Origin of the sequence: Amphritea opalescens (assembly GCF_003957515.1) — a bacterium.
Classification (GTDB): domain Bacteria; phylum Pseudomonadota; class Gammaproteobacteria; order Pseudomonadales; family Balneatricaceae; genus Amphritea; species Amphritea opalescens.
On the sequence record NZ_RQXW01000013.1, the window covers coordinates 1 to 104,155 of the forward strand.

At 49.1% G+C, this 104,155-nt stretch carries 90 protein-coding genes; 51 read left to right on the forward strand and 39 right to left on the reverse strand.

The window, feature by feature from the left end; all coding sequences use genetic code 11:
* On the forward strand, positions 1–267 hold a 267-nt coding region (locus EH243_RS18815; RefSeq protein WP_164549124.1), incomplete at its 5' end, for a transposase.
* Positions 268–531: 264 nt separating this feature from the next.
* Here EH243_RS18815 and dauA read toward each other — a convergent pair.
* On the reverse strand, positions 532–2,289 hold the full coding sequence (gene dauA / locus EH243_RS13535; RefSeq protein ID WP_126159211.1) for a C4-dicarboxylic acid transporter DauA: 1,758 nt from the start codon (positions 2,287–2,289) through the stop codon (positions 532–534).
* A 170-nt stretch (positions 2,290–2,459) separates the two neighbouring features.
* Here dauA and EH243_RS13540 point away from each other — a divergent pair, with 170 nt between their 5' ends.
* Positions 2,460–2,654, forward strand: a complete 195-nt coding sequence (locus tag EH243_RS13540; protein WP_126159212.1) for a CopG family transcriptional regulator — start codon at positions 2,460–2,462, stop codon at positions 2,652–2,654.
* 198 nt (positions 2,655–2,852) lie between these two features.
* Here EH243_RS13540 and EH243_RS13545 read toward each other — a convergent pair whose 3' ends face one another.
* Positions 2,853–3,287, reverse strand: a complete 435-nt coding sequence (locus EH243_RS13545) for an acyl-CoA thioesterase (protein WP_126159213.1) — start codon at positions 3,285–3,287, stop codon at positions 2,853–2,855.
* A 71-nt stretch (positions 3,288–3,358) separates the two neighbouring features.
* Here EH243_RS13545 and EH243_RS13550 point away from each other — a divergent pair, with 71 nt between their 5' ends.
* Positions 3,359–4,003 carry a class I SAM-dependent methyltransferase gene (locus tag EH243_RS13550; RefSeq protein WP_126159214.1) on the forward strand — a complete coding sequence of 215 codons (645 nt, stop codon included), beginning with the start codon at positions 3,359–3,361 and terminating at the stop codon, positions 4,001–4,003.
* On the opposite strand, the gene bioA is transcribed toward EH243_RS13550, so the two are convergent.
* The 5 genes from bioA to EH243_RS13575 all read right to left on the reverse strand — a co-directional run bounded on the left by bioA (position 4,000) and on the right by EH243_RS13575 (position 10,264).
* Entirely contained in the window at positions 4,000–5,301 is a 1,302-nt protein-coding gene (gene bioA / locus EH243_RS13555) for an adenosylmethionine--8-amino-7-oxononanoate transaminase (protein ID WP_126159215.1), read from the reverse strand. The two genes, EH243_RS13550 and bioA, sit on opposite strands and share 4 nt — an antisense overlap.
* A 122-nt stretch (positions 5,302–5,423) precedes the next feature.
* Positions 5,424–6,398 (reverse strand): SLAC1 anion channel family protein, encoded by a 975-nt coding sequence (locus EH243_RS13560; protein ID WP_126159216.1) that lies wholly within the window; start codon positions 6,396–6,398, stop codon positions 5,424–5,426.
* A 475-nt stretch (positions 6,399–6,873) separates the two neighbouring features.
* Entirely contained in the window at positions 6,874–7,608 is a 735-nt protein-coding gene (gene tsaA / locus EH243_RS13565) for a tRNA (N6-threonylcarbamoyladenosine(37)-N6)-methyltransferase TrmO (RefSeq protein WP_126159217.1), read from the reverse strand.
* 85 nt (positions 7,609–7,693) lie between these two features.
* Positions 7,694–9,436: a Na/Pi cotransporter family protein gene (locus tag EH243_RS13570; RefSeq protein ID WP_126159218.1), complete on the reverse strand. Its 1,743-nt coding sequence runs from the start codon at positions 9,434–9,436 to the stop codon at positions 7,694–7,696.
* 117 nt (positions 9,437–9,553) lie between these two features.
* The gene (locus EH243_RS13575; protein ID WP_126159219.1) at positions 9,554–10,264 is read right to left on the reverse strand and encodes a ComF family protein; all 711 of its coding nucleotides are present in this window, start codon (positions 10,262–10,264) and stop codon (positions 9,554–9,556) included.
* 83 nt (positions 10,265–10,347) lie between these two features.
* Here EH243_RS13575 and bioB point away from each other — a divergent pair, with 83 nt between their 5' ends.
* The 7 genes from bioB to EH243_RS13610 all read left to right on the forward strand — a co-directional run bounded on the left by bioB (position 10,348) and on the right by EH243_RS13610 (position 16,251).
* Complete coding sequence (gene bioB, locus EH243_RS13580; RefSeq protein ID WP_126159220.1) at positions 10,348–11,394, forward strand: biotin synthase BioB; 1,047 nt, start codon at positions 10,348–10,350, stop codon at positions 11,392–11,394.
* 49 nt (positions 11,395–11,443) lie between these two features.
* Positions 11,444–12,622 carry an 8-amino-7-oxononanoate synthase gene (gene bioF / locus EH243_RS13585; protein ID WP_126159221.1) on the forward strand — a complete coding sequence of 393 codons (1,179 nt, stop codon included), beginning with the start codon at positions 11,444–11,446 and terminating at the stop codon, positions 12,620–12,622.
* 26 nt (positions 12,623–12,648) lie between these two features.
* Positions 12,649–13,395 carry an alpha/beta fold hydrolase gene (locus EH243_RS13590; RefSeq protein WP_126159222.1) on the forward strand — a complete coding sequence of 249 codons (747 nt, stop codon included), beginning with the start codon at positions 12,649–12,651 and terminating at the stop codon, positions 13,393–13,395.
* Positions 13,392–14,177 carry a malonyl-ACP O-methyltransferase BioC gene (bioC, locus tag EH243_RS13595; RefSeq protein WP_126159223.1) on the forward strand — a complete coding sequence of 262 codons (786 nt, stop codon included), beginning with the start codon at positions 13,392–13,394 and terminating at the stop codon, positions 14,175–14,177. The genes EH243_RS13590 and bioC overlap by 4 nt, the downstream gene beginning before the upstream one ends.
* The gene (gene bioD, locus EH243_RS13600) at positions 14,170–14,862 is read left to right on the forward strand and encodes a dethiobiotin synthase (protein WP_126159224.1); all 693 of its coding nucleotides are present in this window, start codon (positions 14,170–14,172) and stop codon (positions 14,860–14,862) included. The genes bioC and bioD overlap by 8 nt, the downstream gene beginning before the upstream one ends.
* A 126-nt stretch (positions 14,863–14,988) precedes the next feature.
* Positions 14,989–15,234 carry a hypothetical protein gene (locus EH243_RS13605; RefSeq protein WP_126159225.1) on the forward strand — a complete coding sequence of 82 codons (246 nt, stop codon included), beginning with the start codon at positions 14,989–14,991 and terminating at the stop codon, positions 15,232–15,234.
* Between the two features lie 159 nt (positions 15,235–15,393).
* On the forward strand, positions 15,394–16,251 hold the full coding sequence (locus tag EH243_RS13610; RefSeq protein ID WP_126159296.1) for a putative metalloprotease CJM1_0395 family protein: 858 nt from the start codon (positions 15,394–15,396) through the stop codon (positions 16,249–16,251).
* 137 nt (positions 16,252–16,388) lie between these two features.
* Here the strand turns inward: EH243_RS13610 and EH243_RS13615 are convergent, their stop codons facing one another.
* From EH243_RS13615 to xseA, 6 genes are all read right to left on the reverse strand, one after another.
* Complete coding sequence (locus EH243_RS13615; protein ID WP_126159226.1) at positions 16,389–18,542, reverse strand: glutamine synthetase III family protein; 2,154 nt, start codon at positions 18,540–18,542, stop codon at positions 16,389–16,391.
* Positions 18,543–18,796: 254 nt separating this feature from the next.
* Positions 18,797–20,521 (reverse strand): potassium/proton antiporter, encoded by a 1,725-nt coding sequence (locus EH243_RS13620; protein WP_126159227.1) that lies wholly within the window; start codon positions 20,519–20,521, stop codon positions 18,797–18,799.
* Between the two features lie 387 nt (positions 20,522–20,908).
* A complete protein-coding gene (locus EH243_RS13625) occupies positions 20,909–21,670 on the reverse strand; it encodes an alpha/beta fold hydrolase (RefSeq protein WP_126159228.1) in 762 nt (253 codons plus the stop codon).
* 69 nt (positions 21,671–21,739) lie between these two features.
* Positions 21,740–22,366, reverse strand: coding sequence for a BamJ family beta-barrel-assembly machinery protein (locus tag EH243_RS13630; protein WP_126159229.1), 627 nt, complete (start codon positions 22,364–22,366; stop codon positions 21,740–21,742).
* 96 nt (positions 22,367–22,462) lie between these two features.
* Entirely contained in the window at positions 22,463–23,293 is an 831-nt protein-coding gene (locus tag EH243_RS13635; protein WP_126159230.1) for a peptidoglycan DD-metalloendopeptidase family protein, read from the reverse strand.
* A gap of 9 nt (positions 23,294–23,302) precedes the next feature.
* Positions 23,303–24,673, reverse strand: a complete 1,371-nt coding sequence (gene xseA, locus EH243_RS13640) for an exodeoxyribonuclease VII large subunit (RefSeq protein ID WP_206441630.1) — start codon at positions 24,671–24,673, stop codon at positions 23,303–23,305.
* A gap of 166 nt (positions 24,674–24,839) precedes the next feature.
* On the opposite strand from xseA, the gene guaB reads away from it, so the two are divergent.
* Complete coding sequence (guaB, locus tag EH243_RS13645; RefSeq protein WP_126159232.1) at positions 24,840–26,309, forward strand: IMP dehydrogenase; 1,470 nt, start codon at positions 24,840–24,842, stop codon at positions 26,307–26,309.
* Positions 26,310–26,442: 133 nt separating this feature from the next.
* A complete protein-coding gene (guaA, locus tag EH243_RS13650) occupies positions 26,443–28,023 on the forward strand; it encodes a glutamine-hydrolyzing GMP synthase (RefSeq protein WP_126159233.1) in 1,581 nt (526 codons plus the stop codon).
* Positions 28,024–28,924: 901 nt separating this feature from the next.
* On the opposite strand, the gene EH243_RS13655 is transcribed toward guaA, so the two are convergent.
* The 4 genes from EH243_RS13655 to EH243_RS13670 form a co-directional block, all read right to left on the reverse strand.
* A complete protein-coding gene (locus EH243_RS13655; RefSeq protein WP_164549125.1) occupies positions 28,925–30,106 on the reverse strand; it encodes an MFS transporter in 1,182 nt (393 codons plus the stop codon).
* Positions 30,107–30,111: 5 nt separating this feature from the next.
* Positions 30,112–31,350 (reverse strand): FAD-dependent oxidoreductase, encoded by a 1,239-nt coding sequence (locus EH243_RS13660; RefSeq protein ID WP_126159235.1) that lies wholly within the window; start codon positions 31,348–31,350, stop codon positions 30,112–30,114.
* A 56-nt stretch (positions 31,351–31,406) separates the two neighbouring features.
* Complete coding sequence (locus EH243_RS13665) at positions 31,407–31,850, reverse strand: MarR family winged helix-turn-helix transcriptional regulator (RefSeq protein WP_126159236.1); 444 nt, start codon at positions 31,848–31,850, stop codon at positions 31,407–31,409.
* A 274-nt stretch (positions 31,851–32,124) separates the two neighbouring features.
* Positions 32,125–33,018 carry a LysR substrate-binding domain-containing protein gene (locus tag EH243_RS13670; RefSeq protein ID WP_126159237.1) on the reverse strand — a complete coding sequence of 298 codons (894 nt, stop codon included), beginning with the start codon at positions 33,016–33,018 and terminating at the stop codon, positions 32,125–32,127.
* A 121-nt stretch (positions 33,019–33,139) separates the two neighbouring features.
* On the opposite strand from EH243_RS13670, the gene EH243_RS13675 reads away from it, so the two are divergent.
* The 3 genes from EH243_RS13675 (at position 33,140) to betB (ending at position 37,766) form a co-directional block, all read left to right on the forward strand.
* Complete coding sequence (locus tag EH243_RS13675; protein ID WP_126159238.1) at positions 33,140–34,294, forward strand: TauD/TfdA family dioxygenase; 1,155 nt, start codon at positions 33,140–33,142, stop codon at positions 34,292–34,294.
* Positions 34,295–34,486: 192 nt separating this feature from the next.
* Positions 34,487–36,223, forward strand: a complete 1,737-nt coding sequence (locus EH243_RS13680) for a BCCT family transporter (protein ID WP_126159239.1) — start codon at positions 34,487–34,489, stop codon at positions 36,221–36,223.
* An 85-nt stretch (positions 36,224–36,308) separates the two neighbouring features.
* Entirely contained in the window at positions 36,309–37,766 is a 1,458-nt protein-coding gene (gene betB / locus EH243_RS13685; RefSeq protein ID WP_126159240.1) for a betaine-aldehyde dehydrogenase, read from the forward strand.
* Between the two features lie 144 nt (positions 37,767–37,910).
* Here the strand turns inward: betB and EH243_RS13690 are convergent, their stop codons facing one another.
* The 3 genes from EH243_RS13690 to EH243_RS13700 form a co-directional block, all read right to left on the reverse strand.
* A complete protein-coding gene (locus EH243_RS13690; RefSeq protein WP_126159241.1) occupies positions 37,911–38,354 on the reverse strand; it encodes a MauE/DoxX family redox-associated membrane protein in 444 nt (147 codons plus the stop codon).
* 476 nt (positions 38,355–38,830) lie between these two features.
* The gene (locus tag EH243_RS13695) at positions 38,831–39,793 is read right to left on the reverse strand and encodes a universal stress protein (protein WP_126159242.1); all 963 of its coding nucleotides are present in this window, start codon (positions 39,791–39,793) and stop codon (positions 38,831–38,833) included.
* Between the two features lie 9 nt (positions 39,794–39,802).
* Positions 39,803–41,497, reverse strand: coding sequence for a cation:proton antiporter (locus EH243_RS13700; protein WP_126159243.1), 1,695 nt, complete (start codon positions 41,495–41,497; stop codon positions 39,803–39,805).
* A gap of 523 nt (positions 41,498–42,020) precedes the next feature.
* Between EH243_RS13700 and EH243_RS13705 the strand changes: the two genes are divergently transcribed.
* The 5 genes from EH243_RS13705 (at position 42,021) to EH243_RS13725 (ending at position 50,117) form a co-directional block, all read left to right on the forward strand.
* Positions 42,021–43,475 (forward strand): ATP-binding protein, encoded by a 1,455-nt coding sequence (locus tag EH243_RS13705; protein WP_126159244.1) that lies wholly within the window; start codon positions 42,021–42,023, stop codon positions 43,473–43,475.
* Entirely contained in the window at positions 43,472–44,146 is a 675-nt protein-coding gene (locus EH243_RS13710) for a response regulator (RefSeq protein WP_126159245.1), read from the forward strand. The genes EH243_RS13705 and EH243_RS13710 overlap by 4 nt, the downstream gene beginning before the upstream one ends.
* A gap of 138 nt (positions 44,147–44,284) precedes the next feature.
* Complete coding sequence (locus EH243_RS13715) at positions 44,285–45,712, forward strand: efflux transporter outer membrane subunit (RefSeq protein WP_164549126.1); 1,428 nt, start codon at positions 44,285–44,287, stop codon at positions 45,710–45,712.
* A complete protein-coding gene (locus EH243_RS13720) occupies positions 45,709–46,992 on the forward strand; it encodes an efflux RND transporter periplasmic adaptor subunit (protein ID WP_126159247.1) in 1,284 nt (427 codons plus the stop codon). The genes EH243_RS13715 and EH243_RS13720 overlap by 4 nt, the downstream gene beginning before the upstream one ends.
* The gene (locus EH243_RS13725) at positions 46,989–50,117 is read left to right on the forward strand and encodes an efflux RND transporter permease subunit (RefSeq protein ID WP_126159248.1); all 3,129 of its coding nucleotides are present in this window, start codon (positions 46,989–46,991) and stop codon (positions 50,115–50,117) included. Before EH243_RS13720 ends, EH243_RS13725 begins: the two co-directional genes overlap by 4 nt.
* A gap of 160 nt (positions 50,118–50,277) precedes the next feature.
* On the opposite strand, the gene EH243_RS13730 is transcribed toward EH243_RS13725, so the two are convergent.
* On the reverse strand, positions 50,278–50,514 hold the full coding sequence (locus EH243_RS13730; protein WP_126159249.1) for a hypothetical protein: 237 nt from the start codon (positions 50,512–50,514) through the stop codon (positions 50,278–50,280).
* Positions 50,515–50,777: 263 nt separating this feature from the next.
* Here EH243_RS13730 and tadA point away from each other — a divergent pair, with 263 nt between their 5' ends.
* A complete protein-coding gene (tadA, locus tag EH243_RS13735; protein WP_420897538.1) occupies positions 50,778–51,266 on the forward strand; it encodes a tRNA adenosine(34) deaminase TadA in 489 nt (162 codons plus the stop codon).
* A 40-nt stretch (positions 51,267–51,306) separates the two neighbouring features.
* On the opposite strand, the gene EH243_RS13740 is transcribed toward tadA, so the two are convergent.
* Both EH243_RS13740 and mltF read right to left on the reverse strand, forming a co-directional pair.
* Positions 51,307–52,494 carry a M14 family zinc carboxypeptidase gene (locus EH243_RS13740; RefSeq protein ID WP_241235089.1) on the reverse strand — a complete coding sequence of 396 codons (1,188 nt, stop codon included), beginning with the start codon at positions 52,492–52,494 and terminating at the stop codon, positions 51,307–51,309.
* A 126-nt stretch (positions 52,495–52,620) separates the two neighbouring features.
* Positions 52,621–54,132 carry a membrane-bound lytic murein transglycosylase MltF gene (gene mltF, locus EH243_RS13745; protein WP_126159250.1) on the reverse strand — a complete coding sequence of 504 codons (1,512 nt, stop codon included), beginning with the start codon at positions 54,130–54,132 and terminating at the stop codon, positions 52,621–52,623.
* 112 nt (positions 54,133–54,244) lie between these two features.
* Between mltF and purL the strand changes: the two genes are divergently transcribed.
* Positions 54,245–58,147: a phosphoribosylformylglycinamidine synthase gene (purL, locus tag EH243_RS13750; protein ID WP_126159251.1), complete on the forward strand. Its 3,903-nt coding sequence runs from the start codon at positions 54,245–54,247 to the stop codon at positions 58,145–58,147.
* A 189-nt stretch (positions 58,148–58,336) separates the two neighbouring features.
* On the opposite strand, the gene EH243_RS13755 is transcribed toward purL, so the two are convergent.
* Complete coding sequence (locus tag EH243_RS13755; protein ID WP_126159252.1) at positions 58,337–58,708, reverse strand: rhodanese-like domain-containing protein; 372 nt, start codon at positions 58,706–58,708, stop codon at positions 58,337–58,339.
* A gap of 307 nt (positions 58,709–59,015) precedes the next feature.
* The gene (locus EH243_RS13760) at positions 59,016–59,369 is read right to left on the reverse strand and encodes a glycine cleavage T C-terminal barrel domain-containing protein (RefSeq protein WP_126159253.1); all 354 of its coding nucleotides are present in this window, start codon (positions 59,367–59,369) and stop codon (positions 59,016–59,018) included.
* Positions 59,370–59,535: 166 nt separating this feature from the next.
* On the opposite strand from EH243_RS13760, the gene EH243_RS13765 reads away from it, so the two are divergent.
* The 5 genes from EH243_RS13765 (at position 59,536) to EH243_RS13785 (ending at position 65,721) form a co-directional block, all read left to right on the forward strand.
* The gene (locus tag EH243_RS13765; protein ID WP_126159254.1) at positions 59,536–60,285 is read left to right on the forward strand and encodes an electron transfer flavoprotein subunit beta/FixA family protein; all 750 of its coding nucleotides are present in this window, start codon (positions 59,536–59,538) and stop codon (positions 60,283–60,285) included.
* A 1-nt stretch (position 60,286) separates the two neighbouring features.
* On the forward strand, positions 60,287–61,243 hold the full coding sequence (locus EH243_RS13770; protein ID WP_126159255.1) for an electron transfer flavoprotein subunit alpha/FixB family protein: 957 nt from the start codon (positions 60,287–60,289) through the stop codon (positions 61,241–61,243).
* A 73-nt stretch (positions 61,244–61,316) separates the two neighbouring features.
* The gene (purU, locus tag EH243_RS13775; RefSeq protein ID WP_126159256.1) at positions 61,317–62,171 is read left to right on the forward strand and encodes a formyltetrahydrofolate deformylase; all 855 of its coding nucleotides are present in this window, start codon (positions 61,317–61,319) and stop codon (positions 62,169–62,171) included.
* A gap of 51 nt (positions 62,172–62,222) precedes the next feature.
* The gene (locus EH243_RS13780; RefSeq protein WP_126159257.1) at positions 62,223–64,688 is read left to right on the forward strand and encodes a GcvT family protein; all 2,466 of its coding nucleotides are present in this window, start codon (positions 62,223–62,225) and stop codon (positions 64,686–64,688) included.
* A 163-nt stretch (positions 64,689–64,851) separates the two neighbouring features.
* Positions 64,852–65,721 carry a tetrahydrofolate dehydrogenase/cyclohydrolase catalytic domain-containing protein gene (locus tag EH243_RS13785; protein ID WP_126159258.1) on the forward strand — a complete coding sequence of 290 codons (870 nt, stop codon included), beginning with the start codon at positions 64,852–64,854 and terminating at the stop codon, positions 65,719–65,721.
* A gap of 134 nt (positions 65,722–65,855) precedes the next feature.
* On the opposite strand, the gene EH243_RS13790 is transcribed toward EH243_RS13785, so the two are convergent.
* From EH243_RS13790 to EH243_RS13805, 4 genes are all read right to left on the reverse strand, one after another.
* Positions 65,856–66,446 carry a helix-turn-helix domain-containing protein gene (locus tag EH243_RS13790; protein ID WP_126159259.1) on the reverse strand — a complete coding sequence of 197 codons (591 nt, stop codon included), beginning with the start codon at positions 66,444–66,446 and terminating at the stop codon, positions 65,856–65,858.
* A gap of 532 nt (positions 66,447–66,978) precedes the next feature.
* Positions 66,979–67,596 carry an OmpA family protein gene (locus tag EH243_RS13795; RefSeq protein ID WP_126159260.1) on the reverse strand — a complete coding sequence of 206 codons (618 nt, stop codon included), beginning with the start codon at positions 67,594–67,596 and terminating at the stop codon, positions 66,979–66,981.
* Between the two features lie 105 nt (positions 67,597–67,701).
* Positions 67,702–68,001 (reverse strand): YciI family protein, encoded by a 300-nt coding sequence (locus tag EH243_RS13800; protein ID WP_126159261.1) that lies wholly within the window; start codon positions 67,999–68,001, stop codon positions 67,702–67,704.
* Between the two features lie 10 nt (positions 68,002–68,011).
* A complete protein-coding gene (locus EH243_RS13805; protein WP_126159262.1) occupies positions 68,012–68,569 on the reverse strand; it encodes a septation protein A in 558 nt (185 codons plus the stop codon).
* Positions 68,570–68,608: 39 nt separating this feature from the next.
* Here EH243_RS13805 and EH243_RS13810 point away from each other — a divergent pair, with 39 nt between their 5' ends.
* The 4 genes from EH243_RS13810 (at position 68,609) to rluB (ending at position 71,612) form a co-directional block, all read left to right on the forward strand.
* Positions 68,609–69,484, forward strand: coding sequence for a PHP domain-containing protein (locus EH243_RS13810; protein WP_126159263.1), 876 nt, complete (start codon positions 68,609–68,611; stop codon positions 69,482–69,484).
* Positions 69,485–69,534: 50 nt separating this feature from the next.
* Positions 69,535–70,155, forward strand: coding sequence for an L-threonylcarbamoyladenylate synthase (locus EH243_RS13815; RefSeq protein ID WP_126159264.1), 621 nt, complete (start codon positions 69,535–69,537; stop codon positions 70,153–70,155).
* A gap of 89 nt (positions 70,156–70,244) precedes the next feature.
* Positions 70,245–70,631: an H-NS histone family protein gene (locus EH243_RS13820; RefSeq protein ID WP_126159265.1), complete on the forward strand. Its 387-nt coding sequence runs from the start codon at positions 70,245–70,247 to the stop codon at positions 70,629–70,631.
* 135 nt (positions 70,632–70,766) lie between these two features.
* The gene (rluB, locus tag EH243_RS13825) at positions 70,767–71,612 is read left to right on the forward strand and encodes a 23S rRNA pseudouridine(2605) synthase RluB (RefSeq protein ID WP_126159266.1); all 846 of its coding nucleotides are present in this window, start codon (positions 70,767–70,769) and stop codon (positions 71,610–71,612) included.
* A 71-nt stretch (positions 71,613–71,683) separates the two neighbouring features.
* Here rluB and EH243_RS13830 read toward each other — a convergent pair whose 3' ends face one another.
* Genes EH243_RS13830 through ubiG form a run of 3 tightly spaced genes read right to left on the reverse strand, consistent with a single transcriptional unit; the run spans position 71,684 to position 73,855 of the window.
* On the reverse strand, positions 71,684–72,424 hold the full coding sequence (locus EH243_RS13830; RefSeq protein ID WP_126159267.1) for a YciK family oxidoreductase: 741 nt from the start codon (positions 72,422–72,424) through the stop codon (positions 71,684–71,686).
* A 21-nt stretch (positions 72,425–72,445) separates the two neighbouring features.
* On the reverse strand, positions 72,446–73,126 hold the full coding sequence (locus EH243_RS13835; RefSeq protein ID WP_126159268.1) for an HAD-IA family hydrolase: 681 nt from the start codon (positions 73,124–73,126) through the stop codon (positions 72,446–72,448).
* Positions 73,127–73,129: 3 nt separating this feature from the next.
* Complete coding sequence (ubiG, locus tag EH243_RS13840; protein WP_126159269.1) at positions 73,130–73,855, reverse strand: bifunctional 2-polyprenyl-6-hydroxyphenol methylase/3-demethylubiquinol 3-O-methyltransferase UbiG; 726 nt, start codon at positions 73,853–73,855, stop codon at positions 73,130–73,132.
* A gap of 243 nt (positions 73,856–74,098) precedes the next feature.
* On the opposite strand from ubiG, the gene gyrA reads away from it, so the two are divergent.
* The 12 genes from gyrA to EH243_RS13900 all read left to right on the forward strand — a co-directional run bounded on the left by gyrA (position 74,099) and on the right by EH243_RS13900 (position 87,931).
* Complete coding sequence (gene gyrA / locus EH243_RS13845) at positions 74,099–76,744, forward strand: DNA gyrase subunit A (protein ID WP_126159270.1); 2,646 nt, start codon at positions 74,099–74,101, stop codon at positions 76,742–76,744.
* Between the two features lie 248 nt (positions 76,745–76,992).
* Positions 76,993–78,075, forward strand: a complete 1,083-nt coding sequence (gene serC / locus EH243_RS13850; protein ID WP_126159271.1) for a 3-phosphoserine/phosphohydroxythreonine transaminase — start codon at positions 76,993–76,995, stop codon at positions 78,073–78,075.
* Between the two features lie 36 nt (positions 78,076–78,111).
* Positions 78,112–79,212, forward strand: a complete 1,101-nt coding sequence (gene pheA, locus EH243_RS13855) for a prephenate dehydratase (protein ID WP_126159272.1) — start codon at positions 78,112–78,114, stop codon at positions 79,210–79,212.
* A gap of 15 nt (positions 79,213–79,227) precedes the next feature.
* Positions 79,228–80,346: a histidinol-phosphate transaminase gene (gene hisC, locus EH243_RS13860; protein WP_126159273.1), complete on the forward strand. Its 1,119-nt coding sequence runs from the start codon at positions 79,228–79,230 to the stop codon at positions 80,344–80,346.
* 3 nt (positions 80,347–80,349) lie between these two features.
* Positions 80,350–82,563, forward strand: coding sequence for a bifunctional prephenate dehydrogenase/3-phosphoshikimate 1-carboxyvinyltransferase (locus EH243_RS13865; protein WP_126159274.1), 2,214 nt, complete (start codon positions 80,350–80,352; stop codon positions 82,561–82,563).
* Between the two features lies 1 nt (position 82,564).
* A complete protein-coding gene (gene cmk / locus EH243_RS13870) occupies positions 82,565–83,248 on the forward strand; it encodes a (d)CMP kinase (protein WP_126159275.1) in 684 nt (227 codons plus the stop codon).
* Between the two features lie 26 nt (positions 83,249–83,274).
* On the forward strand, positions 83,275–84,960 hold the full coding sequence (gene rpsA / locus EH243_RS13875; RefSeq protein ID WP_126159276.1) for a 30S ribosomal protein S1: 1,686 nt from the start codon (positions 83,275–83,277) through the stop codon (positions 84,958–84,960).
* A gap of 59 nt (positions 84,961–85,019) precedes the next feature.
* On the forward strand, positions 85,020–85,319 hold the full coding sequence (gene ihfB / locus EH243_RS13880; protein ID WP_126159277.1) for an integration host factor subunit beta: 300 nt from the start codon (positions 85,020–85,022) through the stop codon (positions 85,317–85,319).
* A 27-nt stretch (positions 85,320–85,346) separates the two neighbouring features.
* Entirely contained in the window at positions 85,347–85,652 is a 306-nt protein-coding gene (locus EH243_RS13885; protein WP_126159278.1) for a LapA family protein, read from the forward strand.
* Between the two features lies 1 nt (position 85,653).
* Positions 85,654–86,826: a lipopolysaccharide assembly protein LapB gene (lapB, locus tag EH243_RS13890; protein ID WP_126159279.1), complete on the forward strand. Its 1,173-nt coding sequence runs from the start codon at positions 85,654–85,656 to the stop codon at positions 86,824–86,826.
* A 32-nt stretch (positions 86,827–86,858) separates the two neighbouring features.
* Positions 86,859–87,566, forward strand: coding sequence for an orotidine-5'-phosphate decarboxylase (gene pyrF, locus EH243_RS13895; RefSeq protein ID WP_126159280.1), 708 nt, complete (start codon positions 86,859–86,861; stop codon positions 87,564–87,566).
* An 83-nt stretch (positions 87,567–87,649) separates the two neighbouring features.
* On the forward strand, positions 87,650–87,931 hold the full coding sequence (locus EH243_RS13900) for a ComEA family DNA-binding protein (protein ID WP_126159281.1): 282 nt from the start codon (positions 87,650–87,652) through the stop codon (positions 87,929–87,931).
* Positions 87,932–88,024: 93 nt separating this feature from the next.
* Here EH243_RS13900 and EH243_RS13905 read toward each other — a convergent pair whose 3' ends face one another.
* The 4 genes from EH243_RS13905 to typA form a co-directional block, all read right to left on the reverse strand.
* A complete protein-coding gene (locus tag EH243_RS13905; protein WP_420897539.1) occupies positions 88,025–88,954 on the reverse strand; it encodes an AEC family transporter in 930 nt (309 codons plus the stop codon).
* The gene (gene dtd, locus EH243_RS13910; protein WP_126159283.1) at positions 88,920–89,357 is read right to left on the reverse strand and encodes a D-aminoacyl-tRNA deacylase; all 438 of its coding nucleotides are present in this window, start codon (positions 89,355–89,357) and stop codon (positions 88,920–88,922) included. The genes EH243_RS13905 and dtd overlap by 35 nt, the downstream gene beginning before the upstream one ends.
* 28 nt (positions 89,358–89,385) lie before the next feature.
* On the reverse strand, positions 89,386–90,336 hold the full coding sequence (gene pip / locus EH243_RS13915) for a prolyl aminopeptidase (protein WP_126159284.1): 951 nt from the start codon (positions 90,334–90,336) through the stop codon (positions 89,386–89,388).
* Positions 90,337–90,437: 101 nt separating this feature from the next.
* Complete coding sequence (typA, locus tag EH243_RS13920; RefSeq protein ID WP_126159285.1) at positions 90,438–92,255, reverse strand: translational GTPase TypA; 1,818 nt, start codon at positions 92,253–92,255, stop codon at positions 90,438–90,440.
* 440 nt (positions 92,256–92,695) lie between these two features.
* Here typA and glnA point away from each other — a divergent pair, with 440 nt between their 5' ends.
* The 4 genes from glnA to trmL all read left to right on the forward strand — a co-directional run bounded on the left by glnA (position 92,696) and on the right by trmL (position 97,372).
* Positions 92,696–94,099: a glutamate--ammonia ligase gene (glnA, locus tag EH243_RS13925; protein ID WP_126159286.1), complete on the forward strand. Its 1,404-nt coding sequence runs from the start codon at positions 92,696–92,698 to the stop codon at positions 94,097–94,099.
* Between the two features lie 265 nt (positions 94,100–94,364).
* The gene (glnL, locus tag EH243_RS13930; RefSeq protein ID WP_126159287.1) at positions 94,365–95,429 is read left to right on the forward strand and encodes a nitrogen regulation protein NR(II); all 1,065 of its coding nucleotides are present in this window, start codon (positions 94,365–94,367) and stop codon (positions 95,427–95,429) included.
* Positions 95,429–96,853, forward strand: coding sequence for a nitrogen regulation protein NR(I) (gene glnG, locus EH243_RS13935; protein ID WP_126159299.1), 1,425 nt, complete (start codon positions 95,429–95,431; stop codon positions 96,851–96,853). The genes glnL and glnG overlap by 1 nt, the downstream gene beginning before the upstream one ends.
* A 54-nt stretch (positions 96,854–96,907) precedes the next feature.
* Positions 96,908–97,372: a tRNA (uridine(34)/cytosine(34)/5-carboxymethylaminomethyluridine(34)-2'-O)-methyltransferase TrmL gene (trmL, locus tag EH243_RS13940; protein WP_126159288.1), complete on the forward strand. Its 465-nt coding sequence runs from the start codon at positions 96,908–96,910 to the stop codon at positions 97,370–97,372.
* Between the two features lie 86 nt (positions 97,373–97,458).
* On the opposite strand, the gene secB is transcribed toward trmL, so the two are convergent.
* The 3 genes from secB to EH243_RS13955 are packed head-to-tail and all read right to left on the reverse strand — an operon-like array spanning position 97,459 to position 98,635.
* Positions 97,459–97,941: a protein-export chaperone SecB gene (secB, locus tag EH243_RS13945; RefSeq protein WP_126159289.1), complete on the reverse strand. Its 483-nt coding sequence runs from the start codon at positions 97,939–97,941 to the stop codon at positions 97,459–97,461.
* 23 nt (positions 97,942–97,964) lie between these two features.
* Positions 97,965–98,219, reverse strand: coding sequence for a glutaredoxin 3 (gene grxC / locus EH243_RS13950; RefSeq protein WP_126159290.1), 255 nt, complete (start codon positions 98,217–98,219; stop codon positions 97,965–97,967).
* A 2-nt stretch (positions 98,220–98,221) separates the two neighbouring features.
* A complete protein-coding gene (locus EH243_RS13955) occupies positions 98,222–98,635 on the reverse strand; it encodes a rhodanese-like domain-containing protein (protein WP_126159291.1) in 414 nt (137 codons plus the stop codon).
* Positions 98,636–98,962: 327 nt separating this feature from the next.
* On the opposite strand from EH243_RS13955, the gene gpmI reads away from it, so the two are divergent.
* Genes gpmI through EH243_RS13975 form a run of 4 tightly spaced genes read left to right on the forward strand, consistent with a single transcriptional unit; the run spans position 98,963 to position 103,922 of the window.
* Complete coding sequence (gpmI, locus tag EH243_RS13960; RefSeq protein WP_126159292.1) at positions 98,963–100,513, forward strand: 2,3-bisphosphoglycerate-independent phosphoglycerate mutase; 1,551 nt, start codon at positions 98,963–98,965, stop codon at positions 100,511–100,513.
* Between the two features lie 35 nt (positions 100,514–100,548).
* Positions 100,549–101,691, forward strand: a complete 1,143-nt coding sequence (locus EH243_RS13965) for a murein hydrolase activator EnvC family protein (protein WP_126159293.1) — start codon at positions 100,549–100,551, stop codon at positions 101,689–101,691.
* A 54-nt stretch (positions 101,692–101,745) separates the two neighbouring features.
* Positions 101,746–103,095: a S41 family peptidase gene (locus EH243_RS13970; RefSeq protein WP_126159294.1), complete on the forward strand. Its 1,350-nt coding sequence runs from the start codon at positions 101,746–101,748 to the stop codon at positions 103,093–103,095.
* The gene (locus EH243_RS13975) at positions 103,092–103,922 is read left to right on the forward strand and encodes a divergent polysaccharide deacetylase family protein (protein WP_126159295.1); all 831 of its coding nucleotides are present in this window, start codon (positions 103,092–103,094) and stop codon (positions 103,920–103,922) included. Before EH243_RS13970 ends, EH243_RS13975 begins: the two co-directional genes overlap by 4 nt.
* The last annotated feature ends 233 nt before the right edge of the window (positions 103,923–104,155 follow it).

Genomic DNA, 104,155 nt, shown 5'->3' on the forward strand with positions numbered 1-104,155 from the left:
AGTGTAAAAGGAGGTTCTCGTATCAGTAAGGCGGGAAATGCATACTTAAGATCAGCACTTTATATGCCGGCATTGTCAGCAGCCCGTCACGATGAGAATGCTCGTGAATTTAGAGAGCGACTGGTTGCTAGAGGAAAAACGAAGCTGCAGGCTAACGTGGCTATCATGCGTAAGTATTTAACGGGGTTATGGACTGCTTACCGTCAATGCCAAGCTTTTGATTCTGACAAATTATTCAATTTCAGTGAAAAAAAGCTTGAGCATTAACAGAGTATCTACATTAACAGCCAACATGGCTTCAGATTTCCTTGTGGGAGCTGCCTCTGGCGGCGATAACTGTTTGGTTATATCGGTGCGGGTTGTTTCTGACAGTGCCTTATCGCCTCTAGAAGGGGCTCCTACATCACTGCGAACTATGGCTCAAAATCCTGCTGTGGGAGTCGCCTCTGGCGGCGATATTATGAGGTTTTGGCATATTATCTAACAGCTATGATGCGGTTCGCACAGCTCACCGCATCCTACGATAGGCGACTATACGGCCGCCTGTTGTGACGTATTATCACTAATCACCTTGGCGCTAGCGAATTCAACCGCTTCTGCCAGCGTTGGGGTGAAGACCAGCTTCTGATCGATCGGCTTGAGTCCTGCTTTGGCGATATTCTTCAATGGTTGAAACTGCAGGTCAGCGATAATCACAAAGGTGTTCGCTTGAAATTTCTCGTCCAGAAAATGGTTGAGCGACGATAATCCACCGGCATCCAAGATCGGCACCGCATCCATGTAGAGCACGATATGACGCTTATCCTTAGAGATCTCCAGTATCTCCGAGAAAATCCGGTCGGCAGCGGCAAAGAACAGCGGTCCGCTAATTTTATAGACTCCCCAATCGGCGGGTAACGTCTCGGGCACGTGTTTTCTGTTATCGCTTACGTCAGTCACCCGTGTCATCTGCGCAATATCACGCATAAAGAGTATCGATGCGAGGATAATACCGAAGGAGATCGCGACGACCATATCGATCATGACCGTCAGTGAAAAACAGGTGACGAGCACGAGAATGTCACTGGTTGGGGCTTTTTTCAGTAACGAGACCACTTTAGGTGCTTCACTCATGTTCCAAGCGACCATCAGTAGCATCGCAGCCATAGAAGCCATTGGGATATAAGCTAACCAAGGGGCCAGAATTAATAAGCTGGCAAGTACCACGAGTCCATGTATCACACCGGCAATGGGTGATTTTGCCCCCGCACGATAGTTGGCCGCTGAACGAGCGATGGCGGCGGTGGCGGTGATACCACCAAACCATGGGGTGATGATATTACCGATACCCTGACCGAGTAACTCGACGTTCGAGTGGTGGCGGGTGCCGCTCATGCCGTCGAGTACCACGGCACAAAGCAGGGATTCAATGGCGCCGAGCATGGCGATTGAGAAGGCGATCGGAATCAGCTCGGATAGCTTGTGGAAATCCCAGTCGATCAGTTCACCATCAGGGCCGGGTTGTAGCCATGGCCAGTTGAATTCGGGCAGTGCGGGTGGAATGCCTTGTCCGACGGTGCCATCGAGTAACTCATAGCTGAAACGGGAGCCAATAGTCTGTATATCAGCGCCGGTTGAGATTAATACCAGTGACAGAAGTACGCCGATGGCAACGGCCGGCAGGTGGCCTGGAATAGGTATACGTAGCCGAGGCCACAGTAATAAAACGATCAGGGTGGTGGCACCAATAGCGAACTCAGGCAGGATAAAGGTAGGCAACGCTTGGCCGAGTGCGACGACCTTATCGATATACTTTTCTGGCATCTCTTCTAACTGAAGTCCCAGAAAATCCTTCATCTGCAGGGTGGCGATCACCACCGCGATACCGGATGTGAAGCCGAGGGTAACCGGCTCTGGAATATATTCGATTAGTCTGCCTAAGCGGCTCAAGGCCATGATAATCATCATGATGCCCGCCATCAGAGAGGCGATGAGCAACCCGCTGAGCCCGTACTGTTGGGCTACAGGGTAGAGAATCACGACAAAGGCGGCGGTTGGGCCTGAGATGCTATAACGCGAGCCACCGGTGATAGGGATCAGTATTCCGGCAATAATGGCGGTATAGAGCCCGTATTGTGGTGGAATACCACTGGCTATCGCTAAGGCCATCGATAGGGGGATGGCGATGATGCCAACGGTGATACCGGCCATGATATCGCGATAAAGATCGGCGACACCGTAACCCTCCCTAAAGGTTTCACGTAAGGCGCTAAAAGGTTGAATGCTGTGCAGATGTAAACGATGCGACATGAACAATTGCTCTTGTAAGGCACGGCAGCTGACTGGCGGCTTTCCGGCCTGAAATGAGAAGTGGCCTCTGACTCTGCTGAGTGGGGTCGTTACAATATGTAACATTACATGTTAACTGCTATATAAATCAATGTTAATATGATTAACATAAACTCAGTTAAGGAATGGTAATGGAGCAGAGAACGGCGAGATTGACACTGTTGATTGATCCCAAAAAGAAAGCGACCTTTGAGAAGCTTTGCAGTGCAGATGACGTCACCCCTTCACAGATGGTGCGTAAATTGATTCGTGATTATATCGAAGAGAAGCTCGGGCCTGATTGGCGGGACGAGGTATTTAGTCAAGAGAAAGACAGCCAGTCTTGAGTCGGTAATGGCAGTCGATGGATCTACTATCAGGTTATAAACAGAAACAGTGTCACAAGACTGTGTGTAACTCGAGGATAACTCTCTGAAAGCCCCTTGTTACGGGGCTTCCCATCGGTGGGTTAAAATTCGTTCAGCGTCCTGTTTCTGTCTATTTTTCAATCGCTTATTATGATGTTTTGAATGTTTTTTGAGCAGTTATTCGACGACTTTCATAATGCTATCTTTAAATTTTTCAGGAACCGGTACGACTTTTCCGGCACTGTAATCAAAAAAGACAATACCGGTCTTCACATGGGCCATCTCGACAGCGGTTTTCTTGTTGCTGAGTAGGTAATAGATATCACAGCCATATTTATTAAAATCACCCACGGTGACATCGATCTGCACCAGATCGCCATGAAAGCCTTCAGCTTTATACACAATGGCGGAATCGGTCATAATAATGCCACGGCCTTCGATATCCAGTTCGGTGTAGTTACGAGATTTTAGGTAGCGTAGGCGGGCTTCGTGTACGATTGATAACACAGAATCGTTGCTGAGATGACCAGCGTAGTTAATATCACGAATCTGCACGGGAATTTCGGTGGTAAAGCTATAATTCTCGGGCATATCAATTTTGATACGTGCCATAGGTAAAACTCCTGTAAAACAAAATAAAGCAACGCAGTTGCAACAAACAACAGAATAGTGGAAGCCGAGCGATGAGTCTACGCAGTTATAACCCCTATTATCGTTGGCTATTTCCCTGGCTGTTGGATCGTGTATCTGCCGCGGTTGCCGATGAACGCAGTGATCTATTAGGTTTGGCGCAGGGGGTGGTGTTAGAAATAGGTGCGGGAACCGGCAGTAGCTTTCACTGTTATCCTGCGGCTGTGGATAAACTCGTTGCGTTGGAACCGGATACATCTGTGATGCAGTTGGCGCATAAGCAGCTGAGCAAAATGCCCGCAGCGATACAGGCTAAAACTCAATTACTGCTGGCGGATGCGGAAGCCATTCCATTAGCGGATAACAGTGTCGACACCTTAGTCTCTTTTTTGGTGCTCTGTTCGGTTCCGCACCCAGAGCATGCGTTAGCGGAGATGCGGCGGGTGCTGAAAGCGGATGGCCAGCTACTGTTTTTTGAGCATGTATTGGCTGATGACCCTGCCGTGCAGCGCTGGCAGCATCGCCTTAATCCTTTATGGCATCGTTGTGCGGGAGGCTGTCAATTAAACCGAGAAACGGCTCAATTGATCCAGCAGGCTGGCTTTAGTTTGCCCACCTACCAACGTTATCAACATCGATCCTTCCCCCGTTTAGTGGGTCAGCTGATCAGTGGGCGGGCGGTTAAAACCAACGACTAGGGGCTGTTGTGCGCCGTATGTTGCTGAATCACCGCGAATATTCCCGCGGTTAATGTTTCTAGGTCGTCATTGGACATGATGTAGGGCGGCATCACATAGATTAATTTGCCAAATGGCCGAATCCAGATCCCCTGCTCGACAAACAGAGGTTGTATCTCAGCCGTAATGACTGGTTGCTTCATCTCAACCACGCCGATGGCGCCGAGACATCGAACGTCGGCAACGGCGTCCAGATTCGCACAGGGGGCTAGGCCGGTTGTTAGCTGTTGTTCAATACGGGCAATATTCGTTTGCCAATCCGATTCTCGCAGTAACTTGAGGCTAGCATTGGCTACCGCGCAGGCGAGCGGGTTACCCATAAACGTCGGCCCATGCATAAAGCAGCCTGCACCCCCAGCGGAGATGGTTTCAGCGATCTCAGCGGTGGTTAATGTGGCTGCTAGGGTCATATAACCCCCGGTAATCGCCTTGCCGAGACAGAGAATGTCGGGAATTACCCCTGCATGATCACAGGCAAATAACTTTCCACTACGGCCGAAGCCGGTCGCGATTTCATCGGCAATCAGTAAAACATCATAGTGATCGCATAAGGCCCGTGCTTGTTTCAGGTATTCGGGGTGATAGAAGCGCATTCCCCCAGCTCCCTGAACAATGGGCTCGAGTATCAGCGCCGCGATCTCATCGTGGTGATCGGCCATCAGTTGGCCCAGTTCGTCGCAATCACTCGGGTCCCAAGGTTGGCCATACTTAACCTGTGGCGCCGGTGCGAAAAACTGCTGGGGTAGCACGCCGTTAAATATCTCATGCATGCCGTTGACGGGGTCACAAACGGACATCGCGCCAAAGGTATCACCGTGATAGCCGTTACGAATGGTGAGTAGCTTGTGCTTGGCGGGTTGACCTTTAGCATGCCAATACTGGATCGACATTTTCAGGGCTACTTCCACCGCGACAGAGCCAGAGTCGGCTAAGAATACCTTTTGCAGTGGTTCAGCCGTCATGTCGACGAGTTGGCGGCATAGTTCAATGGCGGGCTCATGGGTAAGACCGCCAAACATCACGTGGGATACTTGATCGATCTGGGCATGGGCAGCGGCATTTAGCTCTTGGTGGTTATAGCCATGGATAGCCGACCACCAAGAAGCCATACCATCAATCAGCTCAGTGCCATCGGCCAAGGTTAACCGAACCCCCTTTGCCGATGCGATGGGGTAGGCCGCTGGAGGGTTGATCATTGACGAGTAGGGGTGCCAAATATGTTGCTGGTCAAAACGGATTTGATAGCTAGCGATACTCATGCGGATGCTCCGGTCAATGGCCACTGCAGTGCAGCGGAAGGTGATTTTTAGAAGATTTTTACATAAAAAAAACGGGCTATTACAGCCCGTTTCACAGTAGAAAGCAAATTGATGCAGAGGCTTTATTCTGGCACGCAGAACTCATTGCGGATCACCGCCAGTAGAGTGCGGAAGAACAGCAGTACGATAATGACACTAGAAAGAGCGATCAGTACTAGCGATAAATAGTAGAAAAAGGGCTGTCCCACCTGGCTATACATAATCTGAGCGGCGATAGCGGCGGCCGCCAATGGAAACGAATAGGCCCACCAAGACATAAAGAACTGGATGCGGGTAAAGCGAGGCGCCTGAACCAGTAAGAGGATGACTAAAAACATGCCGGTGTAGAACAGCACTCGGGCAAAGTTATCCAGTTCACCATTGAGTTTCATATAAGCGATAAAACCAACGGCGGGCGGCGCAATGAGGATAAACATTGTTGGTAGCAGTTTCTGGGGGATAGGATCATGGAAGATCATCCTATTGAGTACCAGTGTTTTTAAGACGATCCAGTACACAATGCCAATGGAGAAGAAGAACCAACTGATCTCGGTGTAGCCGTGTTCGACGCCTGCAATGGGTACCAGAATATTACCGACGACGGGGATAAACCAAGCGGGTGTCATGTGGATAACTTTAAACTTAGGATGGTGAATCCATTGATTCAAAACGTAGACGGTGAGCAATAGGTGAATAACGCTACCGCAACTCCAGAGTATAAAGGATAGCTGCTTGGAGACATCCAGTGTGGCGACACTCAACAGGATCATGCTGATACTAAACGCAGGAAAAAAGCTGAGCTTGATGGGGTGGTTAAACTCTTCTAATACGGCCGAGGTTTTTAGCATGATTTTTAAAAGGTAAACCAAGGCTAAGATCAAAAATAGGCAAGCGGTCAGTATTAGTAAGATATGCCCAATAATGGGTGGCGTGGAAAAAACATGGCTGGATTTTTCCCAGACCAGCGTCAAACCGGTCATGCCCATAATCATGGCGAAAAAAGTGATAGGAAAGTGCTGTAATCTAGATGCACTTGTCTGTTCTGGTTGGTGACTCATGTAATCATATCCCAAAGATTCACTGATCAAGGTGCTAGCTGCGTGGCTGTTTGAGTACGGCAGTGCTCAGTAGGCCAAGGCTCAAGAACTTTACAATAGTGGAGCTTATCTTAAAACTAGAGAATTCTGTTTAAAATAATCGCTTCTAAAGCTCGGTTAGCACGGTCTGTTGGAAACGCTATCTAAATTTATGTATTAGATAGTTCTAATATAATAGGCGATTCAGGGATAAAAATCGAATTAAATAAAAAGCACTTTCAGTGTTGTTTCAGTTAACGCTTCTATAGTGTTTTCAACGGAACAGAATGCAGGCAGCGCCAGCAACTGTTTCCTCCCGTGACCCGAGCCGAACATAAGCCAAAATGTCTGCTCACATTGCTTATGTTTAGTTTGATCTCGGTGATTGTTTTGTGTGTTTTTAAGGTTAGTTTTCTCTCTTTTGCAGCGCTTGGCGCTGCTTTTTTTTATCTGTCATTTAGGCTTTGAGGTCGTCATCGGGGTTGATGTCGATCTGTGAGACAAGGATCGCCTGTGCGTTGACCTCCCAGCGGATGTTGAGATCATGCAGGCGAATACCATAGGTGCGTTGCTGTGCTTTTTGTTTATGGTAAGCCGGGCGAGGATCGCAGCGTAATACCTCTTCAATCTGCTGTTGTAGGGGTTGCTTTAACCTGTTGCTATGTCGTTCGAGGGCGGCCTGTGCAGTAGCAGAGAACTGTACGGGTAGCTTTAGCATATCGATCTGCGGGGCGATATCGTACTCGGCCTGCGGCAGACTATCGGAATAGGGTAAGTATGGTTTGATATCCACGATAGGGGTTTGATCCAGCAGATCCGCGCCACTAACATCTAGAAACACCTGTGAACCTTCGCAACGTATTCCCTCCAGCTTCACCGGGGATAAGCCAATGGGGTTTGGGCGAAACGGTGATCGGGATGCGAATACCCCCAGTTTTTCGTTGCCGCCGAGTCGCGGAGGCCTAACCAGCGGTGACCAGCCCTTATCGACGCAGGCGCTGAAGATAAACAGCAGCCAAATATGACTGCACTGCTCCAGCCCTCTAACCGCATCGGCACTATTGTAGGGTGGCAGGAGCTCAACCGTTGCTGTCATCGAGACCGCCAGCCCAGGCTGCCTCGGAATGCCGAACTTTTCTTTATAGCCGCTATGGATAATGGCAATGGGTTCAAATACTAACGGTGAGCTCATATTTTGATATCGGTGACGGTGAAAAAAATAACATCGGCGCGGTTATTTGGGCGGATGTTGGCTTGGGGCTATTTTGCCCTCTGTATTAATTAACTACCAGTTCTTCCGGCGGCTGAGGCGCTTTTTTGGCTTCTCTGTCCTCTGTATTTTCAGTCTCAGGCTCAGGCTCAGGTGCTGGTTGTGGTGCTTGAGCGCCTGACGGGTGGATGATCGGTGAGCGATGCTCAATCGGAGTTAGGCTGCTCCAGTAGCGCGCACTTTTTTCTGCCTGCTGTCCGAGTCGATGAACATGGCTGAGGGAGTCGAGTAAATCGGTACCTTCATCGGGGGTGAGTCGTCCATCGATCATGGCATCCAATACATGCAGTTTGACCTTATGGTAGGTTTTTTCTAATTCATGTAGCAGTATTCGTGTGTTATCAGAAGAAGTGTATGAATCATCGCTGATAGCCGCGGCATCGAGGATTTTGCGGGTGATATCTTTCAGTTCATAAATATCTTTTTGGGTATTGCTGTCACTGATCTGCTCAAAACGTTGACAGTATTCAGTGATGAGATTCGCAAGACGGGCGATCTCATTGAAATACCGAGCGACACGCATGGTGCTGGGCAAAATCTGTGCAATCTCTTCGCTGAGAGGTTGCTGCCCTAATTTCTGGCTAAATTTACCTACCTCAACAATCAGCTTATTGATAATCAGTGATTGAGCGCGAATGGGTGCGCTATCGGCTAGGTCCGCATCCAGAGATTGCTTGGCGACAGCCGTTGCCATCCGGCTCACCCGCCCGAGTTCTCGGCTCATAGCTTCAATGGCTAACAGGGGTGTTTCGAGAATATTGTTATCCAGAAAACGGGCTTTCGCCAGATCTTCATCGGCGCGACGAAAACGTTTTTCTAAAAAGGCGACTAACGGGGTGGTGAGCGGCCACATGATGAGCACGCCGGCGACATTAAATAGGGTGTGGAACAGGGCCAAGAGAATCACAAGATCAAAGTACTGGGTGAAATCTGAACCATTAATGATGCTGGATAAACTAACCAGCAACAGCAATCCCGCGGCGCCGGTGATCAGGTTAAAAAACACATGGGCAGAGGCGATTCGTTTTGCATTAGAGGTGGCGCCGATAGCCGATAGCACGGCGGTCGAAGTAGTGCCGAGGTTGGCACCAATCACCAACGCACCGGCGGTGGCTAATGGAATAGCGCCGGTGGATGCCATGGAGAGTGTTATTGCCATGGCGGCACCGGATGATTGAATGAGTACAGTGAGAATAAAGCCTGCGAGCACAAATAGGGCAAGGCCATAACTGGTTTGGCTAAGAGCTTCAAACGGAATGCTATTTTCCAAGCCGCTAAAGGTATCTTTAAGAAAGGATAGACCGACAAAGAACAGGCCAAAGCCGGTGAGGGTCGTCCCTATGTGGGCATAACGCTTTTCACCGCCGATGAGACGCATCATCATGCCGATGCCGATCATCGGTAGCGCAAATGCACTAATGTTGAAGTTAAAGCCGATCGTCGCCACTAACCAGCCGGTCATGGTGCTACCTATATTGCAGCCATAGATAACCGCGATCGACTGTCCTAAATTGAGTAAGCCTGCATTGACGAAACCAATTGTGGCCACCGTCACGGCGGTCGATGATTGCACCAGGGCGGTAATGGTCGCACCGGAAATAAGCCCTCTAAGCCGAGAGCGGGTCGCGGCTTCTAATGCTTTGCGCAAGGAGTGACCGGCAGCGCGCTTCAAGCCGCTGGTCATCAGCTGCATACCGAGTAGGAAAAGTCCTAAGCCTCCGATCAGATCACCAATATTGCTTAGATCCATGCTGGGCTCCTTGCTGGGATAACGGGCAGGTTTATTATTATCAAATGTTGACGATAAAGGCCCTAACTCAAAACAAGCGCCTTAACGTTTTGATGACAGGATAATAAAAGCGTTAATTTAGCGTAAATGCAACTCTTTTGCCGTACGCGCAATCACCCAGATGTAAACCTGCTGACAGCCCGATTGCTTCAATATGCGGCTGATCTCCGCGGCGGTGGTGCCTGTGGTCATCACATCATCGACGACCGCGATCGAAGCTGGGGGCGTGCCGCGACACTGAAAACTGCTTTTCAAATTCTTGCGCCGCATTTTGCGGTTTAAGTCGGCCTGGTGTCGGGTGTTTTTCGTTTTAACCAGTAAGCGGTTGCTGTAGGGAACGCCTAACTGACGGGCTAGGTGTTTAGCGACTAACGCGGCTTGATTGTATTGGCGTTCATGGAGGCGCTTAGGGTGGAGCGGAACGGGCACGATGAGATCAGGCTTAGGGGCTGTTTGAACTCGACGACCGAGTAATTCAGCCAGTGGATTGAGGTAATGGGTTTGACCATTGAATTTAGCTAGCTGGACGAGTTGGTTGATAGGGAAGCGATATTCAAAGGAGGTGATGACCTGATTAAACGAGGGTGACCTCTTTTGGCATTGAGGGCAGATCAAAGCAGCATCTGTGTGCATGGGCTCGGCGCAGCGTTGGCAAGCGCTACCGATCCAAGGTAAGTCATCAAGGCAGTCCTGACAGAGATGAGCCTCGGTTGACGGTCGTATACCGCAGAGAATACAGGGTCTATTTAGATTAAATAATAACCAGTTGTTTTTAAATTGTTTAATCATTGGTTGACAGATCCTTCTGTCATATTAAAATTAGCCTTCACTAAATCCTTATCATTCAGATCTATTACAGGATATATACGGCGATGCAGCAACACCAGACAGAGATCAGACACGATTGGAGCGAGCAGGAAGTACGGGAATTATTCGAGCTCCCCTTTAATGACCTGCTATTCAAGGCTCAGTTGGTTCATCGTCAACATTTTAATCCGAATGAGGTTCAGGTAAGTACTCTGTTATCGATTAAGACCGGTGCTTGTCCTGAAGACTGTAAGTATTGCCCACAGAGTGGACATTACAATACCGGCCTAGAGAAAGAGCGTCTCATGCAGGTTGATGCGGTATTGGAGAAGGCTAAGCAGGCAAAAGAATCAGGTTCAACCCGTTTCTGTATGGGGGCGGCTTGGAAGCACCCTGCGGATAAAGATATGCCCTATGTGATTGAGATGGTTAAAGGGGTGAAGGCTTTAGGCTTGGAAACCTGTATGACCCTGGGCATGTTGGATGAAGGTAAAGCGGAGCAGCTGGCCGATGCCGGCTTAGATTATTACAACCATAACCTAGATACCTCGCCAGAGTTCTACGGCAATATTATTACGACCCGCACCTATCAGGACCGTCTCGATACCCTGCACCATGTGCGTGAATCCGGTATGAAGATCTGTTCCGGCGGTATCTTAGGCATGGGCGAAACGGCCACCGATCGTATCGGCTTATTGCGTCAACTGGCAAACCTGCCGAAGCAGCCGGAAAGTGTGCCGATCAACATGCTGGTTAAAGTAAAAGGCACACCGCTGGAAGATGCGGAAACCTTGGATAATCTTGAGTTTATTCGCACTATCGCGGTGGCTCGGATCATGATGCCCGAATCCCATGTGCGTCTCTCGGCTGGCCGTGAAAATATGAGTGATGAGATGCAAGCGATGACCTTTATGGCTGGTGCAAACTCTATCTTCTACGGTGAGTGTTTACTTACTACGCCAAACCCTGAAACCCACAGTGATCTGCAGTTATTCAAACGTTTGGGGATCAACCCAGAGCAGCGAATTTCTGAAGCGGACGAGACTCAGGAACAGCTGATTATCAATAATCTGCAAAAGCAGCAAGATCAGTCGTTCTTCTACGAAGCCTAATCTACGTTATCTGCTGGGCTGTCACGGATAGCCCAGCAAGGATGTCACCATGTCGTTTGATCAGCTACACGCAGAATTGCAGGCGCGCAAGGCGCAGTCTCTGTATCGTCAGCGACGTATTCTCCAAAGCCCACAGTCCCCAGAAGTGATCGTTGAGGGCAGGGCGTGCTTAGCCTTTTGCTCCAACGATTATTTAGGGCTGGCCAATCATCCTGAGATTATCGCCGCGCTGAAACAGGGGGCCGATCGCTACGGCGTTGGCGGCGGTGCTTCCCATCTGGTGAATGGTCATAGTCAGGCCCATCATGCACTCGAAGAAGAGTTGGCGGATTTTAGCGGTCGTCCTCGCGCCCTGTTATTTTCCACCGGCTATATGGCGAATATGGGGACCATTACGGCGTTGCTGGATAAACGTGATGGGGTATTTCAAGATCGACTCAACCATGCATCGCTACTGGATGGCGGCTTATTGAGTGGGGCGCGTTTTCAACGTTTTTTACACAATGATGCCGATAATCTAAACACTCGATTACAGCGCAGCGATGCGCGACGCAAGCTGGTGGTCTGCGATGGCGTGTTTAGTATGGATGGCGATCTCTCTGAATTACCTGCGCTCAGTGCCACGGCGGCACAGCATCAAGCGTGGATGATGGTGGATGATGCCCATGGTTTGGGTTGTATTGGTTCGCAGGGGCGGGGCACGGTCGATCACTTTGGGTTGGGTCATGAACAGGTGCAGGTTTTAGTGGGGACGCTGGGTAAGGCGTTTGGCACGTCCGGCGCTTTCGTGGCGGGTTCTGAAGAGCTGATCGAAACTCTGATTCAGCATGCCCGCACCTATATCTACACCACCAGTATGTCGCCGGCGGTGGCATCGGCAACGCGCGCCAGCTTGAAATTAGTACAGCAGGACGAGTGGCGCCGAGAGAAGCTTAATGATTTGATTGAGCGTTTTCGTCGAGGCTGCGAACAACTAGGCTTGCCCCTGATGGCATCCGCGACACCGATCCAGCCGATTATGGTGGGCAGTGCGGGGCGGGCGATGGCGATCAGTGCCGCACTCGAAGCAAAAGGCATCTATATTGGCGCGATTAGACCGCCGACCGTACCAGAAGGGAGTGCCCGTTTACGGGTGACCTTGAGTGCCATGCATACCGATGCACAGCTCGATCGATTATTGGCTACCTTAGAGGATGTCATGGTTGGCGTAACAGGTACGACCGATTGAGGTTGTATAGTCGGTGGTTTGAGTCTGTGCCGCATAGAGAGGCAACCTCTTTGGTCTTGTTGCATGGCTGGGGTATGCACAGTGGTGTTTGGCAGACATTGATACCCGAGCTGCAACAGACTTATCAAGTAACCGTTATTGATCTACCGGGGTTGGGTCGTAGTGCTGAATGTTTACCTGAGGTTTATGATCTTGATGCCGTTGTGGCACGCCTAGCGGAAGTTGCGCCACCATCCGCTATTTGGCTGGGGTGGTCATTGGGCGGCATTATCGCGATGGCGTTCGCCCAACGCTGCGCCGATCGAGTTGAAGGGGTGATTACGCTGGGAAGCAGCCCCTGCTTCGTTGAGCGTGATGATTGGCCTTTTGGCATGGCTGAGGCGATTTATCAACAGTTTGAGCATGATCTGCTGGCGAACCCCGAGAAAACCCTGCAACGTTTTAATCGGCTACAGGTGCATGGCAGTGACACGGCCCGTGCCGATTTGAAACGACTGAAGCAGATTGTCTCTGAGGTTCAACCAACGAAGCGGGGCTTGAGCGATAGCTTGGCCCTACTGCGTCAAGACTACCGTGAATTGTATCGCGCTATCCATTTGCCAACCCTGCATCTGCTGTGTGAACTGGATACTCTCGCCCCCGTTAACATGGCGGAAACCCTCGCGATATTTCAGCCACAGGCGAAGGTCGATAGGTTGATCAACCAATCCCATGTTGGCTTTCTGTCGGCACCTGAGTCTGTCGCTGACAAAATTCGGCAGTTCACTTTATGAGCACGCAGTTTTTCAAACCACAGATCGCCGAATCATTTAGCCGTGCGGCGGTCAGCTACGATGGCGTGGCTCAGTTGCAGCGGGATATTGGTTATGAACTTCTTAGTCAGCTAAGCTGCTCATCCGCCGAGGTGGTGATGGACTTGGGCTGTGGTACGGGGTATTTTGCCCCGTTGTTAGCCGACAAACTTAAGCCGCAGCAGTTGATCTGTCTGGATTTGGCTCAGGGGATGTTGGCCTACGCGCGGGAACATCGAGCGACCGCCAATACGTTGTGGCTCTGTGGTGATGCGGAGCATCTACCGTTGGCGGATAACTCTGTCGAGCTGATCTTTTCTAGCTTAGCGATTCAGTGGTGTGAAGATCTCGATGCATTGTTTAGCGAAGTGGCTCGGGTGCTAAAACCCGGTGGACGCTTTCTGTTTAGTACCTTAGGGCCGGATACGCTGCATGAAATTCGTACTTCTTGGTCGACGGTGGATCGTTTTCAGCATGTGAATCGATTTATGCATTTGAGTTGTCTGCAGACGAGCGCTGAGAAATACCTACGAGAAGTGAGCTTGAAAGAGGGAAAAAAGGTGCTGCTTTACGACCAATTGCGGGAGTTAACCACTGAATTAAAGGGTATTGGCGCCCATAATATCAGCGCAGGACGGCCCAGTGGGTTAACCGGTAAGGCAAGGGTGCTCGCGTTTAAAGCCGCGTACGAACAGTTTAGACGGCCGGATGGGCAACTACCGGCGACCTATCAAGTATTTTATGGCGAGTATATTAATGGCTAAGCGGACTTTTTTTGTGGCTGGAACCGATACTGATGTGGGTAAAACATTGGTTTCTGCGGGTTTATTAGCCGCGGCTAATCAGCAGGGTTTGTCGACCGTGGGTGTTAAGCCGATTGCAGCGGGGTGTGAGATAACAGAGGAAGGGCTGCGTAACAGTGATGCATTACTCTTACAGCAGATGGCTTCCATTAAACTCAGTTATGCACAGGTTAACCCTATTGCTTTTGAGCCCGCGATTGCGCCGCATATCGCAGCGCAGCAGCAGGGGCGTCGCTTGGATGCCGATCGCATTGCGGCATTGTGCCGTGGTGTGATGATGCAGCCTGCTGATTTTATGGTCATTGAAGGGGCGGGCGGTTGGCGGGTGCCTTTGAATCATCGGCAGACCCTGGCAGATGTTGCTAAGTTACTGCGAACGCCCGTTATTCTGGTGGTGGGCATGAAGCTGGGATGTATTAACCATACGCTGTTAACCGTCGAGGCGATTGTGAAGGATGGGTTGCGCTTGGCAGGCTGGGTGGCCAACCGAGCCGAGCCGCAGATGAGTTGTTATGATGAAAACCTTGCAACGCTGAAATCGATGTTATCGGCGCCACTGTTGGCTGAAATACCCTATCTTGAGACCTGCACCGCTGAAGCAGTGGCCAGTTATATTGATTTGGCACCGTTGATTGCTGATCAATAAATGAACTATTTTTCAGGTTAGGCTATAATAGCTCATACAGATTAAGCTTCTGATCTAATATTGTGGTTAAACGGATTGGCTTGGCTAAATGATGAATGGCTGAGCAAAAGAGACAAGAGGTGTTTCATGAACGTTACATCAGCACTGAGTACTGGGGTTCTAGGGGTAAATCGTGGACTGGACGGGGTGCAAAAAGCCGCATCTGATATCGCCGGTGCAGGCAAATCGGATACCCCAGAAGAAGGCACCGGTAACGACCTGAATCAGTCATTGGCTGATCTCGCCGTTGAAAAGAATGCCGTAGCAGCATCCACAAAAGTGGTGCAATCTGCGGATGAAACGCTGGGCACATTGATCGATATTCGTGCTTAATCGCGAGCGCTGTTTTATGGCTAGTGGGCTGCGTCTATGTCTGCATTAGCCCTAGCCATTTTTAATGGCTGTGCTCTGGTTATCATTGCCATAACCGTGACAGCCAATGTTATATGTTCAGCAGAAGGTATTGATTCTCAGTCATAGGAGGTAGACGTGATGCAGGTATCTCTCGCTACCGGTTCACATGCTCTGAATACCAATGAACCACTCAACACGCTCGGGCGGAATTCATCTGCTGCGGATAGAGCTCTGTCTTCTTCATCTTCGATACCTGCCGATACACTGCCAACCTCTCCTTCTACTATTCCTACTACGCCGCCGGTGCAACCGTCTAGCGATACCGCCTCAGCCGATACGAACCCTAATAATAAAGATCCGTCATTGGGTAGCGATGCTAAGCACGCATCGACCAATAATGCCGAGATAGAGGCTGAGTCTCAGCAAGTGGCTGAATTAGCCACCCGTGATGCGGAGGTGCGCCAGCATGAGCTTACCCATGCCGCGGCAGGTGGCCAGTATGCCGGTGCGCCGACGTTTGAATATCAGCGGGGGCCTGATGGTCGACTCTATGCGGTGGGGGGTGAAGTCAGTATCGATACCTCGTCGGTGCCTGATGATCCTCAAGCAACTCTAGAGAAGGCTGAGGTGATTATGCGAGCTGCGCTGGCAGTGGCTGAACCCTCGTCTCAAGATCGCTCTGTTGCGGCTCAAGCGGCAGCGATGGCTTCTGAAGCGCGCGCAGAATTAGCACGGCAGAATCAAGAGCCTGATGATAACAGCGCTAATCAGATTGAAACGCAGCAGCTCAGCGATGAGCAGCGGGCAGAAGAGCTAGAAAAGCAGAAAGCGGAACTCGAGGAGCAGGCGCAGGATCAAGCCGAACAGCGTAACGAATACAATCAGCAACTGGCTGAGGTGAATCTGAAATTGGCTGAGGTTCATCAGAAGTTGATCGATGCAGGTGTATTCAAAAAGCTGTTTAATGAAGGTTTTGTTTTCGATGAAAGGGTTTGATAACACGAAGCTTTAGTCGCTTTAAACCGGCGGTTATCTAGAAAAGCAGGCATAAAAAAAGCACGGATTATCAGTCCGTGCTTTTTTATGGCTGCGCTCGGTTGAGCGCAGCCATAGACTGCAATACCGGGTGTTTATTATTTAATAAACAGCATTTCGCGGTATTTAGGCAGAGGCCATAGGCTATCATCAACCAGCATTTCCAGTTGGTCCGCAGCGCCACGTACTTTAAGCATTAGGCTACAAACCTCTGTTGCCAAGAACTGCATATGGGCTTCAGTCGAAGCAAACTCTTCTGTTGCCAGAGCTGCGCTGAGTTCTTCAACGGCAGCCATCATCGCATTAGCGGCATCAGCTACTTTTTCTGCAGGAGAGAAGGTTAGCGTCACACCGGTCGCTGCGATATTCGACAAGTAGTTAATGGCTGCTGGGTAGATGATGGTGGTTGCCATTTCAACAACCAGTTTCGCTTCTACCTCAATGGAGAGAACATATTGCTCGGCATATACTTCAAAGCGGCTGGCTAGTTCTGCTGGAGTGAAGACACCAGTATTAGCGAACAGATCGATCACTTCCTGAGTTTTAAAGGCAGGCAGTGCATCCGCAGTGGTTGGTATGTTTTTCAGACCACGCTCTTCAACCGCTGCTGTATGCCATTCAGAAGAATAACCGTCGCCACCAAAGACAACATTACCATGCTCTTCCATCAGCTCTTGCAGCACAGTGAAGACTGCTGCTGTTTTGTCGCCGTTAGCTGCTAGTGCTGTTTCGAGTTTCGCAGCAATCCACTCAAGTGAATCAGCCAGCATCGTATTCATCGCGACCAATGGGCCAGAGACCGATTGAGATGAACCGACTGCACGGAATTCAAAACGGTTACCGGTAAAGGCAAACGGAGAAGTACGGTTACGGTCGCCCGGATCACGATCGAACTTCAGAATCTGTGACAGACCAATATCCATCTGTCCACCGGTTGTTGGCACATGAAGCTCACCGGTTCTGATGTTATCAAATACTTTTTCCAGTTGATCACCCAGGTAAACAGAGAGGATAGCTGGAGGCGCTTCATTAGCACCTAAGCGATGGTCGTTGGCGGCAGAAGCGATAACGGCTCGCAATAGTGACCCATATTTGTGCACGCCGCGAATTACCGCACCACAAAAGAGCAGGAAGTTTAGGTTTTCGTTTGGCGTGTTGCCTGGATCGAGCAGATTACCCTGGGTAGCATTGCCTACAGACCAGTTAACATGCTTGCCTGAGCCATTAATGCCGGCAAATGGTTTCTCATGTAATAGGCAGACAAAGCCATGGCGTTTAGCGGTATTTTTCAGCAATGTCATCAATAATTGCTGGTGATCAGAGGCTACATTGGCTGCTTCGAAGTAAGGTGCGATCTCAAATTGGCCTGGAGCTACCTCATTATGGTGCGTTTTCGCCGGAATTCCCAGACAATAGAGTCTATCTTCCAGATCTTGCATGAAAACCTGCACGCGTTCAGGTATTGCACCAAAATAGTGATCGTCAAATTCTTGACCTTTAGCAGGAGAGGCACCAAACAGTGTTCTGCCAGCTAGCAGTAGGTCGGGACGAGCGTTGGCGAATTTTTCATCAATCAGGAAGTATTCCTGTTCTGCACCACAGCTTGAGTTGAGGGTAGCGATCTCAGTTTCGCCCATCAACGCCAACACTTTTTGTGCTGCGCTATCCATGGCCGCATTTGAGCGTAGCAGTGGGATTTTCTTATCCAAGGCTTCGCCGGTCCAAGACATAAAGACACTTGGGATCATCAATACAGCGCCGTTAGCGGTATGCATGATATAGGCTGGGCTGGTTGGATCCCATGCGGTATAACCGCGGGCAGCATTGGTCATTCGCAGGCTGCCGTTCGGGAAAGATGAACCATCAGGCTCGCCTTTGATCAGCAAACTGCCGGTAAATTCTGTGATTGCGGTGCCATCAGCGTTGGTAACGACAAAGCCGTCATGCTTCTCTGCGGTGGCATTGGTCATGGGATAGAAGATATGCGAGAAGAACTTAGCACCTTTAGCCATGGCCCAGTCTTTCATTGCTGCTGCGACAACATCGGCGACAGCTAGTTCTAATTCGGAACCGGTTTGTACTGTTTCTTTAATAGCTTTAAAAGCAGATTTTGAAAGCGATTCTTCCATCTGTTGCAGACCAAACACATCAGACGCCCAGATCTCTTTCAGTGGGGCTGTCATAGTGGTGGTGTATGGTGCAGCATTGGTGATCTCTTTAACTGCACTCAAACGCGATTCATTTCTGCTCATTTTTTTCCCCTGTATCCAAATTTTTCCAGTGGATTATCGTTGGTATGGGTTTCTGCAACCCGGATATTTAATCGTGAATAACTTATATGTATTTATCTAAGCAATAATCGAACCAATCTAGTGTTTTGCGTCGATCTGCATGATGAAAAAGGCGTTAAAGGTAAGATGAAGCGTTAGGTGTGTATGCAAATTTGGCGACTGATCGAAAGGGCAGGACAACGGTGTTAGCGATATCCTGCCTATTAGAGTGAATATTAAGCGGTGCTGGCATTGATGCGTGGATCGCGCTTGAAGCTGACTGTGGCAATCTCCTCCGCCTGAAAGCTTTGTATGGTTAAACTACCCGCGTCAATTTTTAGGTTGCCCGCCTCGAGTGGTTTAACTGTTTGTTGTAAATAGTCACTCAAGCTGGTGGTATCACAAGGGCCAATAATAATGCCGTAGGATCTGAAGATATCCTCAAGGGTGGAAGTGCCTTTAAGCAGTAGTTCTTCGTTCGGAAGATCGGTCGCTAGGCTCGGCGCAACGGTGGAGAAAATACAATCCACAAAGGGCCGCAAGCCGGGTTTCAGTACAATAAACAGATGATCGTCTGTTTGCAGCTTGCTGGAGCCTCGCGGTGGAAACACGTTGCTCCCTCTGGTGATCATGGCCACCACAGCGCCCTCGGGTAGGGCCAGTTGGGAGATGGTCAGGCCGAGCACCTTAGAGTTCTCCCCCAGTGTATACCTGACGATTTCGGTATCGATATTGGCCAGTGCGGCGATTTCCAGTGTCGCCGATGGGGTGGCGGGTGGCGGTTCAATCAGCTTTAGTTTGCGAGCCATCCAAGGGAGTGTTGAGCCCTGTAGTGTGGCTGAGATCAAGACCACGAAAAATACTACATTGAAAAGCAGATCTGCTTGAGGCAAACCAAAGATAAGTGGGAATATCGCCAGAATAATGGGTACAGAGCCTCGCAGTCCAACCCAGGAGACCAGTCCTATTTCGCGTTTATTAAATCCAAAGAAAGAGAGTAACGGCACAACGGCGAGCGGGCGGGCAACAAAGATCAAGACTAAGGCGATCAACAACCCTTCGCGCCATACGTGAATCAGCGATGTCGGGGTTACAAGTAGTCCTAGCATGACAAACATGCCAATTTGGCTCAGCCAGGCTAAACCATCATGAAATAGAAAGGTTGCCCGTTGATAAACAAAGCGGCCATTACCAATAATTACACCGGTGATAAATACCGAGAAGAAACCACTGCCGCCGAGTGTTGCTGAAAGGCCGAAGGAGAGTAATCCACAGGCGGAAACCATTACCGGATAGAGGCCGGGTGCCTGCAATGAAATACGGTTAAATAGTTTGACGGCGGGGTAGCCGATAGCTAAGCCAATAATGCTGCCCACGCCCATCTGTTGGACAAATAAGATCAGCAGTTCAGTGCCCGGCATCGCATTGGTGGTGACCATTTGTAGCAAGCCGATGGTGAGGAATATTGCCATCGGGTCGTTGGATGCACTTTCTATTTCGAGGGTTGATTTGAGCCGAGGGCTGAGGTGGATGCCGGCGTTACGTAAAATGGTGAATACCGCGGCGGCATCGGTTGAGCCAACGATCGCCCCCAATAGAAAACCGACCGGCAGTGATAGATCTAAAATGTAGGCGGCGGCCAATCCCGTAATGCCTGCGGTGATCGCCACGCCGAGGGTGGCCAGTGCGCTAGCGGGTTTCCAAACCAGTTTGATCGACGATAGCGAGGTTTGTAAGCCACCGTCAAATAGAATAATGGCCAGCGCTATGGTGCCCAGTGCATGCGCGGTATCCACATCATCGAATTGAATTCTGCCAATGCCATCTTCACCCGCCAGCATGCCGATGCCGAGAAATATAACCAGCACCGGTAAGCCGATCCGAGGGGACAACTTGCTGGTGATAACACCGGCAAACAGCAGTACCGCGGCAATAAGGATCTGATGGTCAATGGGAAACATGAAGCGTCCTTTCGTAAAAGTGGCAAAAAATATCGGCGAGCCGTTAAAAATCTGCTGACTGTATTGCTATCTGTTAGTCCGTTAAAACCGTTGGGTGTTCAACGTGCAAGCCTTAGCGTTCGGCTGTACGATTTTATATATGGGCGATTGACGGATTAACCAATCCATCTGATGAACTGTTTTCAATTTAACGTTATACCGCTTGAGAGGCGGTTGTGCTATCGGTGCTATGCGCAGTGTTTTTTCTAGTGCTATTTTCAGTGCTCTTTTGTTTGTCGGTGTTTTTGGGGCTGGCGTAGCGATAAACAACATAGCGATAAACAAAGAGTTCCGTTACTGCGTTGTGCTGGAGCTTTTTGTATTCCCTGAATCGCTTGGCTGTCAGTCTTACTTCATTAAATAGTGTAAAACCAATTTAGTAAAGATGGCTGCTTTCTCTGCATGGGGCCAATGGCCTGATCCTTGGATCATGCGATAGTCGGCTTGCGGAAAGAGTGACAGTATCTGGTCGCGGTATGCGGGGGTAATGTAGTCGGAGTTTTCGCCTTTGATAAATAACACCGGTTTATCGAATGCGGGGCCGGTCGGGGCTTTGCTGATCTCATCATAGCAAGCTTCCAACGTTGGGATATTCATGCGCCAAGCAAACTGTTTTGCATCGTTGCGGTAGAGATTGGTTAGCAGAAACTGCCGCACCGCTAGTTCAGGGATATGCTGGCTGAGTTGCTGATCGGCTTCGCGGCGGGAGCTTAGGTTCTCCAGATCGACGGCATTGAGCCCGGCGAAAACATCGCTGTGATGGTTCGGGTATTGCACGGGAGCTATATCGACAATAATCAGTTTATCGACCCGCTCCGGGTTATTCATCGCGAGCTGCATCGCCACCTTGCCGCCCATGGAATGACCGAGGATATGGGCGCTGTTTAATCCCTGTTGATCCATCAGCTCGATAATGTCATCGGCCATCTCTTGGTAGCTGTTGGTCTCTGTATGGGGGGAGCGGCCGTGGTTACGTAGGTCAACGGCATAGACGGTGAAATGTTCCGCCAGCGCTTTGGTCTGTGCGTTCCAATTCTGCAGGGTGCCAAACAGGCCGTGGATAATGATTAGCGGTGCTCCGCTACCGGTGATCTGCAGATTCAGTTGCATTATTTTCTCCATAAAAAAAGACCGGGGCGTATGCGGCCGGTCTTTATTAGATCAGATGTGAGTGCTCAATTACAGGATTTCTAACAGCTCAACATCAAAGACCAGAGTTGCGTACGGAGGGATGCCGCCGGGAGAACCCTGTGCGCCGTATGCCAATTGATAAGGAACCGTTAGACGCCATTTGGCACCTTTAGTCATCAGTTGTAGTGCTTCAGTCCAGCCAGCGATAACGCCGCCGACAGGGAATTCAGCTGGCTGACCGCGCTCGTAAGAGCTATCAAATACTTTACCGTCGATGAAAGTACCGTGGTAGTGAGTACGAACAGTTGATTCAGCGGTAGGGCTTGCGCCACCTTCTTCACCAGCTGTGATGATTTCGTACTGCAGGCCTGAATCGGTCACGAAGATCTCTTCACGCAGTGCATTTTTTTGCAGATACTGTTCGCCTTCAGCAGCGGCTTCTTTCGCCTGCTCTTCAGCTTTAGCCTGCATAGTGGCTTGAATCTCGTTAAAGGCAGCCTGAATTTTATCGCCTTCGATGCTCAGTGCTTCACCGGCAAATGCTTCTTTGATACCCGCAATCACGGCATTCAGTTCTACGCCGTCGAAGCTTTGGGTTGCGATGTGATCGCCCATCTGACGGCCGATACCGTAGCTAGCGATCTGTTCAGTTGTTTCAAATTTAATTTCAGACATGAGTACTCTGTCGGTTCGGTTTTAAAGAACGGCGAAGACTAGCATATTCGCCCGCTTATAGCTTGCTTAGCTGCCCCTCGATTACAGGGGGGAAGCTTATTGTTTTACGAACAGTAGTGGATCAACCCGGGTGTTGTTGAGGCTAACACTCCAGTGCAGGTGAGGGCCGGTCACGCGGCCGGTTTTACCAATCTTGCCGATGTTGTCGCCGGTGTTCAGTTGATCGCCGACCTTAACGTCGATTTTGCTCATATGGCAGTACATGGTGGTCAGACCGTAACCATGATCAACAATCACCGTATTGCCGTTGAAGAAATACTCACCGACGGCGACAACTTTGCCGGGCGATGGCGCACTGATAGGGCCACCCTGTCCTCCAGCAATATCGAGGCCGCTGTGGGGGTTGCGAGGTTGGTCATTAAAAAAACGCTTTAGGCCAAATGGGCTACTGAAACGACCGGTAGCGGGCAGGTTGAATTGGGCAGTAGATATGGCGGGTGTGCTCCAAGATTTAAACGCAGCAACCATCTCATCTTTTTCTCTTTTATAGCGCGCGAGGTCTTGGGTGTTGGGGTTTACATGACGCTTATTGGTGATGGTCAGGCGTTGTTCTTTATAGGCTTTATCTTGAATCTTGAAAGGGTAGCGTTTGCCATCGGCTTTCATTAACTGTTCTTGGCTGGGTTTGGCTGAGAGCGGGATACCAATCACAGCGAGCCAAGTAGCCTGTTCAGCATAGGGCGTGGTTTGGGCAGGAATAACCATCACACGGTTGCCGCGATACCATGCGGAGGGCGCGGCTTTGGTGTCTAGGCCGCTGAGCGGGATAAGGGCGACGCCTCCCGGCACTCGAGACTCGGTAGGCAGGTCGATCGCTGCGGCTGAAAAACTGATCAATAGGGCAAACATAAAACTGACGAAGCGCATAGGGCGTCCTTATTCCTTAATAACCTGAGTGACTTTGCTGATAAAACGACCGTTGGCGAGACGGGTTTCAACGGTGTTATCCATTGCTATATGGTCGATATCCTGTATGACTTTACCGGTTTCATCCTGAACAATGGCATAGCCCCGATCGAGGGTGGCTAAGGGGCTGACACTGTTCAACGTAGCGGCTAAACCGGATAGCTTGAGTTGGTTCTGTTTGAGTAAACCTTGCATCAACGTGGTGAGTCGATGTTGCAACTCATCCTTACGTTGTTGTCCAGCGGTGATGCGGGGCTGGGGAGAGCAGCGTTGGTAGCGTTGTTGCCATTGGTTGAACTGCTGCTTCTGCCGCTCCACGTTAAGTCTGACCGCGCGTTGCATTCGGAGTTCCAGATCATCGAGTTTCTGGGCCTGCTCTTTGAGTTTATCACCGGGGTGGCGCAAGCGGGCACGTGTCCACTGGAGCTTCTGTTGATGCTGGCGGTGATTGCGCTGCCAAGCCTGCATGAGTCGTTGCTGTATCTGCTGTAGCCTGAGCAATATCTGCTGCTGGTCTGGGCTAATGAGTTCAGCCGCTGCAGAGGGTGTGGCTGCCCGCAGGTCGGCGACAAAGTCGGCAATCGAAACGTCGACTTCATGGCCGACGGCGCTAATAATGGGAATCTGGCTATGAAAGATGCTGTGCGCCACGATCTCTTCATTAAAGGGCCATAGATCTTCTAGCGAGCCACCGCCTCGACCGACGATCAATACATCGCAGCGGCCATCCTCATTGGCGAGCTCAATCGCCTTGACGATCTGAGCGGCGGCGTCATTACCCTGTACGGCGGTTGGAAAGAGGGTAACCGGCAGCGAGGGAAAGCGTCGTTTTAACACCGTCAGGATATCGTGTACCGCCGCCCCAGTGGGAGAGGTGATCACCCCGAGATGCTGTGGGTGAGTGGGTATCGGTTTTTTAAAGGCGGTGTCGAACAAGCCCTGCTGTTGCAGCTTCTGTTTCAGTGCTTCGTAGGCTTGTTGCAGTGAGCCAACACCGCTTTCCTCCATATAGTCACAGATCAGTTGATAGTCGCCACGGCCGGGATACAGACTGACTTTGGCCCGGACGACCACCTTGTCGCCGTTTTTGGCTTTATATTTGAGATACTGATTGCGGTTGCGAAACATCGCGCAGCGTACTTGGGCATCTCGGTCTTTTAGGGTGAAGTACCAATGACCTGAGCTGGCTTTGACGACGTTCGACAGTTCGCCTTCGACATGAATGGTCAGGAACGAACTCTCGAGCAGAGATTTCACCTGACGGTTCAGTTCGGTAACGCTGAGCGCCTGTGGTGCGGCGATCTGGCGGGATAGATTGGGGGTGTGTGAGTACGATTGCATAGTGCGCATCTTAAACCAACCGAACATCAGTTTGTAATGACTGTTTGGCAGAATTGATAAAATGGATAAAAATGGTTGGGAATGGCTGTATTTTGATTGTCGGACGTGCGACAAAAGGCTATAATCCCGCGTCTTATTTTTTTAGACACTACAGGCAATCTCACTCATGTTGCGAATCGCTGAAGAAGCCCTCACTTTTGATGATGTTCTACTGGTTCCCGGTTACTCCGAGGTTCTGCCTAAAGACGTTTCGTTGACGACACGCCTGACTAAAGGCATCAAGCTGAACGTTCCCCTTGTCTCTGCTGCAATGGATACTGTTACCGAATCTGGCCTAGCGATTGCGATGGCACAGGAAGGTGGCATCGGTATCATTCATAAAAACTTAACGATCGAACAGCAAGCTGCCGAAGTGCGTCGGGTTAAGAAGTATGAAGCCGGTGTTGTTAGTGATCCAGTCACCTGTAGTCCTGATATGACCGTTGGCGAGCTAAATGCACTCTCTGCTCGGCTTGGTTTTTCCGGTTTCCCTGTGATTGATAAAGGTGAGCTAGTCGGTATTGTGACTGGCCGTGATGCCCGTTTCGAAAAGAAACTGGATGCGTCTGTTGCCTCTATCATGACTACTAAAGATCGTTTGGTAACGGTGCTGGAAGGCGCTGATCCAGATGATGTGCGTAACTTACTGCGCAAACATCGCATTGAAAAAATTCTGGTTGTCGACGAGGCCTTTGGCCTACGCGGTATGATGACCGTTAAAGATATGAACAAAGCACTGACCCACCCAAATGCGGCTAAAGATGGCGACGGTTGTTTGATCGTCGGTGCGGCAGTGGGTACGGGTCCAGAGACCGAAGATCGTGTTGATGCCTTGGTTAAAGCCGGTGTGGATGTGATTATCGTTGATACTGCCCACGGTCATTCAAGAGGCGTTATTGATCGTGTTGCTTGGGTGAAGAAAACCTATCCTGACGTTCAGGTGATTGGCGGTAACATCGCCACAGCTGATGCGGCCATTGCACTGGCTGAAGCCGGTGCCGATGGTGTCAAAGTCGGTATTGGCCCAGGTTCTATCTGTACTACTCGTATCGTTGCTGGTGTCGGTGTGCCACAGATTACCGCGGTAGCAAATGTTGCCGAAGCATTGAAAGCCTATGATATTCCTTGTATCGCCGATGGTGGTGTACGCTTCTCCGGCGACCTATCGAAAGCGATCGTGGCGGGCGCATCAGCAGTGATGATCGGTTCTATGTTGGCCGGTACAGATGAAGCGCCGGGTGCTGTTGAGCTGTATCAAGGACGGGCATATAAGTCTTATCGTGGTATGGGTTCGATTGGTGCGATGGCACAGAGCTCTGGCTCTTCTGACCGCTACTTCCAAGACGCTTCGCAAGGTGCTGAGAAATTAGTGCCCGAAGGTATTGAAGGTCGCGTTGCCTGTAAAGGGCCGATGGGTGGTGTTGTGCATCAGCTAATCGGTGGCCTGCGCTCTTCGATGGGTTACACTGGCAGCCCTGATATTTTGGCAATGCGTACTATTCCACAGTTTGTGCGTATCACCAGTGCTGGGATGGCGGAAAGCCACGTACACGATGTCAGCATTACGAAAGAAGCGCCGAACTATCGCGTTGGATAATCCTTTTTACATGACTAAAACAGGTGGGATGGCTTCGGCCCTCCCACTTTTTCTTTTTTAACACGCGGCTAAAACAGCCAATCGCCGAGGTTAACCTGAAGCAGGTACCGGCGATGATTTCGGAGTCATCGAAATGTCACAAGATATTCATGCTCAACGAATTCTGATTCTGGATTTCGGTTCACAATATACTCAATTGATTGCCCGTCGGGTGCGTGAGATTGGAATCTACTGTGAGATCCATCCATGGGATATGGATGACTCTGCGATCCGTGAATATAACGCTAAAGGTATCATTCTGGCCGGAGGCCCTGAATCGGTTACCGAGTTCGGCTCACCCCGTGCCCCTGAAGTGGTATTCGAACTGAATGTGCCACTGTTAGGCATCTGCTACGGTATGCAGACCATGGCTGAGCAGTTGGGCGGCAGTGTGGTTTCTTCTGATCTGCGTGAGTTTGGTTATGCCAAAGTTCGCTTAGAAGATAGCCCTAGCCGTTTGTTAGAAGGGATCGAAGACCAAGTAGCTAATAACGGTTCGCTGTTGTTGGATGTTTGGATGAGCCACGGCGATAAGGTGGGCGATCTGCCGGAAGGCTTTAATGTTATCGCTAGCACCGCCAGTGCACCGGTTGCCGCCATGTGTCATCCGGGTAAAAACTACTACGGTGTTCAGTTCCATCCAGAGGTGACTCACACCAAACAGGGTGGTCGTATTCTGGAACGTTTCGTCCGTGAAATCTGCGAATGTGATGCTCTGTGGAACCCTGCTAACATCATCGCGGATCTCGTTGAAAAAGTTCAGCAACAGGTCGGTGGCCAAAAAGTATTGCTCGGTCTGTCCGGTGGCGTTGACTCCTCCGTGGTGGCGGCACTGTTACATAAGGCGATCGGCGATCAACTGACCTGTGTCTTTGTGGATAACGGCCTACTGCGTAAGAACGAAGGCGATCAGGTGATGGAGATGTTCGCTAGAAACATGGGGGTCAAGGTGATCCGTGTTGATGCGGAAGAGCTGTTCCTCGGACGTTTGAAAGGCGAGAGCGATCCAGAAGCTAAGCGTAAAGTGATTGGCAACACCTTTATCGAAGTCTTTGATGAAGAAGCCACTAAGCTGAAAGAAGTTAACTTCTTAGCGCAGGGCACTATCTACCCGGATGTCATTGAATCGGCGGCTTCTAAAAATGGTAAAGCCCATGTGATTAAATCCCACCATAACGTTGGCGGTCTGCCAGACGATATGAAGATGGATCTGGTTGAACCACTGCGTGAACTGTTTAAAGATGAAGTACGCAAAATCGGCTTAGAACTCGGCCTGCCATACGATATGGTGTATCGTCATCCGTTCCCTGGCCCAGGCTTAGGGGTGCGTATTCTGGGTGAAGTGAAGAAAGAGTATGCGGATATCCTGCGTGAAGCGGATGCGATCTTCCTAGAAGAGCTGCATAAGGCCGACTGGTACCACAAAACTAGCCAATCATTTGCCGTCTTCCTGCCCGTTAAATCGGTAGGAGTTGTGGGTGATGCGCGTCGTTATGAATACGTTATCGCGCTGCGGGCCGTTGAAACCATCGATTTCATGACCGCTCGTTGGGCGCACCTGCCTTATGAACTGCTGGAAACGGTATCCGGCCGAATCATCAACGAGATCGCCCATGTATCACGGGTGACTTACGATGTGAGCTCTAAGCCACCGGCAACCATTGAGTGGGAATAGGCCAAGTTATAAAGCGCTAATTTGGTCTTGATAAAAAATGAGATGCCGGTCAGCCATACTGACCGGCATTTTTTTTGCTCGGCGATGGTGACTCATCCCATGCTGGCACTTGTCAGTCACCGGTTGGAAGTATTATTTGAACTCATCAATATGGATGTAAGTCGGTCTATCGCTCGCTCGTGAAGGGCTATGAGAGCTAAATGTAAGAGACCTAAAGTCGATCGTTTAGCCTGTTGAAAACTGTTCGCCTTTACGTTGATAATGGAGCGTTTCGCAGTATCAAGACTGGATGTTAGGTCGTTATTGAAGTTAATTACTTATCAAGAGTATAAAGAGCGAAAAACAGGTCGTTAACATAAAGACGAATATATAGGCTATGTTAGATGAGGCGTTTTCGCTTGAGCTTCAAAAACAGTCTAAAAAGACCTCTAAGAGACCTTAGCTAGTCGCTCAGGTTTTGATAGGCCATTGAAAATAGACCACGACATGTTGGAGATGAAAAGTGCATAGAACAGAATCTACTCCGCGCTTACTTACAACTGAAGAGAAGCACGAGCTTCGTCATGATATGCAAGCATCCTCAGCTTGGGCGAAAGCTGAACTAAAACGTCGACGAGCGGTAAAAGATCACATAAATTCTGAGAATTGTATAGATGATGCTATGGTTAAATAATGTTTAACTAGCTGCTGTATAAGTATATTTTTTTATTCGAGTGGATTTAAGCGTTTACCATAGTCGATCACTAAAGACCTAAGCCCGCATTGTTGCGGGCTTTTTGGTTTTTATCGCTAGCCATGGCGATAGCGTTTTTAATCGTTACCCACAGCAGATGAATGATAAATTCTCGGTTGAACGCCATTAATTTGAGTATCTAAAAGGCCGTAGGCAGTGAAAGTCTGGCTAATGAGTGCGCTTTACGTAAATCGCTGCACCAAACAGTAGAGGCACTAATATCGCCAAAATAAGTAGCAACTGTATAGCGCTATGGGGTGTGCCTGAATGGGTCCAGTATGCGGCAATAGCCCAAGGGGCAGCGGCGCGAGCGAGTGACATCGGCACCAGCATAATGCCATTGATGGTGCCGTAGTTTTGACGGCTGAGAAGCTCGGGTACAGCCATACCGCGAACGATGGTAAAGATGCCGTTGGCAGCGCCATAAAGAATACATAAACCTGCCAAGGTGAGGCTAGAGGGCGGCGCTTTTAGCAGCAGGATAGCCAGTGGGAATGCGATACCGGCCAGTAAACCTAGGCGCTTTATGGTGATCTCCTCGAATAATAGCAACAGTAGACGTGCACCCACCTGTGCCGGGCCGATAAGGGCGATCGCAAAGACCACCGATTGAGTGTCCGAGGAGAGGGCGATCAGCAGTGGGTAAATATGATAGGTAAAGCCAGAAAAGAGTGCCATATAGGCGCAGAAAGACGCCGTGAGTAGGTAGAATCTAGGGCTGCGTAATATCGGACGGATGACGCTTTCTTCAGGGTTTGATGTCTGCTGTACCGGATAGCGATGGATATCCGCCGGCCAGATGGCCCATTGATAGAGTGGTGCGGCGATGGTGATGTTAATCACTGCTAAGCCCAGTAGCGCATCTCGCCAACCCCAATGATCGAGCATGAATTGTAATAGAGGCACGAATACGGTGCTGGCAAATCCCGCCCAGAGGGTAATGGCGGTGATCGCAGAGCGTGCTTGTTGCGTACCGAGTTGACGCACGGTGACCGCAAAGGCGGGTTCGTAGGATAACGCTGCTTGCAGTACGCCCAATGTGATCACAACGACATACAATGACAAGATAGTGTCTATGCAAGACCAAACTACCAAGGCCGCAGAGGCCGCGATAGTTGCCCCGACCATCAGCTTGCGGCCATGTCCGCGATCAATCATGGTGCCAATCGGATAGGCGGCCAGCGCGGAGGCTACTAAGCCGAGTGTAGCCGCACCATAAATATCGGCACGGCTCCACCCGAGTTCATTGGCCATGGCTTCCGCAATCAAGGGGAAGCTGTAATACAGTGCTCCCCAAGACACTAATTGGCTGAGGCCAAGCGCGGAAATAAATCCGCGCGTGGGAGCCAAGGCGTTCATCCTTGGCAAGTAGACGCGGCAGGTGCGGTGTCTGTCTGTGTGGTAACCGACATATCGCTGGTGCCGAGTGCGGAGACCACCGAGGCGACTTGTTTATAACCCGTCCTCAGTAGAAAAGTCGGCGCACGGCCATAGCTCTTAATACCTAAGATAAAGAGGCCCGGTTCGGGATGGGAAAGCTCAGTCAAACCATGTTCAGGTACCGAGCCGCAGCTATGTAAGTTAGGGTCGATAAGTGGTGCGAGTCGTATTGGGCTTTGGGTCGCAGGGTCTAACGAGGTGCGCAATTCGGCAAGCAGGTTAAGGTTTGGTCTAAAGCCGGTAGCCGCGATGATACGATCGACCGGCGGCAGTGTACGTGAACCACTGTGCACAATCAGTTGGTTATCTTCAGGGTGGATCGCATCGATTTCAAGTTCGCTAAATACCTCGATACGGCCCTGTTCTAGCAGTTCTTGAATACGCACTTCCAGACGTCTTCGTTCTTGAAGCTCATCATTGACCGGTGAACGCACGACATGGGTGGATGAACTCCGTATCCCCCATAGAACGCGCATCTCTTTAGATTCATCAGCGAGAAGGACTAAATCTTGTAGCGCATTGAAGGCGGAATGGCCACCACCAACCACTAACACGGTCTTGTTAGCGTATTCTTCCCGGGCAGCCAGAATATTAGGAACACCGTAGGCGATAGCATCAGCAGCGGCACGTTCGCCCAGTGCTGGAATGCCGTGTGTACCAAGCCAGTTCGGGGTTTGGTAGGTGCCGGATGCATCGATAACAGCCTGTGCGATGACATCACGTTCGCCTTCAGGGCCTGACACTCGTAGAACGAAGGGCGCTTCGGCTCGGCCTTTGGTGCGCAGTAGATCGTGGTTGAGCCGACTAACCGATTCAACCTGAGTATTTAGCTGTAGGTGAGGGGTGATGGCTGGGTGGGATGCCAGTGGCGCGACGTATTGCTCTAAGAGTTCTTTGCCGGTGGGAAATTCATTGGCAACGGGTTCACGCCACCCCTGTTGTTTGAGTAACGCGGCAGAGGTGTCATCGATATTGTAGATCCAAGGTGAAAACATACGCACATGCCCCCAGCGTGCGAGGTTAGCGCCTACTTGGTTGTCGGCTTCAAAGAGTATTGGGGTGTATCCACGTTTGAGTAGATGAGCGACGGCACTGAGTCCTATGGGACCTGCCCCGATCACTGCGACAGGTAGATTAGTCAATTCTATGTGCATCAAACTTCTCCATGATAACTAGTTGGTACTAGCAACTAATAGGTTAAAAAAGTGGGCTAGGAACCCAGTCGGTTACGTGCGGCGATGGTAAGTTGGCGAATCAGTGTGAGTGCGCCATCCACGACTTCTGGGGGAACATCTTTGATCATCGAGGCTTCTTCGCTGATTAGGTCTTGATGAATCGTTTGGTATAAGGCTTCTCCCGAAGGTGTCAGTGACAGTTGAATGGCTCGCTGGTCATCGGGGTCGTGTAACTTGAGTACATACTGTTTGCGCAACAGGGAGTCCACCACGCGACTGGTGGTACTTTTGTCCAGATACATCTCGTCGGCTAATGCTTGTAGTCTCAGAGGGCCGCGTTTTATTAAAGTTTCTAGTGCATAACACTGTGCTACGGATACATCGTGGCAGCAGATGTAATCTCGATCACGGAACTGATGAACACGGATGAGCTGGTTGACGGCTTCATATAACTCTTCGGCGCGCTCTAAGCGGGACATGATGTTAGGCCTTTGATCACTATGTTGTTAGTAACAACTATAATGCGAGGCTTCTTATGGTGCAAGAGCAGGAGTATTGGGATTTAAATGATGGTGAATCAGAGGTGAAAGGTCGCGATTGTATATCGTCGTGTTTTGTTATGGATATTGATGCATCGTTTTTAAAAGAATAGCCTTGATATAGATTATTCTGTTGATTTGGAGCTTACCATTAAATGAAAAAATGGGTTATTTAAAACCGCAAGAGAGGGTGCTAACGCTATTGATTTTCCCATTAGCTATTTAATGCTAGTGCCATCTCTTGCCGTAACCAATCACGGAAAACGATCGCCGATTTCGATAAAGGTTTCCCTTCAGGAAAGGCTAGATAATAATTATCTTCGGTGGCCAAGTTGATATCAAAGGGGGCTTCAATTTTGTGCTCCTGCAAAGATTTCACAAATATATCAGGGTGAGCAAGCATAACACCGAGCCCAGACTCGGCCATCAATGCTGCGGATAATAATGTATCTACACGATGATAAACAATATTTCGCTCATCGACTTCGATGCTTGCCTCTTTAAACCACTGTTGCCAGGAATGATTGACTCCAGTGACTTCTATTAAGGGTAGGGATGTAAGATCTGATGGTGATGATATGAGCTTAACCAGTTTAGGTGAGCAGAACGCCGTGACTTCTGCTTTAAATAAGGGTTCTAAATTTAACCCAAACCACTTTCCATTACCATTCATAATCGATAAATCATGACTGCCTTCAGAAAAATCTCGATCCCAATTTAAATGCAGTAGTTGCAAGCGGATGCCGGGATAGCGGGCGCAAAACTTATATAGATTATGTGATAACCAAAGCGATGAGAATGCGTAATTGACTTTCAAAACTAGACGGCCTTCGCCAACGGGCGAAAATATGTCGGCTGTTTTTTGTTGTAAACTGTTTAAAGTGCTTTGTACAACCGGGTAATAAGCAAGTCCGCTGTTGGTTAGTGTTATCTTTCGATGCCGACGTATAAAAAGTTCATCGCCTAAGTGGTGCTCTAAAAGCTTGATTTGCTGGCTGACCGCCGACTGAGTCATATTTAACTCGCGCGCCGCTGCACTAAAATTAAGCAGACGCGCAGCGGTTTCAAACGTTTTGACCCAATTCATGGGCGGAAGGTTTTGTTTCATGGCTTTGTATTAGCAGTACTTATCAAGATGGCATTAATATGTTGTTTCCATAAAAGATACAACATATCTAGCATGTGTGCATCAACATAGTGTGATTATTTTTTATCTTAAAGGACAGTCCATGACGTTATCTGTGACCCAAAACTTGAATACAACGGGCAAACGAATTGCCTCTATTCAGCAAAATGCACTAAGCCTGTTGGTCGAATGGAGTGATGAAACAGTATCTGAGTTTCATCATATTTGGCTAAGAGACAATTGCCCTACAGCCTTTCACATTGATACCGAGGAACGAGAATTCGATCTGCTCAGTGTGAGTGAAGATATTCACCCCTTATCCGTAGAAGTCAGTGATGATTTTCTACATATTGAATGGTCTGAAGGCGGCCATCGGAGTTGCTTCACACAGTCTTGGTTAATTGAACATAGTTACTCAGGCCTGATCAATGAGCGCCATGTCAGTGCTTATGAAAGTTGGGATTCAGCGTTTGTGAACACAATTTATCATGCGCAATATGAAGCGGTGATGGATGATGACAAAGCTTTGTATCAATGGATGGTTGAGTTAGATAAATCGGGCTTAACGCTCATCGATGGCATGCCAGATTCAACTGAATCGACCGTGTTGTTGGCTTCACGTATTGATTATTTACGACAAACCAATTTTGGTACGACATTTAATGTAGTGTCGGTTGAGTCACCGATTAATCTCGCCTACACCTCGATTGACTTGCCTTTGCACACGGATTTGACGAATCAAGAAACCCCGCCAGGTTATCAGTTTTTGCACTGCCTAGCGAATGATTGTGAGGGGGGAGAGTCTGTCTTTGTCGATGCCTTAAAAGTGGCAGAAGAACTACGTGATGAGTGCCCAGATTATTTCAAACTATTATCGGAACAAGTGATACCGTTTCGCTTTCATGATGAAAGCCATGATATTCGCGAGCATCACAGTGTGATCAACGTTGATCAATTTGGCAATATTATTGAAATTAAGTTTAATGCGCACTTGGCCAGTATTTTTGATCTGCCTGCCTGTGTTATGTATGAATATTACTTAGCGTATAGGAGCTTAATGAAACGGCTGCGTGATGAGCGCTTTAAAATCGAATTAAAACTATCTGCTGGGCAAATGGTGGTTTTTGATAATCGTCGAGTGCTACATGGCAGAAATAAATTTGAAGACAGCAGTGGCCGACGTCATCTGCATGGCTGCTATGTCGACCGTTCAGAATTCAAAAGTCGCTTACGAGTACTAGCCAAAAAATACGCTTAGTGCTCAAAATACTATCAACGAGTCACTCATGCTCAGTTGTTAGTGACTCTTATCAAAATAAACAGGAGCTACATTCTTATCGGACTAACAGACTTTCAACGGCAGACGACATATCAATAAAATAATAAAAGTGAATAATAAAAATGACTTCATATATAACCATATAATAATTATGTGCTAGAGGAAGTATCTATGCTGAATAACGATGAACTAGAATCATTAATTGAAAAACGTGGGGTATTGAAAGGACTTAATTCAACGCTAGGAATTACTTCTATTGGCCTTGTTATTGTATTTGTACTGTATTCAATTCTATTAGGAAAAACAGCGAGTGAGCAGTTTCTCGGTATCAAGAGCTGGATTGAACAAACCTTAGGCTGGTATTACATCGCGGTGATGATGTTAGCGTTTATGATTTGTGGATTTTTACTGTTCTCTAAGGCGGGTGCGATTCGACTCGGACGGGATCATGAACGTCCTGAATTCTCGAACTTTGCTTGGTTTTCGATGCTGTTTGGCTGTGGTACCGGTGCCGGTATGCTGTTTTTCTCCATGTCTGAGCCGATGATTCACTTTGCGAGTGGTTGGAGTGGCGGCAACCCTTTTATGAGTTCTGAAGTGAAAATCGCCGTTAATGAATTCTTCGTCGCGAAACAGGCGGCCTTAAACGCGGGGTTGTTACCCGGCGATGCGGGCTTTCCTGTCCCTAATGGTCTGGTGGCGAATGCCGCTGCCGGCGGTTTGACGTTAACGATTTTTCATTGGGGAACGGTGGCTTGGGCCATGTACGGTATCGTGGGTCTTTCGCTTGCATATTTTGCGTTTCGTAAAGGGCTGCCCTTAGCCATTCGGTCTGCATTATATCCTCTGATTGGTAAACGTATTTATGGCCCAATTGGTCATGCTGCGGATATCCTTGCTGTGCTTGGTACTATCTTTGGTATTTCGACGACGTTGGGTTTGGGTGTCCAGCAAATAGGCGCAGGTTTGGTATCGATTGGATTTATTGAACAAACCAGCCAAACCGTGACGATCTGTTCGATTATGTTTGTGACGGTGATGGCGACAATATCGGCTACCAGTGGCGTTGCCAAAGGTATTAAGATTTTATCGACCGCCAATACCTATATCTGTATTGCGATCTTGGCTTATTTTCTGTTTGCGAGTAATGGCACAAACTACCTGATTGCGAGTACCTTAACCGTGCTAGGCGATTATATTTCTAATGTGATTCCCATGACGTTATGGACTGCACGTAGTCCTGAAGAACGTGTTTGGCAGGGTGGTTGGAGTATTTTTTATTGGGGCTGGTGGATTGCATGGTCTGCCTTCGTTGGGTTGTTTATTGCGCGTATTTCCCGTGGACGCACGGTTCGTGAATTTATCTTAGGGGTGATTATTATTCCATCGGTCGTATCCCTTCTTTGGTTTGGTATTATTGGCTCTGCTGGCATTTACGAGTCTGTTTATGGTGCCGATATGACGATTTATAATGCCGCCGTGCAAAATTGGGATTATGCCGGCACTATTTATGCTGCTTTTGATACGCTGACACCGGGTGTATCGGCGCTGATTGCTAAAGCGTGTGCTTTAGTTGTGGTAATTATCTTTTTTGTCACGTCGGCCGATTCAGGCACTCTAGTTTTGGGGCGTTTATTGTCCTTTGGTCGTCGACCTCCGGTGCAGCAGCGGGTTATTTGGGGCTGTATGTTGGGCTTTGTTACCTTGATTGTTTTATTGATGGGCGGTGATCAAGCGTTAAAAGCATTACAAGCGGCTTCGATTGCCGGAGCACTACCCTTTACGTTTATATTAATAGCGATGATGTGGGGATTGGTTAAATCGTTAAGGGAAGATAGTGAGCATTTAATTGCTGACGAGCAGATCGTTAAGCGAATGATTGAAAAAGAAGTCGCTGACTTATCGTAGCACTGTTCGAAGACGCCGCTGACTTGAGTGTTAGCGGGGTCTTATATGACTATCAATTGAATTAATTTTTATCAAAAGGTTCATCATGGCACATCAACAGCAATATATTCATGGCCGCTACCACGCATCGACGAGTAAAGAGCATTTCGAGACGCTTAACCCCGCAACAGGAGAGGTTATTGCGACGGTTGAGCAAGCCGGTCAAGCCGAATTAGAGGCGGCGATTGCATCAGCCAAAATAGGGCAAAAAGTTTGGGCGCTTATGCCCTCCGTTGAACGAGGCCGTATACTTAAAAAAGCAGCCGACTTGTTACGGGAAAATAATGACGTATTAGCTCGTTTAGAAGTGTTGGATACAGGCAAACCATTACAAGAAGCTAGCTGCGTTGATGTGCAGACCGGCGCGGATGTGATTGAGTATTACGCGGGCTTAGCCGATAAAATTCAAGGGGATTATCAAAACCTTAGTCGTGGTAATTTTTTCTATACATGTCGCGAACCATTAGGTATTTGCGCTGGCATAGGTGCTTGGAACTATCCCATTCAGATTGCGATGTGGAAATCGGGTCCGGCGTTGGCCGCCGGAAATGCTATGATTTTTAAACCGTCAGAAGAAACGCCGTTAACCGCGTTAAAGTTGGCTGAGATTTATACTCAAGCGGGATTACCTGATGGAGTCTTTAATGTGCTTCAAGGCGATGCTCGAGTAGGTAAAATGATGACCGCACACCCTGACATAGACAAAGTCTCGTTTACGGGTGAAGTGGGTACCGGTAAAAAAGTGATGGCCGCCTCGGCGCAATCTTTAAAAGATGTGACGATGGAGTTGGGTGGTAAGTCGCCGATGATTATCTTCCCCGATATGCCCGTCGATCAAGCGATTTCAGCTGCCATGTTGGCAAATTTTTATACCCAAGGTGAAGTGTGCACCAATGGTACTCGGGTTTTTGTTCATGAGGACATCATGGATGCCTTCACCGAAGAGCTGAAAATTCGTACCGAAGCGATGATTATTGGTAACCCTATGAATATAGAGACGCAAGTGGGGGCGTTAATCTCTAAGCAGCACATGAATAAAGTATTGGGTTATATTCAAGCGGCGAAAGATGCGGGTGCAACGTTGTTATGTGGGGGTTATCAAGTGACTGACAATGGTTTGGATAAAGGAGCATTTGTTGCTCCCACCGTTTTCACCAATTGCACGGATGAGATGCCTCAAGTTAGGGATGAGATCTTTGGGCCTGTAATGTCGGTACTGAGCTTTAGCGATGAGGATGAAGTAATTAAGCGTGCCAACAACACTCAGTTTGGTTTAGCGGCAGGCGTCTTTACTAAGGACTTTGCTCGTGCTCATAGGGTGATCGGGCAGATGCAGGCCGGTATCTGTTGGATTAACGCTTGGGGAGCATCGCCTGCGGAAATGCCCGTGGGGGGATATAAAGAATCGGGTATTGGGCGTGAAAACGGTATCGATACGTTATATAACTATACACAGACGAAAAGCGTGTTTGTTGATTTGAGTGATATTGAAAGTCCATATTGAAACGACAGATAGCGGTTTATCCATAACAGAGTTAAGGCTTTATTTGACGAGGTGATAACGAAGGTATGCCAATATCGGAGAAGTGATCGGATGAAAAAATTACCATGAGAGATGGGCTGTCTTCATGGTAATTATCTTGCTGTATTAGCTTTTAGAGGGTGTTAATTTCTGCGGAAAAGTGCACAAAGTATCCCAGTCTCTTAACCAGTAAAGGGCGAGGCAAGCGGCCAGCATGGGCCAAGCGGCAAAAAATAATAGATTATTAAAAGGATCCATATATTTGCTGTAGGCCGAGAAGGTTGAAAGCGTATGAAGCATGAGGATACTCATGTATGTCCAGCGACGCCACAGACCGGCAACAAACGCGAGAATCAGTAATAATTCTACTGCGCCGATGATGTAAGCAAGGTTTTGGGTGAGCCAATCGATACCATAAAATTTGTTCATCATAATGCCCGTGTGGGCAGGGTTGATAAACTTATCGAGAGTCCATACAAGCATGACGACAAAGACGCCTAAACGTAATGCCAGCAAAGAGCGCGATAGTGGCTTTTGCAGAGTTTCAGGAATCGACCCTTGAGAATTCATTAATGATTTGCCTATTTTAAATTATTTATATCAGGATTTTTTGTGTGGATAATATCCTGGTAAATTTTTAACACTTGATAGACTCTGCGGTGAGAATAAAAGTTCCACTGTTTTATTTTTAATATTTAAAAAGTAACGCTGAGGTAACAAATAAAGACTTAGCTTATTGCTGTTTATTATAAGCGGGTCGCGGAAATTGTGCTGGAATACGCCCAGAATATCGCTGTTAGCTATTAATTAAATGATTGTTTTATTTATGGTCAACGGGTAAGCCAAGGCCGGTTTATAGGGTCTTTTTAATATCGACTGAGGCAGTGCTTGCTAAAAGTAATAATATAATCCGGAGTTGTATTTAACTTGTTTGATATTGAAATAGGTCGGGAATTTCAATGCTGAATTTAGAATTTAATGCTTAATTCAATATCAAATATTCCCGATTTTTATAACTGCATGGCCATGGTCGGTTGAGAAACCGCTTAAGAGACCGGAGAGACAAACCCCTTGGGTTTAATCGCTAATATAGAGCAGCGTAATTGAGGCAGCACATTCTCTGCGGTGTTACCAATCACAACTCCTGCAATACCGGTGCGAGCGATAGTGCCCATCACCACTAAATCCGCGTTGAGCTCATTGGCTAACTTGGGTATTTCTCGCCCCGGTGGGCCCTGAGAGATATGGGTTTGGGGGGATAAATACTCGTAGGATTCAGTCCCGATTCTAGATTTTAAGTCATCCATCAATGTTTTGATTTTGTGCTGTTTCTGGCGTCCTTCGGCGGCAAATAATTCATCTTTTACCATATCAGGTTGCTCTGCCCATAAGCTAATAAAGCCTGCTTGGGGAACATCGTAAGCATTAACCACATGCAATGTTGTAAAGTCGGCGAGTGATAAGGAACAAGCAAACTCGAGTATCTCGGTGTTTAGTTCATCGTTCGCAGTATCGGGTGTGTCCGTAAGGTCAACCGCTGCCATAATATGCTTGTATTTTGGATCGGCATCTTTTTTCATCAACCAGACTGGACAAGGGCATTTACGTAATAGATGCATGTCATCACTACCTAACAAGCGATCCAGCCAGTCTATATCGTCGATCTCTTTTATCACGAGGTCGAAATTTTGTGCTTGAACGAGGCGAATAATTTCAATATAGGATTTGCCTGTCTTTTGTTCAGCTTTCGGGCTGAAATCAACCTCGAGCGAGGCGATAAGCGTTTGGAGTTTTTCTTTTTCTCGATGCAGCATTTTAATCGGTAGTGTTTCATCGCTGATACAGCCGTGATCATAGGGATGAATAAATGTGGCAATGTCCGGCAGGATTTGTAATAGCGTTAGGTCAGCTTGATTTGATTTCGCCAGAGCGATAGCCCGCAATAGTGAGACAGAAGACTGATGGGTATGCTCATCAAGCACATAGAGTATGTTATTAAAATGTTTCATAGCCAGCTCCTATGACGGGGGTTGTAAAGATGGGTTATTTAAGCCTTCGAGTAATAACTCAGTCGCTCGGTCGGCGGCATCTTGAAAGGGTTCCAATACCAAATCGACACCGAGTAGTTTTAGCTCTTCTGTATCCACTTTACTGTGTGACACCGTGGCTAATTGGCCAGTAAAACCAGCGGACCGTGTTAACTGAATAATGGTTTTACGGGTGTCCTCAGAAGCAATACCGATATGGTGTTGCGGAATGGTGGAGATCAACCACTGAGTCTGTTTGAGGGGGAGCTCGGTGATAAATTCTGGATCGGTGACATCACCATATTCGGTATCGAGCCCTAGATATCGCCAATGCTTAATCGCGGCGGGATTGAAGTCGAGACCCAAAACGCTGATCCCTTTTTCTTTCAAACGACTCGCGATCTCGGTGCCGAGGCGACCTAGACCAAAAATAACCACTTGATAGGCGTTGCCTGAAGGGAGTTCAGTGGCTTGTTCTCGGGGTGTGCCGGGCCGTTCAAAGATGCCAATAACGGGCTCAAAAAAGGCATAAAGCTGATGGGAATAGGTGATCATGTAAGTCGATGCCGTAATGGTTACGATACCGACGAGAGTTACTAAGCCGAGAATGTCATGTTGAACATGCCCTAAACTGACGCCCATGGTGATAAAAATGAGTGAAAATTCACTGATTTGTGCCACGGTTAAGCCCGCCAGAAACCCTGTTCTTTTACGGTAACCCATGGCTCCCATGATGGCTAAGACGATGAGCGGGTTACCGACCAGTACAAATAGTGAGAATATTGCCGCACCGGACATATGGGCGCCTAACTGCGATAAATCCAAGGTAGCGCCTAAGGCGATAAAGAAAAACAGCAGTAAAAAGTCCCGTAGGGGCGCTAATCTTGCTGCAATGCTTTCTCGGTAGGGTGTTGATGCGAGGGCGACACCGGCGAGTAATCCGCCCACTTCCATTCCGAGGCCGATAATATTACCTATCGCGGCAAATAGGGCGGCTTGAGCGATAGCGTAAATAACCAACAGTTCTGGTGTTTTTGCCAGTTGCTGCGTGAGTGGGTTGGCGATATAGCGGACAAAGATGATGACAAATAGTAGCAATCCCGCCCCTGCGAGTCCTACTTGCCAGATCGCGGTATTAGCATCGCCGCCATGACCAGAACCAATGCCGATGGTCGCTAGGACAATCATGGCGACAACCACCACTAGGTCTTGAACGATTAGAAAACCCAGCGCGATCTTGCCATGTAATGAATCGATCTCACGTTTATCGGAGAGCAGTTTGACGATGATAATGGTTGATGAAAAGGTCAGCGCGACGGCGACATAGAGACTGGTAATGTGATCCAAACCGATGGCCAAGCCGATAAAATAACCAACGATGGAGGTAAAGGCCACTTGGCCAAGCCCGGTCATGATTGAGACTGAGCCAATAGAGCGGATCAGTTTGACATCCAGTTTGATGCCAACGAGAAACAACAAAACCGCGATGCCTAACTCGGAGAGCAGTTGAATCTGTTCTTTCGAGTGAACAATATCCAATACAGATGGGCCAGAGATTAAGCCGACGGCAATAAAACTGACGATGAGTGGCTGCTTGAGAAATAAGCCAATAAACCCCATCGCTGCGGCTAGCACCAGCAAGGCGGCAATTTCAGTAAAAGACGATTGTGTAATCAACTCGATCAAGTGGTGCTCCTTATGGTTTACCTATAATCCATTATTGTTTGACGAATCATTGCCTCTTAAGAGCAACTGCATGACATCGTGGATGGTGGTTAACGTTGATAGTTGTTAAAAAAGATCCTCGTGCTAATTTTCACTGTATTTATATTTATCTCAGGGATCGAGTCGAGCTTTTTATCTTTTACGCGACCAGATTAGCATTATACGCTTGAATCCGAGTTGACCCTGAGCAAGGGTTTGAGTCTGTTATGGGAGATAACATTGAGGCAAGACGCTGAATAAATCGCGCGTTACGGCGACCTCATATCATTATGACCTGCGAAGGGGGAAAAGATTCCCGATGTTGGCGCTTGGAATGAGAAGCACTACTGGCCAATATTAGGGTTACTAAGGTCGAGAAGTTAAGAGCCCCAGTTCTCTTACTCACCTATTTAACCTATTCAATAGCTCTTCCGGTGTCGTCCTTTTTTTTTGCCCATTTCAATGCATACTAGAGGCGACACTCTCTGTTTGATTATTAGCTAATATGACCATTACTCGACGACTCTTTTTTATTCAATTATTCATTGCGCTGGTGCTGGTGAGCGGCATGTTTCTATTTGTGCAGTGGTCTTTTGATCGTGGTTTCATTCGTTATATCGATGAGCGAGAACAGCAGATAACCGACAGCCTCGTTGACGAGTTAGCCACGGTTTATACTGCCGATGGTGGTTGGGACAAGTTGGCCAGTTCACCCGTTAGATGGTTGCAGTTAGTCACTTCCGTTGTGGGTATGCCTTTGACCGGTAAGCGTTTAGAGCGTCGGGCGCAACATATTATTGATCAGGGTTGGCCGCCGAAACAGGCACAAAAACCACCCGAGGGCGTCCCTGAACCATTGGAATTGCGTATGCGGTTATTGGATGCCCAGTCGAAGGTCATTTATGGCTCTGCTGATGAGCCTCTGTCAGAACTGGTACTGTATCCGGTTATCATCGATAACGGGGTCACGGTGGGGTTCCTTGGCTTAGTAAAGGATAAAACCGTTTTTTCAGCCGCGCATGATCTGCAGTTCTCAGAACAACAGAATCAAGCTTATTTTATGATCGCGCTGGTCATGCTGCTGTTATCGGTAGGTGTAGCCTTACCATTGGCGCATCACCTTGTTGGACCGATCAAAGATCTCACCCTGGCGACGCGGCGCTTAGCTTCCGGCGACTATACGGCGCGCATTGAACACCAAAGTAATGACGAGGTGGGGCAGTTAGCGCGAGATTTTAATGAGCTGGCTTTGACCTTGAGTAATAATGAAGCGCTACGACGTCGCTGGGTAGCCGATATCTCTCACGAGCTGCGCACCCCTCTGTCGATCTTATTAGGTGAGATCGATGCGTTACGCGACGGGGTGTATACCTTGGATGATAATGCTCTGGGCTCTCTGCATCAGGAAGCCCAGTTGATGTCTCGGTTGATTAACGATCTTTATGAGCTGTCGATGTCGGATATTGGTGCACTTGATTATCATAAAGTGCCGCTAGATCTTGGGGCGGCGGCGCGGGATGCGTTGGAGGGGTTTTCACCGGGGCTTACAGAAAAATCGATTCGAGTTGAAACCCATGGTCTTGACGATATTAGAGCGGTGGTGTTTGCCGATCCGGATCGAATAGATCAATTATTGTCGAACCTATTACAGAACACCTTGCGTTACACCGATGCCAATGGCTGCGCGAGAATGACGCTGACACAACGGGATAAACGGGTTTATTTAACCTTGGAAGATTCCGCCCCTGCGGTACAAGCATCAGAGTTACCGAAGTTGTTTGACCGTCTGTATCGCGCAGATTCATCCCGTAACCGTAAAACCGGCGGCACAGGCTTAGGGTTGGCGATCTGCCAAAATATTGCAGAGGCCCATACGGGTATATTAACGGTGGCACTGTCGTCACTCGGCGGCTTATGTTTCACTATTGAATTACCATTGATCATGGAGGAAACGGTATGAACGAAACCATCTTGGTGGTTGAGGACGAAGCAAAGTTGGCGCGTCTGTTAGCGAGCTATTTGGAGCAGGGTGGCTTTGCGGTGCATCAGATTCATAATGGATTGGACGCGACCCCTTGGATTCGCCAGCATCAACCCGACTTGATATTACTCGATTTAATGTTGCCGGGGGCGGATGGCTTGGATATCTGTCGTCAGGTACGTTCGTTCAGCAATGTGCCCATCATTATGGTGACGGCCCGAGTAGAGGAAATTGATCGTTTATTGGGATTGGAGCTCGGTGCCGATGACTATATTTGCAAACCCTATAGCCCTCGTGAAGTCGTTGCGCGTGTTAGAGCGGTACTGCGACGGGTTAACCAAGTAACAGCGCCAGAACATACTCAGTTGCAGTTACATGAAGATCAGTTGCTGGTGGTGGTGGGTAATCAGTCACTGGAGTTAACGGCGGTTGAATTCCATCTACTGCAGACACTGAGTCAGTCCGCCGGACGGATCTATTCCCGTGATCAGTTGATGGATCATATCTATGCGGACCGACGTATCGTCAGTGAACGGACAATTGACAGCCATATCAAAAAATTACGCCGTAAACTGACCATTCTGTTACCGGAGAAAGATGTGATTCAGTCGGTCTATGGGGTCGGCTATAAGTATGATCCAAGCTGTTAAGGGTCATTGTTTAGTGAGATTTTAAAGCTCATCTAACTATCTTCCTTACTTTTTGCTTATTTCTTTTGCATTCTAATGAACATTATCAATGTCAAGGTGGAGTCTCTATTGCTCCTGAGCAATAAGAAGCGGATAACCATGAAATCACAAGAGAATCATCATCGAGCCATTGCCCGATTAGGCCGCTACAAAGCTGTGGTGCTGATGGCATTACTGCCGCTGGTGGGCTGTACCCCTTTGGCCTCAGAGCCGGCTAGCATTGAGGCACCGGCGGGGCAATTTTCTCACACGGGCACAGCGCCTCTGGTCTCCCATTGGTGGGAGGCCTTCCCCGATCTCCAACTGCAATCGTTAGAACAAACAGCACTGGCGGCGAACCCCGATCTCTTGGCGACACAGGCGCGTTTGGCGCAGGCTGAAGCGTTAGCACGTAAGAGTGGTGCGTCGCTTTATCCACAGCTTCAGGCTGGGGTGTCTAATACGAGTACCGAGGGTGACAACAGCTATAGCGGCAGCTTAGCGGCAAGTTATGAACTTGACCTCTGGGGTGGACTGCAAGCCGCTAGCGAGTCCGCTCGGCAGTCTTGGTTAGCCAGTCGTGAAGCGCTAGATGCCGCGGCGATTACGTTGACCGCCGAGGTGGCTGATACCTGGTATGAGCTGATCGAACAAAGCGGACAGATCAAACTGCTGAACGAGCAGCAGCAAACCAACCGACAGATGTTAGAGCTCATCGAGCTGCGTTTTGATCGTGGCATGGTACAGGCCACCGATGTCTTACAGCAGCGGCAATTGATTGAATCCTCTGATGCTTTGTTGGCGAATGCCCGCGCTGAGCAGGCGGCCCTTGAGCATCAGCTCAGTGCGCTACTGGGGCAATCACCGACCGCACCGGGTATTTATTTCGCGGAAGGCGATCTGATTGATTTGCCATCACTGCCGGATACGGGGCTGCCAGCGGAGCTGGTTCAGCATCGACCAGATGTGCGCCAGGCGTTCCATGAATTAAAGGCGGCAGAAGCGGATATTGCGATCGCCGTGGCCGACCGGTTTCCCAGTCTGACCCTCAGTGCTTCGTTAACCAGCACGGCGGGTGGGTTAAGTGGCTTATTTAGTGATTGGGTCAGCGTTATCGCGGGTGAGCTGCTTGGCCCTGTGTTTGATGGCGGCCAACGAGTTGCTGAAGTGGATCGCACGAATGCGGCGGCCCGCGCCGCATTACATGATTACAGTAGCACGGTTATTAGCGCCCTTACCGAAGTAGAAGATGCCTTGGTCAGGGAACAACAGCAGCGTTTACGCTTGCAAAGCCTCGATCGTCAGCTCGCTCTGACCGCCGAGGTGGTTGAACGCACGCGTTACAATTACACCAAAGGGGTGGCCGATTATCTTGATGTGCTCGATGCGTTACGTACCCATCAAGCGCTGCAGCGGGATCAATTAACCGCACGTCGAACACTGCTGACTTATCGCATCGCCTTGCACCGTGCTTTGGCGGGTGGTTGGTTAGCCGATTCCCTCGAGACAACAGCCGTCCCCTCCATGATTGAGATTGCATCCTTATGAGCCAGATGACAGAGAACCGAGTAGCAGATAGCGCTGCTCAAACAGAGACAGGAAAAGGACGTTTACTCCGCTGGTTATTGCCCGTGGTGGTCATCCTTGTTGGCGTTATCGTGAGTATGATGTTGATCGATAGCGGCCCGAAGGCGAGTATGGCAAAACCGCCGGTGGAGGTTCGATTGGTGACTACACAAAGATTTTCGCCTGCGACTGAGATTCCAACCTATGCCGCGATGGGGCAGGTGATCGCGGCCCATGAGAGTGTGCTTTATCCACAGGTTGAGGGCATGGTGGTTGCGGTCAGCGATCAATTGATGCCCGGGGGGCAGTTTAAAGCGGGTGAAGAGATATTGCGTATCGATGATGCCGATTATCAACTGAGCCTACGTAAGCAACAGGCTTCGGTTGCCGAGGCGCAAGCGGCGTTGCAAGAGGAGTTAGGCCAGCAAGCGGTGGCTAAACGGGAATATGAATTATTAGGCCGCCACCTTGAGGCTGCCGATAAAGCCTTAGTGCTGCGTCAACCTCAATTGGCTAGCGCACGGGCCACTTTAGCGAGTGCCAAAGCTGAGCGTGATCAGGCGAGTCTTGATGTACAGCGTAGTCGAGTAACTGCGCCATTTGATGGCATGGTACTGTCTCGCAACGTGGATCTGGGTACCCGAGTGACGAATAGTACCGAGCTGCTAACCTTGATCAATGTGGATACTTTTTGGGTTGAGGTGAGTGTTCCTGTGAGTGATCTTAGCCATATGATGATCCCTACTCATCAAGGCGAGAGCGGGGCGAGGGTTGAGCTCTATCAGGCTAGCTGGGATGCAAACCATAAACGTTTGGGGCGGGTGTTACGTTTAATTCCCGCACTGGATAGTGACAGCCGTATGGCTCGGTTATTAATAGAACTGGATGATCCACTAGGGTTGCGCGCTGAGAATGCCGGTTTACCGCCGATCATGGTGAACGATTATATTCGGGTGCGTATCGCGGGGAAACCGATGACAGAGGTCGTGAACCTGCCTCGTAACCTGTTGCGCGATGGCGATAATGTGTGGATTATGACGCCAGATAATACCCTAGAGATACGCCCCGTCGAGGTTGCCTATCGTGCGGCCGAGCAGGTATTTATCAGCAGGGGTGTTGGTCCTGATGATAAAGTGATCACTATTGATTTTAGTACGCCGGTCGCGGGGATGGCATTGCGGGAGCAGGCCGACGAAGCAGCCTCGAGAGATAAACCTGTTCGGGAGAGTGCTAACGCGCCTAAGCAGGAGCCTGGGGTATGAGTCTCTCGGATAGTCGAGCAAGTCAGTTGCGTGGCCCCATTGCTTGGATGACTCATAACCGGGTCACGCCTAACTTGATGATGTTAATCCTGCTGTTCGGTGGCTTATTTACCTCCTGGTCGATTAAGGAAGAGGTGTTTCCTGACTTTACCCTCGATCAGGTGGATATCTCTGTTGAATATTCCGGAGCCAGCCCAGAAGAGGTTGAACAGGGTATCGTGCTTGCCATCGAAGAGGCTATTCGTGGGGTGGAGGGGATCGAGGAGATCACCGCGACGGCCTCTGAAGGTAGCGCTTCCATCAGTGCCGAGCTCAGTGCCGATGCCGAACCGATGCGGGTCTATCAGGATATTCAGCAGGAGGTTGATGCCATAACAACCCTGCCTGAAGATGCCGAAGAGCCACAGGTGTCACTGGCTAGCCGACAGCGTGAAGTATTGGGGCTGTCTGTTTCCGGTCCGGTAAGTGATTGGACTTTGCGGGAAGTGGCAGAAACGGTGCGTGAACGATTACTACTACAGCCGGATATTACGCAGCTGGATATGCGTGGTGACCGGGATTATGAGATTCAGGTAGAAGTCGATCAGGAGATGTTGCGTCGTTACAACTTAACGCTCAATGATATCGCGACCACAATTGATAACAGCACGGTTGAATTACCCGGGGGGAGTATAGAAACCAGCGGTGGCGAGATTCTTTTGCGGGTGAAGCAGCGCCGTGATTGGGCATCAGAGTTTGCCCAAATTCCGATTGTGACAACAGAGAATGGCGGTTATCTGACGCTGGATCAGATCGCGACGGTTAAAGATGGTTTTGAGGATGACGACAGTTCACAAACCTTTAATGGTAACACTAGCATTGTATTACAGGTTTATCGGGTCGGGGATCAAACCCCCGCTCAGGTTGCTACGGCCACGCGGGCAGTGGTTGCCGATATCACCCCTGAATTACCACTGGGTGTTTCGTTAGATATCGATCATGATATGTCTGAAGTATACCAACAGCGCCTCGATCTCTTATTGAAAAACGCTTTTTACGGTTTGCTCTTGGTGCTGGTGCTGTTAGGGCTATTTCTCGATTTTAAACTGGCGTTCTGGGTGACGTTAGGCATACCAACCAGCTTTCTAGGGGCTTTCCTCTTTTTACCGGTGATGGATGTGTCGTTGAACATGATCTCTATGTTCGCCTTTATCGTCGCCCTCGGTATTGTGGTGGATGACGCGATTATCGCCGGTGAAAATATCTATGAGCACCGTCAACAGGGGATGGGGTTCCTCGAAGCTGCCATTAAAGGGGCTCGCGAGGTATCAACGCCGATCGCGTTCAGTATTCTGACTAACCTAGTGGCCTTTATGCCGCTCTATTTTGTCCCCGGCACCATGGGGAAGATGTTTCAGGTGATTCCCTTGGTGGTGTCGGCGGTCTTTCTGATCTCATGGGTGGAGGCGCTGTTAATCCTGCCGGCCCACCTTGGGCACTCGAAGTCAGGCTATCGCAACCCCGTGGTGCTCTGGTTGCACCATAAACAGCAAGCGGTTGCGGCTTGGTTAAATCGCTTTATCGAACGTCGCTATAAACCGCTCTTGGTTATTAGCTTACATAATCGTTATCTGACCGTGGCATTGGGTATTGCCATATTGAGTGTGGTACTCGGTTATGCTTTCAGTGGACGCATGGGGTTCACGCTGATGCCGCGGGTGGAATCCGACCAGGCAATAGTGACCGCAACCTTGCCCTACGGGTCTCCGATGGAGAAAGTCGAAAAAGTTGAGGCGCAGCTGGTGGCCGCCATTGAACGGGTGGCCGATGATGTTGGTCGTGATCAACTGTTGGAAAGTATCGATGCCAATATTTCGGAGAACGTCAGTAGTATCCGCCTGACACTCACGGATGAAGGGGTTCGGCCGATTGAAACGGGCGAGGTAACGCGTCGTTGGCGGGCGGAAGTCGGTGCCTTGCCAGAGGCTGAGTCTATCCGCTTTGAGTCTGATTTAGGTGGGCCGGGTCGTGGGGCCGCGCTGACCGTAGAGTTGAGCCATAACGATATCGATCTGTTGGATGAAGCCAGTGCAGCATTGGCGGATAAGCTCGCTGAATTGCCGTTGGTGAAGGATATCAAAGATGGCTTCTCTGCCGGTAAAGAACAACTGGATTTTACGATCCTACCGGAAGGGCGCAGCTTGGGGCTAACGGCTGATGATGTGGGTCGTCAGGTGCGTAACGCCTTTTCTGGCGCGGAGGCGCTGCGGCAACAGCGGGGGCGTAATGAGATTAAGGTGAAAGTGCGTTTGCCTGAATCAGAACGGATCAGTGTGTATGATATCGAGCAATTTAGGGTGCAAACCCCCGCGGGTGCTTGGGTGCCATTGATCGATGTCGCCCGGCTCGAACATGGCCGCGCCTATACCAGTATTGAGCGGCGTAACGCGCGACGTACGGTTAGTGTGACCGCTAATATCGAACCGATTGATCAAACTAATCAGGTGGTGGCCACGGTGCGCAGTCAGGTGATGCCCGAGCTGTTGCAGCTTTACCCAGGACTGAGTTATAGCTTTCAGGGTAAACAAGCCGATACCAGTGAAAGTGTCACGAGTCTGCGTAATAGCGCATTAGCCGCTTTGGTGATTATCTATGCGATGCTGGCGATCCCGTTCCGCAGTTACACCCAGCCCATCTTGGTGATGGTCGCTATCCCCTTTGGGGCGGTGGGGGCCTTATTGGGTCATCTATTGATGGGCTTTAGCCTAAGTGTAGTGAGTTTAATGGGGATTATTGCGCTATCTGGGGTGGTGGTGAACGATAGTCTCGTGTTGATTGATTACGCTAACCGAAAACGCCTTGAGGGCGCTGGTGCCTTGCAGGCGATTATGGCGGCCGGTACGCGACGTTTTCGCCCCATCTTGCTGACAACGTTAACCACCTTTGGTGGGTTGGCGCCGATGATCTTTGAGACCAGTGTGCAGGCAAAGATTATGGTTCCGATGGCGATCTCGTTGGGGTACGGTATTTTGTTTGCGACGCTGATCTCTCTCCTGCTGGTGCCGAGTCTTTATCTTATCCTTGATGATCTCGTAGTGCGTTGGCAAGGGCCATCGAAAACGCCGACTGCGCTAGATAAGCTTTAGTAAAATAGTCATCGGGGTGTTGCTGCATCATTGTATAAGTTAGTGAGCAGCGGTGCAGAAGGCCTATCCGATAGACAAAAAAAGCCCCATACTGATGAATATCTGGGGCTTTTTTTCGTTTGCTAATGAATCTAAATTTACCGGAGGGTGGCGAAATAGATCAGTTACGTGCGGGTGGGTTTTCAGGTGCGCAGGCTAGTTTGTCGTCATCTTGACTATCGCAGATGCCTTGCAGCGTTTCTCCCCGGCGACCGCTAAAGCTACAGCTATCGCCTTTCGTGGCTGAGGCACAGGCTTCGATAGCTTCTTTTGGCGGACCACGGCGCTCGGGAGCTGACATGGCTGCTGTTGATAAAAGTAAACCCAGCGCGGTGGCCATGATGGGTAGATGTTTCATAAGAATGACTCCAATAAGCGGATTTAATGGTCATAAGTGGTCGGTTTTCAATGGCCGAACCCAATTTGAAAAACAGTCTAGGCCAAAAAAATGCAAGGAGTGTGCAAGCATTATGGAAAGGTCGAGTCGCAACGGTGTGTTTCATCTCTATTGAGTGATGCTAAGTCCTACGGTAATTAATAGTGAAAGGCGCGATAACACTCATCTTTAGCCTTTCTATTTGCTATATTCCCTGCATGAATGAAAATCAAGATTTACACTGGATGACTCGTGCTTTGGCATTAGCTGAACAAGCCGCGGCGCTTAATGAGGTGCCGGTGGGTGCCATCGTCGTGTTGGACGGGCAGATCATTGGCGAGGGGTGGAATCAACCGATTTCGGGTCATGATCCAACCGCCCATGCTGAAATGATGGCCCTGCGTGATGCGGCGGCAAACATGGGTAATTACCGGCTGGCGGATGCCACACTCTATGTCACCATTGAACCCTGTACTATGTGTGCAGGGGCGATTGTTCATGCTCGCATTAAACGACTGGTATTTGGTGCGGTTGAGCCAAAAGCGGGGGCCGTTGTGAGTAATAGTCAGTTATTTGAGCAACCTTGGCTGAATCACTGGCCGGTCGCGACGGGAGGCGTGATGGCGGAGCAGTGTAGCGAAGTGATCAGTCAGTTTTTTCGCCGCCGCCGCGCAGAAAAGAAAGCGCAAAAGCTAGCGGCGAAAGTTAGTGGAGAAAGAGGCGGTGCCGCCTGAATCTTAGGCGGCGGTAGTGGAAGCGTTATCATTGCTGGCTTTACTGGTCGCTGGTTTTTCGTGCGATCAGGGTGCCATCCCCTTCGGTTCGTAGTTTGATCCAGTGGATCAAATCGGTCCACATGAGATTAATATCACTTTTGCTGGGCATAATACCGGCGTGTTTCAATTCAATCGTCATCACTGGAGTTTGCTTTACAAACCAGCCGTAATTACCCAATGAGCCGGGGTAGGTGCCTAATTGTCTTAGACGTAGCGGCCCCAGCTTTTGCGGCGGTGTGATGCCGCCGTCATAATCAAGAATCCCATGGGGCGCATGAACCGAAACGATAATGTCAGGCTTGAATTCATGGATTAGTTTGTGAATCGCCTGGGTTTCTGGTTCGCTAAGAGGCTTAGTGCCAGGGTAGTAGCGGGCACGTTTTTTGGCGTAGGTTTGCCAGTGCTTAATCGGGTTGATGGACGTTTCGGAGGGAATGAAATTGCGGTTCAGGTCAACATTGTTGGCATTGACCCGAGTTGATTTTTTTTGCAATAGTCCGTCAGGGTTCGTTAGGGGCATGAAGTGCCAATCGTAAACACCGTTATGACTTTGTTCGAGAATCTTTAACCATTTGAATGACAGGCTGACGCTTGAATATTCGTCCCCGTGGATACCACCTAAAAAGAGAATACGGGGGGCGTTGACTAATTCTGGGCTGGCATAGAAATGTTTTTCCAGCAGAGGGCGGTGTTTGTTTGAGTAGAAACGCGGTTTATCGAAGGCCGCGTCGAGACAGTCGCTGCTGGAGACGCTGCCGAGTTTATTGCCAATCTCATCACAGATAGTCACGATCTCTGGGTGAGGTGTGTCTTCCTCTTGCGTTTCTACTTCTATTTCCGCTTCCGCCTCTACTTCTTTTACTATGGGCTGCTCTAGGTCAGCTTGTGGTTGCGTAGTGTTATCGGTTGAGGGGCTGCTGATTTGGGGAGCAGAGGTATCGGCGGTAGATTTGCCACCGACTTCAGGTTGATCCCCGTTATCAACGGGTTGAGCACTCAGTTCGACCGAGGGTGTTGTAGCGGTGGGCGATGTGGTTTTCTCTTTGATAATAGTAAGAGATTGATCGTCAGTTATGTTAGAGGTGCTCGAGTAGTAACTAAGTGGATCTTCGGGTTCACCGAAAGCAGTAAAGGGCATACACAGACTGAGTCCGGATACAGAGAGAAAAAGCACGCGTCGCAACATTGAACCAGACTCACCCACAGATAATTTAGTTCGTCATTGTAAAGTGCTTTTTTGTATATGTGGAGATCTGCTGCGACTTTCGCTAAAAAATCGCTTTTTCCTGGGTGAAAATACTCCGTAGTTTAGTCAAAGGGTGACGGGGATAGAGTCAATAATATCCTGTGCCGCTTCGACACCTTTATTTAGCATTTCACCGGGAGTCAGGATGACATCCTCATTCTCGTCAGGAGGAGTAGGGGTCGCCGCTTCAATACGTGCTTTCTGTAATTCCCAATCCAGTAGATCATAGTAGTTACGAATATTTTTCACATACCGCACGGGTTCATAACCGCGTGCATAGCCGTAGCGTACCGTTGAAAAATGTTTTCGCTGTGTCAGCAGGGGTAAAAACTCTTTTACATCGCTCCATTTATCGGGGTCTCTGCCGGCACGGGCGGTGAGCACGCGGGCGTCTTCAAGGTGACCATAGCCGATATTATAGGAGGCTAGAGCAAACCAGATGCGCTCTTTTCCCTGAATCCTATCTGGTATCTTCCGCATCACCTTTTGTAGGTAGTGGGCGCCGCCCATCACACTCTGTATTGGGTCGGTTCGGTCGGTGACACCGACCTCTTTGGCAGCGTCTCGGGTCAGCATCATGATGCCTTTGACCCCCGTGGGTGAAACTGCTTCGGGGTTCCAATGGGATTCTTGATAGGCGATTGAGGCGAGTAAGCGCCAATCAATATCGGTTTCCTGCTCTGCCAGCATAAAATACTGTTCCAATTTGCAGAAGCGTTTTTCTAGATCACGGCGAAAGGTTTGAATATCGACATAACCAAGACGGGTTTGGCGAGCGAGGTATTTCTTCTTTAAGGTTACCAGCAGGTCTTGCGTTTCAGGTAGCTCAAAGAAACGTTTGATGGCGCGTTGTAGGCTTTGATCATTCTGCTTCACCAATATCCAAGCAACGGGTTTAGGCTGGCTCAGCGCTAGTGATTTCTTTAAACCGGGGAAATAGGATTTCTGCGAGTCGAACACAAAATCATCGCTAACGGTGTAGTCGATCTCCTGCTCATAAACATCTTCAAGCAGTTCGGTGACGCTGCTGGTGGACGTTTCTTGCCAGATTAGCAAAGGGTGAGTCTTTTTTAACTCACGAAACAGTTCTGCATGGCTGCTGTTGGCAATGAGTTTGATATCTTTGTTTTCGAGGTCGGCAAAGGTTTTCGGTGCTTTTTTACCCTGTGTTTCGCGGTAGATCAGTGTCGGTGTTGAATAGGCGTAGGGTGGCGAGAAACGGAACAGCTGTTGCCGCTCTTCTGTAATGGTGAGTCCGGCCGCGCCAATATGTGCACTATGGTCTTTGACCAGTGTAAAGATCTCACCGAAACTATCGGGAATGATCAGTTTGAGCTCTACCCCGAGGTAATCGGCAAAAGATTTTAACAGCTCATATTCAAAGCCCGCGGCTTTACCGTTGTTGTCTTGATAGTAGGTCGTCGGTGTGTTGCGAGTGACCACCCGAAGTACGCCGGTTTTCTGAATCGCCTCAACTTGGGTCCGATGACCCTCGTTAAATAGGTAGATAGCTAAAAACAGAGACACTGAAATCAGCAGAAAAACGAGCTCTTTAACGTGAAATGAATTTATTCTCATAAGAAAAGGGGCTTTCTCTGGTAACTAATCTGCTATTTCAGTAAAATTCGGCCTTAATTTTCTCCTACATACAACCTATCTGTTAGACAGACTCAAGAGGCTTGAAACTAACATGCTGGTACTGCGTGGAGCGCCTGCTCTTTCTGCTTTTCGACACGATAAGCTGCTATCTGTCCTAAAATCCCGAATTGCCCATATCACTGGTATCTATGGTGAGTATATGCATTTCGCTGATTTGGAAAAAAACCTGTCTGATCAGGAACGTAACACGCTGGAGCGTATTCTTTGCTACGGCCCTAAAACTAAAGCGGAAGAGCCATCAGGTCAATTGGTTTTAGTCGTTCCCCGTCCGGGAACGATCTCTCCCTGGTCATCTAAAGCGACTGATATCGCCAGAAACTGTGGCCTGCAGAGCATTAAACGCTTAGAACGTGGCACTGCCTATTTTGTGCACTCGGAACAACCGTTGACGCCTACCGAGCTAGAATCGGTGCAAGCGGCACTGCATGACCGCATGGTTGAAGCGACCTTTAATGCGGTTGATGAAGCGGCAACTCTGTTTCGGACCGACCAACCGGCACCACTGACACTGGTCGATGTATTGGCGGGTGGACGAGAAGCGCTAGCCAAAGCCAATACCGATCTAGGATTGGCATTGGCCGATGATGAGATCGATTACCTGGTGACCAGCTTTACGGAGCTGGGGCGTAACCCTGCGGATGTCGAGCTGATGATGTTTGCCCAGGCGAACTCTGAGCACTGTCGCCACAAGATCTTCAATGCTTCATGGGATATTGACGGTGAAGCGCAGGAAAAATCACTGTTCGCGATGATCCGTAATACCAATGAGCTGGGTGGTGAGAATATCCTATCGGCTTATTCTGATAATGCGGCGGTGATGGTGGGTTCTCAAGCGGGACGTTTCTTCCCTAACCCTGAGACCAAAGAATATAGCTATCATCAGGAAAGTATCGAAATTCTGATGAAGGTGGAAACCCATAACCACCCGACGGCGATTGCACCACACTCGGGTGCCGCAACCGGTTCCGGTGGTGAAATTCGTGATGAAGGCGCCACCGGTAAAGGTTCTAAGCCGAAAGCAGGTTTGAGTGGCTTTACCGTGTCTGATCTGAAAATCCCCGGCTTTATTCAGCCATGGGAGTCGGATTATGGTAAACCGGAACGGATCGTCTCGGCGTTAGATATTATGCTCGATGGCCCGATTGGTGGTGCGGCGTTTAACAATGAGTTTGGCCGCCCCGCATTGAACGGTTATTTCCGTACCTTCGAGCAGCAGGTTAATGGCGCTGCCGGTGAAGAGATGCGCGGTTATCATAAGCCGATCATGATCGCCGGTGGTTACGGTAACATCCGTACCGATCATGTCGACAAGGGTGAGATCGAAGTAGGTGCTAAGCTTATCTGTCTGGGTGGCCCTGCCATGCAGATTGGTCTCGGTGGTGGTGCTGCGTCTTCTATGTCATCGGGTAGTTCATCGGCGGATCTGGATTTTGCTTCAGTTCAACGTGATAACCCAGAAATGGAACGTCGTTGTCAGGAAGTGATCGATCAGTGCTGGCAGCAGGGCGACACTAACCCGATCGCCTTTATCCATGATGTCGGCGCCGGTGGTTTATCAAATGCCTTCCCCGAACTGGTGAAAGACGGTGGTTGCGGCGGTGATTTCGAGCTGCGTAACATTAATAATGATGAACCGGGCATGTCGCCGCTGGCGATCTGGTGTAACGAAGCTCAGGAACGTTATGTCTTGGCGGTACAGCCGGAAGATATGCCACGTTTTGAAGCGATCTGCGCCCGCGAACGCTGCCCTTATGCCATCGTGGGTACCGCAACCGATGAGAAACATCTGACGTTGAGCGACGCTCACTTTGGCAATAACCCTGTCGACCTACCGATGAGCATTTTGTTTGGTAAGCCGCCTAAGATGCACCGTGCCGTTGAGCGTATTAGCTATGAAGTGCCGGCGTTTGATGCCTCAAGTATTGAGCTGAAAGACGCTGCCGAGCGGGTTCTAAAACTGCCGGCGGTTGCGTCTAAGTCTTTCCTGATTACCATCGGTGACCGATCTATTACCGGACAGGTCGTACGTGATCAAATGGTTGGTCCTTGGCAGGTGCCGGTGGCTGATTGTGCCGTTACCACTGCTTCTTTCGATACCAATGCCGGCGAAGCTATGGCGATGGGTGAACGTACGCCGTTGGCGTTAGTTGATTCTCCTGCGTCAGGACGGATGGCGGTCGGTGAAACCGTGACTAACCTTGCTGCGGCCCGTATCGGCGATATTGTTGATATTAAACTCTCGGCTAACTGGATGTGTGCAGCCGGTCACCCGGGAGAAGACGAGAAACTTTACGACACCGTTGAGGCGGTGGGTATGGATCTATGTCCAAAACTGGGTATTACGATCCCCGTCGGTAAAGATTCGATGTCGATGCGTACCGTTTGGAATGATGGCGACCAAGAAAAATCGGTCACCGCACCGACTTCACTGATTATCACCGGTTTTGCGGCGGTCAAAGATGTGCGTAAAACACTGACGCCGCAACTGCGTACCGATATTGAAGAGACGGATCTGATTCTGCTGGATCTGGGTAATGGTCAAAACCGTTTGGGTCTGTCTGCACTGGCGCAGGTCTATAACGAAGTCGGTCAGGATGTTCCCGACGTTGATGATGCCGATCAGCTGGTGGCGTTCTTTACTGCGATTCAAGAACTCAACGAGCAAGGCCTGCTATTGGCATACCATGACCGTTCCGATGGCGGCTTGTTTACCACCGTGGCAGAGATGGCATTTGCGGGTCATACCGGCGTCGATATTAATCTCGATATGCTGGCGGCGGATCAGTCTGAGTTTGCTGCTGCCTTGTTTAATGAAGAGTTGGGCGCAGTGATTCAGATTAAACGTGCTGACCTTCAGCAGGTATTGACTGAATTGAATGCTGCCGGCTTGGCCGAAGTCACTAAGGTGATCGGTTCGGTTAATCTTGACGATGAGCTGCGTGTTCATTTTGATGATGAAGAGATCTACGCTGAATCGCGCACGACGCTGCAACGTCTTTGGGCTGAAACCTCTTACCGGATGCAGTCGCTGCGTGATAACTCAGCCTGTGCACAACAAGAGTTTGATACCCTGCTGGATAAAGCGAACCCTGGCCTGAGTGCTGAGTTGAGCTTTGATGTGAATGACAATATCGCCGCGCCGTATATTCAAACGGGCATCCGTCCCGAGATGGCGATCATTCGTGAGCAAGGTGTTAACGGCCAGATTGAGATGGGCGCTGCCTTTGACCGTGCTGGTTTTGCCGCGGTGGATGTGCACATGAGTGATATTCTTGAAGGCCGTATCGAACTCGATCGCTTTAAAGGATTGGTGGCCTGTGGCGGCTTCTCTTACGGTGATGTGTTGGGTGCCGGTGAAGGCTGGGCTAAATCGATACTGTTTAATGCCCGTGCCCGTGATCAGTTTGAAGCATTCTTTAATCGCGACGATACCTTCTCGCTAGGTATCTGCAACGGTTGTCAGATGCTTTCAAACCTACATGAGCTGATTCCCGGCGCTGATCTTTGGCCGCACTTTGTGCGTAACATGTCAGAACAGTTTGAAGCACGGGTGGCGATGGTTGAAGTGCAACAGAGTCAGTCGGTCTTCTTGCAAGGGATGGCTGGTTCACGGATGCCGATTGCGGTGGCGCATGGTGAAGGTCGGGCGGAATTTGCCGATCAGACTCATCTGGCGAATCTGCAAGCCTCTAATGCGGTGGCCCTTCGCTATGTGGATAACTATGGCAAGGTGACGGAAACTTATCCGGCTAACCCGAATGGTTCTCCCGCCGGTATTAGTGGTGTCACCACCACCGATGGTCGTGTGACTATTATGATGCCTCACCCTGAACGTGTATTCCGGGCGGTAACGAATAGCTGGGCACCTGAAGAGTGGGACGAGGACGGCGCTTGGATGCGGATGTTCCGTAACGCCCGCGTATGGGTTAACTGAGTTTAACAGAGGTTAACAAAACCTGTAGATGAACTTACAGGCTGATCATAGCCCTGTTAGTATCCTCGTTAGATTGTTGTATTAAAGCGCCTGCGGGCGCTTTTTTATTGTCTTTTTGGCGGGTAAAGGCTGTTCGTCATTATTGATCGATGGGGGAGGCGAGATGTCACAAGGGCATCAAGAGTGCGTTTAGCTTTCCAGCGGCAGTTCACGTTTCCACCATGCCAACATCCCGCCTTGTAGTTCTTTCGCATCGAAGCCTGCTTTGATGAATCGGCGAGTGGCGGGTTTGCTGCGGTGGGCCGACAAACAGATGCAGATAACGGGTTTGTCACTCGGCAAATGGCTGATGCGCGCGTGATTCAAACGGTGCAACGGCAGTGATATAGCGCCCGGTATATGGCTTTTTTGATATTCCTGCGGTGTACGGACATCGATAATGAGGTAGTGATTTAACGCAAGCGCTAGCTGTTCTGCGGTCATAGCTGGCACGGGCCCAAAGGGCAGCCAATGGAGCCAACGGGGTAAGGATGTTTGCTGTGGCTTAAGAGGTGTATTCATCGGTGATTAAGCCTTTTTGTCATGGATTAAAAAGGTTGAACATGGGTATCGTCATGGCTGTCTATGATAGACCATTTATGGGCGGTGCTGCAGCTTAACGGGTTGGCTATCGATAGGTGACTCTGCGCGTCAGTGCAATCATGGTATTGGGCGGCGTGATAGGGGGGAGAGAATAGATATAGTGAGATGAGCCCTAAGTAGAGCAAGTGATGTTTCTATAGATAAAAAAAATAACCCGACCCATGGCCGGGCTATGAATCGATACTGTAGCGATTAAGCTGACACCACCGTGACGATACAGAATCCCTTAGTCATCTGCTTTTAACAACGCACCTTTCGCATCGTAGATACAACCTTTTGTGACTGTCGCGGAATAATCGTTGCCGAGAATTTTAACCGTTAGGTCTGATGCGAGTGCATCGACATCGATGTAGGCCAGCGCCAGACTTTTCTGTGTCCAGTGTCCAGTGTCCAGTGTCCAGTGTCCGAAGCCGCCAGAACTACATTGGCCCACGACTTTACCATCCGCATAGACAGGCTCCATGCCATTGGCCGCATCAACATCAGTAGTGTCAATATCTAGCAGTACCAGCTTGGTTTTAAGTCCTTCTTCTTGCTGCTTCGCCAGTGCTTCGCGGCCCTCGAAATCACCCTTGTCCATTTTAACGAAGTAACTAACGGTATCAGGTTTATCTGTACGCTAGGAATGAATATTTTTACCATTACGTTATTGACATGAATATAAAAACATATATAAATGTATATATGAAAATATAAACTATAATTTCATTTCACGTTTTTTAAGCCACTTCCTAGCTGAGGTCACAATGAAAGTACTGGTCGCGATAAAGCGCGTTGTCGATGCCAACGTAAAAATACGAGTTAAGCCTGATAATTCCGGTGTTGATTTAGCTAACGTGAAAATGGCGATCAATCCGTTTTGCGAAATTGCGGTTGAAGAAGCGATTCGTTTAAAGGAAAAAGGGATCGCTAGTGAAGTGTTGGTGGTGAGCGTTGGTGATGATCGTTGTCAAGAACAGCTGAGAACCGCGCTGGCGTTGGGTGCTGACCGTGCCGTGCAGATTAAAACTGATGTTGCGGTTGAGTCGTTAGGTGTCGCTAAGTTGCTGAACGCTATTGTGACAAAGGAAGAGTGCGGTCTCGTTATATTGGGTAAGCAATCGATCGATAGTGACAATAACCAAACAGGACAGATGCTCGCAGCTATCGGCAATATGCCGCAAGGTACTTTTGCCTCTGAAATTGAGTTCGAAGAGGGTGAAGTACGGGTGACACGTGAAGTCGATGGTGGATTGCAAAAGGTTTCTTTGGCTTTGCCCGCGGTGATTACAACGGATTTACGTTTGAACGAGCCTCGTTTTGCGTCTCTTCCGAACATTATGAAAGCGAAGCGCAAGCCTTTAGAGGTGTTGTCCCCAGAAGGTCTGAATGTTGATGTGACGCCCCGTCTAACCACTGTCAGTGTAGTTAGCCCATCGGAGCGACAAGCCGGTGTTATTGTCAGCAGTGTTGCTGAGTTAGTTGAAAAACTGAAAACAGAAGCGGGAGTACTTTAAGATGACAGCCTCTATTTTAGTGATTGCCGATCACAATAATGAACAATTGAATGCCGCGACACTGAATACCTTGCAAGCGGCGGTTGAGCTGAAAGCAAAGACGGGATCTCCGATCACTGTTCTCGTGGCAGGAGCTCAATGTGAAGCTGTTGCTCAACAGGCGGCTGCTGTATCGGTTGTCGATAAAGTCGTATTGATTGAGGATGACGCGCTGAGCAGCCAACTAGCCGAAAGTGTTGCGCCTGCCGTGATTACGCTGACTAATGCAGCGACGTATAGCCATATTCTGTGTGCCGCCACGACCTTTGGTAAAGATCTGTTGCCACGGGTGGCGGCTTTATTAGATGTTTCGCAGATCTCTGAGATTATTGAGGTGGTTGATGCGGATACGTTTGTGCGTCCTATCTACGCCGGTAATGCGTTGGCAACGATTAAGAGTAGTGATGCGATAAAAGTGCTAACAGTGCGTGGTACGGCGTTCGATGCGGTTGCTGCCACCGGCGGCGCAGCTGAGCAGAGCCGTTTCAGCGTGAGCAATAGTAATGAGATGTCGCGCTTTGTGAGTGAAGAAAAAACGCTGTCTGAGCGTCCGGATTTAACCTCCGCCGCGATTATTATCTCCGGTGGTCGAGGCATGCAAAGTGGTGATAACTTCCCGATGCTAGAGAAAGTGGCCGATAAGCTCGGTGCGGCGGTGGGTGCATCCCGTGCTGCGGTTGATGCGGGTTTCGTCTCAAACGATATGCAAGTAGGTCAGACCGGTAAAATTGTTGCGCCTGATCTTTATATTGCGGTGGGTATTTCCGGCGCGATTCAGCATCTGGCTGGCATGAAAGACTCTAAAGTGATTGTCGCCATCAACAAAGATGTTGAAGCACCGATCTTTGGCGTTGCTGATTATGGTTTGGTGGCTGATCTGTTTGAGGCCGTACCCGAACTTGAACAGACACTGAGCTAATTCGTTTCTATCAATTGCACGGCTGTAACAGCGCTGACGTTTTGCAGGGCTGTTACATTTAAGGATAAAGACCATGAATCGTACTTATCGTTTAATTCTCGACTGCCCAGACCAGGTCGGTATTGTTACTCGCGTTGCTGAAATGATTACTCGGCATGGTGGTTGGATATCAGAGGCTGCTCACCATTCCGATGTAGAAAGCCAACGTTTTTTTTCCCGGTTTGAGATCCAGGCAGATTCACTGTCATTTGGTATCGAGACACTGCGTGAAAAGTTTGCACCGATGATCGAAGAGTACCAGATGAATTTTAATCTCATCGATAGTTGTCAGCCGAAGAAAGTCATATTGATGGCGAGTAAAGGGAGCCATTGCTTATCTGATCTGCTCGATCGCTGGAGAAGCAATGATCTCGACTGCGAAATCAGCTGTGTTATTTCTAACCATACCGATATGCAAGGGTTGGTCGAGTGGTACGGCATACCCTATCACCATGTTGTGATTGATAAAGACAATAAAGCTCCAGGCTTTGCGCAGGTGGAAGCTTTAGTCGATGAGTATCAGGCAGACTGCATCGTGCTTGCCCGTTATATGCAGATTTTGCCTCAGGTGTTATGTGAGAAATATCGTCATAAAGTGATCAATATCCACCATAGTTTTTTACCCTCTTTTATCGGCGCTAAGCCTTATCATCAAGCTTCCCGTCGTGGCGTGAAACTGATCGGTGCAACCTGCCATTATGTGACGGAGCAGTTGGACGAAGGCCCCATCATTGATCAGGACGTGGTGCGTGTGACCCACAGTGACAAGGTCGAAGACCTTGTGCGATTGGGTAAAGATGTTGAGAAAACAGTGCTCGCGCGCGGTTTACGACATCACTTAGAGGATCGTATTTTAGTACACGGTAATAAAACAGTCGTCTTCAGCTAAATACTTGACCAACTTAACCTGAGCAGTGTCGCCGGGTTTTGGAGAAATATAATGACTAAACAAGAATCATCTATTCAACTGCCGACGTCCGCTCAGGTGGTTATCGTTGGCGGTGGTATTATCGGCTGTAGTGTGGCCTATCACCTGACTAAGCTTGGGTTTACCGATGTCGTACTATTGGAACGTCGGCAATTGACCTGTGGCACAACATGGCATGCGGCAGGGCTAGTACCTACACTGCGGGCTACCTATAACATGTCGATGCTGGCTAATTACAGTGCGACCTTATATGACCAGTTGGAAGCTGAAACCGGGCAAGGTACAGGCTTTGTGCGTAATGGTTCACTGACCATAGCGACTAACCGTGAACGTCTAGCCGAGTTGAAACGCGGAGCGTCGATGGCGAAGGTTGCCGGTTTTCCTTGTGATGTGATTTCACCGGAACAGGCGAAAGAGCTTTGGCCATTGATGAATGTGGATGACGTGCTGGGTGCTATCCATCTGCCGATGGATGGCATGACTAATCCGGTCGACGTCACACAGGCATTGGCTAAAGGTGCCCGCTTGGGTGGAGCCAAAATCATCGAAGGCGTTAAAGTGCTGGATATGAAAATACGCGATGGTAAAGCGGCGGGCGTGATTACCGAACAGGGTGATATTGATGCCGAATACGTCGTTAACTGTTCTGGCATGTGGGCGCGGGAGTTTGGTCGCAAAGCGGGTGTGAATGTGCCTTTGCATGCGGCTGAGCATTTCTATGTGGTTACCGAAAATATGCCAGAACTCACCCGTGGTTTACCGACGATGCGTGATATGGATGGCTATTGTTATTACAAAGAAGATGCCGGCAAAATACTCGTCGGGATGTTTGAACCAAATGCTAAGCCTTGGGGCATGAACGGCATACCGGAAGACTTTTTCTTTGATCAGCTACCGGATGACTTTGAACACCTAGAGCCTTATCTAGAAGCGGCGATGCATCGCTTACCTATCTTGGAACGCACCGGCTTGCAGGTGTTTTTCAATGGGCCGGAATCTTTTACACCGGATGATCGTTATCACTTGGGAGAGGCACCTGAGTTGCGTAACTATTTTGTCGCAGCGGGCTTTAACTCGGTAGGTATTCAGTCCGCAGGTGGTGCAGGTAAGATGCTCGCCGAATGGATTCATAAAGGCCATGCGCCACAGGATCTATGGGATGTGGATATTCGCCGAAATCTGCCCTTCCAAGGCACGCAAAAATATCTCGAAGAGCGGACCACTGAATCCTTAGGCTTGTTATATGAAACACACTTCCCCTTTAAGCAGTTTAAAACCGCCCGGGGTGTGCGTCGTTCAGTGCTGCATGATCAATTAAAAGCACAGGGTGCTGTCTTTGGTGTCGAAAGCGGTTGGGAGCGAGCTAACTGGTTTGCAAATGAAGGACAAACTGCAGAGTATGAGCTCTCGTTCGGTCGGCAAAACTGGTTCGACAATAACCGCGCAGAACATGAAGCCGTACGGACGTCGGTTGGCGTGATTGATCAGAGTTCGTTTTCTAAATATCAGATAGAAGGGCCTGATGCAGAAGCCTTCCTGAACCGAATTTGCAGCAACAATGTATCGGTAAATGTGGGTAAGATGGTGTATACCCAGTGGCTCAATGAGCGCGGTGGTATTGAAGCGGATGTCACCGTGACGCGTTTAGCTCAGGATTGTTACTTAGTGGTGTCCGGTGCTGCTTGCCAAACCCGTGATATGGATTGGCTGCGGCGCAATAAACCGGATAATGCGTTCGTCGTCTTTACCGATGTCACCTCGGCTTATGCGGTGGTAACCGTGATGGGACCGAAATCCCGTGACACCTTGAGCAAACTGACTAACGCCGATATGTCCCACGAAGAGTTTCCGTTCGGCACATCTCAAGAGATTGAATTGGGTTACGCGATCGTTCGTGCATCCCGTATCACCTATGTGGGTGAATTAGGCTGGGAGCTATATATACCGACCGAATATGCACCGAGCGTGTATGAGTTGTTGATGGAAGCGGGTGAAGAGTTTGGGATTAAGCCTTATGGTTATCACACCATGAATTCATTGCGAATGGAAAAATGCTATCGCCATTGGGGACATGATATTACCGATGAGGATACTGCTTTGGAGGCCGGACTCGGATTTGCGTCTGACTTTGAAAAAGAGGGCGGCTTTATTGGTAAAGAGGCATTGCTAGCGCAGAAAGCGGCGGGCCCTCTGAAGAAACGTTTTGTGGCGTTTTTATTCGAGAATCCGGAACCACTGTGTTATCACGAAGAGCCAATCTACGCGAATGGCAAGATCGTTGGGCGTACCACTGCCGGTATGTTTGGCCATACCGTGGGGGCAACGGTGGCGATGGGATATGTTGTCAATGATGACGGTGTGACGAAGGAGTGGTTGGATAATACGGATTTCGAGATAGAGGTTGAGTGTGAACGTTATGCGGTAAAACCATCGTTTCGTTCACTTTATGACCCTGCCATGGAAAAAATTAAGTGTTAATAGCGCATGACTATGACATCTGAGCAATAAAACGTACCATACAGCCTATCGATGAATGTCACAGAGTACCGTTAATGACGGTCAGAGACATATCCTGAAATAGGCTGTGTGGTATTTTTTATCTAGATTTTAGTTAGCGAAGAATAATGAAGAGGTTTGATTGATGTCTGCATTGATTTTAGACGGCAAGGCTCTGGCGAAAAGCCGTGAGCAACAATTACACGCCGCTGTGAAAAAGTTTCAGGATGGAGGTGGTTTACAGCCCGTATTGGCGACTATTCTCGTGGGTGATGATCCTTCGTCCGCGACTTATGTGCAGATGAAAGTTAATGCTTGTGCCCGAGTGGGTATGGGCTCTCGTTTTATTAGCTTGCCAGCCTCTACAACAACAGATCAATTGCTGGAAAAGATTGATCAGCTGAATAACGATACCGAGGTCTGCGGAATCCTGCTGCAACATCCCGTGCCAGAACAGATTGATGAGCGCGCCTGCTTTGATGCGATCGCTATCGAGAAAGATGTGGATGGGGTGACAACTCAAGGTTTTGGCTTGATGGCGATGGGAGAGCCTGCTTTTGGCTCGGCAACCCCTGCCGGTATCATGACCTTGCTGAAGCATTATGATGTTGAGATTTCGGGTAAACACGCGGTTGTGCTCGGGCGTAGTCCTATTTTAGGTAAGCCGATGGCGGCGATGTTGTTAAATGCCAATGCGACCGTCACTATTTGTCATTCAAGAACCCAAAACTTAGCAGCATTGGTTGCTCAGGCCGATATCGTTGTCGGTGCCGTAGGGCAACCGGAGCTGATAAAAGCTGACTGGATTAAGGATGGCGCCGTGGTTGTCGATGCCGGTTATCATGCCGGCGGTGTTGGGGATATCGAAAAAACAGGTCTGCAAGAACGTGTTGCTGCGCTTACCCCCGTGCCGGGCGGTGTTGGGCCGATGACCATTAATGCCCTGATCAGCCATACCTTGGAATCAGCACAAAGACTCGAATTGTCGACAGTACATCCTAATACTGTCGAATGATATCGCTAAGCATGAGTTGCCCTAAAGAAGATTCAAAAGACTGAATCTTCTTTAGATGAGCGAGTTTTTATAGCGAGAGCGGGCAGAGAGTATGATGCTTTGTTCTCGTTTACTATTTCAGCGATGACGGCAAATCAATAGCCGCCGATGATGGTCCACACAACCACCGCTTCTTCCGTTTCTGATGCGTTGCCGACACGGTAATTTTCATCGCCGTACAGTGTAAAGCTATCGCCTGCATTGAGTATAAATCGGTTATCTTCTATCCATAAGGAGAGGGCGCCGGACTGTACTAGCCCACCTTCTTCGCCTTTCATTTTACGAGACTCACTGTTTGTGACGCCAGGAGCAAAGGTGGTCAGAATCATTTTGAGTTGCCCCGAGAGTTGCGGGGATAATAATTCTTCCCGTATACCGCTGTCGGAGAAATTTAAGCTGCGTCGATTGTCTTTACGGACAATATGATTAAGCTCATCGAGTGGTACCTCTCTATCTGAATGGAAGAACCAACTGATCTGCACACCTAACACATCACTGATCGCTTGCAGAACAGGAATGGGTAAAGAGGACACGCCTCGTTCAACCTGACTCACATAACCGACGGATCGTTGGATGCTTTCTGCCATCTCAATGAGCGTAATGTTTTTGGCTTTACGTAAATCTCGGATTTGACGGCCAATACGTAGATTTTCCTGATCCGCCGCTTCCTTTCTATTTTTAGTCATAGACTCAAGTCACATGCTTTATTTTTCACGCTGAAGTTAGCTGTGAATTTTAATAAAAAAATTTCACGATTACACTGTTTTAAATCACTTATGAAAAAATAAGATGGATTAAAGATAACGGTGAATGGACCGGGTCTTTTGTGATGTGCCAGCATGATCTGTAGTAAACAATATTGAGGTGTTACTGCCGAGGTAATCCCTATAAGTCAGATCACTGCTTAGGCTATAAAACATTGGGTAAGGCCAACATAGATTGCAATATAGGTAATAAGGAAGAGCAGCCTTGTTGATCAAAACGGTATTAACTTTGATTGAGAAGTGGAAGAGAGGAATACTGGGATAAAGCAGTGTTTGAGTGGAGCTATGCCTAGGTTATTAAGGCATACGTGTTATGGCTAGTCAGTAGCACGTAATGGGCGTGTTTAAATGTAGGGGATATAAAAAAACCGACTTACGGTCACAGTTGAATGACTATAAGTCGGTTTGTATCAGAGGTTACGGGGATTAACCGTCGTAACGCTCTAGTATTTTATTACTGCTGTACTTTAACTTGCTTCTGACCGTCGATATTAACTTCTACGCGACGGTTTTCTGCTAGGCAAGACTTACGTGATGCACCGGCATCAGTACAGCTTTTAACTGGGTTAGCTTCACCGAAAGAGTAAGTGACAACTTTTGCAGTATCGATACCAGCAGCGGCTAGAGCAGCATCAACGGCTTCAACACGACGCTGAGAGAGTGCATCGTTATAAGCGTTGGTACCGATTGAATCGGTGTAACCTTTCAGTTCAATGCTGTTCAGCTTAGCCAGAGAGCCAACGTAGTTTACGATAGCGCTAACATCAGTCACTTTACTGCTGTCAAAGTCGAAGTAAACGATATGGCTTTCTTCAGCATCCATCATTTTCATGACCATTTTAGGTGCTGGAGCTGGAGCTGGAGCAGGTGCTGGCGCAGCGGCTTCAGCGCCACATTCAACAGTTTTGTCTTCTTCTGTCCAGTAGCCATGTTGCCAGCATTCGCCGTAGCTAGTTTTCCAAACAGTATCGTTGCTGCTAGTTGCATAACCAGCGTTAGTTGGGTGTGCATTGGCAACAGCAGATAAACCCATTGTTAGTGCCAGGGCGGTTGTAAGAGCTAATTTCTTCATCATAAACATCCTTATGTTTTAATTTTGATCTATTTATACCAGCTCAACCTGAACCTAAGTTAAACAGAGTGGTCTGATACAGGTATTTAAACCTAAAAATCGTTTTTATGGTAAAACTTTTTTATAGGGTTTGACTGTTACTTGCTGGTAAACACCAGCATCGATATAGGGGTCCTGATCTGCCCAAGACTGTGCTTGCTCAAGGGAAGCGAACTCGGCAATCACCAAACTGCCGGTGAAGCCTGCCGGACCGGGATCTTCACTGTCAATGGCTGGGTGAGGGCCTGCGACTAATAGACGTCCTTGGTCGCGCAAGGCTTCGAGTCGAGCAAGATGCTCGGAACGTACAGATAGACGTTTTTCCAGTGAGTCTGGTTTATCTTCACTAATAATGGCGTAAAACATTCTACAATCCTTAATTGTCGCTCTGGTTGCTGTTGCTTTCAGGGGTCATATGCTTGGATATGTAAAAGCCCTGAAGCAAGATAAAGACCAGTGTTAGGCCGAGCATACCGAACAACTTGAAATTAACCCACGTTTCTTCACTCATATTGTAGGCGACATAGATATTAATTGCCCCAAGAATTACATAAAAAATGATCCAGGCAATGTTTAATTGTTTCCAAGCGTAGCCAGGCATTTCGATCGCCCCGTTCATCAGCCGTTGAATAATCGTCTTCTCGCCAATAAATTGGCTGCCTAGAAAGGCTGCGGCGAATAGCCATGTGACAACGGTGGGCTTCCATTGAATGAAGGTTTTATCCTGAAAGAACACCGTTGCACCACCTAATACCACCACTAATGCAAGTGTAACTAATTGAATAGTCTCTATTTTGTGGGTTTTAAGCCAGGTATAAAGCATCTGTAGCAGGGTGGCTGGAATCAGAACAGCGGTGGCTAAAATAATATCATCGGTGCTTTTGTAGACAATAAAGAAGATAATGACCGGTAGAAAATCTAAAAGTAGTTTCATAACAACATTTTTTTGTTTAGGAAGTAGGGTGATTATAGAGTGAGCGAGTTAAGTTATAAACCCGAAACCGGTGAGGAATTGCCTTTCAGTGATCTTCATTGCCATTCTTGCTACTCAGATGGCGAATTATCCCCGGCAGAACTGCTGCAAGGTGCGTCTGAGAAAGGCGTTACGGTTTTCGCTATTACAGATCACGATACGGTTGCGGGTATCGCTGAGTTACGGGCGGCGGCAGTAGGTACGGATGTCAAAGTATTAGCCGGTATTGAGCTGACCTGTGAATGGGGGCGCAATATGGTGCATATTGTCGGGCTGGGTTTTGATGAGCATCATCCCGCCTTGGGTGACTATTTGAAAAAGATGGATCAGTTGCGTTTGCAGCGCGCTGGATTGATTAATGAAAAACTGATGAAACGGAATATTCCTGATCTATTGCCTCGGGTGCTTGAACTGTCAGGGACTGGGCAGGTAGGACGACCTCATTTTGCTCAGGCAATGGTAGAAGCAGGGGTGGTTAAGAATGAAGTGCAGGCGTTTAACCGTTATTTAGGGGCTGGTAAAGTCGGCGATGTTAAAGCTGAGTGGCCAACTATGGAAGAAAGCATCGATATTATCCATCAAGCAGGCGGCATTGCTGTTTTGGCCCATCCGACAAAATATAAAATGACCTTTACCAAAGTGCGGATACTGACGGGCGGTTTTTGCGAACAGGGTGGCGATGCGATTGAAATAAGTTACCCAGGTGTTGAGCCAGGTCATTTATTACAGCTTGATAAACTGGCATCGAAATTTAAAATAATGGTGTCCGCCGGAAGTGATTTCCATAAAAGACAGTTCCATTGGACCGATATTGGTAAATATCCGCGCTATAGTAGTGAGAATCAGCATGTGCTGTCTAAACTGCTTCAGCATTAATTCGGTTTTTAGTAGAATAGATACAATAACCTTATAGAGAAGATTTTCTAGTGAGCCAGCTTTTTCAGATCCACCCTGATAACCCTCAGCAACGTCTAATTAGTCAAGCCGTTGATATCATCAATAAAGGCGGTGTTATTGTCTACCCTACCGATAGCGCCTATGCACTGGGTTGTCGCCTCGGTGATAAGGGGGCGGTGGATAAAATCAAGCGGATTCGAAAGCTAGACGATAAGCATAACTTTACCTTGGTGTGCCGCGATCTATCTGAGATTGGTACCTATGCGAAGGTGGATAATTCGATTTATCGTTTATTAAAAGCCATGACGCCAGGCGCTTATACTTTTATTCTTAATGCTACAACGGAAGTCCCGCGGCGTTTATTGCATCCCAAGCGGCGTACGATTGGTTTGCGGATTCCACAAAATAATATAGCGCTGGCATTAATGGAGGCATTAGGCGAGCCGATTATGAGCACGTCACTTATTCTGCCAGGTGAAGAACTGCCTTTAATTGATCCTTATGAAATACGCGACCTGTTGCAGCATGAAGTCGATCTGGTCATTGATGGCGGTTATTGTGGTATGGAAGCAACCTCCGTTATTAACCTAGTGGATGACGTTCCCGTTATTATTCGTCGGGGTGCTGGTGATGTGTCCGATTTTGAATAACTATTATTAATAAGTTTTTATTGAAAAAACAGCTGACATAATCAATAATTCGCTTATACAGAAACTTTTTTATCCATTGGTGATTTATAATGACCGACTTTGTAAAACTTCTTACCCGTAAAAACTCACTGCGTAAACAGTGTCACGAACTTTCAAGTGCTGATATTGAAAAGGCAATTGCTGATTTAACAGAGATTCTGGAAGAGAAGCAGGCGTTTGAAGAAGAGCAGCAGGCTGTTGAACGTGAGCGTACTGAAAAAATCGAAGCGATTAAACAGAGTATGCAAGAAGCGGGTATTGGTCTGGATGATCTGATGACGCTGGTTGAAGCACCCGTTAAGAAAAAAGTCGCCCCTAAATATCAGGTGACGGATGAAAATGGTGAAGTGCATCAGTGGTCTGGTCGTGGTCGTACTCCAGCCGCCTTCCAAGCTGCATTCGCTCAGGGTAAAACTAAGGAAGATTGCTTAATTTAATAAGCACTTTCGGCTATTATTGAAAAGCTCTTCGGCATAGCGTCGAAGGGCTTTTTTGTTTGTTTGTTTGAAGATTAGCTGCTTTAGGCTTAGTCTTTTTTTGTTTTGAAATTAAATTAATTAAGGGGATGCGTCGTGATAGACGAAAAACTTCAGAAAGTTTTGGCGCGTTCCGGATTAGGTTCACGTCGTGAGATGGAACGTTGGATTGAAGCTGGCCGTATTAGTGTTAATGGTCAGGTTGCAACGCTCGGCGACAGAATCTCGATTCGGGATGAGGTAGAGGTTGACGGCGAAGCGAAGAAAATGGTGTTCGACCGGGATAGTGAACGTCGAGTGCTTATTTATAATAAACCATTAGGTGAGATTGCGACGCGTCATGATCCAGAGGGTCGCTCAACGGTTTTTGATCATCTGCCACCGTTAAAGCAGGGCCGTTGGATTGCGGTAGGCCGTTTGGATATTAATACCTCCGGTTTGTTGTTGTTTACCACCGATGGTGATCTGGCGAACAACCTGATGCACCCTTCAGCCAATATTGACCGTGAATATGCAGTACGTATTCTGGGGAATGTTGATGAAGCGATGATTGCGACGCTCAAGAAAGGGGTGTTGCTGGAAGACGGTATGGCGCGTTTCACCGATGTGCAGTTCTTTAACGGTGAGGGTGCGAATAAGTGGTATCACGTTTGTATCATGGAAGGTCGTAATCGTGAAGTACGACGCCTCTGGGAGTCACAAGAGGTTCAGGTTAGCCGGTTGAAGCGGGTACGTTATGGGCCGTTTTTCCTGCCGAGTGAAGTTAAGGCTGGGCATTGGAAGGAGTTGACTCAGAAAGAGATCAATATGCTGTCCAGTATGATGGATATGAAGCAGAAGCGTAACAAGCCGTTGTCGGTTAAAGAGCAAGAGGTTGCTGAACGACGGACTAAGCGGCAGAAAACGCGCCGCTCGGTAGGGCCGAAACGCTCGGATCGTTAAATAAAAAAACGCAGCCCATGAGGCTGCGTTTTTTGTTTAATAGCGGAACTTTTGTTTAATGGCGGAACAATTTACTGTGCGTTCATCGATTGGCCTGTCACCGTGCGGCTATCGCGGCCCATCAGATAGAGATAGAGTGGCATGATCTCTTCTGGCGTTGGGTTGTTTTCTGGATTCTCTGCTGGATAAGCATTAACTCGCATATTGGTGCGGGTTGCACCTGGGTTGATCGTATTGACGCGAATGTTTTGATTGTGTTCCAGCTCATCGGCCAGTACCTGCATTAAGCCTTCGGTGGCAAATTTAGACACCGCATAGGCACCCCAGAACGCTTTGCCTTTTCTGCCAACGCCTGAAGAGGTGAAGATGATCGAAGCGTCTTCAGAATCGTTTGTCAGGGATAGTAGCGCCTGAGTCAGCATGAAAGCGCTAGTGACATTCACTTGCATCACTTGCTGCCAGACGATGGGGTCGTAACTTTCGATGGGAGTGCGTAAACCCAGGAGGCTGGCGTTGTGCAAGATGCCATCGATTCTGCCGAACTCCTCTTCCAACATAGCTGCTAGCCGGTCAAAACCGGTTTCGGTAGCCGTCTCTAAGTTGAGCGGAATGATCGCTGCCTGTGGATAACCTGCGGCGTCTATTTCGTCGTAGACCGCATTGAGTTTTTCCTCTGTACGTCCTAATAAAATAACGGTTGCGCCGTGAGCGGCATAACTGAGCGCCGCTGCGCGTCCAATACCGTCGCCAGCGCCGGTGACGAGAATGATTTTACCTTGGAGTAAGTCTTCCGGTGCCTGATAGTCGTACATAGCTGTTCCTGTGTTCAATGACTAGCGGTTGCTATAAAGGGTTTCTAAAATGGGTTTAATCTCGTTGGCATGGTGCGCCTGAAAGTCACTCTGCCAGCTATTAATGTCGTCACCTTCGCTAAGATAGCCGTAGCTGACAGCGATGGTTTGCATGCCTGCGCGTCGTCCCGCTTCAATATCCCGTGCATGATCGCCAATATAGATGCTGCGCTCTGGTGAGCAGTTGAGTTCTTTGCAGGCGAGAAACAGTGCTTCGGGATGGGGTTTTTTGTCGCGTACATGATCTGGGCAGATAACGGTGCCCGGTGGCGGTTGTAGATCGAGCCCTCGCATGAGCGGCGTGGTATAACACTCAGGCTTATTGGTGACTATGCCCCAAGGGATCTGTTGTTCGCCTAGCCAGTCAAGTAGCGACGGGATACCGGGGAAGGGTTTGGTATCCACGCCGAGGTGTTGCAGGTAGAGCTCCAGCATGCGCGGGTGGAGCTGGTCATAAAGATCATCTTGCTCCGCGAGTTCAAACGCAGCGCCTATCATGGCTCGAGCGCCATTGGACACATAGTGTCGCAGAAAGGCGTAGCTGATCGGCGGCCGTTGATGCTCGGCTAATAGCTGATTGATCACCGCATAAAAGTCCGGTGCGGTGTCGATCAGTGTGCCATCGAGGTCGAATAGAACCGCTTCAGGAAGTGCTGTGTTCATCGCTCAGTCGGGCTTCCGGGTGGCAACCATATAATTGACATCGACATCTCGGTCGTTGAGCTTGTAGCTCTTGCTCAATGGATTATAGGTGAGGCCGGTAATCTTCTCGCTCTGCAGGCCACTTTGGCGAATCCAGTTGGCGAGTTCGGATGGGCGGATAAACTTATTAAAGTCGTGGGTGCCTTTAGGTACCAGCTTTAATAGGTATTCGGCCCCGATGATCGCCATCATATAGCTTTTCGGATTGCGGTTTAGGGTCGAGAAAATAACATGGCCGCCGGGTTTTACTAGCTGGCTACAGGCATCCACGATGGATGACGGGTCGGGTACATGTTCCATCATCTCCATGCAGGTGACGATGTCATAGCTTTGTGGTTGCTCTGCCGCGAGTTCTTCAACCGTGACTTGACGGTATGTGACGCTAACACCGCTTTCTAGGCCGTGTAGTTTGGCTACTTTTAGAGGCGCTTCGCCCATATCGATGCCGGTGACTTCGGCGCCACGGTGTGCCATCGCTTCAGAGAGTATGCCGCCGCCGCAGCCGACATCGAGCACTTTTTTGCCACTCAGGGATGCAATTCGGTCGATAAAGTCGACCCGTAGCGGGTTGATATCGTGGAGTGGTTTAAATTCGCTGTCACGATCCCACCACCGGCTGGCCAGTTCTTCGAATTTTGCAATTTCCTGGGGGTCAATATTTGCGCCCGTGTTGTTCTGGGTGTGTGTCATATTCTTCGCCAAAAGCTCTTGTCAGGTCATAATTCTGCGACATTCTAGCACCGCTGCAGGGGCGAATACAGGATGTCCGCATGGGAACTGCTTAGAAGCGTAGTTCTGCTCTCCAAGACCTTAATTTTGCGAGAGTATTGGTGTTTCTTTATGGTATACTCGAGGGCTTAGGGTTTACCGCTTTCACGGTGGGTTTAACCACTTAATTCTCAGCAGTCAGATTCAAGGATAGCCAGAGCTATTATGGGTGATTTAGCCAGAGAGATTCTGCCAGTTAACATCGAAGATGAACTGAAGCAGTCATATCTGGATTACGCTATGAGCGTAATCGTGGGGCGTGCGTTACCAGACGTACGAGATGGACTTAAGCCTGTACACCGTCGGGTGTTGTTCGCCATGAGCGAGCTTAACAACGACTGGAACAAAGCATATAAAAAATCTGCCCGTGTGGTAGGTGACGTCATCGGTAAATATCACCCACACGGTGATAGTGCTGTTTATGACACCATCGTACGGATGGCGCAGCCGTTCTCGATGCGTTATATGTTGGTTGATGGTCAGGGTAACTTCGGTTCCGTCGATGGTGATTCAGCCGCGGCGATGCGTTATACCGAAATCCGGATGGCGAAAATTTCGCATGAGTTACTTGCCGATCTAGACAAGGAAACCGTCGATTTCGTGCCGAACTATGATGGCACCGAACAGATTCCGGAAGTGTTGCCAACGAAAGTGCCAACACTCTTGGTGAACGGTTCCGCCGGTATTGCCGTCGGTATGGCGACGAATATTCCACCCCATAACCTCGGTGAGATCGTTCGTGGCTGTATCGCCCTGATCGATAATCCCGAGCTGGGTATCGATGGGTTGATGGAATATATTCCAGCACCTGATTTCCCGACAGGGGCTATTATTAATGGCCGTGCAGGGATTCTGCAGGCCTATCAAACGGGTCGTGGCCGCATCTATCTGCGCGCTAAGCACCATATCGAAACCAATGATAAGAATGGTAAAGAATCGATTATCTTTACCGAGATCCCTTATCAGGTGAACAAAGCCCGCTTGATCGAAAAGATCGCCGAGCTGGTTAAAGAGAAAAAACTCGAAGGCATTACCGAACTGCGTGACGAGTCCGATAAAGACGGTATGCGTATCGTTATCGAACTGCGTAAAGGCGAAGTGTCTGAAGTAGTGGTGAATAACCTCTTTATTCAGACTCAGTTGCAAAACGTTTTCGGTATCAACATGGTCGCGCTGGTTGATGGTCAACCGCGTACCCTCGATCTGAAATCGATTCTTGAATGCTTTATCCGTCACCGTCGCGAAGTCGTTACCCGTCGTACCGTTTACTTGCTGCGTAAGGCACGTGAGCGTGGCCATATTCTGGAAGGTTTGGCGATTGCACTGGCGAACATCGATGCTGTTATCGAGATGATTAAGAGCTCGCCGAGCCCTGCTGAAGCCAAAGAACGTTTGATTGAGACTGAATGGCAGCCCGGTGAAGTGACGGTGATGCTGGAACGTGCTGGCGAAAATGCCTGTCGTCCAGAAGACCTTGAAGCGCAGTACGGCATGCATGACGGTGTCTATCACCTGTCGCCTGCCCAGGCTCAAGCGATTCTTGAGTTACGTCTACACCGTTTAACCGGTCTGGAACATGACAAGCTGATCGCGGAATACCGTGAATTGCTAGACCGTATCGCTGAATTGTTGGCGATTCTGAATAGCTCTGAGCGCTTGATGGAAGTGATCCGTGAAGAACTAGAGCTGATTGTTGAAGAGTTCGGTGATGAGCGTCGTACTGATATCATCGCATCGCAGCAAGACTTCACCGTTGCCGATTTGATCGCTGAAGAAGATATGGTGGTGACTATATCTCACGGCGGCTATGCCAAAACCCAACCGCTGACCATGTATCAATCTCAGCGTCGCGGCGGTAAAGGTAAATCGGCAACAGCGGTTAAAGATGAAGACTTTATCGAAAAACTGCTGATTGCCAGCACCCATGACACCATTTTGTGCTTTACCAACCTAGGTAAGGTGTACTGGCTCAAGGTGTATGAAATTCCGCAAGCGAGTCGCGCTGCCCGTGGCCGTCCTATTGTGAATATTCTACCGTTGCAGGAAGGTGAGCGTATCACCACTATTCTGCCGGTGAATGAATATGCCGATGAGCATTATGTCTTTATGGCGACCGCCGATGGTACGGTGAAGAAAACACCACTGGTTAACTTCTCCCGTCCGCGTTCAACCGGCCTGATTGCTTTGGCGCTGGATGAAGGCGATACCCTGATCGGTGCCGCGATTACCGATGGTACTGCTGAGGTGATGTTGGTGTCTTCTCAAGGCAAGTCGATCCGCTTTGCTGAAGATGATGTGCGACCTATGGGCCGGACAGCCCGCGGTGTGCGTGGTATTAAATTGGCGCAGGATGCTAAGGTTATCTCGCTGATCATTCCGCAGGAGCATGGCCGTATTCTGACCACCAGTATTAATGGTTATGGTAAGCAGACGGCGGTTGAGGATTTCCCAACCTATGGACGTGGTGGACAGGGCGTTATCGCCATGCAGTGCACCGACCGTAATGGTCAATTGATCGGTGCGGTGCAGATGTTCGAAGGCGATGATGTGATGTTGATCAGTGATCAGGGCACATTGGTACGTACCCGCAGTGAAGAGATTTCGGTGTTGGGGCGTAATACCCAGGGCGTTCGGGTCATTCGCGTGGCTAAAGATGAAAATCTTGTCGGTGTTGCACGAATCGAAGAGCCGGAAGAACCTGAAGAAACCGATGATGAGTTGATTGAGGGTGAGGTTGCTGATGCGCCTGATACTGAGGTTGACGAGGCACCGGATAGTCCTGACGCGCCACTTGAGGATGATCAAGAATAAGCATCAAGGCTAAAAAATGTGCGGCACTGGCCGCACATTTTTGTCTGGGTGCGTTGTTATCGAATAGGACTCATAGAGTCTGGTTCTAAGGGCTTGGCTTGCCTGCTTTGCAGGACAGGCTCAGTTATATCACTCAGCGATATAGCTAGGTTTTATAGAATCGGTTTTACACAATCGGTTTTGGATAATCGGTTTTACACAAGTTTATACAGAACCATTTTCACGAACTTTGTAGCAGATCTATCAAAATGACACGTAATTACAATTTCAGTGCGGGTCCTTCTGCACTGCCTGAAGATGTCCTAAAACTGGCTCAGAAAGAGCTGTTGAATTGGCATGGCCTAGGCCTTTCCATCATGGAAATGAGCCACCGTAGCCCTGAATTTGTGGGTGTGGCGGCTGAAGCTGAACAAGATCTGCGCGATTTGATGCAGATTCCTGATAATTATAAGGTTCTCTTTATGCAGGGCGGCGCTAGTAGCCAGTTCAGCATGATTCCGATGAACCTGCTGCGGGGCAAAACCACCGCTGATTATATCAATACCGGTGATTGGTCAAAGAAAGCCATCAAAGAAGCTGCACGTTACTGCGAGGTCAACGTTGTTGCTGATATGGCAGACAATAACTTCACTCGCGCACCGTCTCAAGAAGAGCTAAAGCTTAATCCTGAAGCGGCTTATGTGCACTATACGCCGAATGAAACCATTCGCGGGGTTGAGTTTGACTATATCCCTGACACCGGTGATGTGCCGTTGGTGGCTGATATGTCATCCAATATTCTTTCGCGTCCGATCGATGTTAGCCGTTTTGGCATGATCTACGCTGGCGCGCAAAAAAATATCGGCCCTGCCGGACTGACGGTTGTTATTATTCGCGAAGATCTGCTCGGTAATATACTTCCTTCTACACCGGCGCTTTTTGACTATAAAGTCACCGCGGGTGCTGATTCTATGCTGAATACGCCGCCTACTTTTGGTTGGTATCTGGCTGGGTTGGTCTTTAAATGGTTGAAAGCGCAGGGCGGTGTCGAGGCGATAGCCGAGGCTAACCAGCGTAAAGCTGAGAAGCTCTACGGGGCGATCGACAGTAATGCCTTCTATTCAAATCCGGTCGCGCTGAACGCTCGTTCGTGGATGAATGTGCCCTTTGTTTTGGCTAATGCTGATCTTGATAAGCAGTTCCTTGCTGAAGCTGAAAAAAGCGGTCTTCTCAATCTTCCCGGTCACCGTTCAGTCGGTGGTATGCGTGCAAGTATCTATAATGCAGTGTCAGAGGCGGGCGTGGATGCGCTGATCGACTTTATGCAGGACTTTTCACAGCGTCATGGTTAAGTCTGGTATGAAAGGGGGTTGTAGAGGGCAGTAATCATGAGTGATCAGGAAAAAGAACTTAAACTGCTGCGTGATCAGATTGACTCAATCGATCGGCAGATTCACGGGCTGCTGAACGACCGTGCCCGCTGTGCCCAGCATGTTGCGGAGGTGAAAGAGAAGTATCAGGGCTCTAAGGATGCGGTGTTTTATCGTCCGGAACGTGAAGCTCAGGTACTGCGACGGGTGATGGAGCGCAACGAAGGTCCTTTGGCGGATCATGAAGTGGCGCGGCTGTTTCGTGAAGTGATGTCCGTGTGTCTGGCGTTGGAAAAACCGATGCATGTTGCCTTTCTGGGGCCTGAAGGAAACTTCACCCAGCAGGCCGCGAGTAAGCATTTTGGTCACTCTGCCCACTGCATTCCTTTTAACAGTGGTGATGAGGTTTTCCGCGAAGTGGAGTCCGGCGGTGCGCATTACGGTGTCGTACCTATCGAGAACTCATCCGAGGGCGTTGTCAGTCATACGCTCGATCTGTTTAAGCGCTTTAACCTGACGATCTGCGGTGAGGTGGAACTACGTATCCATCACCATGTGCTGCGTGCCGATGACCTTGGTCTTGATCAAATTACCCGTATTTACCTACCTCAGCAGACGCTATCACAGTGTCGCAGTTGGCTAGATAGTCACTTTTTATCAGCCGAACGCATCCTTGTGAATAGCAATGCTGAAGCGGCGCGCATGGCGATCAAGCAGGGTGCTGGCGCTGTGGCGATCGCTAGTGAACTGGTAGCCGATCTGTATCAACTCAATGTTGTCGCTCGAAATATCGATGACCAATCCGATAACAGTACCCGTTATCTGATTATTGGTGATCAAGAGGTGGGTGAAAGTGGTCAGGATAAAACCTCTATTCTGGTCACGGTTCGTGACAAATCGGGCGCACTCTATGAATTACTAGAACATTTTCACAAACATAAGATCAGCCTGACAGGCATTGAAACCCGGCCGGCAAACTCCGAAAACTCACATTCAGCTTTTTATATTGATTTTGAGGGGCATGCGGCGAATAAGCATATTCAGAAGGTACTGCAGGAACTGCAGTCTGAGACTGTTGAGCTTAAGTTATTGGGTTCATACCCGGTTGCGGTACTCTGATCTGGAGCAAATTTCATGACATGTGATTTCTATCAACTGGCAACACCAGGGGTTCAGGGGCTTCACCCTTACCAACCAGGCAAGCCGGTGGAAGAGTTAGAACGAGAGCTGGGCATTAGTAACAGTATTAAACTGGCCAGTAATGAAAATCCTCATGGACCTAGTGAGATGGCGATAGCTGCGGTGCAGGCGTCGCTGCTTGAGAGTTGTCGTTATCCGGATGCGAGTGGCTTTAAGCTGAAGCAGGAGTTATCGACGCGTTACGGTTTTCATCCCGATACGATCACCTTGGGTAATGGCTCTAACGATGTGTTGGATATTATCGGGCACGCTTTTTTGCTGCCGGGTGATGAGGTTATCTATTCGCAACACGCGTTTATTGTGTACCAGTTAGTGGCGCAATCAACGAGCGCTACCGCGGTGGTTACGCCAGCGAAAACTTGGGGCCATGATCTTGATGCGATGGCGGCGGCCGTCACCGATAAAACGCGAATTATCTTTTTGGCAAACCCGAATAACCCGACCGGTACCTGGTTTGCGGGTGATGCGCTACGGGCCTTTATGGCCAAAATCCCTGAACATGTGATTGTGGTACTCGATGAGGCCTATGCTGAATATGTTGCTGAGCCCGACTATCTGTCGGGGCTAGAGCTGCAGAGTGAATATGCGAACTTAATTATCACGCGGACTTTCTCTAAGGCTTATGGTTTGGCTGGACTGCGAATAGGTTATGGGGTGGCTGATGCCGCTATTACTGATCTATTGAACCGTGTGCGTCAGCCTTTCAATGTCAACATTCCTGCATTAGAAGCGGCGGTGGCGGTACTGAGTGATACGGAATATCTACAGCACTGTGTCGAACTCAACCATGCGGGTATGGCGCAGTTAGAAAAGGGCTGTGAGCAGTTGGGCGTGAGTTGGATACCTTCTGTGGGTAACTTTATCACCGTCGATTGCGGCCGTGATGCCGGGCCGGTGTATGCTGCGCTATTAAAAGAAGGGGTGATTGTCAGACCCGTCGCTAATTATGGGATGCCTAACCACCTACGGGTGACGGTTGGACTGCCCGAAGAGAATCATCGCTTTTTAGCGGCCTTTAAACAGGTGCTGCAAAATAGCGAAAAGGATGAATAGATCGTGAGATGTTTGACTGAAAGAGTTTTAGTCATTGGTTTGGGTTTGATTGGTGGTTCTTTGGCGAGTGCTTTACGTGCCCATCGATTATGTCACACCGTGGTGGGATATGACCGCGACCCTGAAGAGTTAGCAACGGGGTTGCGCCTCGGCGTGATCGATGAAGCCGCCGATAATATGTTGGCTGAAGCTGCTATTGCTGATGTCATTGTGTTAGCGGTGCCGGTTAAAGCGATCGAAGCAGTACTCGCAGAACTGAAGCCTGTGTTGCGGCCAGAAACCATTCTGACCGATGTTGGCAGTGTGAAGGGTAATGTGGTCAAGGCGGCTGAAAGGTTGTTTGGCGAAGTGCCAGCACGCTTTATTCCAGGGCATCCAATTGCCGGTTCTGAAAAAAGCGGTATCACCGCGGCGGATGCAACATTATTTGAACATCACAAGGTTATTCTCACGCCACTGCCGCAAAGTGATCGCGAGGCGCTGACGCTCATTGCGAGAATGTGGCAGGCGGTGGGGGCTGAAGTGTTGCAAATGGATGTCGCACGCCACGATGAAGTATTGGCGGCAACCAGCCACCTGCCTCATTTATTGGCCTTTTCACTGGTCGATACCTTGGCGCGGGAGCAGGATTGCACCGAGATTTTTCGTTATGCGGCCAGCGGCTTCAGGGACTTTACCCGTGTTGCAGCTAGTGACCCAACCATGTGGCACGATATCGGCCTAGCGAATAAAACGGCTATTTTACAGAAAATCGATGAATTCTCCGCCGGCGTTCAGCGGCTGAGAGACGCGATTGAAACAGAAGAAAGTCAGGCCATGCTGGGGATTTTTACCCGTGCTAAAGCGGCTCGAGAACATTTTTCTAGAATATTATCAGGTTCAGCCTACACTCAAAATATGAAAATAAAAGACGCAACATTTCATGCTCAACCCGGCGGTCAGGTGCAAGGCACGATCCGAGTGCCAGGTGACAAATCAATTTCTCACCGCTCTATTATGCTGGGCTCTCTAGCCGATGGCACCACCGAAGTGACCGGCTTTCTCGAAGGCGAAGATAGCCTTGCGACCTTGCAGGCGTTCCGAGATATGGGGGTAGTCATCGAGGGGCCTCATCAGGGCGCCGTGAAAATTTATGGTGTGGGTATTAATGGTCTGCGCCAGCCTCCCGGCCCTATCTATGTGGGTAACTCCGGCACCACGATTCGCTTGATGTCTGGGCTGTTGGCGGGTCAGGCATTTGATTCTGAGCTCAGTGGTGATGCTTCCCTGAGTAAGCGGCCGATGGAACGGGTTGCCAAGCCATTGAGGCTGATGGGTGCACAGGTGGATACCGGCGAGAACGGTTGTCCTCCGGTTAAAATTAAAGGTGGTCAGGCGCTTAAGGCGATCCACTATGAGATGCCGATGGCCAGTGCGCAGGTTAAATCCTGTGTCATGTTGGCGGGTCTGTATGCCGAAGGTGAAACGACGGTCACTGAGCCAGCGCCTACCCGCGATCACACCGAACGGATGCTGCGTGGGTTTGGTTATCAGGTGGATGTGAAGGGTAACAAGGTATCGCTATCCGGCGGTGGATCGTTGACAGCGACTAAGATCGATGTGCCAGCGGATATCTCTTCGGCCACCTTCTTTATGGTAGCCGCGGCGATCTGTCCTGACTCCGATATTACCCTCGAACATGTGGGTATCAACCCAACCCGAGTCGGTGTGATCAATATTCTGCGGGCGATGGGTAGTGATCTCGAGCTACTGAACGAACGTGAAGTGGGTGGCGAGCCCGTTGCTGATATCCGTATTCGCTATGCGCCTCTTAAAGGTATCCATATACCGGAAGATCAGGTGCCGCTGGCGATTGATGAATTCCCAGCACTCTTTATTGCGGCTGTCTGCGCTGAAGGTGAAACCGTCCTGACGGGTGCTGAAGAGTTGCGAGTGAAAGAGAGCGACCGTATTCAGGCGATGGTTGATGGCCTGAAAATACTGGGCGCTGATATCGAAGGCACACCGGATGGCGCTATTATTCGGGGTAGCGAAATGGGTGGCGGCGTCATAGAAAGCCATGATGACCACCGTATTGCGATGTCATTTACCATCGCGTCCCTGCGAGCCAAAGGGAATATTGAAATTCGTGAATGCGCTAATGTGGCCACATCATTTCCCAACTTTGTTGAGTTAGCTCAACAGGTCGGTATCAGGGTTCGTAAACAGGAGAAGTAACATGGGAAATTTCCCAGTGATTACAGTTGATGGCCCGAGCGGATCGGGTAAAGGAACAATCTGTAGTCTTTTGGCCCGGGAGTTGGGTTGGAACCTGCTTGATAGTGGTGCGCTATATCGTTTAGTCGGCCTCGCCGCGAGACATCATGGTGTTGTCTTAGATGATGAAGATGCGTTGGTGGTGTTAGCCGCGCATTTGGATGTACAGTTTGAAACATCCGCCACGCAGAATGAAGTGACGATTATTTTGGAAGGCGAAGAGGTCACGCAGACGATCCGTACCGAAGAGTGTGGTGCGGATGCATCGGTGATTGCGGCAATTGGTTCTGTTAGGGAAGCATTGTTAGAGCGTCAACGGGCCTTTGTTTCAGAGCCCGGGTTGATTGCCGATGGACGTGATATGGGAACGGTCGTGTTTCCGCAGGCGCCGCTAAAAGTCTATTTAACAGCCAGTGCTGAAGAGCGCGCAAACCGCCGATATAACCAGTTGATAAATAAGGGGGTGGGTGCTAGTCTTCAGACAATATTAGCAGATATTCAGGTAAGAGATGCGCGCGATATGAACCGCGCGGTAGCACCTCTTAAGCCTGCTGACGATGCAATTACATTGGATACAACTCAGTTGAGTATTGAGGCGGTTTTGGCTGCTGTATTAGATCAGGCAAGACATAAAGGGCTGCGTTAACGGCAAAAATATGAGGTTTGGCCGGTATGAATGAGAGTTTTGCTGAGCTATTTGAGGAGAGTTTAACCGAGCTGGATATGCAACCTGGCTCGATTGTCAGCGCGACGGTGGTCGCGGTTGATGGTGACTTTGTGGTCGTCAACGCGGGCTTGAAATCGGAAGGGAATATCCCTCGGAACGAGTTCCTAGATGATAACGGCAAGCTGACGGTTGCGGTTGGCGATGAAGTCAAAGTGGCCCTCGTGTCTCTAGAAGATGGTTCCGGTGAAACCTTGCTCTCCCGTGAAAAGGCGAAGCGAGCCGAGTCTTGGGGTGTGCTTGAACAAGCCCTCGAAAATGATGAAATTGTTACCGGTCGCATTACCGGTAAGGTGCGCGGTGGATTAACCGTTGACCTGAATACCATAAGTGCTTTTCTGCCTGGCTCGTTGGTTGATATTCGCCCTCTGCGTGACACCTCTCATTTAGAAAATACAGAACTCGAATTCAAACTGGTTAAGTTAGATGCCAAAAGCAACAATGTTGTGGTGTCTCGTCGGGCGGTACTCGAAACCGCTTACAATGAACAACGCGACCAATTGTTGGCTACCCTGAATGAAGGGATGACGGTCAAGGGTGTGGTTAAAAACCTAACCGACTACGGTGCTTTTATCGATCTAGGTGGTGTCGACGGTCTGCTTCATATTACGGATATTGCTTGGAAACGAGTTAAACATCCAAGTGAACTGCTTAGTATCGGTGATGAAATCGATGTTAAGGTGCTGCGGTATGATCGAGAGAAGGGACGAGTCTCCCTCGGAATGAAACAGCTAACCGCTGACCCTTGGGATGAATTCAAAGCAGCCTACCCAGTGGGCAGCAAGGTTAACGTCACGGTTACCAATATTGCCGATTACGGTTGTTTTGCCGAGATAAAACCGGGCATTGAGGGCTTAGTGCATGTGTCTGAGATGGATTGGACGGGTAAGAATATTCATCCATCTAAGGTTGTGCAGCTAGGCGAGCAGATTGAGGTCATGATCCTCGATATTAATGATCAGCGCCGGCGTATCTCCTTAGGCATTAAGCAGTGCCAAGCGAACCCTTGGGATAGCTTTGCGGCTACTCATCCACCGGGATCACAGGTTTCTGGGGTGATTAAATCAATCACCGATTTCGGTCTGTTTATGGGGCTTGATGGTGGTATCGATGGATTAGTTCATCTGTCTGACCTATCTTGGGATCACCCAGGCGCCGAAGCGGTTAAGGCTTATAAAAAAGGCGATACGATCAGCGCTGTTGTATTATCGGTTGAGGCTGAGCGTGGACGAGTTTCATTGGGGATAAAACAGCTATCGGATGATCCTTTTACGGTATTTACGGCAGCTAATCCAAAAGGTACGGTAGTTCAGGGAAAGATTAGTCAGGTTGAGTCGAAACAGTTGTTGATTCAGCTGGCGGAAGGTGTCGAAGGGTTTGTTAAGGCGCAGGAAGCCTCGTTTGAGCGGATAGACGATTTGAGTCAGCAGTTCACTGCGGGAACGACATTAGACGTACTGATTGTGAAAATTGACCGACGTACAGGTACCATTGCTTTATCTGTCAAGCAGCTTGAAAAACAACAGGAAAACCAGGCTCTGGATGCAATTAGGCATCAACCGCTGGATTCTGAAGGGCCATCAACCATTGGTGATCTTATCAGGGCGCAGTTGGAAAAGAATAGTAACGGATAAACATAATGTCTGATGAGCGGTTTGATGAAACATCAGGCCGGTAATATCAGGGGGTGAGCATGACTAAGTCTGAACTGATCGAGCGTTTGATTGACCAGAATGAACAGCTTTCTATTAAAGATGTGGAGCTGGCCGTTAAAACTATGCTGGACCATATGACGGAGTCTTTGTCTCAAGGTGATCGTATCGAGATCAGAGGCTTTGGTAGTTTTAGCCTTCATTTTCGAGAGCCGAGAGTGGGGCGTAATCCAAAAACGGGTGATTCGGTTTCGTTGGATGCTAAATATGTACCGCACTTTAAACCAGGCAAAGAGCTGCGAGAGCAGGTCAACGATAGTTTAAAAAATGAAAGATCTTAAAGGATTTAATGACAGTAGGGGTAAAAAATGCGTTGGTTAAAAATGTTACTGGTACTGGCGCTATGTCTTGTATTTCTATTTTGTGGCTGGACCTTTGCCACACTGAATACAGAGCTGGTGTCGATTAATCTGTTTTTCTTTACACTGCCAGAAGCGAGTTTGTCGTTATGGTTGATGGCGAGTTTTGTAGTGGGCGGTATCGCGGGCGTTGTGATCAGCAGTATTTTTGTGATGGTGCTGAAGCTTAAACTTCAATCTGCTCGACGTAAAATTAGCTCAGCCGATAAGGAGCTGGATCAGCTACGCACAGCGGCCATGAAACGCGCTACCTAAAATGAATGAATATCTGTTTATTATTCCGTTATTTATTGCGGTAGCAATGGGTTGGCTGCTGGGTCGGCGTCAGAATAATAAACAGCCTGTTCAAAATACGCTGCAACTGGAATATTTTCGCGGTTTAGATTTTCTATTGAGTGAAAAAACGGATGAAGCGATCGATAGCTTTATTCGGGCGCTCGAAATTAACTCCGACACGATTCCTGCCCACATCGCCCTCGCGAAACTCTTTCGTAAGAAAGGCGATGTAGAGCGTGCTATCCAGATTCATCAGAGCTTATTAGCTCGTTCAGATCTCTCCCATGATGATTTTATGCGTATCCAGATGGCTTTGGCACTGGATTACTACGCGGTGGGTTTGCTGGATCGGGCCGAAAACTTGCTGCTAGAGATTAGATCCCAGCGCCCTGCTGCCGAAGTGCTTGAAAGCGCGGCGGCACTGTTAATCAAGCTCTACGCCAAAGAGAAAGAGTGGGGGCAGGCGCTCGAGGTTGCACAGCAACTCAGTGCGCATGAGTTGCAGGGGCTCGAAGTTGAATTGAGTCATTACTGCTGTGAATTAGCCGAGCGCTATATGGCGCAACAGCGTTACCGTCATGCAATCAGTAAGCTCAATAAGGCGCTAAGCTTTGATTATCGTTGTATTCGTGCGAACTTGTTATTAGCCGATATAGCGATAAAACAGGAAGAGTGGAAAAAGGCGATAGCAGCTTTAAAGCAGATCGCGGGTCAAGATAGTGTGTTTTTATCTGAAACCATTTTCCGTTTGCGACATTGCTACCGAGCGTTGAATCAGCCCGCTGAATTTGAACGCCTAATGAAGCAGTGGCTCAATAAATATCCATCAACGAGCATTATGTTGGCGCTCGCGGATATTATTGTCGAGCAGCAAGGGGCTTATCCCGCGGGTGCCTTTATTACGGATCAGCTGAAAAAACGTCCGTCGCTGAAAGGGTTTAACCAACTGATCGACCTGTATATTGCCCATGCGGCGAAGGGAACGAATGAAAGCTTGATGGTGTTACGCGGTTTGACAGGGCAATTGGAACTGAGCAAGCCGGTGTATCACTGTCAACAATGCGGCTTTACCGGTAAATTATTGCATTGGCAATGTCCGTCCTGTCAGAACTGGGGGACGACTAAACCGATCCATGGGCTCGAAGGCGAATAGTCCGGATCATAATCTGTATGAGATGTAAGTAAATGAATGATGCTAAACGGGTTATCGTTGCGTTGGATTATCCGGATATGCTGTCAGCCTTGAAGATGGCCGATCAGTTAGATCCTCAAAAATGTCGCGTCAAAGTAGGTAAAGAGCTATTTACCCGGGCGGGACCTGCGGTGGTTGAGTCGCTTCATGGTAAAGGTTTTGAAGTATTTCTGGATCTAAAATTTCATGATATCCCCAATACCACCGCCAAGGCTGTTCGTGCTGCTGCCGAGATGGGGGTGTGGATGGTGAATGTTCACGCATCGGGTGGTCGGCGCATGATGGAAGCGGCGCGTAATGAATTGGATCAGGTGAGTGGTGCTAAGACTCTGTTGATTGCGGTGACAGTGTTGACCAGTATGGAGCGTCAAGACCTTGCGGATATCGGGCTGGATATTGAGCCGTTAGAGCAAGTGAAGAGACTCGCCTTACTGACTCAGCAGAGTGGGTTGGATGGCATCGTCTGTTCTGCTCAAGAGGTCACTCCTTTACGTGAGATGCTCCATTCCGACTTTCAATTGGTTACGCCAGGGATTCGCCCAGCAGATGCTGCAACGGGTGATCAGAAACGTATTATGACGCCAGGCGAGGCAATCACTGCAGGGAGTACTCATCTCGTGATTGGACGCCCGATCACACAGTCAGAAACCCCCGTTGTGGCACTGGAACGGATACAGCAAGAGATTCTTGCGGCACGGTAGTTGTCACCTTTCAGTTTTATGCTATTACTTAAAAAACCGGCTAATACCGGTTTTTTTTGTTTAGCAAACAGAAGGAAATGACTATGAAATGGAGTTCATACTTAAAATCGTTGTTACTGCTTGTGTGTCTGAGTTTTCCATTGGGGGCGTTGGCCGAGCCGATGGTGAATATCAATACCGCCTCTGCCGATCAGCTTGTCGAAGTATTGCGCGGGGTTGGGCCAGCCAAGGCTAAGGCTATTATTGAATACCGAGAAACGAATGGTCCGTTTAAAACCATTGATGAACTGACCAACGTAAAGGGTATCGGTAATGCTACCGTGGCGAAAAATATGCAGAGTATCGCCGTAGAGGATCCGCAGTAAGATTTTAACCCTCATAGTTGTGGGCTTTAGGGGTATTAGATATGCCTAAGGCTGTCGAGTTGTGTGCTAAAGGCTACCTTCCGGTAGCCTTTTTTATAACACGAATACTAGAGTAGCGGGAATGAATAGCAAAGCGCCCATGTTCCCCAGCAGCACAATAGAGGCGACCTGCTTAGGCTCCTGATTGTACTGTTCCGCCACGATGTAGTTGAGCACCGCAGGCGGTAAGGCTCCGAAGATTATCAGATACACAAACTGCTCAGCATCGAGATGTAGCAGCTGTTGCACCGCGTAGGCGATCAGGATGCCTGCGAGCGGACTGAGCACCGCGCCAGTCACGCCGATTCGCCAAGCACTAAAGTCGACCGTGATCAGTCGAACGCCGAGGGTGAATAGCAGCAGCGGAATCGATATCTGGCCGAGCATATCGAGGCTTGTGGCTATCGATGCGGGCATCGGTAAACTCAGGCTACTCCATGCAAGACCAGCGATGGTGGCGATGATGATCGGCATCCGCAGCAGTCGCCAAGGGTTAGTGCGGTGATCCATCATGTAGATGCCCACAGTGAAATGTAGCGTCATTTCAACAATAAACAGCATAATCGCAGCGGGTAGTGCTTGTTCGCCAAACGCGAGAATGATCAGCGGGAGACCTAAATTGCCGCTGTTGCTAAACATCATCGGCGGTAGGAAGGTTTTTGGCTGCACTTTAAGTATTTTGCATAGCGGCCAGAGTAACAAGCCCGACCCTAGAATAACGAGCGCTGCGCCAATGGCGAGCCCTTGGTATTTGACTAGATCGAAGGATTTGTCTGACAGCACAAAAAATACCAGTGCTGGCACAAAGATATCCATATTGAGCTGGTTTGCCAGCGTCATATCGGGCTTTTTATAACGGCCATAAAGGTAGCCGCCCAGCACGATGGCGAAGAGAGGGAATACCGTTAGGAAGATACGTTCAGCCAAGGCGAAGGCGGTATCCATCTCGTTATACTTCCAGCAGAAAGGTGACTGGGCCATCATTGATTAGGCTGACCTGCATATTAGCCCCAAAAACGCCGGTAGCAACATCAGGATGCAGGGCGCGGGCCTGTTGTACAAAATAATCATAAAGCGCTTCCCCCTGTTGCGGGGTTGCCCCTTTAGAGAAACCTGGCCGCAGACCTTTGGCGGTGTCAGCGACGAGGGTGAACTGAGAGACGATCAGTAGTCCTCCTTCATGCTGTTGCAGGTTAAGGTTCATTTTGCCATCCGCGTCGCTGAACATTCGGTAATGCAGAATTTTCTGCAACAGTTTATCGGCACAGGCTTCGTCATCGTTTTTTTCAACCCCTAACAATACCAATGTGCCGCCGCCAATCTCCCCATGGCGTTCGCCGGCAATATCAACCGAGGCGGAGCTGACCCGCTGAATAAGTGCTTTCAACTGTATTCCTTATTATTATGACTGACGACTAGGCTTTTGAGAGTGAAAACTGTTTCGTCGCTTTGATCAGGTTATCGGTGATACCCGGCTCAAACGCGCTGTGCCCCGCATCTCTAACGATGTGGAGTTCTGCTTGAGGTAGCGCCTGTTGCAAGGCAAAAGCTTGCTCAATTGGGCATACCATATCATAACGGCCATGTACGATGACGGTCGGGATATGTTGAATCTTATGGGCATCGCGGATGATCTGATTGGTGTCGATAAAGGCCTTGTTGATAAAGTAGTGGGCTTCTATTCGAGCCATCGCCAGAGCAATATGGGGAGCACCAAAATGATCGACGACATCGTTGTTCGGATTCAGTGTTGAACAGCGGCCTTCCCAAATAGACCAAGCCTTGGCGGCAGACATTCGGGCAATATCGTTATCCGATGTCAGGCGTTGATAGTAAGCCTGCAACATATCGCCACGTTCCTGCGCGGGAATAACTTTTTGATATTCCTGCCAGTAGTCGGGGAATATAGCGCTGGCGCCTTCTTGATAGAACCAATGAATATCCCGTTCACGGCAGAGAAAGATACCCCGTAGAATCATGCCGGATACCCGTTCAGGAAAGCTTTCGGCGTAGAGTAAGCTTAGGGTTGAACCCCAAGAGCCGCCAAACAGTAGCCACTGATCGATATTAAGATATTCACGAATCTTTTCGATATCACCGATGAGCTGTTGCGTATTGTTGTCTGTGAGTTCGGCATGGGGTGTCGATTGTCCACAACCACGCTGGTCGAACAGAATAATACGGTATTTTTCAGGATCAAAGAATTTTCGATGAGTGCCGCTGGTGCCGCCACCGGGTCCGCCATGTATAAACAGAACAGGTATGCCTTGGGCGTTGCCACTCTCTTCAACATAGAGTGTATGCAGATCATCAACAGCCAGTTGGTGCTGTTTGTAGGGATTGATATCAGGAAAGAGGATGTTCATCTTAGGTGCGTCCTTGTGAGCTGACAGACACCAAGATTATAGCTCGGAACAGTGGCCACTGTCCGAGCTATTTACGTGCAGAAGTAATTAAACGAGGGTGTTTATTTACCTGAACGAGAGTAGCGTTTCCGCTCGTTTTCAGTCAGCAACTTCTTACGGATGCGGATAGAAACTGGAGTTACTTCGACTAGCTCATCATCTTCGATGAAATCCAGCGCTTGTTCCAGCGTAAAGCGAACCGGCGGAGTCAACTGAATGTTTTCGTCAGTACCGGAAGCACGTACGTTGGTTAGTTGCTTACCTTTGATTGGGTTTACCGCAAGGTCGTTGCTACGGCTGTGAATACCCAGAATCATACCTTCATAAACTTCGATATTGGGTTCAACGCACAGGCGGCCACGTTCTTGCAAGTTCCAGAGTGAGTAACCCAGTGCTTTACCAGTTACCATTGATACCAGCACACCGTTGTTACGGCTGATCACTTCACCCTCTTTAACTTCACCGTAGTGGTCAAAGACAGAAGTCATGATACCGGTACCGGATGTCATGGTCAGGAACTGTGAACGGAAACCGATCAGTCCACGAGATGGGATAAGGAACGTCAGACGTACACGGCCTTTGCCGTCTACTTCCATATTGTTCATATCGCCACGGCGCTTGCCTAGTTCTTCAATGATGTTACCTTGATGCTGTTCTTCAACATCGATCATCACGGTTTCGAAAGGCTCGTGGGTTTTACCGTCAACTTCTTTCTGAATTACTTCAGGACGGGACACACCCAGCTCGAAGCCTTCACGACGCATGGATTCGATCAGTACGGACAGGTGTAACTCACCACGGCCAGAAACTTTGAACTTCTCAGGAGAGTCGCCCTGTTCAACGCGCAGTGCAACGTTGTGAATCAGTTCGCGATCCAGACGATCTTTGATGTTACGGCTAGTGACGTATTTACCATCTTTACCGGCAAAAGGAGAATCGTTTACCTGGAAAGTCATGGAAACGGTTGGCTCATCGACAGACAGTGGCGGTAGCGCTTCAACCGTCGCTGGATCACATAGCGTATCGGAGATGTTAAGTGCATCAATACCGGTGATACAGATAATATCGCCCGCTTGAGCTGTTTCAACTTCAACACGATCTAGGCCAAGGTAGCCCATGATCTTCTGAACTTTACCGTTACGGACATTGCCGTCGCGGTCGATGATTTTAACCATTTGGTTCAGTTTAACCGAACCGCGGCTCACACGGCCTACACCGATAACGCCAACATAGCTGTTGTAATCCAATGCAGAGATCTGCATCTGGAATGGACCGTCGGTATCAACCTGTGGTGGATTAACGTGTTCAATGATCGCTTCAAATAGCGGAGTCATATCATCGGCTAATGCATCAGGCTCTTTACCCGCAACACCATTCAGTGCAGAAGCATAGATGATAGGGAAGTCTAGCTGTTCGTCGGTTGCACCGAGGCTGTCAAACAGGTCAAACACCTGATCGATAACGTAGTCTGGGCGTGAACCCGGACGGTCAACCTTGTTAACAACAACGATAGGACGCAAGCCTTGTTCGAAGGCTTTTTGTGTCACGAAACGTGTTTGAGGCATTGGGCCATCAACCGCATCAACCAAGAGGCATACGCAATCAACCATTGACAGAACCCGTTCTACTTCGCCACCAAAGTCGGCGTGTCCGGGGGTGTCTACGATGTTGATGTGGTAATCATTCCACTCGATGGCAGTGTTCTTAGCCAGAATGGTGATACCGCGTTCTTTCTCTTGATCATTGGAGTCCATGATCCGTTCAGTGCCTTCGTCGCGACGTCCCAGCGTACCGGACTGAGAAAGCAGTTTATCAACCAGAGTGGTTTTACCATGGTCAACGTGGGCAATAATTGCGATGTTTCTTAATTTTTCGATCACGTCTGGGAACCTGTGCAGACAAATTTTAGAAGCGCACATTATACATGAGTTATCAGGTCGCTGCGTCTTTCTTATGTAGAGAATAGTAAAAATAGTTTTTTTTCCGGTTTGGCGATCTCTTTTAGAGGATAAGTCTTATGGGTTAGCGTATTATGAAGGCACCTTTTTGAGGCAGTAAGAATCGAGGTAAATCGGGAAAATATAGCCTGCACTCTTTTGGTTCGATATCTAGTTTTCGTGCTCTGTTTTGGTTCGCTAATTAGGATGGATATTGTATCAAATTCGACCAAAGCCGCTGTTTATCGCGTGTTTTCGGTGCTTATATTGACTGGCATACCTCTTGCTGCTTAAAAGCGTAATAAGCCTAACTGATTGGACTGTGAACGAGTCTTTTGTAATTGGTTAGGGGTCTGGCAATATAATCGAGTGGAGAAAGTCAAATGTCAGAGACTCTGAATCTGATCAAAGAACATGATGTTAAGTGGGTCGACATGCGTTTTACCGACACGCACGGTAAAGAGCAGCACGTTACGATTCCAGTAACCGAAATTAATGAAGACTTCTTCGAAGAAGGCAAAATGTTTGATGGTTCGTCCATCGGCGGCTGGAAAGGGATTAATGAGTCTGACATGATTCTGCAGCCAGACGATTCTGCTTCTGTGATGGATCCGTTTGCTGAAGACTCTACCATTATTGTTCGTTGTAATATCGTAGAGCCTACAACGGGTCAGGGTTATGAGCGTGATCCACGTTCTGTTGCTAAGCGTGCTGAAGCTTACCTGAAATCTACCGGTATTGCGGATACCGCTATCTTTGGTCCAGAACCAGAATTCTTCGTGTTTGATGAAGTTAAATGGCACGCTGATATCAGTGGTTGCGGCTACTCAATCGGTTCTGAAGAAGCATCTTGGTCAACTAACAGCAACTTCGAAGGTGGTAACACCGGTCACCGTCCACGGGTAAAAGGGGGTTACTTCCCAGTACCGCCGGTTGATTCCCTGCATGATCTGCGTGCCGCTATGTGTGATGCGATGACGGCGATGGGATTGACCATCGAAGTACATCACCACGAAGTAGCAACCGCTGGCCAATGTGAAATCGGTGTAGGTCCTAACACTTTGACAGCTAAGGCTGATGAAGTGCAGATTCTGAAATACTGCGTACATAATGTTGCACATGCCTACGGCAAAACAGCAACCTTTATGCCTAAGCCTCTGGTAGGTGATAACGGTTCTGGTATGCATGTTCACCAATCACTGTCTAAAGATGGCGTTAACATCTTCCACGGCGATGCTTATGCGGGCATGAGCGAAACAGCTCTGTTCTACATTGGGGGTATTATCAAGCATGCGAAAGCGCTGAACGCTCTGACCAACGCATCTACCAATGCTTACAAGCGTTTGGTTCCTGGTTTTGAAGCGCCTGTTATGTTGGCATACTCTGCCCGTAACCGTTCTGCTTCTATCCGTATTCCATACGTAACGAACCCTAAAGCTTATCGCATCGAGACTCGTTTCCCTGATCCATCAGCGAACCCATATCTGTGCTTTGCTTCATTGATGATGGCCGGTCTTGACGGTATCAAAAACAAGATCCACCCTGGCGATCCTGCTGATAAAGATCTATATGACCTGCCTGCTGAAGAAGCACTGGCTATTCCAACGGTTGCAGCTTCTTTTGAAGAAGCGTTGGCCGCTTTGGATCAGGACCGTGAGTTCTTGACTGCCGGTGGTGTATTCACTGACGACATGATCGATGCTTATATCGCTCTGAAAACTGAAGAGTGTCAGAAAATAAGCCAGACCACTCACCCTGTTGAGTTTGATCTGTACTACTCAGTTTAATTCCTTGCGAATCGACTGATAATAAGGCCTCCGATCTGGAGGCTTTTTTTTGGCTTTGATTTTATGTGCACCGATTTGGTGCGTTTCGTGCTATGCTTATCATTAGCCTAAAGCGGTTGTGGGGCTTGAATGGCTGTGATTCCCCGAATCTGTGCTTATTTTTATTTATGCACTGAGTTGGTTTACTTTTTGCAGATATCTTTATCACCGTCGTATTCGTTTAGTTAAACGGAATAATGGCAAGATGAGAGGCATGACATCGAAGATGAATTCACCTGATTTACATAAACATATTTTAGATAGCCTGACGACGGCGACGGTGTTGGTCGATGATCAGTTGCAGTTGGTCTACATGAATCCGTCTGCTGAGATGTTGCTTGAATCCAGTGCTCGTCGTCTGCGTCAATTACCTTTTCATGATTGGTTTCTTGTTGATGATGATCAGAACGCACTCGCAGCGGCACTTGAGATGGGTCATCCCTTTACTAAGCGCGAAGCCAAGTTAGTTACGTTGGCCGGTCATGAGATCACCATCGATTACAGTGTTAATCCTATGCCGCAGCAGTATGGCCGATTGGTGTTGATTGAACTGACGCCACGGGATCGGTTAATTCGGATTTCGCGGGAAGAGGAGCTGTTGAGTAATCATGAAACGATCATCTCCTTGGTTAAAGGGCTTGCCCATGAGATTAAAAACCCATTAGGTGGCTTGCGTGGTGCAGCGCAGTTGCTTGAGCGAGAGCTGCCGGATGAGGGCTTGCATGATTATACCCGCGTGATTATTGACGAGGCCGATCGCTTAAGAAACCTCGTTGATCGAATGTTAGGCCCCCATAAAATGCCACGGATGGAAGAGGTTAATATCCATTCCATATTGGAACATGTGAGTAGTTTGGTCGGGGCTGAAGTAGGCAACGAGGTGTCGATTCAAAAAGATTATGATCCTAGTTTGCCCGAGTTTATGGGGGATCGTGAGCAACTGATACAAGCGGTGCTGAACATCGTTAGAAATGGCATGCAGGCATTACAGGAATCGGCGACTGAGCAGCCGAAAATTATATTGCGTACCCGCGTTATTCGTAATTTGACCTTAGGTGCCGAGATGCACCGGTTAGTGTGTTGTGTCGAGATAACGGATAACGGTCCGGGCATACCTAAAGCGCTGCGCCAGAAAATTTTCTATCCGATGGTGAGTGGCCGTGCCGTGGGTACTGGGCTGGGGCTTTCCATCGCGCAATCTGTATTAGCAAAACACCGGGGGCTGATTGAGTGTCGCAGCGTTCCGGGAGAAACCTGTTTTCAACTATTAATACCACTGGAGCAACAATGATGACTAAGGCAGCATCTGTCTGGATTGTAGATGATGATCGTTCAATTCGTTGGGTAATGGACAAGGCCCTCTCCAGTGAAGGGGTTAGGGTAACACTGTTTGAGAGCGGCGATAGTATGCTGCAACAACTGCAGCGTGAGTCGCCTGACGTTGTGGTTAGTGATATTCGGATGCCCGGTATCAATGGCCTAGAGCTGTTGGAACGCGTCAACGAAGAACATCCTGAATTACCCATTATTATTATGACGGCGCATTCCGATCTGGATAGTGCCGTGGCGTCTTATAAAGGGGGGGCCTTTGAGTACCTGCCTAAGCCGTTTGATATTGATGAAGCGGCAGCGCTCGTTATGCGGGCGGTAGAGCACGCGCGGGAACAGCAACAGCAGCGGGGCGAAGAGCCTGAACCGCAGACTGAAATTATCGGCGAAGCACCGGCCATGCAGGAGGTATTTCGGGCGATTGGGCGGTTGTCTCAATCGAATATCACCGTGATGATCAATGGTGAATCGGGTACCGGTAAAGAGTTGGTGGCGAATGCCTTGCATCAGCATAGCCCACGTGCGGCGAAGTCGTTCATTCCTTTGAATATGGCGGCTATTCCCAAAGATCTAATAGAATCTGAACTCTTTGGTCATGAGAAAGGCGCCTTTACCGGTGCTGCTTCAGCCCGTCCTGGGCGTTTTGAGCAGGCGGACGGCGGCACCTTGTTTCTCGATGAGATCGGGGATATGCCCGCCGACACTCAAACGCGCTTGTTGCGAGTGCTCGCCGAAGGTGAGTTCTATCGGGTGGGAGGGCATACTTCGGTGAAGGTGGATGTGCGTATTATTGCGGCGACCCATCAAGACCTTGAGCGGTTGGTGCAGGAAGGGCGTTTCCGTGAGGATCTATTTCACCGTCTGAATGTTATCCGTATTCATATTCCTAAGCTGGCAGAGCGGCGGGAAGATATCCCCCGTTTGACGCGGCATTTCTTGCAAAGCTCTGCGGAAGAGTTGAGTGTTGAATCCAAACTGTTACATCCCGATACCGAGGTGTTTTTGAGTACCTTGCCTTGGCCGGGTAATGTACGTCAGTTAGAAAACACCTGTCGCTGGTTGACGGTGATGGCGTCTGGGCGCGAAGTCTTGGTCGGTGATCTGCCCCCTGAGCTGCTGGAGCAGACCGGTGATGAGCAGGTTGTTACCTCTAATTGGGAAAAAGCCCTGCGCAATTGGGCTGAAAAACAGTTACAGCAAGGCTCAACATCTATTTTGGACACGGCGGTGCCGGCGTTTGAGAAAATCATGATTGAAGCGGCCTTGAAGCAAACGGCGGGGCGCCGTCGTGATGCCTCGTTGTTGCTGGGTTGGGGGCGCAATACCCTGACGCGGAAGATTAAAGAGTTAGGTATGGATGATGTGCCTGAAACAATAGAGGAATAATATTCGCGCTGTTTCGGCTATAATCCCTGCCTCATTGTGAGTCAGGGATTTTTTATGCTTCATGTTGTGCTTTACCAGCCGGAAATACCGCCCAATACCGGTAATATTATCCGTTTGTGCGCGAATACCGGATTTAAGTTGCACCTGATTGAGCCGTTAGGCTTTGATTTTGATGATAAAAAGTTGCGTCGTGCAGGGCTTGATTATCATGAGTTTGCTCAGGTGGGGCGTTATCCCGACTTGCAGAGCTGTTTGGATGAGTTGTCGACGGGCACTATCTGGGCGCTCACCACGAAAGGGAGTCATCCCTATACCGGTGCGCATTTTGCTGCGGGAGATGTGTTGTTGTTTGGCCCAGAAACTCGAGGCTTGCCGGCCGAGGTGCTGGATAGTTTACCGCCTGAACAGCGGTTACGTTTACCGATGAAAGCCGAGAGTCGTAGTCTGAATCTATCGAATACCGTCGCGGTGGTCGTTTATGAGGCTTGGCGACAGCTGGACTTTTCCGAAGGCGCTTAAACTGTTTTAACAGTATTAGGGCACAAAAAAACCGGACATATATCCGGTTTTTTTACGCCTAAGCCGTGAGCTTGGCGAGCACAGTATTAGTGCTGTGGTGCTTCTTCGCTAGCTGCTTGAGCTTGCTGTTGCATCTGTTGTGCATACAGTGCATCAAAATTGACCGGAGATAGCATCAATGCTGGGAAGCTGCCTTTGTTAACCATATTATCAATCGCTTCACGCGCATATGGAAACAGAATGCTTGGGCAGAATGCGCCTAGTGTGTGATGCAGTTCTGCATCGGCAAGGCCTGTAATTGTAAAGATACCTGCTTGCTGTACTTCGACCAGAAAGGCGGTGTCTTCATCATTCTTAGCGGTAACTGTCAGGGTCAGAACAACCTCAAATACACCTTCGTCCAGTGTTGCCGTTGCTGAATTCATATCCAGATTGATTTCAGGCTTCCACTGTTGAGTGAATACTTTAGGTGAATTAGGTGCTTCGAAAGATGCATCTTTCAGATAAACACGCTGAATTGCAAACTGAGGGTTTTGTTGTTCTTGTGTGCTCTGATCGTTCTCTGCCATGGTTTTATATCCTGATAATTGAATTAATCAGCGAGTAACTTTTCTAGCTTGCCTTTTTGTTCTAAGGCAAACAGATCGTCACATCCGCCGACATGGAGTTCGTTGATAAAAATCTGCGGCACTGAGGTTCGGCCGCTGCGTTTAATCATCTCTTGCCGCGCACCGGAGACCGCTTCAACATTGATCTCAGTGTAAGCCGCGCCTTTGCTATCGAGTAGCATCTTGGCTCTGCGGCAAAAGGGGCACCAGCTATTGCTGTATAGTGTTATTTTCGCCATGACTATTTAATAACCGGTAGACTTTGTGATTTCCATTCTGTCATGCCACCGGATAGGCGTACAACATTTTCAAAGCCGGCTGTTTTCAGCTTTTTGCTGACGGCACCGGCTGTCTGGCCGATATTGCAGACAACAATAATGGGTTTCTGCTTATGCTTCTCCAGCTCGGTCATACGTGTGTCGAGTTCTGTGACCGGAATATGAACGGCATCGGTGATATGGCCGGTGACAAACTCTTTCTTCGGTCTGATATCTAGAATAACGGCATTGTCTTTATTGATCAGGCGGGTTGCTTCATGGGTACCCACTGACTTGCCTGCTTTATTCTGTTCGGTCCACAGCAACATCGCCAGGGTTAAAGCCCAAGCCGCTACCAGCATAATATTATTGGTGATGAAATCGAGCAGTTGTTCCATTCTCTGTATCCGGCCAGTTTCGAAGAAGCTTAAATTTGCGCTCTTTATTTAGAGCTTTAAATCTAAGTTGATCGTAATGATAGTTTTTAAAGCGGGTAAGTATACCTTGCCAAAGCGCAACAGGTAACAGCCGCAGGGCGTAAATAGCGAGGAAAAAGGCTGAATGATCGAGATATCGGATATGACAGGTAATTTTCGGAACTTACTCGCGGCTTTGCGGGGAGTATTCGCCATTAGTGTCTTTTGTCAGTAAAATATCCGCCCACTGGGCTAGCTGTGTTTAACAGCTTCAAACTCTACAACAACTTCTGAGTGAAAAGAACGTCTATGACTGATCAGCGATCCCCTAAAGCGTTAATTATTCTCGATGGTTTCGGTGTGGAAGCCACCGACTCCAGTGCGATTACCGCCGCCTCTACCCCTACATGGGATCGGTTGATGGCAGAATCGCCACATAGTCGTATCGCCACCTCGGGCCTAGCCGTGGGTTTGCCGGAAGGACAGATGGGCAACTCTGAAGTGGGTCATATGAATATCGGTGCTGGCCGAGTGGTGTACCAAAACTTTACCCGCATCAATAAAGCGATCGAAGAGGGGACCTTTTATAACAATCAGGTACTCACCGGCGCTATCGATAAAGCTGTTGCGGCCAATGGTGCGGTACATATTACCGGTTTGTTATCCCCCGGCGGTGTGCACAGCCATGAACAGCATATATTTGCCCTATTAGAGATGGCAGTAAAGCGGGGCGCTAAAAAGGTGTTTTTGCACGGTATTTTGGATGGTCGTGATATGCCCCCTCGCAGTGCCGAAGACTCGATTAAAGCGGCTGAGGCGAAGTTTGCAGAACTGGGTACCGGCGCTATCGCCACAATCGTAGGCCGTTATTTTGCGATGGATCGGGATAATCGTTGGGACCGCGTGCAATTAGCCTATGATGCGATGACGACTGGACAGGCACCTTGTTATGAAACCTCAGCGTTAGAAGCGTTGCATCATGCCTATGAGCGCGACGAAAATGATGAATTTGTTCAGGCGACCACCATTATAGGTGAGGACGGGCAGCCAAAAGGCTTGATTCGAGATCATGATGCGGTGATCTGCGCTAACTTCCGCCCAGACCGTTCGCGGGAGATTACCCGTGCGTTTGTGGATGCGGCCTTTGATGGTTTTGTCCGCAGTGCGACACCTGCGTTGTCTGATTATGTGATGATGACGGAGTACGCGGCGGATATTCCAGCGAGCTGTGCTTACCCTCCGGTGAAGTTACTGAATAGCATCGGTGATTTTTTGTCCAAGCAGCATAAAACCCAGCTGCGGATTGCTGAAACGGAGAAGTACGCCCATGTCACCTTCTTCTTTAACGGAGGAGAAGAGCAGCCTTATGTGGGTGAAGAGCGCATTTTGGTGCCCTCTCCGGATGTGGCAACCTATGATTTAAAGCCGGAAATGAGTGCGCCAGAGGTCACCGATAAGCTGGTTGAGGCGATCGCGAGTGGTAAGTTTGATCTGATCGTCTGTAACTTTGCGAACCCTGATATGGTTGGCCATACTGGGAACTTTGCGGCGGCGGTAAAAGCGGTTGAGGTGGTGGATCAATGTATCAGCCGAGTGCTCGAAGCGATGCAAAAAGTGGCCGGAGAAACCTTGATCACGGCGGATCACGGGAACGTTGAGTTGATGGTTAATCCGAAAACGGGTCAAGCGCATACGGCACATACCCTGTGGCCGGTTGCGTTGGTTTATGATGGTCCGCGTAAATCACAGCTGCAGCTGCAAGATGGCGCACTCTGTGATTTGGCTCCCACCATTCTGGCACTGATGGGGCTAAAACAGCCTCCAGAGATGACCGGCCATTCGCTGGCTGAGATAAGCTGAGGATTTGGGCCGTTCTATGAACGGCCTGTTTGTATATGCTGACAAAACGATTAATCCTATGCGTGTTCGCTGGATTGTTATCCCTGACACCGCCGTTATTTGCGGCGCAGGAGAAAGCGACGGCGGCTGAAATAGCTTCGTTAAAGAAAACAATTGCCAAACTGAGTAAAAACCTCAGCACGCTGCAGGGAAAGCGTTCCTCTGCCCAACAAGCGCTGCGTCGTACCGATCAGAGTATCGGCGAGTTAACTCGGGAGGTTTTGCGTCTTAACTCACAGCTGCAAAGTGCGGAAGCTCGCCTGAAGACCCTAGAACAAGAGAAAAAGCCGTTACTGGCCTCACTGCAAAAGCAGGCTGTTGGACTAGAGAGACAACTGCGGCAGCAGTATAAAACCGGACAGCAACCCCGCTTACAACTGCTGTTGACGCAACGAGATCCGGAACAAATTTCGCGGATGTTGCACTATTATGATCGCATTAATCAGACACTGACCCAACGGCTCGAATCTTTCCGTGTGGGTCTGGTGCGTTTAGAGGATGCTGAAAAAGCCATTCGGGCAACACAGCAGGGGATTTTTGATCGTCGAGATCTGCTCAAAGCGCGTTCCGCCGATCTAGAGACTGTGCGTCAAGAGCGCCGAGTGGTGTTGAGTCAGTTAGATAAAAAATTCAGCAGTGACAGCCAAAAACTGAAAACGCTAAAAGGGAATCAGCAACGATTAGAAAAACTGTTGGCGCAGATTAGAGCTTCGATTGAAAAAATCGCTATTGGCAGTGATGAACGGGCCTTTCGTGAACTGAAAGGGCGCTTGCCTTGGCCAGCAAAGGGTAAGCTGGTACAGCGCTTTGGTAATACGCGGGATGGTATTCGTTATGAAGGTATTCTGCTGGCAGACAATAGTGGTCAGCCTGTGCGAGCGGTGCATCATGGGCGGGTGGTTTTCTCCGATTGGCTGCGTGGCTATGGCTTGCTGATCATCGTCGATCACGGGGCTGGCTATATGAGTCTTTACGGCCATAATGAATCATTGTTGAGTGATGTTGGTGAATGGGTCTCCGCTGGGGATCAGCTAGCGACCGTGGGTAGTAGTGGTGGTAACGGTGTGTCGGGGCTCTATTTTGCCGTACGCTATAAGGGAAATTCAGTCGATCCGCTTAAATGGCTGGCGAGAAGGTAGCAGTAGCGGTTATGCTGTTTTAATATTTTACAGATGTCTAAATAAGGATGAATCATGACGCTGAAGCAACAGCTATCCAGCCTGACTAAACCTCTGTTGCTGACCTGCCTGTTGAGCGGGGCAGCTGCACCTTTGTTGGCTGCGGATGTAACGCCTGACAGTGAGGCGATTAAAAGTATCCCGCTAGAAGAGATTCGTTTGTTTACTGAAGTCTTCGAACGTATTAAAAACTCTTATGTCGAGCCGGTTGACGACGCTAAGTTATTAGAAGATGCGGTACGCGGTATGCTGGCAGGGCTTGACCCTCACTCGGCTTATCTTGAAGCGGATGCCTTTTCTGATTTACAAAGTCATACCAGTGGCGAATTTGGCGGCTTAGGTATCGAAGTTGGCTTGGAAGATGGCTTTATTCGAGTGATCGCGCCGATTGATGACACTCCGGCACAGCGCGCTGGCGTCAAAGCCGGTGATCTTATCGTTAAGCTCGGTGATCAGCCGGTGCAAGGCATGGGGCTGACCGATGCGGTTAAGCTGATGCGTGGTAAGCCCGGTTCTGAGCTAGTATTGACAGTTATTAGAGAGGGTGAAGATAAACCACTTGAGATTGTTGTCGTCAGGGACATTATTCGTGTCGCCAGTGTGAAGCAGCGCTTACTAGGTGGCGGCGTCGGTTATCTACGTATCACTCAGTTTCAGGTGAATACCGGTAACGATCTTCAGTCAGCCATTGAAAAGCTCAAAGCACAAAGTGAATTGAGCGGTATTGTGCTGGATCTGCGTAACAACCCGGGCGGTGTACTACGGGCGGCGGTTGAGGTCTGTGATGCTTTTCTGGATCAAGGGCTGATTGTGTATACCGAAGGGCGCGTTGCTAACTCTGAATTGCGCTATAACGCAACACAGAGAACCCTCGTCGATAACGATGTACCGATCGTAGTGCTGATTAATCAGGGCTCTGCCTCGGCTTCAGAGATCGTTGCCGGTGCGCTTCAGGATCAGTCACGGGCGGTGATTATGGGGGTTGATAGCTTTGGTAAAGGGTCGGTGCAAACCATATTACCCCTGACCAAAGAGCGAGCATTAAAGCTCACGACGGCTCGTTACTTCACCCCTCTAGGTCGTTCTATTCAGGCGCAGGGCATTGTGCCGGATATCTATGTGGCGGAAGCGGATGTTAACCTCAAGGAGTCCGGTAACTTCATTAAAGAGAGAGATCTGAGCGGTCACCTCGAGAATGCCAAAGCGGAGATAGTCGATCCCTCTGAGCCGTTAGTGTCCATTGTTGAGAACGATTTCCAGCTTTATGAAGCACTCAACTTATTGAAAGGACTGGCGGTGGTGCGCTCTGGCGCGCAAACAGCGGATCGTAATCAACCTGACGCTGCGCAAACCGAGAATCAGTGATACGAACTATCTGGCGGCATAATGGGCTTGCTACATCTGTTGTAGCAAGCCTGTTTTGGTTGTCATTGGCACTGCCTGTTAACGCTGAGCAGGCGCCAGCTCGACTGATTATCATCATCGATGATATCGGTAATAACCTCGAAAAAGGGACCGCCGCGATTAATCTGCCCGGTCCCATCGCTTATTCTGTTTTACCTCACACGCCTCACAGTGTTGATCTCGCCGAACTGGCATTCCGCCGGGGAAAAGAGGTGATGTTGCATGCGCCGATGGCCAATGCTGCCCATTTACGCTTAGGGCCTGGCGCGCTCACGGATGATCTCAATCGATTACAACTGGAAAAAGTGCTGCGGGATGATATTGCCGCCGTACCCCATGTATCGGGTGTGAATAACCATATGGGCAGTCTACTCACCCAGCGGCGACAGAAGATGGATTGGGTCATGGGAGTGCTGGCAGAGGAAGGGTTATTCTTTCTCGATAGCCGTACCACCAGTGAGACGGTGGCTTGGAAGTCGGCTTATTCTCGAGGCATTCCTTGGCTCATGCGGGATGTGTTTCTCGATCATGAGCAGACTACCGCTTTTGTCGATAAACAGTTCCGTTATGGCATCAGGCTGGCGCAGGAGCAGGGTTTTGCGGTCTTGATCGGCCACCCTTATCCAGTGACCCTCCGTTATCTTGCGCAAGCTTTGCCGAATATCGGAGAACAGGGCATTCAGTTAGTGGCGCCGAGTGGCTTTTTGCTACAGCAAGCGGAAGCGCGACGGCTGGTGGAGGCTCAGCAGCGTGCGGATGTGCCTGTACCTGTACCAGCAAAGCTTTAGGGCGAATCAGACCTAAAAACCGTTATGAGAGGGCCTATCTGCGCCTTTTTTTTGTTTTTACCTGTTTATCTAAGCTTTATCGTCTCTATTTATCGCCCCTAGAAGGGGCTCCTTGTATGTTTAGTCTCAACGATTATTTATCATTGGTAATCGTTTCTGGGGAAGCCGCCCGCTCCTTGAAGCAGTTTTTCTGACTTCGTGTGTAGAGGGGCTCCCCACCTCATTGCTTAGTT

Bases quoted from the DNA above. Each gene is read 5' to 3' on its own strand.
- EH243_RS13805 (WP_126159262.1), bottom strand. From the start codon at position 68,569: ATGAAACTACTTTTAGATTTTCTACCGGTCATTATCTTCTTTATTGTC.
- secB (WP_126159289.1), bottom strand. From the start codon at position 97,941: ATGGCAGAGAACGATCAGAGCACACAAGAACAACAAAACCCTCAGTTT.
- trmL (WP_126159288.1), top strand. From the start codon at position 96,908: ATGCTTCATGTTGTGCTTTACCAGCCGGAAATACCGCCCAATACCGGT.
- EH243_RS13900 (WP_126159281.1), top strand. From the start codon at position 87,650: ATGAAATGGAGTTCATACTTAAAATCGTTGTTACTGCTTGTGTGTCTG.
- guaA (WP_126159233.1), top strand. From the start codon at position 26,443: ATGTCACAAGATATTCATGCTCAACGAATTCTGATTCTGGATTTCGGT.
- tadA (WP_420897538.1), top strand. From the start codon at position 50,778: ATGACTCGTGCTTTGGCATTAGCTGAACAAGCCGCGGCGCTTAATGAG.
- ubiG (WP_126159269.1), bottom strand. From the start codon at position 73,855: ATGACACACACCCAGAACAACACGGGCGCAAATATTGACCCCCAGGAA.
- EH243_RS13720 (WP_126159247.1), top strand. From the start codon at position 45,709: ATGAGCCAGATGACAGAGAACCGAGTAGCAGATAGCGCTGCTCAAACA.
- EH243_RS13725 (WP_126159248.1), top strand. From the start codon at position 46,989: ATGAGTCTCTCGGATAGTCGAGCAAGTCAGTTGCGTGGCCCCATTGCT.
- grxC (WP_126159290.1), bottom strand. From the start codon at position 98,219: ATGGCGAAAATAACACTATACAGCAATAGCTGGTGCCCCTTTTGCCGC.
- EH243_RS13905 (WP_420897539.1), bottom strand. From the start codon at position 88,954: ATGATGGCCCAGTCACCTTTCTGCTGGAAGTATAACGAGATGGATACC.
- betB (WP_126159240.1), top strand. From the start codon at position 36,309: ATGGCACATCAACAGCAATATATTCATGGCCGCTACCACGCATCGACG.
- EH243_RS13705 (WP_126159244.1), top strand. From the start codon at position 42,021: ATGACCATTACTCGACGACTCTTTTTTATTCAATTATTCATTGCGCTG.
- pyrF (WP_126159280.1), top strand. From the start codon at position 86,859: ATGAATGATGCTAAACGGGTTATCGTTGCGTTGGATTATCCGGATATG.
- glnG (WP_126159299.1), top strand. From the start codon at position 95,429: ATGACTAAGGCAGCATCTGTCTGGATTGTAGATGATGATCGTTCAATT.
- EH243_RS13955 (WP_126159291.1), bottom strand. From the start codon at position 98,635: ATGGAACAACTGCTCGATTTCATCACCAATAATATTATGCTGGTAGCG.
- EH243_RS13780 (WP_126159257.1), top strand. From the start codon at position 62,223: ATGACTAAACAAGAATCATCTATTCAACTGCCGACGTCCGCTCAGGTG.
- bioF (WP_126159221.1), top strand. From the start codon at position 11,444: ATGTCGTTTGATCAGCTACACGCAGAATTGCAGGCGCGCAAGGCGCAG.
- guaB (WP_126159232.1), top strand. From the start codon at position 24,840: ATGTTGCGAATCGCTGAAGAAGCCCTCACTTTTGATGATGTTCTACTG.
- EH243_RS13970 (WP_126159294.1), top strand. From the start codon at position 101,746: ATGACGCTGAAGCAACAGCTATCCAGCCTGACTAAACCTCTGTTGCTG.
- glnL (WP_126159287.1), top strand. From the start codon at position 94,365: ATGAATTCACCTGATTTACATAAACATATTTTAGATAGCCTGACGACG.
- rpsA (WP_126159276.1), top strand. From the start codon at position 83,275: ATGAATGAGAGTTTTGCTGAGCTATTTGAGGAGAGTTTAACCGAGCTG.
- pheA (WP_126159272.1), top strand. From the start codon at position 78,112: ATGAGTGATCAGGAAAAAGAACTTAAACTGCTGCGTGATCAGATTGAC.
- pip (WP_126159284.1), bottom strand. From the start codon at position 90,336: ATGAACATCCTCTTTCCTGATATCAATCCCTACAAACAGCACCAACTG.
- EH243_RS13795 (WP_126159260.1), bottom strand. From the start codon at position 67,596: ATGAAGAAATTAGCTCTTACAACCGCCCTGGCACTAACAATGGGTTTA.
- EH243_RS13760 (WP_126159253.1), bottom strand. From the start codon at position 59,369: ATGGACAAGGGTGATTTCGAGGGCCGCGAAGCACTGGCGAAGCAGCAA.
- EH243_RS13835 (WP_126159268.1), bottom strand. From the start codon at position 73,126: ATGAACACAGCACTTCCTGAAGCGGTTCTATTCGACCTCGATGGCACA.
- gyrA (WP_126159270.1), top strand. From the start codon at position 74,099: ATGGGTGATTTAGCCAGAGAGATTCTGCCAGTTAACATCGAAGATGAA.
- EH243_RS13710 (WP_126159245.1), top strand. From the start codon at position 43,472: ATGAACGAAACCATCTTGGTGGTTGAGGACGAAGCAAAGTTGGCGCGT.
- tsaA (WP_126159217.1), bottom strand. From the start codon at position 7,608: ATGAGCTCACCGTTAGTATTTGAACCCATTGCCATTATCCATAGCGGC.
- EH243_RS13740 (WP_241235089.1), bottom strand. From the start codon at position 52,494: ATGTTGCGACGCGTGCTTTTTCTCTCTGTATCCGGACTCAGTCTGTGT.
- EH243_RS13820 (WP_126159265.1), top strand. From the start codon at position 70,245: ATGACCGACTTTGTAAAACTTCTTACCCGTAAAAACTCACTGCGTAAA.
- EH243_RS13690 (WP_126159241.1), bottom strand. From the start codon at position 38,354: ATGAATTCTCAAGGGTCGATTCCTGAAACTCTGCAAAAGCCACTATCG.
- EH243_RS13545 (WP_126159213.1), bottom strand. From the start codon at position 3,287: ATGGCACGTATCAAAATTGATATGCCCGAGAATTATAGCTTTACCACC.
- EH243_RS13635 (WP_126159230.1), bottom strand. From the start codon at position 23,293: ATGCGCTTCGTCAGTTTTATGTTTGCCCTATTGATCAGTTTTTCAGCC.
- EH243_RS13550 (WP_126159214.1), top strand. From the start codon at position 3,359: ATGAGTCTACGCAGTTATAACCCCTATTATCGTTGGCTATTTCCCTGG.
- EH243_RS13800 (WP_126159261.1), bottom strand. From the start codon at position 68,001: ATGTTTTACGCCATTATTAGTGAAGATAAACCAGACTCACTGGAAAAA.
- EH243_RS13765 (WP_126159254.1), top strand. From the start codon at position 59,536: ATGAAAGTACTGGTCGCGATAAAGCGCGTTGTCGATGCCAACGTAAAA.
- EH243_RS13575 (WP_126159219.1), bottom strand. From the start codon at position 10,264: ATGATTAAACAATTTAAAAACAACTGGTTATTATTTAATCTAAATAGA.
- EH243_RS13790 (WP_126159259.1), bottom strand. From the start codon at position 66,446: ATGACTAAAAATAGAAAGGAAGCGGCGGATCAGGAAAATCTACGTATT.
- EH243_RS13675 (WP_126159238.1), top strand. From the start codon at position 33,140: ATGACGTTATCTGTGACCCAAAACTTGAATACAACGGGCAAACGAATT.
- EH243_RS13610 (WP_126159296.1), top strand. From the start codon at position 15,394: ATGCAGGTATCTCTCGCTACCGGTTCACATGCTCTGAATACCAATGAA.
- EH243_RS13605 (WP_126159225.1), top strand. From the start codon at position 14,989: ATGAACGTTACATCAGCACTGAGTACTGGGGTTCTAGGGGTAAATCGT.
- EH243_RS13730 (WP_126159249.1), bottom strand. From the start codon at position 50,514: ATGAAACATCTACCCATCATGGCCACCGCGCTGGGTTTACTTTTATCA.
- EH243_RS13540 (WP_126159212.1), top strand. From the start codon at position 2,460: ATGGAGCAGAGAACGGCGAGATTGACACTGTTGATTGATCCCAAAAAG.
- EH243_RS13695 (WP_126159242.1), bottom strand. From the start codon at position 39,793: ATGAAACATTTTAATAACATACTCTATGTGCTTGATGAGCATACCCAT.
- bioB (WP_126159220.1), top strand. From the start codon at position 10,348: ATGCAGCAACACCAGACAGAGATCAGACACGATTGGAGCGAGCAGGAA.
- EH243_RS13625 (WP_126159228.1), bottom strand. From the start codon at position 21,670: ATGCAACTGAATCTGCAGATCACCGGTAGCGGAGCACCGCTAATCATT.
- dauA (WP_126159211.1), bottom strand. From the start codon at position 2,289: ATGTCGCATCGTTTACATCTGCACAGCATTCAACCTTTTAGCGCCTTA.
- lapB (WP_126159279.1), top strand. From the start codon at position 85,654: ATGAATGAATATCTGTTTATTATTCCGTTATTTATTGCGGTAGCAATG.
- EH243_RS13785 (WP_126159258.1), top strand. From the start codon at position 64,852: ATGTCTGCATTGATTTTAGACGGCAAGGCTCTGGCGAAAAGCCGTGAG.
- EH243_RS13665 (WP_126159236.1), bottom strand. From the start codon at position 31,850: ATGTCCCGCTTAGAGCGCGCCGAAGAGTTATATGAAGCCGTCAACCAG.
- EH243_RS13680 (WP_126159239.1), top strand. From the start codon at position 34,487: ATGCTGAATAACGATGAACTAGAATCATTAATTGAAAAACGTGGGGTA.
- EH243_RS13670 (WP_126159237.1), bottom strand. From the start codon at position 33,018: ATGAAACAAAACCTTCCGCCCATGAATTGGGTCAAAACGTTTGAAACC.
- purU (WP_126159256.1), top strand. From the start codon at position 61,317: ATGAATCGTACTTATCGTTTAATTCTCGACTGCCCAGACCAGGTCGGT.
- EH243_RS13885 (WP_126159278.1), top strand. From the start codon at position 85,347: ATGCGTTGGTTAAAAATGTTACTGGTACTGGCGCTATGTCTTGTATTT.
- gpmI (WP_126159292.1), top strand. From the start codon at position 98,963: ATGACTGATCAGCGATCCCCTAAAGCGTTAATTATTCTCGATGGTTTC.
- EH243_RS13755 (WP_126159252.1), bottom strand. From the start codon at position 58,708: ATGAATACACCTCTTAAGCCACAGCAAACATCCTTACCCCGTTGGCTC.
- EH243_RS13660 (WP_126159235.1), bottom strand. From the start codon at position 31,350: ATGCACATAGAATTGACTAATCTACCTGTCGCAGTGATCGGGGCAGGT.
- EH243_RS13715 (WP_164549126.1), top strand. From the start codon at position 44,285: ATGAAATCACAAGAGAATCATCATCGAGCCATTGCCCGATTAGGCCGC.
- EH243_RS13770 (WP_126159255.1), top strand. From the start codon at position 60,287: ATGACAGCCTCTATTTTAGTGATTGCCGATCACAATAATGAACAATTG.
- purL (WP_126159251.1), top strand. From the start codon at position 54,245: ATGCTGGTACTGCGTGGAGCGCCTGCTCTTTCTGCTTTTCGACACGAT.
- EH243_RS13615 (WP_126159226.1), bottom strand. From the start codon at position 18,542: ATGAGCAGAAATGAATCGCGTTTGAGTGCAGTTAAAGAGATCACCAAT.
- EH243_RS13620 (WP_126159227.1), bottom strand. From the start codon at position 20,521: ATGTTTCCCATTGACCATCAGATCCTTATTGCCGCGGTACTGCTGTTT.
- EH243_RS13830 (WP_126159267.1), bottom strand. From the start codon at position 72,424: ATGTACGACTATCAGGCACCGGAAGACTTACTCCAAGGTAAAATCATT.
- serC (WP_126159271.1), top strand. From the start codon at position 76,993: ATGACACGTAATTACAATTTCAGTGCGGGTCCTTCTGCACTGCCTGAA.
- ihfB (WP_126159277.1), top strand. From the start codon at position 85,020: ATGACTAAGTCTGAACTGATCGAGCGTTTGATTGACCAGAATGAACAG.
- mltF (WP_126159250.1), bottom strand. From the start codon at position 54,132: ATGAGAATAAATTCATTTCACGTTAAAGAGCTCGTTTTTCTGCTGATT.
- bioC (WP_126159223.1), top strand. From the start codon at position 13,392: ATGAGCACGCAGTTTTTCAAACCACAGATCGCCGAATCATTTAGCCGT.
- xseA (WP_206441630.1), bottom strand. From the start codon at position 24,673: ATGCAATCGTACTCACACACCCCCAATCTATCCCGCCAGATCGCCGCA.
- EH243_RS13560 (WP_126159216.1), bottom strand. From the start codon at position 6,398: ATGAGTCACCAACCAGAACAGACAAGTGCATCTAGATTACAGCACTTT.
- glnA (WP_126159286.1), top strand. From the start codon at position 92,696: ATGTCAGAGACTCTGAATCTGATCAAAGAACATGATGTTAAGTGGGTC.
- cmk (WP_126159275.1), top strand. From the start codon at position 82,565: ATGGGAAATTTCCCAGTGATTACAGTTGATGGCCCGAGCGGATCGGGT.
- hisC (WP_126159273.1), top strand. From the start codon at position 79,228: ATGACATGTGATTTCTATCAACTGGCAACACCAGGGGTTCAGGGGCTT.
- bioA (WP_126159215.1), bottom strand. From the start codon at position 5,301: ATGAGTATCGCTAGCTATCAAATCCGTTTTGACCAGCAACATATTTGG.
- EH243_RS13630 (WP_126159229.1), bottom strand. From the start codon at position 22,366: ATGTCTGAAATTAAATTTGAAACAACTGAACAGATCGCTAGCTACGGT.
- EH243_RS13570 (WP_126159218.1), bottom strand. From the start codon at position 9,436: ATGGATCTAAGCAATATTGGTGATCTGATCGGAGGCTTAGGACTTTTC.
- bioD (WP_126159224.1), top strand. From the start codon at position 14,170: ATGGCTAAGCGGACTTTTTTTGTGGCTGGAACCGATACTGATGTGGGT.
- EH243_RS13965 (WP_126159293.1), top strand. From the start codon at position 100,549: ATGCTGACAAAACGATTAATCCTATGCGTGTTCGCTGGATTGTTATCC.